Origin of the sequence: Amycolatopsis sp. NBC_01286 (assembly GCF_035982555.1) — a bacterium.
In the GTDB taxonomy this organism is placed as follows: domain Bacteria; phylum Actinomycetota; class Actinomycetes; order Mycobacteriales; family Pseudonocardiaceae; genus Amycolatopsis.
Genome location: NZ_CP108428.1, coordinates 6,174,649 through 6,289,991 on the forward strand (window position 1 = coordinate 6,174,649; position 115,343 = coordinate 6,289,991).

The window sequence follows — 115,343 nt, forward strand, 5'->3', positions numbered from 1 at the left end:
CGCCACGGCGTCCTGCCGAAGACTCTGCATGCCGGCACGCCGTCGTCCAAAGTGGACTGGAGTGCCGGGGCCGTCCGGTTGCTCACCGAGCCCGCCGAGTGGCCCGCCGGTGACCGGCCGCGCCGCGCGGCCGTGTCGTCCTTCGGCGTCAGCGGCACCAACGCCCACCTCGTCCTGGAGCAGGGCCCCGCGCGCGAACCGGCCGAGCCCGCGCCGGTGACCGGTCCGCTGCCGCTGGTCGTGACCGCGCGCTCGGCGGCCGGGCTCGCGGCTCAAGCGGCCCGGCTCGCCGGAGAAATTGACGACCTCGCCGGGACGGCGAACGCGCTGGTGCGGACCCGGGCGATCTGGGAGCACCGCGCCGTCGTCGCGGCGAGCGACCGGGAGACGGCGATCGCGGGTCTCACCGCGCTGGCCGCGGGGACCTCCGCGTCCGGCGTGGTCACCGGCGTCGCCGACCCGGCCGGGCCGGGCAAGCTCGTCTGGGTCTTCCCCGGCCAGGGCGCGCAGTGGGCCGGGATGGGCCGCGAGCTGTGGCGCACCGAACCGGTGTTCGCGGCACGGATGGCGGAGTGCGAAGCGGCCCTCGCGCCGTGGGTGGACTGGTCGCTCGCCGACGTCGTGCACGGCGCCGCCGCGCTGGACGCCGTCGACGTCGTGCAGCCGGTGTCGTTCGCGGTGATGGTGTCGCTGGCGGCGTGGTGGGAGTCGGCGGGGCTGCGGCCCGACGCCGTGCTCGGCCACTCGCAGGGCGAGATCGCCGCCGCCTGCGTCGCGGGCGCCCTGACCCTGGCCGACGCCGCGCGCGTGGTCGCGGTGCGCAGCCGCGCGATCGCCACCGGCCTCGCCGGCTCGGGCGGGATGCTGTCGGTCGGTGTCGGCGCGGACCGCGCCCGGGCCGACCTCGCCCGGTGGCCCGGCGTCGAAACCGCCGCCGTCAACTCGCCGCACGCCGTCGTCCTCGCCGGCGAGAGTGCCGCGCTCGACGACGCCGAGGCGTTCTACCGTGAGCAGGACGTGCAGGTGCGCCGGATCCCGGTGGACTACGCCTCGCACACCGCGCGGGTCGAGGCGATCGAGGCCGAGCTGACCACCGCGCTGGCCGACGTGCGCACCGCGGCGCCGTCGGTGCCGTGGTTCTCCACAGTGGACCAGAACTGGGTGGAGACGCTCGACCCCGGCTACTGGTACCGCAACCTCCGCGCGACGGTCGGCTTCGCCGACGCGATCCGCACGCTGACCGGCGACGGCCACCGCGTGTTCCTCGAAACGAGTTCGCACCCGGTCTTGACCACGAGCATCCAGGCCACTGTGGACGATCCGGCGGTGCTCGTGTGCGGCAGCCTGCGCCGCGACCAGCCCGAACGGGACCGGCTGCTGCGGACCGCGGCCGAGCTGTTCACCCGCGGCGTCGACGTCGGCTGGACGGCGTTCCTGCCGGAAGCCGAGCCGGTCGCGCTGCCGACCACGGCGTTCCTGGGCGAGCACTACTGGCTGCGGGCCGGACCGGCCACCACGGATCCCGCCGGCGTCGGGCAGGAGGCCGTCGACCACCCCGTGCTGGGCGCGGCCGTCGAGGGCGCCGCGTCCGGCGGGATCGTTTTCACCGGCCGGATCTCCCGCGAGACGCAGCCGTGGCTGAGCGACCACGCCGTGTCCGGGACCGTCCTGGTGCCGGGCGCGGCACTGGTCGAGCTCGCCATCCGCGCCGGGGACCGGGCGGGCACGCCCGTGCTGCGGGAACTCGTCGTCGAGACGCCTCTGGTCCTGCCCGAGACCGGGGCCGTCCCGGTGCAGGTCGTGGTGGGCGCACCCGACGGCGACGGCCGGCCCGTGAGCCTCTACTCCCGTGTGGACGGTGGCTGGGTCCGGCACGCCGAAGGCCTCCTCGCCGCCGACGATCCGACGAAGTCCACTGTGGACTTGTCGACCTGGCCGCCGCCGGGCGCGGTGGAAACCGACCTCGCCGGGTTCTACGACGTCCTGGCCGCCCGCGGGTACGAGTACGGCCCGGCGTTCCGGGGCGTCACCCGCGTGTGGCGGCGCGACGAGGACCTGTTCGCCGAGGTCACACTGCCCGGCAGCGTCGACGCGACGGGCTTCACCATCCACCCGGCGCTGGTCGACGCCGCCCTGCATCCGCTGATCCCGGCCGCGGGCGACGGCGTCGAGCTGCCGTTCGCGTGGACCGGCGTCACGCTGCACGCGACGGGTGCGACCGCGGCCCGGGTGCGCCTGCACCCGGCGCCCGGCGGCACCGCGGTCGAGCTGGCCGACGAGACCGGCGCGCCCGTCCTGTCGGTCGCCGCGCTGGCGACCCGACCCGTCCGCCCGGATCAGCTCGCCGCGGCGGGAACCGGCGGGGAGGCACTGTTCGCCGTCGAGTGGACCGAGCTGCCGCCGGGCACCGACGTCGACCTGAGCGACGCCGAAGTCCTGCACGTGGACACGGGCGACCTCCACGCCGTCGTTGCCGGAGTGCTGCGCCGGGTCCAGGAGTTCGTCGCCGGGCCGGGGACGCGGCTTGTGGTGCACACCCGCCACGCCGTGTCGACCGGTCATCCCGAGCCCAACGACCCGGTGGCCGCCGCCGTGTGGGGACTCGTGCGGTCCGCGCAGACCGAACACCCGGACCGGCTCCTGCTCGTCGACGGCGAGCTGCCCGGCGGTCTCCCGGCGGCACTGGCCGCCCGCGGCGAAGACCAGTGCGCCGTCCGCGACGGGCGTGTCCTCGTCCCGCGGCTCGTCCGGCCCGGTCAAGACGGACTGTCCCTTCCGGACGGTGCCGCGCCGTGGATCCTGCGGTCCGGCGACACGTTCGACGACCTCACGCTGGAACCGTCCGAAGCAGACCCGCTGGAGCCGGGCCAGGTCCGGGTGGCGGTCCGCGCGGCCGGGATCAACTTCCGTGACGTGCTCGCCGGGCTCGGCGTGCGGCTGGGCCTCCAGAGCGTCGCCGGCGAGGGCGCCGGGGTGGTCGTCGAGGTCGGTCCCGATGTCACCGGGTTCGCGGTCGGCGACCGGGTCCTCGGGCTGGTCACCCGCGCGTTCCAGCAGGTCGTGGCGGCGGACGCGCGCACGCTGGCGCCGATGCCGGACGGCTGGTCGTTCGAGCAGGCGGCGTCGATCCCGGTCGCGTTCCTGACGGCGTTCTACGGTCTCGCCGACCTCGCGGGCCTCTGCCCGGGCGAGAAGGTGCTGGTGCACGCGGCCGCGGGTGGCGTCGGCATGGCCGCGGTCCAGCTGGCGCGGCACCTCGGCGCCGAGGTCTACGCGACGGCGAGCCCCGGCAAGCACGGCGTACTCCGGGAGCTGGGCATCCCGGACGACCACATCGCGAACTCGCGGACCCTGGAGTTCGCGGAGACGTTCGGCCCGGTCGACGTCGTGCTGAACTCTCTGGCCGGGGAGTTCGTCGACGCGTCGCTGGGCTTGCTGGCCGAGGGCGGCCGGTTCCTCGAGATGGGCAAGACCGACATCCGCACCGGTGTCCCGGGCTACCAGGCCTACGACCTGCACGAAGCCGGTCCGGACCGCATCGGCGAGCTGCTCCGCGAAGTCCTCGGCCTGTTCGCGTCCGGGGTGCTGCGGCCGATCCCGGTCACGCCGTGGGACGTCCGGCAGGCGCCGGCGGCGTTCCGCTTCATGGCCCAGGGCAGGCACATCGGCAAGAACGTCCTCACCACACCGCGCTCGCTCGACCCGGCGGGCACGGTGCTGATCACCGGCGGCACCGGCCGGCTGGGCGCGCTGGTGGCGCGGCACCTCGTCGCCGGCCACGGCGTCCGAGACCTGCTGCTGGTGTCCCGGCGCGGCCCGGACGCCGACGGCGCGGCCGAACTGGCCGGCGAGCTGCGGGCGGCCGGCGCGCGGGCGCGGATCGTGGCCTGCGACGTCGGCGACCGGGAGCAGCTGCGCGCGCTGCTCGACGGCGTTGCGCTGACCGCGGTCGTCCACGCGGCCGGCGCCCTGGCCGACAGCGTCCTCGCCGCCCAGGACGAGGCCGGGCTGGCCACGGTGTTCCGGCCCAAGGCCGACGCCGCCGCCCACCTCGACGAGCTGACCCGCGGCCACGACCTGGCCGCGTTCGTGCTGTTCTCCTCGGCCGCGGGTGTGCTCGGCGGCGCCGGGCAGGCCGGCTACTCGGCGGCCAACGCGTTCCTCGACGGCCTCGCCGCGAGTCGGCGGGCCGCCGGCCGGCCCGCCGTGTCGCTGGCCTGGGGCCTGTGGGCCGACGCGAGCGGGCTGACGGCGCACCTCGGCACGGCCGACACGACGCGGATGGCCCGCACCGGCGTCGGCGCGTTGACCGCCGAACAGGGGCTGCGCCTGCTCGACGCGGCTCTCGCGTCGCCGCGCCCCACGACGGTCCCGATGGTCCTGGACCGCACCGCGCTCCGCGACCGGGCGCGCACCGCGACCGTGCCGCCGCTGCTGCGGGAGCTGGCCGGCCGGGGCCGCCGGACCGCGCGGACCACCGCTCGCGCCGGGACGTGGACCGCCCGCCTGAGCCGGCTGGACGGCCCGGCCCGGCTGGCCGCGCTGACCGACCTGGTCACCGCGGAAGCGGCCGTTGTGCTCGGCGGCGGGGTCGCGGTGGCGGGCGGACGGGCGTTCCGCGACGTCGGCTTCGACTCGCTGACGGCGGTCGAGCTGCGCAACCGGATCACCGCGGCCACCGGCGTCACCCTGCCCGCGACGGCCGTGTTCGACCACCCGACCCCGGCCGAACTGGCCGCCCACCTGCGCGACGCACTCCTCGGCGCCGAGGCCGCCCCGGCACCTACGGCGTCGGTGGCCACCGACGAGCCGATCGCCATCGTCGGCATCGGCGTCCGGCTCCCGGGCGGAGTGGACAGTCCCGAATCGTTGTGGGACCTGGTGTCCGACGGCGTCGACGCCATCTCACCGTTCCCCGGCGACCGGGGCTGGGACGTCGGCACGGGCTCGTCCTACGCCCGCGCCGGCGGCTTCCTGCACGACGCCGGCCAGTTCGATCCCGCCTTCTTCGGCATCTCACCGCGCGAAGCCCTGGCCATGGACCCGCAGCAGCGCCTCGTGCTGCGGACCGCCTGGGAGGCCCTCGAACGGGCGGGCATCGCGCCGACGTCCGTGCGGGGCGACGACGTCGGGGTGTTCCTCGGCGCGATGGCGCAGGACTACGGCACGCGGGTGCACGAGGCACCGGCCGAGACCGCGGGGTTCGCGCTCACCGGCTCGTCCTCGAGCGTGCTGTCGGGCCGGGTGTCCTATGTGCTCGGTGCGCGCGGACCGGCGGTCACCGTCGACACGGCGTGCTCGTCGTCGCTGGTCGCGATCCACCTCGCGACGCAGTCGCTGCGTTCGGGCGAGTGCTCGACCGCGCTCGCCGGCGGGGTCACGGTGATGGCGACCCCGGCCGCGTTCGTGGAGTTCGCCCGCCAGGGCGGCCTGTCCACCGACGGCCGGTGCCGGTCGTTCGCCGACGACGCGGACGGCACGGGCTGGGCCGAGGGCGTCGGTGTGCTTGTCCTGCAACGGCTTTCCGACGCGATCCGCGACGGCCGTGAGGTGCTGGCCGTGGTGCGCGGCACGGCGGTCAACCAGGACGGTGCGTCGAACGGCCTGACCGCCCCGAACGGCCCGGCGCAGCAAGCGGTGATCCGGCGGGCGCTGGCCAACGCCGGGGTCGCACCGTCCGAAGTGGACGCCGTCGAGGCCCACGGCACGGGCACGACCCTGGGTGATCCGATCGAAGTCCAGGCGCTCCAGGCCGTCTACGGGACCGAACGCGATCCGGACCGGCCGTTGCTGCTGGGGTCGCTGAAGTCCAACATCGGGCACGCGCAGGCCGCGGCGGGCGTCGCCGGGGTGATCAAGATGGTCCTGGCCCTGCGGCACGGCGAGCTGCCGCGCACCCTGCACGCCGGGACGCCGTCGTCTCGCGTGGACTGGTCGGCCGGCACGATCCGGCTGCTGGCCGAACCGCACGCCTGGCCGGCCGGTGACCGCCCGCGCCGCGCCGGCGTGTCGTCGTTCGGGGTCAGCGGCACCAACGCGCACCTCGTGCTGGAACAGGCCCCGGCGGCCGACGACCGGGAGCCGACACCGGACGTCGTCGTCCCGCTGATCGTCTCGGCCCGCTCGGCGGAGGGATTGACAGCGCAGGCCGGTCGCCTCCTGGCCGTCCTGGCCGACGGCGCGGCCTTACCGGACGTGGCCTGGTCACTGGTGCGGTCCCGGGCGGTCTGGGAACACCGGGCCGTGGTGACGGGCGACAGCCGCGACGACGTGATCGCGGCGTTGCGAGCCGTGGACAGCCGTGGCCCGGCCGACCCGGCGAGCGGCGTGGCGTTCGTGTTCGCGGGCCAGGGATCCCAGCGGCTGGGCATGGGAGCCGAGCTGTACGCGCAGTTCCCGGCGTACGCGGAAGCGTTCGACGCGGTGTGCGCGGAGCTGGACCGCCGGCTGGCCGGGCACGTCGACCTGCCGGTGCGCGACGCGCTGGCGTCGGACCTCGTGCACGAGACGGTGTACGCGCAGGCGGGGTTGTTCGCGGTCGAGGTCGCGATGGCCCGGCTGCTGGAGTCGTTCGGCGTGCGCCCGAAGGTCGTGGCGGGGCACTCGCTGGGCGAGCTGTCGGCGGCGCACGTGGCGGGCGTGTTCACGCTGCCGGACGCGGCCCGGATGGTGGCCGCGCGCGGCCGGTTGATGCAGGCATTGGCGCCGGGCGGGGCGATGCTGGCGGTGACGGCGGCCGAAGCGGACGTCGAGCCCCTGCTCGGCGACGGCGTCTGGCTGGCCGCGGTCAACGGGCCCGCGTCGGTCGTGCTGTCGGGCGCGCAGGAGGCGCTCGATGCGGCGGCCGCGGAACTGGCGGCCCGCGGGTTCGAGACGTCGGTGCTGCCGGTGGGCCACGCGTTCCACAGTGGACTGATGGCGCCGGTGCTCGCGGAGTTCGCGGCGGAACTCGCCGAGGTGGAGTTCCACGAGCCGGTGCTGCCGCTGATCTCGACGGTGACCGGGGAGCAGGCCGACGTCGGCACGGCCGGGTACTGGGTGGAGCAGATCCGCCGTCCGGTGCGCTTCGCGGCGGCGGCCGGGACGCTCCTGGCGCACGCCCCGGGCACCGTGGTGGAACTCGGCCCGGGCGGCGTCCTGACGGCGTTGATCCGATCGCTGCCCGCGCCGTCGCCGGCCGACGTCGTCGCGCTCACCCGCCGCGACCGGCCGGAACGCGCCACCCTCACGGCCGCGCTGGCCACCCTCTTCACCCGCGGCGCCGACGTCGACTGGACGCCGCTCTTCCCGCCCGCCACCCGGCACGTGGTTCCGCTGCCCACCACCGCGTTCCAGGAGCAGCACTTCTGGCTGCGGCCCGGTCCGGCGATCGCCGACCCCGGCGACGCCGCCTTCTGGCAGGCGATCGAGCGGGAGGACCTGACCGCGCTCGGCGACGTGCTCCCCGCCGCGGCTCCGGAGTCGCTCGCCGCCGTCCTGCCGGACCTCGTGCGCTGGCGCCGCAAGCGGCAGGAAGAATCCGCCGTCGACGACTGGCGTTACCAGGTCACCTGGCAGCGGCTGCCGCGGTCCGAGGCGTCCCTCACCGGTCGCTGGTCGGTCTTGGGTGACGACGGCACCGTCACCGCCGCTCTGCGTGACCGCGGCGTGCTCGCCGAGCCCGGCGAACCCGCCGGCCACGTCCTCCTGCTCTCCGACGGCCGCGCCGGCACCCTGCTGCCGCGGGTGCAGGACCTGCTGGCCACGACGTCCGCCCGGCTGTGGGTCGCCACCCGCGGCGCGGTCGGCGTCGGCGGCGGGGACGCGCCCGCCGATCCGCGCGCCGCCCAGGCGTGGGGGCTCGGCCGGACCGTCGCGCTGGAGCACCCCGGCCGCTGGGGCGGCCTGCTCGACCTGCCCGCCGTCCTCGACGACACCGTCGTCCGCCGCGTGCTCGACGTCCTCGCCGGCGACGAGGACCAGGTCGCGATCCGGCCGTCCGGGGTCTTCGGCCGCCGGCTCGTCCGGGCCGGGACCAGCGCGGGCGGTCCGGAGTGGACACCGCGCGGCACCGTCCTGATCACCGGCGGCACCGGCGGGCTGGCCGCGCACCTGGCCCGCGACCTCGCGGAGCGCGGCGCCGAGCGCGTCGTCCTGGTGAGCCGCCAGGGCCCGGACGCCCCGCTGGCCCTCACCGGTGAGTTCGAGGTCGTCGCGGCGGACGTCACCGACCGGGACGCGCTGGCCGCCGTCCTGGCCGAGTACCCGCCGGACGCCGTCTTCCACGCCGCCGGGGTGTCCGGTGGCGCCGTCGCGGTCGCGGACGCCGACCCGGCGGGCTTCGAGCGGGTCCTCGCGGCGAAGGCGGAGGGCGCGCTGCTGCTCGACGAGCTGCTGGGCGACCGCCCGCTGGACGCCTTCGTGCTGTTCTCCTCGGTCGCCGCGACCTGGGGCGCCGCCGGTCAGGCCGCCTACGCGGCCGCCAACAGCACCCTGGACGCCCTCGCCGAGACCCGCCGGGCCCGCGGCCGCACCGCGGTCTCGATCGCCTGGGGTCCCTGGGACAGCGCCGGCATGAGCACCGAAGACGGCGCCCGCGCCCGGCTGGCCCGCGGGGCCGTCGCGCCGATGGCCCCGGCGCCGGCCCTGACGGCGTTGCGCGCGGTGCTGCGGACGGGCGCGCCGACGGCGGTCGTGGCGTCGGTCGACTGGCCGCGGTTCGCCCCGGTCTTCACCGCGGCCCGCCCGAGCCCCCTCCTCACCGCCTTCGCCGAGCCGGCGCCGGTCACCGGCCCCGCCCGGCTCGCCGGCACCGACCTGGCCACCCTGACCGATCTGGTCCGCACCGAGGCACGCGCGGTGCTCGGCGGGGCCGGCGTCGCGGCCCGGCAGGCGTTCCGCGACGCCGGGTTCGACTCGCTGACCGCCGTCGAACTGCGGGACGTCCTCGCCGCCCGCACCGGCCTCGCGCTGCCCGCGACGACCGTCTTCGACCACCCCGACCCCGCGGCGCTCGCGGCCCACCTGCACGGTGAGCTGACCGGCGCGACGGCGGCCGCGCCGGTGACCGCGCCTGCCGCGGCCGGTGACGATCCGATCGTCGTCGTCGGCATCGGGCTGCGTCTGCCGGGCGCGGTGGACAGTCCGGAAGCGTTGTGGGACCTGGTTTCCGGTGGGGTCGACGCGATCTCGCCCTTCCCGGCCGACCGCGGCTGGAGCCCGGGTGGCGCCGGCGGGTTCGTGCACGACGCGGGCCTGTTCGACCCGGAGTTCTTCGGGATCTCGCCCCGCGAAGCCCGGGCCATGGACCCGCAGCAGCGGCTCGTCCTGCGGACGTCGTGGGAAGCCCTCGAACGGTCCGGCATCGCGCCGACGTCGCTGCGCGGCGAGCCCGTCGGAGTCTTCGTCGGGGCCTCGGCCCAGCAGTACGGTCCCGGCACGGACACCGACGGCTTCGGTCTGACCGGCTCGTCGTCGAGCGTGCTGTCGGGCCGGGTGTCCTACGTGCTCGGTGCGCGGGGTCCCGCGGTGACGGTCGACACGGCGTGTTCGTCGTCGCTGGTCGCGATCCACCTGGCCGCGCAGTCGCTGCGGACGGGGGAGTGCTCGCTGGCGCTGGCCGGCGGGGTCACGGTCATGGCGACGCCGGCCGCGTTCACCGAGTTCGCCCGGCAGGGCGGTCTCGCCGCCGACGGCCGGTGCAAGTCCTTCGCCGACGACGCGGACGGGACGTCCTGGGCCGAAGGCGCGGGAGTCGTGGTGCTGCAACGGCTGTCCGTCGCGGTCCGCGACGGCCGTGAGGTGCTGGCGGTCGTGCGCGGGACGGCGGTCAACCAGGACGGTGCGTCGAACGGGCTCACCGCGCCGAGTGGTCCCGCGCAGCAGGCGGTGATCCGGCAGGCACTGGCCAACGCCGGCTTGGCACCGTCCGAAGTGGACGCCGTCGAAGCGCACGGCACCGGCACGACCCTGGGCGACCCGATCGAGGCGCAGGCGCTGCTGGCGACGTACGGCCAGGACCGCGGAACGCCGTTGTGGCTGGGGTCGCTGAAGTCGAACATCGGGCACACCCAGGCCGCGGCGGGCGTCGCGGGGGTCGTCAAGATGATCATGGCGATGCGCCACGGCGAGCTGCCGAAGTCACTGCACGCGGGCGAGCCGTCGTCCCGGGTGGACTGGACGGCGGGGAACGTGCGCGTGCTCACGGAGGCCGAACCGTGGCCGCGGCCGGGCCGCCCGCGCCGCGCGGGTGTGTCGTCGTTCGGGGTGAGCGGCACCAACGCCCACCTCGTGCTGGAAGAGCCCCCGGTGACCGAGGCGGCCGCGCCGGCCGAGGCTCCGAGCGTGGTCCCGGTCGTCGTGTCGGCCCGCTCGGCCGCCGGACTGACCGCGCAGGCCGAGCGCGTGGCGTCCTACTTGGACGGTCAGGAGAGCCTGACGGCACCCGCGTGGTCGCTGCTGCGGTCCCGGGCGGTGTGGGAGCACCGCGCGGTCGTCCTCGCGGGCGACCGGGACCAGGCGGTCGACGGCTTGCGGCGCGGGCCTGTGCGCGGTGAGGCCGACCCGGCGCGCGACGGCGTCGCGTTCGTCTTCACCGGGCAGGGCGCGCAGCGGGCCGGGATGGGGCAGGAGCTGTACCAGGCGTTCCCCGCGTACGCGGACGCGTTCGACGAGGTGTGCGCGGAGTTCGACCGGTACCTGGACAAGCCGTTGCGCGAGGCGATCGCCTCGGACGCGGTGCACGAGACGGTGTACACGCAGGCGGGGTTGTTCGCGGTCGAGGTCGCGATGGTGCGGTTGCTGGAGTCGTTCGGGGTGCGCCCGAAGGTCGTGGCGGGGCATTCGCTGGGGGAGCTCACCGCGGCGTACGTCGCGGGTGTGTTCTCGCTGCCGGACGCCGTGATGCTGGTCGCGCACCGCGGCCGGCTGATGCAGGAGCTGCCGCCCGGCGGGGCGATGGTCGCGGTCGAAGCGTCCGAAGTGGACGTCCACTCCGTACTGGGCGACGGGGTCTGGCTCGCCGCCGTCAACGGGCCGCGCTCGGTCGTGCTGTCCGGCGACGCGGCCGCGGTGCACGCCGCCGCGGCGTCCCTGCCGGTCAAGACGACCCCGCTGCCGGTGGGCCACGCGTTCCACTCGGGACTGGTGGAGCCGATGCTGGCCGAGTTCGCGCAGGTGACGGGCCGCGTCGAGTACCACGAGCCGGCGGTGCCGGTGATCGCCGGCGACGTGACGTCCGCGCGGTACTGGGTCGACCAGGTCCGCAGTCCCGTCCGGTTCGCCGACGCGCTCGACACGATCGCCGGCCACGCGGTGGCGGCCGTGCTGGAGGTCGGGCCGGACGGCGTGCTGACCGCGATGGCGCCCGAGACGCTCACCGCGGTCGCGCTGACCCGGCGTGACCGGCCGGAACCCGCCACCGCCCTCGCCGCGCTGGCCGCACTGTTCGTGCACGGCGCCGACGTCGACTGGACCCCGCTGTTCCCGCCCGCCACCCGGCGGACCGTGCCCGTGCCGACGACGGCGTTCCAGGAGAAGCGCTACTGGCTGGAGCCGGAGCCGACACTGACACGCGGGCCCGGCTCGCTGCGTTACCGCGTCGAGTGGGAAGCGTTGCCGGACAACGGAACGCGGATCGCGGGCCGCCGCTGGCTGGTGGCCGCGGCCGCCGATGACCTCGGCGTCGCCGCAGCGCTGCGGGCGCGGGGCGCGGACGTCGTCACGATCCCTTGGAGCGCCGACCGGGAGGCGGCGACCCGGCCCGTCGACGACGCCGGCCCCCTTGACGGCCTGATCCTGGTCACCGGCACCGCCGACGCCGTCACCGCGCTGCCCGGGCTGCAGGCGGCCCTCGCCGCGGCGGTCCCGGCCCCGGTCTGGGTGGTCACCGAAGGAGCCACGGCCACCCCGGACGCGGCCCAGGTCCAGGCCCTCGGCCGGACCGCCGCGCTGGAACACCCGGGCCGCTGGGGTGGTCTCGTGGACCTGTCCGGTCCCGACGCGGCCGACCGGCTGCCGGGCGTGCTGGACGGGACCGAGGACCAGGTCGCCGTGCGCGCGGACGGCGTCTTCGGCCGACGCCTGGTGCCCGACACCGCGCCGGCGGCCGGGGACGGCTGGACCCCGCGCGGAACGGTGCTGGTCACCGGCGGTGGCGGTGCCCTCGCCCCGCACCTCACGCGTTGGCTCGCCGAAGCCGGCGCCGACCACGTCGTGCTGCTCAGTCGTCGCGGCGGCGAGCCGGCGGACCTGCCGGGGTGCCGGGTGACGGCGGTGGCGTGCGACGTCACCGACCGGGCCGCGCTCGCCCGGGTCCTGGAGGAGTACCCGCCCGACGCCGTGCTGCACGCCGCCGGCGTCCCGGCCGGGCCGGCCGGTGTCGACGACCTGACCCCGGCGAGCCTGGCCGACGCGTTCGCCGCCAAGGTGACCGGCGCCGTCCACCTCGACGACCTCCTGGCCGACCGGCCGCTGGACGCGTTCGTGCTGTTCTCCGCCACCGCCGGGATCTGGGGCGCCGCCCGGCGCGGGGCCCACGCCGCGGCGGCCGGGTTCCTCGACGCACTCGCCGAGCGCCGCCACGCCCAGGGCCGCCCGGCCCTGTCGGTCGCCTGGGGCACCTGGGCCACCGAGGCGCTGACCGGCGAGACACGGCGGCAGCTCGAGCGCCAGGGTTTGTCCACAATGGATCCTGGCGACGCGCTGACGGCGCTGAGCGCGGCGCTGCGGACCGGACGGCCCACCGCCGTCGTCACCGCGATGGACTGGGCCCGGTTCGGGTCGCTGTTCACCGCGTCCCGGCCGAGCCCGCTGCTGGCCGGGCTCTCCGGCACCGGAGCCGAAGAGTCCACAGTGGACGACTCCGCGGCGGAAGCGCTGCGGGAACGGCTGCGGCCCCTGGACCCGGCGGGCCGGCGCACGGCGCTCACCGAGCTGGTCCGTGCCGAGGCCGCCGCGGTGCTGGGCACCGACCCGGGCCCGGCGAAGCCGTTCCGCGAGGCGGGGTTCGACTCGCTGACCGCGGTCGAGCTGCGCCGGCGCCTGACCACGGCGACGGGCGTGGCCCTGCCCGCGACCGTCGTGTTCGACCACCCCACCGCGCGGGCCCTCGCCGAGCGGCTCGAGGAGCTGCTGGCCGCCCCGGCCGGCGATCTCCTGGCCACCCTGGATTCGGTGCTGGACGCGCTCGACCCGGCCGCGCTCGACGACCGGATCACCGCGAAGCTGCGCCGGCTCCTGGAACCGGTGCCGGTGCCGAGCCCACAACCCCCGGCGGCGGACGACCTGGACGCCGTCACCGCCGACGGCCTGTTCGACTTCCTCGACCGCGAACTCGGCCCGTCGTGACCGCGGCCGGCCCCCGAAACGGAAACCCGAGTGTGACCCGTGGACGTTGACGACAAGGTTCTCGACTACTTCAAGCGGACCGTGGCCGAGCTGCGCCAGGCCCGCGCCGAGCTCGACGAGCTGCGGGCCGCGAAGGCCGAGCCCATCGCGGTGGTCGGCATCGGCGTCCGGCTGCCGGGCGGCGTCACGAGCCCGGAAGCGCTGTGGCGCCTGCTCGCGGACGAGGTCGACGCCGTCTCGGGGTTCCCGGCCGACCGCGGCTGGGACGTCGAGGCCGTCTACGACCCGGATCCGGACGTCCCCGGCAAGTCGTACACCCGCTCCGGCGGGTTCCTGGCCGACGCGACCCGGTTCGACCCGGCGTTCTTCGGGATCTCGCCGCGTGAAGCGCTTTCCATGGACCCGCAGCAGCGGCTGCTGCTGCAGACGTCGTGGGAGGCCCTCGAACGCGCGGGCATCGCGCCGACGTCGTTGCGGGGCAGCCGGACCGGTGTGTTCTTCGGCGCGGCCGCCCAGGGTTACGGCGCGCAGCTGCGGGAATCGACCGGCGACGCGGCCGGGTACGCGCTGACCGGCTCGTCGTCGAGCGTTCTTTCCGGCCGGGTCGCCTACGTGCTGGGCCTGCGCGGCCCCGCGGTGACGCTGGATACGGCGTGCTCGTCGTCGCTGGTGGCCCTGCACCTGGCGGCGCAGTCGCTGCGGTCCGGCGAGTGCTCGGTGGCGCTGGCGGGCGGCGCCACGGTGATGGAGACGCCGAGCATCTTCGTCGAGTTCTCGCGCCAGCGCGGGCTGTCCGCGGACGGCCGGTGCAAGTCCTATTCGGACACCGCCGACGGGACGGGCTGGGGCGAAGGCGTCGGGGTCCTGGCCCTGCAACGGCTTTCCGACGCGCGCCGCGAAGGCCGTGAAGTGCTGGCGGTGCTGCGCGGCAGCGCGGTCAACGCCGACGGCGCGTCGAACGGGCTCACCGCCCCGAACGGCCCGGCCCAGCAGGAGGTCATCCGCCATGCGCTGGCCGGTGCGGGCCTGGCACCGTCCGATGTGGACGCCGTCGAAGGCCACGGCACCGGGACGACCCTGGGCGATCCGATCGAGGTCCAGGCGCTGCTGGCGACCTACGGCCAGGGCCGGGAAACGCCGCTGTGGCTCGGCTCGCTGAAGTCGAACGTCGGGCACACGCAGGCCGCGGCCGGCGTGTCCGGGGTCGTCAAGATGATCCTCGCGATGCGGCACGGCGTGCTGCCGCGCACCCTGCACGTGACGGAACCGTCGTCCCGCGTCGACTGGGCCGGCGGCGCGGTGCGGCTGCTGACCGAAGCGCGCCCGTGGCCGGAAACCGGCCGGCCACGCCGGGCCGGGGTGTCGTCGTTCGGGGTGTCCGGGACCAACGCGCACGTCATCGTCGAGCAGGCCGCCGAGGAGGAGCCGCCGCCCGGCACGTCGACCGGGATCGTGCCGCTGGTGGTGTCCGCGCGGTCGGCGGCGGGCCTGGCCGACCAGGCCGCGCGGCTGGCCGAAGCCCTGGATCCGGACGCGGATCTCGGCGCGGTGGCGGCGGCGCTGGTGCGGTCGCGGGCGCTGTGGGAGCACCGGGCGGTCGTGTGGGCCGAGGACCCCGGGCAGGCGGTCGCGCGGCTGCGCGAGGTGAGCAGCCGCGGACCGGCACCGGACGACGACGGTGTGGCGTTCCTCTTCACCGGGCAGGGTGCGCAGCGACCCGGGATGGGTGCGGAGCTGGCCGCGGAGTTCCCGGTGTTCGCGACGGCGTTCGACGAGGTGTGCGCGCAGTTCGACCGGCACCTGGACCGGCCGCTGCGCGACGCGATCGCGTCGGACACGGTGCACGAAACGGTCTATACGCAGGCGGGGTTGTTCGCGGTCGAGGTCGCGATGGTGCGGTTGCTGGAGTCGTTCGGGGTACGGCCGAAGGTCGTCGCGGGACACTCCCTCGGCGAGATCACCGCGGCGTACGTGGCGGGCGTGTTCTCCCTCGAAGACGCGGCGATGCTGGTCGCCGCGCGCGGTCGGCTGATGCAGGAGCCGCCGCCGGGTGGGGCGATGGTCGCGGTGGCGGCGTCCGAAGTGGACGTCGAGCCGGTGCTCGGGGACGGCGTGTGGCTGGCGGCGGTCAACGGGCCGGAGTCCGTGGTGCTGTCGGGGACCGCCGACGCGATCGAAGCCGCGGCGGAGCGGCTGCCGTACCGGACGAAGCGGCTGACCGTCTCTCAGGCGTTCCACTCCGGACTGGTCGAACCCGTGCTGGCGCCCTTCGCCGCGGTGGCCGCGCGCGTGACCTACCACGAGCCGTCCGTCCCGCTGGTGTCCACTGTGTCCGGTGCGGTGGCCGGTGCCGAGATCCGCTCGGCGCAGTACTGGGTCGACCAGGTCCGGCGTCCGGTGCGGTTCGCGGACGCCGTGACGACGGTGCTGGCGACCACGCCGGCCGTGCTGCTCGAGGTCGGCCCGGACGCCGCGCTGACGGCGATGGTCCCCGACGGCGCGCCCGCGACGGTGCCCCTGGGCCGCCGCGGACGTCCCGAGCCGGACGTCTTCCGCGCCGCGCTGGCGACGGCGTTCGCGTGCGGCGCCGAAGTGGCGTGGGACCCGCTGCTGCCCGCGGCGCCCGCCCGTGTGTCGCTGCCGACGACGGTGTTCCGCCAGGACCGGTTCTGGCTGACGCCTGGCAGCGCGGCGGCCGACGCGGCCGGCCTCGGCCTCGACGCGGTGGCGCACCCGGTGCTCGGCGCGGCGGTGGAGGACCCGGCGACCGGCGCGGTGACCCTCACCGGCCGGCTGTCGTCCGACGTGCTGCCGGAAGCGGGCGCCGAGGCCTGGCTGGAGCTGGCGATCCAGGCCGGTGACCGGGTGGGTGCGCCGGTCGTGTGCGAACTGACGGCCGAACGACGGCTCGCCCTCGCCCCGGGGACGCCGGTGCGGGTGCAGGTCGTGGCCGGCCCGGCGGAGTCCGGTGCTCGACGGGTCGACGTCCACGCGCGTTCCGACGGCGGTGGTGCGTGGGTGCGCTGCGCGACCGGGACCCTGACGACCGCGGCCCCGGTGCCGCCGTCTTTCGCTTGGCCGCCGCCGGGAGCGACGCGAACCGCCGACGGCCTGCTGCGCCGCGGCGAGGACATCTACGCCGAAGTCGAACTACCGTCCGAAGTGGACCCCACGACGTTCGCGATCCACCCGGCGCTGCTCACCGCGGCGCTGGCGGTGACGGGGGAGCAGCCCGCGGCCTGGGCCGGGGTGACGCTGAGCGCGGGCAACGCCGGGTCCGTCCGGGCCCGGCTGACCCCGGTCCCCGGCGGCTGGGCCCTGACCTTGCAGGACACGGCCGGGGCGCCGATCCTATCGGCGGAATCGGTGACGACCGGGACGGTGCCCCTGGCACACGACGGCGCCGGGGACGCGCTGTTCGCGGTCGAGTGGCGGCCCCTGCCCGACGTCGTCTCCGGTGGTTCCGGCGAGGCCCTGGTCATCGACGGTGCGGCCGGCCTCGCCCAGGCCGTCGAGGCACCGTCCACTGTGGTCCTGCGAGTCGCCCCGGGGACGGGCGAGGAGACCGCCCGGGTGCGCGAGGTCCTCGCCGGAGTGCTGGCGACGCTGCAGGCCTTCCTCGCGGACCCGGCCTGGCGGGACAGCCGGTTGCTGGTCGTGACCCGCGACGCCGCCGACCCCGTCGCGACGGCGGTCGGGGGTCTCGTCCGCACCGCCCGGACCGAGCACCCGGGCCGCGTCCTGCTGGCGGACGTCACCGGCGACACCGACCTGGCCGCCCTGGCCGCGACGCTGGTGTCCGCCGGCGAGGACGAGTGCCGGGTCGCCGACGGCGAGATCCGGGTGCCCCGGCTCGTCCGTGAGACCGGCGCCCCGGACCCCGGCGCGCGCCCGCTCGACCCGGCCGGCACGGTCCTCGTCACCGGCGGCACCGGCATGCTCGGCTCCGCCGTCGCGGAGTTCCTCGTGCGGGAGCTGGGCGTGCGCGGCCTCCTGCTCGCCTCCCGCCGCGGACCCGCCGCCGACGGGGCCGCCGACCTGGCCGGACGTCTCGAAGCCGCCGGTGCGCGGGTCGACGTCGTCGCCTGCGACACGGCCGACCGCGACCAGGTGCGCGACCTGCTCGCCCGGGTGCCGGCGGGGGCGCCGCTCACCGCCGTCGTGCACACGGCCGGGGTGATCGACGACGGCCTCCTCGGCACGCTCGACCCCGCGCGCCTCGACACCGTCCTGCGCCCCAAGGTGGACTCCGCCGTCCACCTGGACGCCCTCACGCGCGACGCCGGCCTCGCCGCGTTCGTGCTGTTCTCCTCCGCCGCCGGGGTGCTCGGCGGCGCCGGGCAGGGCAACTACGCCGCCGCAAACGCTTTCCTCGACGGTCTCGCGGCGCGCCGTCGCGCCGCCGGCCAAGCCGCCGTCGCCCTGGCCTGGGGCCTCTGGGCCGGCGACGGACAGATCTCCAGCGCCGCCGACGCCCAGCGGATGGCCCGCGCCGGCTTCGGCGCCCTCGACCCCGCGCGGGGTCTCGCCCTCCTCCGCACCGCGCTGACGTCGGCCCGGCCGGCCCTCGTGCCGATGGTCCTCGACGTGGCGGTCCTGCGGGACCGGGCGCGCGACCACGGCGTCCCGCCGTTGCTCAGCGAACTCACCGGGCCGGTCCGGCGGGCCGCCGCCACCGCCGGGAGCGGCCTGCTGAGCCGCCTGGCCGCGGCCGGGCCCGCCGACCGGGTCGCGCAGCTCACCAGCCTCGTCCGCGCCGAAGCCGCCGTCGTCCTCGGCGGTGGCGACGGCGTCACCGCCACCCAGGCCTTCCGTGACGCGGGGTTCGACTCCCTCACCGCGCTCGAGCTCCGCAACAAGCTCACGGACCTCACCGGGACGGCCCTGCCGTCCACTGTGGTCTTCGACCACCCCGACCCCCAGGCGCTCGCCGAGTACCTCGCCGGCACCCTCGCGCCGGTCGCTCCCGTGGCCGCCGTCGTCACCGACGACCCGGTGGTGATCGTCGGCGTCGGGCTGCGGCTGCCGGGCGGAGTGGACGGTCCGGAAGCCCTGTGGGACGTCGTTTCCGGCGGGGTCGACACGATCTCGCCGTTCCCCGCCGACCGGGGCTGGGACACGAGCGGCCTCGACGGTGTCGCCCGCTTCGGCGGGTTCCTGCACGACGCGGGCCGCTTCGATCCCGCGTTCTTCGGCATCTCGCCCCGCGAAGCCGCGGCGATGGACCCGCAGCAGCGGCTCCTGCTCCAGACGTCGTGGGAAGCGCTGGAACGCGGCGGGATCGCCCCGACGTCGTTGCGCGGGCAGGACGTCGGGGTGTTCTTCGGCGCCTCCGCCCTCGGCTACGGGATGCAGGGGCAGGGATTTGCCGACGAAGCCGCCGGGTTCGCCATGACCGGATCGTCGGCGAGCATCATCTCCGGCCGCGTCTCGTACGTGCTCGGGGTGCGCGGCCCGGCCGTCACCGTGGACACCGCGTGTTCGTCGTCGCTGGTCGCGATGCACCTCGCGGCGCAGTCACTGCGGTCCGGGGAGTGCTCGATGGCGCTCGCCGGGGGCGCGACGGTGATGGCGACCCCGGCGGCGTTCACCGAGTTCGCCCGCCAGGGCGGGCTCGCGGCCGACGGCCGGTGCAAGTCCTTTTCGGACGGAGCCGACGGCACCGGCTGGGGTGAGGGCGTCGGGGTCCTGGTGCTCCAGCGCCTCTCGGACGCCGTGCGCGACGGCCGGGAGGTCCTGGCCGTCGTCAAGGGCAGCGCGGTCAACCAGGACGGCGCGTCGAACGGCCTGACCGCCCCGAACGGACCCGCGCAGCAGGCGGTGATCCGGCAGGCGCTGGCCAACGCCGGAGTGGCACCGTCCGAAGTGGACGTCGTCGAGGCGCACGGCACGGGTACCACACTGGGTGACCCGATCGAGGTCCACGCCCTCCAAGCGGCCTACGGCCAGGACCGCGAAACGCCGTTGTGGCTGGGTTCGCTGAAGTCCAACATCGGGCACGCGCAGGCCGCGGCCGGCGTCGCCGGGGTCGTCAAGATGGTGCTGGCCCTGCGCCACGGCGTCCTGCCGCCGACACTGCACGCCACGCACCCGTCCACCCAGATCGACTGGAGCGCCGGGGCGGTCCGGCTGCTCACCGCGGCCGAGGACTGGCCCCGCGGGGACCGGCCGCGCCGGGCCGGGGTGTCGTCGTTCGGGGTGAGCGGGACCAACGCGCACCTGGTGCTGGAGGAAGCGCCGACAGCGGCGGCCTCCCCGGTCGTGGCTGATCCGGACGTCCTGCCCGTGGTCGTGTCGGCGCGTTCGGCCCGCGGCCTCGCCGAGCAGATCGAACGGGTGGCCGGTTTCCTCGAGAGCCAGGACGCCCTCGCCGCGCCCGCGTGGTCCCTCCTGCGGTCACGGGCGTTGTGGGAACACCGCACCGTGGCACTGGCCGGGACCGCCCACGAGGCCGCCGACCTGCTGCGGAAGGGCGCGGTCCAGGGCGTCGTCGACGCGTCCCGTGACGGCGTCGCCCTGCTGTTCACCGGTCAGGGCGCCCAGCGCGTCGGGATGGGTGCGGAGCTGGCGGCGGAGTTCCCGGTGTTCGCGACGGCGTTCGACGAGGTGTGCGCGGAGTTCGACGGGCACCTGGACCGGCCGTTGCGTGAAGCGATCGCGTCGGATCTCGTGCACGAAACCGCTTACACGCAGGCCGGGCTGTTCGCGGTCGAGGTCGCGATGGTCCGGTTGCTGGAGTCGTTCGGCGTGCGCCCGCGGGTGGTCGCGGGGCATTCGCTGGGGGAGATCACCGCGGCGTATGTCGCGGGCGTGTTCTCGCTGCGGGATGCCGCGATGCTGGTGGCCGCTCGGGGCCGGTTGATGCAGGAACTGCCGCCCGGTGGGGCGATGGTGGCGGTCGCGGCGTCCGAAGTGGACGTCGAGCCGGTGCTCGGCGACGGCGTGTGGCTGGCGGCCGTGAACGGGCCGCGGTCGGTGGTGCTCTCCGGCGCCGCCGAGGCCGTGCACGCGGCCGCGGCGGGCCTGGCGTTCAAGGCCACTCCGCTGACGGTCAGCCACGCGTTCCACTCCGGACTGCTGGACCCGATGCTCGCAGGGTACGCCGAGGTGGCGCGCCGCGTCGGCTACCGCGAGCCCACGCTGCCCGTCGTGTCCACTGTGTCCGGACGGACCGCGGGGGCGGAGCTGGGTTCGGCAGACTACTGGGTCGAGCAGGTGCGGCGCCCGGTGCGGTTCGCCGACGCCGTCCGGACCGTCCTGGACCTCTCGGTCGCGGCGGTGCTGGAAGTCGGGCCCGACGCGGCCCTCACCCCGGCCGTGCGTGAGATCGACGACGCGCCGGTCGCCGTCGCGCTGACGCGGCGGGACCGGCCCGAGACCGGCACGGCGCTGACCGCGTTGGCCACGCTGTTCGCCCACGGCGTCCCGGTGGACTGGAGCGCGCTGTTCCCGGCCGGGCTCCCGGTCGTGCCGGTGCCGACCACGGCGTTCCAGAACCGCCACTACTGGCTCAAGACCGGCACCGCCGACACCGGCGTCCTGCCGCTCGCCCACCCGCTGCTCGGCGCGGCGGTGGCCGACGCCGCGTCCGGCGGGGTCGTCCTGACCGGGCGGATCGCCCGCGAGACACACCCGTGGCTGACCGACCACGAGGTGGCCGGCACGGTCGTGGTCCCCGGCACGGCGCTCGTCGAGCTGGCCGTGCAGGGCGGCGACCGCGTGGGCACGCCGGTGGTGCGCGAACTGGTCGTCGAGGCCCCGCTGCGCCTGGACGACGAGCCGGTGCGCGTGCAGGTCGTCGTCGGCGCCGACGAGTCGGGCCGCCGCCCGGTCGGCGTCTACTCCCAAGTGGACGGTGCACAGTGGACTCGGCACGCCGCGGGCTTCCTGGTCGCCGAGGAGCCGGCCGCGACCGGCCTGGGGGAGTGGCCGCCGAGCGGCGCCGAGCCCGTCGGCACGTCCGGGTTCTACGACACCCTCGCCGGCCGCGGCTACACCTACGGCCCGGCGTTCCGCGGGGTGACGGCGGCCTGGCGGCGCGGTGACGAACTCTTCGCCGAGGTGACGCTGCCCGAGGGCCTGGAAATCGCGGGCTTCGCGATCCACCCGGCGTTGTTCGACGCCGCCCTGCACCCGACCATCCTGGACGCGGGCGACGAGGTGTCGCTGCCGTTCGCCTGGACCGACGTCGTGGTGCACGCCACCGGCGCGACCAGCCTCCGGGCCCGGCTGCGCCCCGTCGACGGCGGCCTGGCCGTCGACCTCGCCGACGGGGCCGGCGATCCGGTGCTGTCCGTCGGGTCCCTGACGACCCGGCCGGTGCCGCGCGACCGGCTCGCCCGCCCGGTCGACGACGCCCTCTTCCGGCTCCGGTGGACGCCCTTGACCGCGGAACCCGGCACGCCCGTCGCGCCGGGGACGGTGACCGGCGATCTCGGCCACCTGACCACGCGTCCCGAGTGGCTCGTCCTGCGTGCCGACGCCGGTGCGGGCAGCGACGAACCGCGGCGGGTGCGCGACGTCACCGGCCGGGTTCTGCGCACCCTGCAAAGCTTCCTCGGCGATCCGAAGTGGACCGGCTCGCGGCTCGTCGTCGTGACGTCCGGCGCGGTGGACCTCGGCGGCCCGCCGGACCCGGTCGCGGCGGCCGTCTGGGGACTGGTGCGCAGCGCCCAGACCGAGAACCCCGGCCGCCTGCTGCTGGTCGACGGTGACATCCCGGACGGCCTGCTCACGGCCTTGGCCGCGTCGGGTGAGGACCAGTGCGCGGTCCGCGACGGCCGGGGCTGGGTGCCGCGGCTGGCCCGGGCCACCGACGACGACCTCGTGCTGCCGGAGGACGGCCCGTGGGTGCTGCGGGCCGCGGGCGGCACCTTCGACGGGCTCACGCTCGCACCGTCCACAGTGGAACCCCTGGCCGCCGGGCAGGTGCGGGTCGACGTGCGCGCGGCCGGGGTGAACTTCCGCGACGTCCTGTCCGGGCTCGGTGTCGACGTCGGCGCCGCCGGGATGGGCGGCGAGTGCGCCGGCGTGGTCACCGAGGTCGGTCCGGGCGTGACCGGCCCGGCCGTCGGCGACCGCGTCCTGGGCATGGTGCCGGGCAGCTTCGCCCCGCAGGTCGTGGCGGACGCCCGCACCCTGGCGCCGGTGCCCGCGGGCTGGTCGTTCGAGCGGGCCGCGTCGGTCCCGGTCGTGTTCATGACCGCCTGGTACGGCCTCGTCGACCTCGCCGGAGTGCGGCCCGGCGAGCGCGTGCTGGTGCACGCCGCCGCCGGGGGCGTCGGGATGGCCGCGGTCCAGCTCGCGCGCCACCTCGGTGCCGAGGTCTACGCGACGGCGAGCCCCGGCAAGCAGCATGTCTTGCGGGAGATGGGGATTCCGGACGACCACATCGCGAATTCGCGGACCCTGGAGTTCGCGGAGAAGTTCGGCCAGGTCGACGTCGTGCTGAATTCGCTGGCCGGGGAGTTCGTCGACGCGTCGCTGGGCTTGCTGGCCGAGGGCGGCCGGTTCCTGGAGATGGGGAAGACGGACATCCGCACGGACGTCGACCGTTACCAGGCGTTCGACCTGCCGGAAGCGGGTCCGGAGCGGATCGGCGAGCTGCTGCGCGAGGTCCTGGAGCTGTTCGGGACCGGGGCCCTGCGGCCGATCCCGCTCACGACGTGGGACATCCGCCGCGCGCCCGAGGTGTTCCGGACGATGGCGCAGGGCAAGCACATCGGCAAGAACGTCCTGACCCTGCCGCGCACGCTCGATCCGGCGGGCACCGTCCTGATCACCGGCGGGACGGGCATGCTCGGCTCGCTCGTCGCGCGGCACCTGGTGGCCGAGCACGGCGTGCGTCACCTGGTGCTCGCGTCACGGCGGGGCGGCGACACCGAGACCGCGCGTGAGCTGCGGGAACGCGGTGCGCGCGTCGACGTCGTGGCGTGCGACACCAGTGACCGCGAGCAGGTCCGGTCCCTGCTGGACGGCCTCCCGCTCACCGGCGTCGTGCACGCCGCCGGGGTCCTCGACGACGGCGTGCTCGCGTCCCTGGACGACGAGCGGCTCGACCGGGTCTTCGCGCCCAAGATCGACGCCGCTGTGCACCTGGACGAGCTGACCCGGGACGCCGACCTCGCGCTGTTCGCGATGTTCTCGTCGGTCGCGGGGGTGCTCGGCGCCGCGGGTCAGGCCAACTACGCCGCGGCCAACGCGTTCCTCGACGCGCTGGCCGTCCGCCGTCCCGGCGCGGTGTCCCTGGCCTGGGGCCTGTGGGCCGGCGACACCGGGATGAACGCCGGGCTCGCCGACCAGGACCGCCGGCGCATGGCGCGAGCCGGGTTCGGCGCCCTCGACCCCGCCCGGGGCATGGCCCTGTTCGACCGCGCGCTGACGTCCGCGCGGCCCGCGCTGGTGCCGATGGCCGTCGACGTCCACGCGCTGCGGGACGTCCCGCCGATCCTGCGGGACCTCGCCGGCCGCACCCGACGCACCGCCCGGCCCGCCGAAAGCCGTTCTGCGGTGAGGGATCTGGCCGCGCTGACGGAACTGGTGCGCGCCGAAGCCGCCGCCGTCCTGGGCGGCGACGAACAGACCATCGGGGCCGCCCAGGCGTTCCGCGACGTCGGCTTCGACTCCCTGACCGCCGTCGAGCTGCGCAACCGGCTCACCACCGCGACCGGGATCGCGCTGTCCGCCACCGTCGTGTTCGACCACCCCAGCCCCCGCGCCCTGGCCGAGCACCTGCTCGGCGAGCGCGACCCCGCGGCCGCCGAACCCACGCGCGCGGTGCTCGACGACGACCCGGTCGTGGTCGTCGGCATGGGCGTGCGGCTCCCCGGTGACGTCGACAGCCCCGACGCGCTGTGGGATCTGGTGCGCGACGGCGTCGACGCGATCACCGGCTTCCCGGCCGACCGCGGCTGGGACCTCGACGCGCTGTACGACCCCGACCCGGACTCGTCGGGCACGTCCACCACGCGGTCCGGCGGGTTCCTCCACGACGCCGGCCGCTTCGACGCGGGGTTCTTCGGCATCACCCCGCGCGAGGCGCTCGCCATGGACCCGCAGCAGCGGCTCCTGCTCCGGACGTCGTGGGAGGCCCTGGAACGCGCGGGCATCGCGCCGACGTCCCTGCGCGGGCAGGCCGCGGGGGTGTTCTTCGGCGCCTCGGCGCAGCACTACGGCGCCGGCGCGGAGAACCCCGGCGTCGAGGGTTACGTCCTCACCGGATCGTCGTCGAGCGTGCTGTCCGGCCGGGTGTCCTACGTGCTCGGCGTGCGCGGACCGGCGGTCACGGTGGACACGGCGTGTTCGTCGTCGCTCGTGGCCCTGCACCTGGCCGCGCAGTCGCTGCGCAGCGGCGAGTGCTCCCTCGCGCTGGCGGGCGGCGCGTCCGTCATGGCGACGCCGGGGATGTTCGTCGAGTTCTCGCGCCAGCGCGGCCTGTCCGCGGACGGCCGGTGCAAGTCCTTCTCCGACCACGCCGACGGCACCGGCTGGAGCGAAGGTGTCGGAGTGCTGGTGCTGCAACGGCTTTCCGACGCGGTGCGCGAGGGCCGTGAGGTCCTGGCCGTCGTCCGGGGCACGGCGGTCAACCAGGACGGCGCGTCCAACGGCCTCACCGCGCCGAACGGGCCCGCCCAGCAGGAGGTGATCCGGCAGGCGTTGGCCAACGCCGGGCTGGCACCGTCCGATGTGGACGTCCTCGAAGGACACGGGACCGGCACGACCCTCGGTGACCCCATCGAAGTCCAGGCACTGCAGGCGGTCTACGGCGTGGACCGGGATCCGGCGCGGCCGTTGCTGCTGGGGTCGCTGAAGTCCAACATCGGGCACGCGCAGGCCGCGGCCGGGGTCGCCGGGGTCGTCAAGATGATCCTCGCGATGCGGCACGGCACAGCGCCGCGGACCCTGCACGCCGGCGAGCCGTCGTCGCGGGTGGACTGGTCGGCCGGCGGGATCCGGCTGCTCGCCGAGCCGGCGCCGTGGCCCGAGGCGGACCGGCCGCGGCGCGCGGCGGTGTCGTCGTTCGGGGTCAGCGGCACCAACGCGCACGTCGTCCTGGAGCAGGGGCCGCCGGTCGCCGAGGCTGACGTCCAGCTCACCGGGCCGGTGCCGGTGGTCGTGTCGGCGCGGACCGCCGACGCGCTTCTCGACCAAGCGACGCGGCTCGCGGCCTTCCTGGACGGTGGCCCGGACCTCGGCACTGTCGCGTGGACCCAGGCGCACGCGCGCGCCGCGTGGGAGCACCGCGCGGTGGTGTTCGCGTCGGACGTCACCGAGGCGGCGACGCGGCTGCGGGCGGCGCGGGCGTCCCGGGTCGCGTCCGGCAGCGGCGTCGCGCTGGTGTTCACCGGTCAGGGCGCGCAACGGGTCGGGATGGGCTTCGAGCTGGCGGCGGAGTTCCCGGTGTTCGCGACGGCGTTCGACGAGGTCTGCGCGGAGCTGGATCGGCATCTGGACCGGCCGCTGCGCGAGGCGATCGCGTCGGACGCGGTGCACGAGACGGTCTACACGCAGGCGGGGTTGTTCGCGGTCGAGGTCGCGATGGTCCGGCTCCTGGAGTCGTTCGGCGTGCACCCGCGCGTGGTCGCGGGGCACTCGCTGGGGGAGATCGCCGCGGCGTACGTCGCGGGCGTGTTCTCACTGGCGGACGCGGCGATGCTGGTCGCGGCCCGGGGCCGGTTGATGCAGGAACTGCCGCCCGGCGGGGCGATAGTGGCGGTGGCGGCGTCCGAAGTGGACGTCGAACCGTTGCTGGGCAACGGGGTCTGGCTCGCCGCGGTGAACGGGCCCGAGGCGGTCGTGCTGTCGGGCGACGCCGACGCGGTGCACGCGGCCGCGGCCGCGCTGCCGGTCAAGACCACCGCCCTGCCGGTGAGCCACGCGTTCCACTCCGGACTCGTCGAGCCGATGCTGGCGGAGTTCGCCGAAGTGACCGCCCGCGTCGAGTACCACGAGCCGGTGGTACCGCTGGTGTCCACTGTGTCCGGTCAGCTCGCCGGGGCGGAGCTGAGTGCGGCGGACTACTGGGTCGAGCAGGTGCGACGTCCGGTGCGGTTCGCCGACGCGGCCCGCACCCTGACCGGCCAGAACGTGGCGGCCGTGCTCGAGGTGGGCCCGGACGGCGTCCTGACGGCGATGCTGCCCGAAGGCGGTGTGGCCTTCACCCGGCGCGACCGGCCGGAGGCCGAGACGGCCCTGGCCGCCCTGGCGCAGCTGTACACGCGAGGCGTCGACGTAGACTGGACGCCGTTGTTCCCCGAGGACGCGCGGCGGCTCGTGCCGGTGCCGACGACGGCGTTCCAGGACGAGCACTACTGGCTCAAGCCGGGCACGGGCCGCGCCGACGCGGCCGGGCTGGGCCAGCTCCCGGTGCGGCACGCGCTGCTGAGCGCCGTGGTGGAGGACCCGGTGGCGGGCGGCGTCGTCCTGACCGGCCGGGTGTCCCGCGAGGCGCCCGCGTGGCTGGCGGACCACGCGGTCGCGGGTTCGGTGCTGCTGCCCGGAACCGCGCTGCTGGAGCTGGCGATCCAGGGCGGCGACCGGGTCGGCACGCCCGTGGTGCGCGAGCTGGTGATCGAGGCGCCGCTGCGGCTCGACGCGGCCACCCGCGTACAGGTCACGGTGGGTGCGGACGCGGACGGCCGCCGCGCGGTGGCCGTCCACTCCCGCCCGGCCACCGGACCCGGTGGCTGGACGCGCCACGCGGCCGGCTTCCTCGCCGCGGCCGGCCCGGCCGGCCAGGCGCTGACCGAATGGCCGCCGTCCGGCGCCGAAGTGCTGCCCATCGACGGCTTCTACACGCAGCTCGCCGAGCGCGGCTACGCCTACGGGCCCGCGTTCCAAGGCGTCACGACAGCCTGGCGGCGGCGCGGCGAACTGTTTGCCGAGGTCACCGCGCCCGGCGGCCTGGACGTCGCCGGATTCGCACTGCACCCGGCGTTGTTCGACGCCGCCCTGCACGTCACGGCGCTCGAAGCCGCCGACGGCGTCACGCTGCCCTTCGCCTGGACCGACGTCGCCGTGCACGCCACCGGCGCGACGTCGCTGCGCGTCCGGATCCGCCCGGCCGGCGACGGCCTGGCCCTTCGCCTGGACCGACGTCGCCGTGCACGCCACCGGCGCGACGTCGCTGCGCGTCCGGATCCGCCCGGCCGGCGACGGCCTGGCCCTCGACCTCGCCGACCCGGCTGGTGCGCCGGTCGCGTCCGTCGGCTCCCTCGTCACCCGCCCGATCCCGCGCGACCACCTGACCGCACCGGTCGACGACGCCCTCTTCACCCTCACCTGGACCGAACTCCCGCACCACGAAGATCCCGCACCACAGGACTGCGTCGTGCTCCGGGTCGACACCGGCGGCCCGGGCGAGGAGCCCCGGCGCGTGCGCGACGTCGTCGGGAGCATGCTGCGGTCCGTCCAGGAGTTCCTCGCCGACCCGGCCCAGGCCGGGACCCGGCTCGCCGTGGTCACCACCGGCGCCGTCGCCCCGGACGGCGGCACCCCCGACCCGGTCGGCGCGGCGGTGTGGGGTCTGGTCCGCAGCGCCCAGACCGAGAACCCGGGCCGGCTCCTGCTCGTGGACGGCGACGTCGCCGACGGCCTGTTCGCGACCCTCGCGGCCGCCGGTGAGGACGAGTGCGCCGTGCGCGACGGGCACCTCTGGGTGCCGCGCCTGACGCGCCCCGACCCCGGGCTCGTCCCGCCCGACGGGCCGTGGGTCCTCACCGCAACCGGCGGTGGCACCTTCGACGACCTCGCGCTCGTCCCCGCACCGCACGCCACGGAACCCCTCGAACCCGGCCAGGTCCGCCTCGCCATGCGCGCCGCCGGCCTCAACTTCCGCGACGTCCTGGCCGGCCTCGGCGTCGACGTCGGCGCGGCCGGGATGGGCGGCGAAGGCGCCGGCGTCGTGCTGGAGACCGGCCCGGGAGTGTCCACTGTGGACGTCGGCGACCGGGTCATGGGCATGGTGCCGCAGGGCTTCGGGCCCGTCGTGGTCGCCGACGCCCGCACCCTGGCCCCGGTGCCGGAAGGCTGGTCGTTCGAGCGCGCCGCGTCGGTGCCGGTCGTGTACCTGACGGCGTTCTACGGCCTCGTGGACCTGGCCGGGCTGCGGCCGGGCGAGCGCGTGCTGGTGCACGCCGCGGCCGGGGGCGTCGGGATGGCGGCGGTCCAGCTCGCGCGCCACCTGGGCGCCGAGGTCTACGCGACGGCGAGCCCCGGCAAGCAGCACGTGGTGCGGGAGATGGGGATTCCGGACGAGCGCATCGCGAATTCGCGGACTCTGGAGTTCGCGGAGAAGTTCGGCCAGGTCGACGTCGTCCTGAACTCGCTGGCCGGTGAGTTCGTCGACGCGTCGCTGGGGCTGTTGGCCGAGGGCGGCCGTTTCCTCGAGATGGGGAAGACGGACATCCGCACGGACGTCGAGCGCTACCAGGCGTTCGACCTGCCGGAAGCCGGTCCGGAGCGGATCGGCGAGCTGCTCCGGCACGTCCTGGACCTGTTCGACGCCGGAGAACTGCGGCCGATCCCGGTGAAGCCGTGGGACATCCGGCGGGCGCCGGACGCGTTCCGGTTCATGGCCCAGGGCAAGCACATCGGCAAGAACGTCCTGACGCTGCCGCGCACCCTCGACCCGGCGGGCACGGTTCTGATCACCGGCGGCACGGGCATGCTCGGCTCGCTCATGGCACGGCACCTCGTCACCGAGCACGGTGTACGTCACCTCGTGCTCGCGTCGCGTCGAGGCGCCGACACCGAGACCGCGCGTGAGCTGCGGGAACACGGTGCGCGGGTCGACGTCGTGGCGTGCGACCTGAGCGACCGGGACCAGGTCCGGACGCTCCTGGACGGCCTCTCGCTGACCGGCATCGTGCACGCCGCCGGGGTCCTCGACGACGGCGTGTTCTCGTCCCTCGACGACGAGCGACTGGACAAGGTCTTCGCGCCGAAGGTCGACGCCGCCGTGCACCTGGACGAGCTGACGCGCGACGCCGACCTGGCGCTGTTCGCGATGTTCTCGTCCGTCGCGGGTGTGTTCGGTGCCGCGGGCCAGGCCGGCTACGCCGCCGCGAACGCCTTCCTCGACGCGCTGGCCGCCCGCCGCCCGGGCGCCGTTTCCCTGGCCTGGGGCCTGTGGGCCGGGGACGCCGGGATGACCGCGAGCGCCGACGCCGCCCGGCTCGCGCGCTCCGGCTTCGGCGCCCTCGAACCCGCCCGCGGCCTCGCGCTGTTCGACCGCGCGCTCGACGCGGCCCGGCCGTCGCTGGTCCCGATGGCCCTCGACGTCACCGCCCTGCGCGACGTCCCGCCGATCCTGCGGAAGCTCGCCGCCCCGGCCCGGCGGACCGCCCGCACCGACCGGCCCGGCACCGGCGCCCTCGGTGCCCGGCTGGCGCGCCTGGACGCCGCCGCGCAGCTCACCACCCTGACCGACCTGGTCTGCGCCGAAGCCGCCGCGGTCATCGGCGGCGGCGCCGGGATCGGCGGCACGCGGGCGTTCCGCGACGTCGGCTTCGACTCGCTGACCGCCGTCGAACTGCGCAACCGGCTCGCGACCGCCACCGGCCTCGCCCTGCCGGCCACGGCCGTGTTCGACCACCCCAGCCCGGCCGCGCTCGCCGCCCACCTGCACGCGCGGCTCCTCGGGATGGGCGCCGAGGCCGCGCCCGCCACCACAGCCGCGCCCGCCACCACGGCGGCGTCCGACGAACCGATCGCCGTCGTCGGCATCGGCCTCCGGCTCCCCGGCGGCATCGACCACCCGGACGCGCTGTGGGAGGCGCTGTCCGACGGCGTCGACGCGGTCTCGGCGTTCCCCGCCGACCGCGGCTGGGTCACCACCGGGCTCGACGGCACCGCCCGCGTCGGCGGCTTCCTGCACGACGCCGGCCGGTTCGACGCCGCCTTCTTCGGGATCTCCAGCCGGGAAGCCCTCGCGATGGACCCGCAGCAGCGGCTCGTGCTGCAGACGTCGTGGGAGGCCCTGGAACGCGCCGGGGTCGCGCCGACCGCGGTGCGCGGCCAGGAGGTCGGCGTGTTCTTCGGCGCGATGACCCAGGAGTACGGCACCCGCCCGGACGCGGCCGCCGACGTCACCGGCTACGGCCTGACCGGATCCTCGACCAGCGTCGTCTCGGGCCGGGTGTCCTACGTGCTCGGTGTCCAGGGCCCCTCGGTCACCGTCGACACGGCGTGCTCGTCGTCACTGGTCGCGCTGCACCTCGCGGCGCAGTCGCTGCGCGCGGGCGAGTGCACGATGGCCCTGGCGGGCGGCGCGACGGTTATGGCGACCCCGGCGGCGTTCGTCGAGTTCACCCGGCAACGCGGCCTCGCGGCGGACGGCCGGTGCAAGTCCTTTTCGGACGAAGCTGACGGCACAGGCTGGGGTGAAGGCGTCGGAGTCCTTGTATTGCAACGGCTTTCCGACGCCGTCAGGGACGGCCGGGAGGTCTTGGCTGTGGTGCGCGGTTCGGCCGTCAACTCCGACGGCGCGTCGAACGGGCTGACCGCGCCGAACGGTCCCGCTCAGCAGGCGGTGATCCGGCGGGCGCTCGCCGGGGCGGGCCTCGAAGCGTCCGAAGTGGACGCCGTGGAGGCGCACGGCACCGGAACCGTCCTGGGCGATCCCATCGAAGCCCAGGCCCTCCTGGCCACCTACGGCCGTGACCGCGCACCGGACCGGCCGCTGTGGCTCGGCTCGGTCAAGTCCAACTTCGGGCACACCCAGGCCGCGGCCGGGGTCACCGGCGTGATCAAGATGATCCTGGCCATGCGGCACGCCCGGCTGCCGAAGACGCTGCACGCGGACACGCCGTCGTCGCGCGTGGACTGGACGTCCGGGGCGGTCCGGCTGCTCGCCGACGCCCGGCCGTGGCCCGAGACGGACCACCCGCGCCGGGCCGGGGTGTCGGCGTTCGGCATCTCCGGCACCAACGCGCACGTCGTCCTCGAACAGGCCCCCGAACGCGCGACCGCCCCGGCCGCGGGGGAGACCGGACCGGTGGTGCCGCTGGTGATCTCGGCCCGTTCGGCAGCGGGCCTGACCGCGCAGGCCGCCCGGCTGGCGGCCGCTCTCGACGACGACCTCGGCGCGGCAGGCTGGTCGCTGCTCGGCACCCGGGCCGTCTGGGAGCACCGCGCCGTGATCCTGGCCGAGGACCGTGACCAAGCCCTTTCGGCTCTGGAAGACCTCGGCCGAGGCGTGACCCGGGGTGAAGTGGATCCGGCGCTCGGCGGTGTGGGCTTCCTGTTCACCGGGCAGGGCGCGCAGCGCGCGGGTATGGGAAACGAGCTGTACGAAGCTTTCCCGGCGTACGCCGAGGCGTTCGACGAGGTCTGCGCGGAGCTGGACCGGCACCTCGACCGCCCGCTGCGCGAGGCGATCGCGTCGGAACTGGTGCACGAAACCGTCTACACCCAGGCGGGGTTGTTCGCGGTCGAGGTCGCGATGGTGCGGCTGCTCGCGTCGTTCGGCGTCCGGCCCAAGGTGCTCGCGGGCCACTCGCTGGGCGAGCTGAGCGCCGCCCACGTCGCCGGGGTGTTCTCCCTGGCCGACACCGCGCTGCTGGTCACCGCGCGCGGCCGCCTGATGCAGGCGCTCCCCGCCGGCGGGCGCATGGTCGCCGTCGCCGCGGCCGAGACCGACGTCGAGCCGCTGCTGGGCGGCGGAGTGTGGCTCGCGGCCGTCAACGGCCCGCGGTCCGTGGTGCTCTCGGGCGAGGCGGACGCTATCCAGGCCGCGGCGGAATCGTTGTCCGGACGGGGTTTCCGGACGACCGAGCTGACCGTCGCCCACGCGTTCCACTCCGGGCTCGTCGAGCCCATGCTGGCCGAATTCGCCGAAGCCGCCGCCCGCGTCGAGTACCACGAACCGCTCGTACCGGTCGTGTCCACTGTGTCCGGACAACTCGCCGGGGCGGAGCTGTGCTCGCCGCGGTACTGGGTGGACCAGGTGCGCCGGCCCGTGCGGTTCGGCGACGCGCTGCGCACCGTCGCCGGGCAGGCGGTGGCGGCCGTGCTGGAGGTCGGGCCGGACGCCGCGTTGACCGCGATGGCCGGCGAGCCGCTGGTCGCCGTCGCGCTGAGCCGCCGGGACCGGTCCGAGAAGGGCACCGCCCTCGCCGCGCTGGCCGAGCTGTTCACCCGCGGCGTCGACGTCGACTGGACACCGCTGTTCCCGGCCGGCGCGCGGCGGATCGTGCCGCTGCCGACCACGGCCTTCCAGGACCGCCACTTCTGGCTCGAGCAGCAGGCCGCGCCGGCCGACGTCTCGGCCGCCGGGCTGCGGCCCCTGACACATGCCCTGCTGGGCGCGGCGATCGACGACCCCGGCTCGGACACCGTCGTGCTGACCGGGCGGCTCTCCCACGACGCGCAGCCGTGGCTCGCCGACCACACCGTGGCGGGCACCGCCGTCGTCCCCGGCACCGCCCTGGTCGAGCTGGCGGTCCAGGCCGGCCGCCAGGCCGGGACCCCGGTGGTGCGGGAACTCGTCATCGAGGCCCCGCTGCCCCTGGACGGCGTCCGCCAGCTCCACGTCGTCGCCGGGCCCGGCCAGGACGGCCGCCGGCCCGTCGCCGTCCACTCCCGGCCGGCCGGCGAGACCTCCTGGACCCGGCACGCCTCCGGCTTCCTCGTCGCGGGGGAGCCGGCCCCGAAGGCCCCGGCGGACTGGCCCCCGGCCGGCGCCGACCAGCTCGACCTCGACGGCTTCTACGACGTCCTGGCCGCGCGCGGCTACGCCTACGGCCCGGCGTTCCGGGGCGTCACCGCGGCGTGGCGCCGGGACGACGAGCTGTTCGCCGAAGTCGCGCTGGGCGCGGGCGCAGGGGACTTCGCCGTGCACCCCGCGCTGTTCGACGCCGCCCTGCACGTCACGGCGCTCGAAGCCGGCGACGGCGTCGCGCTGCCGTTCGCGTGGCAGGACGTCGCCGTCCACGCCACCGGCGCGACCGCGGCCCGGGCGTGGATCCGCCCGGTGACCGGCGGCATCTCCCTGGAACTGGCCGACGCGACGGGAGCACCGGTGCTGTCCGTCGGCGCGCTGCTCAGCCGTCCGGTGTCCCCAGGAGGCCCGGCCGACGGCCGTCTCTTCGCCCTCGACTGGACCACCCTCCCGGCCGACGTCGCCGACGGCAGTCCGTTGTGGACGATCACCGGAGCGGACGACGACGAGCTGCCGCCGTGGGTCGCGCTGCACGTCGTGTCCGGCGACGCCCGGACCGCCGTGGGCACCGTGCTGGCGGCGATCCGGCGGTTCGTCTCCTCGCCGAGCCGCCTCGTGGTGGTCACCGGCGCCGACGGGCCGGTGGCGTCGGCCGTCGGCGGGCTCGTGCGCAGCGCGCAGGCCGAGCACCCCGGACGGTTCGTGCTGGCCGCCGGTGACGTCCACAGTGGACACCTGGCGGTGGCCGACGCCCGCGGCGAGGCCGAGTTCCGGGTGCGCGACGGCCGGATCGAAGTGCCGCGGCTCGTCCGGGAACCGGTCCGCGACGCCGTCGCCTTCGACCCCGCCGGGACCGTGCTGATCACCGGCGGCACGGGCATGCTCGGCGCCCTCGTCGCCCGGCACCTGACCGGCACCCACGGCGTCCGCAGCCTGCTGCTCGCGTCCCGTCGCGGACCCGACGCCGACGGCGCCCGCGAGCTGGCCGGCGAACTGCGTGGCCGGGGGGTGCGCGTCGACGTCGTCGCCTGCGACACCGCCGACCGCGACCAGGTCGCCGCGCTCCTGACCCGTGTGCCGGACGACGCCCCGCTGATCGGCGTCGTCCACGCCGCGGGCGTGCTCGACGACGGCGTCGTGACGGCGCTCGACGCGACGCGGGTGGACCGCGTGTTCCGGCCCAAGGCCGACGCCGCCGCGCACCTCGACGAGCTGACCGGCGACTTGGCCTTCTTCGTGCTCTTCTCTTCGGTGGCCGGTGTGCTCGGCGGCGCCGGGCAGGCGAACTACGCCGCGGCCAACGGCTTCCTCGACGGCCTGGCCGAGCGCCGCCGCGCGGCCGGCCGCCCCGCCGTGTCGCTGGCGTGGGGCCTGTGGGCGGGCGAACGCGGGCTGAACGCCGGGGCCGACACCGCCCGGCTGGCCCGCCTCGGGTTCGGCGCGCTCGACGCCGCGGCAGGGATGGCGTTGTTCGACGCGGCGCTCGCCTCGCCCCGGCCGGTGCTGGTGCCGATGGCCCTCGACCTCGCCGCCGTCCGCGAAGCGGGGCCGGTCCCGCCGGTGCTGCGGTCCCTGGCCGGGCGGGCCCGGGCCGCCGCGGCCCCGGTCACACCCGCGTCCGGGTTCGAGCGGGACCAGCTGGTCGAGCTGGTGTGCGCGGAGGCCTCGGTCGTCCTCGGCGGCGACCCGGTCGCCCCGGCGCGGGCGTTCCGCGACGTCGGCGTCGACTCCCTGGCCGCGGTCGAGCTGCGCAACCGGCTGGCCGCCGCGACCGGCCTGGACCTGCCGCCGACGGTCGTGTTCGACCACCCGACCCCGGCGCTGCTGGCCGGGTACCTGCACGGCGAGGCGGCGGGTGACGCGCCCGCCGAGGTCGTGCCCGCGGCGGCCGTCGACGACCCGGTCGTCATCGTCGGCATGGGCGTGCGCCTGCCCGGCGGCGTCGAGAGCCCGGAAGCGTTGTGGGACCTGGTGTCCGGTGGGGTCGACGCCGTGGCGCCGTTCCCCGCCGGCCGCGGCTGGGACGTGGCCGGGCTGTACGACCCGGACCCGGACAAGGTGGGCAAGTCCTACACGCGCTCGGGCGGGTTCCTGCACGACGCGGGTGTGTTCGACCCCGACTTCTTCGGGATCTCCCGCCGCGAGGCCCTGGCCATGGACCCGCAGCAGCGGCTGCTGCTGCAGACGTCGTGGGAGGCGCTGGAACGCGCGGGTGTCGCCCCGGATTCCCTGCGCGGGCAACGCGTCGGCGTCTTCACCGGGCTGATGTACCACGACTACGCGACCGCCGACGAAGGCCTGGAAGGCATGCTCGGCGCCGGCTCCGCGGGTAGCGTCGCCGCGGGCCGGGTGTCCTATGTGCTCGGTGTGCAGGGCCCGGCCGTCACCGTCGACACGGCGTGTTCGTCGTCGCTGGTCGCGATCCACCTGGCCGCGCAGTCGCTGCGGTCGGGCGAGTGCACGATGGCGCTGGCCGGCGGCGCGACGGTGATGGCGACGCCCGGTGTGTTCGTCGAGTTCTCCCGGCAGCGCGGCCTCGCCGCGGACGGCCGCTGCAAGTCCTTTTCGGACGATGCGGACGGCACGGGCTGGGGTGAAGGCGTCGGCGTAGTGGTGCTGCAACGGCTGTCCGACGCGGTCCGCGAAGGCCGTGAGGTGCTGGCGGTCGTGCGGGGGACGGCGGTCAACCAGGACGGTGCGTCGAACGGGCTCACCGCGCCGAGTGGCCCCGCGCAGCAGGCGGTGATCCGGCAGGCGCTGGCCAACGCCGGAGTGACACCGTCCGAAGTGGACGCCGTCGAGGCGCACGGCACCGGTACGCGGCTCGGCGATCCGATCGAGGCTCAAGCGCTGCTGGCGACGTACGGCCAGGACCGCGGAACGCCGTTGTGGCTGGGGTCGCTGAAGTCGAACATCGGTCACGCCCAGGCCGCGTCCGGCGTGGCCGGGGTGATGAAGATGGTCCTCGCCATGCGGCACGGTGTGCTGCCGCCGACGCTGCACGCGGGCACGCCCTCGACCCGGGTGGACTGGACGTCCGGTGCCGTCCGGCTGCTCACCGAAGCTGTTGACTGGCCTCGCGGGGACCGGCCGCGCCGGGCCGGGGTGTCGTCGTTCGGCGTCAGCGGGACCAACGCGCACCTCGTCCTGGAAGAGGGCGTCCCGGCGGCGGCCGCACCGCCCGCGGCCGGGGGAGTGGTGCCGGTCGTCGTGTCGGCCCGGTCGGCCGACGGGCTCACCGAGCAGGCCGAACGCCTGGCCGCGACCCTCGAAGACGCGCCCGACCTGGGTGCGGTGGCGTGGTCGCTGCTGCGGTCGCGCGCGGTGTGGGAGCACCGCGCGGTCGTGCTGGCCGACCGCGGGACCGACGTGGCCGCGGCCCTGCGCGGCGGGACGGTGGTCCGCGGCGAAGCCGACCCGGCGCGTCACGGCGTCGCGCTGGTGTTCACCGGTCAGGGTGCGCAGCGGATCGGGATGGGTGCGGAGCTGGCGGCGGAGTTCCCGGTGTTCGCGACGGCGTTCGATGAGGTCTGCGCCGAGTTCGACCGGCACCTGGACCGGCCGCTGCGGGAAGCGATCGCCTCAGAGCTGGTGCACGAGACCCGCTACACGCAGGCGGGGTTGTTCGCGGTCGAGGTCGCGATGGTGCGGCTGCTGGAGTCGTTCGGGCTGAAGCCGCGGGTGGTCGCCGGGCACTCGCTCGGCGAGATCACCGCGGCCCACGTCGCGTGCGTGTTCTCCTTGCCGGACGCGGCGATGCTCGTCGCCGCTCGCGGACGGCTGATGCAGGCGCTGCCCGCCGGTGGCGCGATGGTGGCCGTCGAAGCGTCCGAAGTGGACGTCCACTCCGTACTGGGCGACGGCGTCTGGCTCGCCGCGGTGAACGGCCCGCAGTCCGTGGTGCTGTCCGGGACCGCCGAAGCGATCGAGGCCGCGGCGGAGCGGCTGCCGTACCGGGTGAAGCGGCTGACCGTCTCGCAGGCGTTCCACTCCGGACTGGTCGAACCGATGCTGGCGGAGTTCGCCGAGGTGGCGGCACGCGTGGGCTACCACGAGCCGGTGGTGCCGCTGGTGTCCACTGTGTCCGGTGCGGTCGCCGGGGCGGAGCTGTGCTCGGCGGGCTACTGGGTCGACCAGGTGCGGCGGCCGGTGCGCTTCGCCGACGCCGTCACGACGCTGCTGGACCGGTCCGTGGTGGCCGTGCTGGAAGTCGGCCCCGACGCCGCGCTGACGCCCCTGATCGACGCGGCCGGACCGGCGGTGGCCGCCCTTTCCCGTCGTGGCCGGGGCGAGGTCACGACGTTCCTCACCGGGCTCGCCGAGGCCTTCGCGCACGGCGCCGACGTCGACTGGACGCAGCTCTTCCCGCCGGGCTACCGGGCCAATGTTCCCTTGCCGGTCACGGCGTTCCGGCGCGAACACTTCTGGCTCGCCCGGCCCGCCGCGACCGCCGACCCGGCCGGGCTCGGTCAGGACAAGCTCGCGCACCCGATGCTGCGCGCCGCCGTCGACGACCCCGAGTCCGGCGGCCTCGTCCTGACCGGCCGGCTCTCGCACACCGCGCTGCCCTGGCTGGCCGACCACACCGTCGGCGGTGTCGCGCTGCTCCCCGGCACCGCGCTCGTCGAACTCGCCGTCCAGGCCGGCGACCGGCTCGGCCTGCCCCTGCTGCGGGAACTCGTCATCGAGGCGCCGCTGCCGGTGACCGACGGCGCCGACCCGCAGCTGCGGGTGGTCGCCGGACCGGACGACGACGGCCGCCGCACCGTCGGCGTGTACTCCCGCCGGGGCGACGGCCCGTGGACCCGGCACGCGAGCGGCGTGCTGGCCGCCGACACCCCGGCCCCGACGGCCGACGTGACCGAGTGGCCGCCGCCCGGCGCGGAACCCGTGGACGTCGAAGGCTGCTACGACACCCTGGCCGATCGCGGCCTGGGGTACGGCCCGCTCTTCCGCTGCCTCACCGCCGCCTGGCGCCGCGGCGACGACCTGTACGCCGAGATCGAGCTGCCCGAAGGCGCCGACGTCGCCGGGTACACGATCCACCCGGCGTTGTTCGACGCCGCCCTGCACCCGGCCGCGCCGGCCGCCGGCACCGCGGCGCTGCCGTTCGCCTGGCGCGACGTCGTGGTCCACGCCGACGGCGCGTCGGCGGCTCGCGTCCACCTCCGGCCCGACGGCACCGGCGGGCTCACGCTCGCCCTGACCGACCCGACCGGCGCGCCCGTGCTGTCGGTGGGCTCGCTGGTCACCCGTCCCGCTCCCGCCCAGCTCGGCGAGGCCCAGGACGACGCTCTGTACACAGTGGACTGGCGGTCCGTGACCCCGTCCGACGCCCCGGCGGTCCCGGCCGTGATCATCACCGACGCGGCAGGACTGGCCGCGGCCTCAGCCGATACGCAGGTGCTGCTCTTCGTCGAAACCGCCGGTGCCCGGGAAGCCGTCACCGGCGTGCTCGACGTGCTGCAGGCCTTCCTCGCCGACCCGCGTCGAAAGGAAGCAAGGCTCGTCGTCCTCACCCGGGACGCGCTCGCCGACCCGGCCGCGGCCGCCGTCTGGGGCCTGGTCCGCGCGGCGCAGGCCGAGCACCCGGGCCGGTTCGCGCTCGTCGACCTCGGCGACGCACCCGCGCCCGGCACGTCCTGGCGCGATCCCGCCGGACCGGCGGAGAACCAGTGCGCGCTCCGCGACGGCCAGGTCCGGGTGCCCCGGCTGGTCCGCGCCCGGCGCGACACCGGGTCGAGCGCGCTCGACCCGGCGGGCACCGTGCTGATCACCGGCGGCACCGGCACCCTCGGCTCGCTCGTCGCCCGGCACGTCGTCGCCGAGCACGGGGTGCGCAGCCTGCTCCTCGCCTCCCGCCGCGGCGAGACCGCGCCCGGCGTCGCCGAACTGTGCGACGACCTGCGCGGCCTGGGCGCGCGGGTCGAGGTGGCCGCCGCCGACCTCGGCGACCGCGAGCAGGTCCGCGCCCTGCTCGCCCGCGTGCCCGCCGACGCGCCGCTGACCGCCGTGGTCCACGCCGCGGGCGTGCTGGACGACGGCGTCGTCACCGCCCTCGACGCCGCCCGCGTCGAGACGGTCTTCCGTCCGAAGGCCGACGCCGCCGTGCACCTCGACGAGCTGACCCGCGACGCCGACCTCCGGGCGTTCGTGCTCTTCTCGTCGCTGTCCGGCGTGCTCGGCGGCGCGGGCCAGGGCAACTACGCCGCGGCCAACGCGTTCCTCGACGCCCTCGCCGTCCGCCGCCGGGCGGCCGGGCGGCCCGCGCAGTCACTCGCGTGGGGCCTGTGGAGCGACGGCTTGGGCGCGGCCGCCGACGGCGCGCGGCTGGCCCGCGCCGGCATCCGGGCCCTCGACCCCGGGCACGGGATGCGGCTGTTCGACGCCGCGCTCGCCTCGGCCACCACCGTGCTGGTCCCGGCCGAGTTCGATGTCCCCGCACTGCGCGAGCACGCCCGCACCGGTGACGTCCCGGCGCTGCTGAACGACCTGGTCGGGCCGGTGCGCCGCCGGGCCGGCCGGGCACCGCGCGTCACGAACGCCGACGCGGCCGCGCTGCTCACCCTCGTTCGCACCGAGGCCGCCGCCGTGCTCGGCGCGGGCACCACCGTCGGCGCCACCCGGCCCTTCCGCGACGCCGGCTTCGACTCGCTGACCGCCGTCGAACTGCGCAACCGGCTCACCGCCGCGACCGGCGTCACGCTGCCCGCCACCGTCGTCTTCGACTTCCCGAGCCCGGCCGAACTGGCCGGGCACCTGCGCGACACCCTCCTGGGCGGGACCGCGACCCCGACCCCGACACCGGCCACCGCCGTCGTCGCCGACGACCCGATCGCCGTCGTCGGCATGGGCCTGCGCCTGCCCGGCGGCGTGCGCACCCCGGACGAGCTGTGGGCGCTGCTCGACGGCGGGGTCGACGCCGTGACGCCGTTTCCCACCGACCGCGGCTGGGACGTCGAGGCGCTCTACGACCCCGACCCGGACGCCGCGGGCAAGTCCTACACCCGCCACGGCGGCTTCCTGCACGACGCGGCGCTGTTCGACCCGGGCTTCTTCGGGATCTCCCGCCGCGAGGCCCTGGCCATGGACCCTCAGCAGCGGCTGCTGCTGCAGACGTCGTGGGAGGCCCTCGAACGCGCCGGGATCGCCCCGGATTCGGTGCGGGGGCAGGACATCGGCGTGTTCACCGGCCTGATGTACCACGACTACGGCACCGGCGCGCACGACAGCGGCCTCGAAGGGATGCTGGGCACCGGCGCCGCCGGCAGCGTCGCGGCCGGGCGCGTCTCGTACGTCCTCGGCCTGCGCGGACCCGCCGTCACCGTCGACACCGCGTGCTCGTCGTCGCTCGTCACCATCCACCTGGCCGCGCAGTCGCTGCGGTCGGGGGAGTGCTCGATGGCCCTGGCGGGCGGCGCCACGGTGATGGCGACCCCGGGTGTCTTCGTCGAGTTCTCGCGCCAGCGCGGCCTGGCCGCCGACGGCCGCTGCAAGTCCTTTTCGGACGAAGCCGACGGCACCGGCTGGGCCGAAGGCGTCGGAGTCGTGGTGCTGCAACGGCTTTCCGACGCCCTGCGCGAAGGCCGTGAGGTCCTGGCTGTGGTGCGCGGGACGGCGGTCAACCAGGACGGCGCGTCCAACGGGCTCACCGCGCCGAACGGCCCCGCGCAGCAGGCGGTGATCCGGCGGGCCCTGGCCAACGCGGGCCTGCGACCGTCCGATGTGGACGCCGTCGAGGCGCACGGCACCGGGACGTCCCTCGGTGATCCGATCGAGGCGCAGGCGCTCCTCGCGACGTACGGTCAGGACCGCTCGGAACCGTTGTGGCTGGGGTCGCTGAAGTCCAACATCGGGCACACCCAGGCCGCGGCCGGCGTCGCGGGCGTGCTCAAGATGATCCTGGCCATGCGCCACGGAGTCCTGCCCCGGACGCTGCACGCCGACGCGCCGACGTCCGAAGTGGACTGGACGACCGGCGCGGTCCGGCTGCTCACCGAGGCCCGGCCCTGGCCGGAAGGCGACCGGCCCCGCCGCGCCGGGGTGTCGTCGTTCGGCGTCAGCGGCACCAACGCCCACCTCGTCCTGGAGCAGGGACCCGCGCCCGTGCGCCCGGAGCCGGCCGGCGGGCTGGTGCCGCTCGTGGTCTCGGCCCGTTCGGCGACCGGGCTGGCCGAGCAGGCCGCACGGCTGGCATCGGTCGTCGGAGAAGCGGCTGCCATCGGCTGGTCGCTGGTCCGCTCCCGCGCCACCTGGGAGCACCGCGCCGTCGTCCTCTCCGACGAGCCCGCCGACGCCCTCCGCCGCATCACCGAGGACCGCGCCGACGTCGTGACCGGCGTCGCCGGGCCGGGCGGCCCGCTCACCTGGGTGTTCCCCGGCCAGGGCGCGCAGTGGACCGGGATGGGCCGGGAACTCTGGGCGGCGAACCCGGTGTTCGCGGCCCGGATGGAAGCGTGCGCGGCCGCCCTGGCACCGCACGTGGACTGGTCCCTGGCCGACGTGGTGCGCGAAGGCCGGCCCCTCGACGCCGTGGACGTCGTCCAGCCGGTGTCGTTCGCGGTCATGGTGTCGCTGGCCGCGGTGTGGGAGTCGCTGGGCGTGCGGCCGGACGCCGTCGTCGGGCACTCGCAGGGCGAGATCGCCGCGGCGTGTGTCGCCGGGGCGCTCTCCCTCGAAGACGCCGCCCGGGTGGTGGCCGTCCGCAGCCGGATCATCGGCCGGCGGCTGGCCGGCCACGGCGGGATGCTGTCCGTCGCGGTCGGTGCCGACGAGGTCGCGCTCGTCGACGGCGTCGAGATCGCGGCCGTGAACTCGCCGTCCGCCGTCGTGCTCGCCGGCGTCCCGGAGGCGCTCGACGACCTCGAAGAGCTGTACCGCGCCAAGGACATCCGCGTCCGCCGCGTGCCGGTGGACTACGCCTCGCACACCGCCCAGGTCGAAGGCATCGAGGCCGACCTGCGCGCCGCCCTCGCCGACGTGCCGGGCGACGTCCCGGCCGTCCCGTGGTACTCCACTGTGGACAGTGCGTGGATCACCGCGCCGCTGCCGCCGGACTACTGGTTCCGCAACCTGCGCGGCACCGTCCGCTTCGCCGACGCGATCCGCGCACTGGCCGGCGAAGGCCACCGCGTGTTCCTCGAGACCAGCTCGCACCCGGTGCTCGGCCCGGCTATACGCGAGACCCTCGACGACGACACCGTGCTGGTCGCCGGAACCCTGCGCCGCGACCGGCCCGAATGGCCGCGGTTGCTCAAGTCCGCGGCCGAGCTGTTCGTCCACGGCGTCGACGTCGACTGGACCGGCGCCTTCCCCGCCGGGCACACCGGCGTCGTCCCGCTGCCGACCACGGTCTTCCAGGAGGAACGTTTCTGGCTCACGCCGCGCCCGGCCACCGCGGCGGGCTCCGACGGCGACTTCTGGGACGCCGTCGCGCAGGACGACCTCGCCACCCTCGGCGACACCCTCTCCGGCACCGACCAGGACGCCCTGCGCGCCCTGGTGCCCGGCCTGACACGCTGGCGCGCTACCCGCCGCGACGCCGCCACGGCCGCCTCGTGGTGCTACCGCGTCGAGTGGGTCCGCGTCCCCGAACCGGCCGGCACCGGCCGCTGGCTCGTGGACGGCGACGACCCCGTGCTCGCCGGTCTGCCGGGCGCCGGGACCGGCCCGGCCGACGGCGTCGTCGTCTTCGCCGCGGACGCGCGGACCGCGTTGCCGCGCATCCAGGCCGCGCTCGCCGCGGACACCGGCCGCGTCTGGGTGGTGACCCGCGGCGCCGTCGGCGTCGACAGCGCCCCCGACGACGCCGCGGGCGCCGAGGTCTGGGGCCTCGGCCGCACCGCCGCGCTGGAGCACCCCGGCCGCTGGGGCGGGCTGATCGACCTGCCCGCCGACGCCGACGCGACCACGGCCCGGCGGCTGCTCAGCGCGTTGCAGGGCCCCGAGGACCAGGTCGCCGTGCGCGCGACCGGCCTGTACGCCCGCCGGCTCGTCCGTGCCGGCAATGTCGCAGGCCCGGGCTGGACGCCGCGCGGGACGGTCCTGGTGACCGGCGGCACCGGCGGCGTCGGCCGGCACGTCGTCCGCTGGCTCGCCGAAGCCGGGGCCGAGCACCTGGTGCTGCTGAGCCGCCGCGGCGCCGACGCGCCCGGCGCGGCGGACCTGGCCGCGCTCGACGTCCGCGTGACGCTGGTGGCCGGCGACGTGGCGGACCGCGAGACCGTGGCGCGGGTGCTGGCGGAGTACCCGCCGGACGCCGTCGTGCACGCCGCCGGTGTCCCGGGCGGCGCGGTGGCCGTCGCCGACTGCACGCCGGAAGACCTCGACGAGGTCCGCGCGAAGGTCGTCGGGGCGCGTCACCTGGACGAGCTGACGGGCGACCTGGACGCGTTCGTGCTGTTCTCCTCGGCCGCCGCGACCTGGGGTGCCGCCGGGCAGGGCGCCTACGCGGCCGCGAACAGCCACCTCGACGCCCTGGCCGAGATCCGCCACGCCCGGGGCCGGGCCGCGCTGTCGGTCGCCTGGGGGGCCTGGGCCGGCGGCATGGCCGAGGAGGCCGGTGCCGGGTTCGCCCGGCGCGCGGTGCTCACCATGGCCCCGGACCTCGCCCTCTCGGCGCTGCGGGCCGCCCTGCGTGACGGCCGCCCGGCCGCCGTCGTCGCGGCGGTGGACTGGCCGCGGTTCGCGCCGCTGTTCACCGCGGCCCGCCCGAGCCCGCTGCTCGACGGCATCCCCGAAGCCGCCGACGCTGCCGCCGCACCGGACGTCCCCGACGTCACCGCGGCCGAAACCCTGCGGGCACGCCTGCGCGACCTCGATCGCCCGGCCCGGCTCGGCCACCTCACCGGCGTGGTCCAGGCCCAGGCCACCGCGGTGCTGGGCGAGCAGGACGAGGTCCCGGCGGCTCGCGCCTTCCGCGACGCCGGGTTCGACTCGCTCACGGCGATGGAACTGCGCACCCGGCTGGCCACCGCGACCGGGCTCGCGTTGCCGGTCACCGTCGTGTTCGACCACCCGGATCCGGCCGCGCTCGCCGCGCACCTGCACGACGAGCTGTTCGGCGCCGCCACCGTGGTGGCCCTGGCGTCCGCGGTGACCGCCGACGACCCGATCGTGATCGTCGGCATGGGCGTGCACCTGCCCGGCGGCGTCGACGGCCCGGAAGCGTTGTGGGACCTGCTGTCCGCGGGCACCGACGCGGTCACCGAGTTCCCCGCGGACCGCGGCTGGGACGCCGGCGCCGTCTACGACCCCACGCCCGGCACCCCGGGGAAGACCTACAGCCTGGCCGGGGCGTTCCTGCACGACGCCGGGCTCTTCGACCCGGAGTTCTTCGGGATCTCGCCGCGCGAAGCACTGGCGATGGACCCGCAGCAGCGGTTGCTGCTGCAGACGTCGTGGGAGGCCCTGGAACGCTCGGGGGTCGCCCCGACGTCGTTGCGCGGGCAGGACGTCGGCGTGTACTTCGGCGCGGCGGTCCTCGGCTACGGCGCCGGCCCGGCGTCGGACGACCTCGCCGGCTACGCGCTGACCGGCTCGTCGTCGAGCGTGCTGTCCGGCCGGGTGTCCTACACGCTCGGCCTGCGCGGCCCCTCGGTCACGCTCGACACGGCGTGCTCGTCGTCGCTGGTGGCGATTCACCTGGCCGCGCAGGCGCTGCGGTCGGGGGAGTGCTCGATGGCGCTGGCCGGCGGTGCGACGGTGATGGCGACGCCCGCCGCGTTCGTCGAGTTCGCCCGCCAGCGCGGCCTCGCGGCGGACGGCCGCTGCAAGTCCTTTTCGGACGATGCCGACGGCACGGGCTGGGGTGAGGGCGTCGGAGTGCTGGTGCTGCAACGGCTTTCCGACGCGGTCCGCGACGGTCGGGAGGTCTTGGCCGTGGTGCGCGGGTCGGCGGTGAACTCCGATGGCGCGTCGAACGGCCTGACCGCGCCGAACGGCCCGGCGCAGCAGGCGGTGATCCGGCAGGCCCTCGCCGACGCCGGGGTGGCACCGTCCGAAGTGGACGCCGTGGAGGCGCACGGCACCGGGACGACCCTGGGTGACCCGATCGAGGCGCAGGCGCTGCTGGCGACCTACGGCCGCGACCGGGAGCGGCCGCTGCTGCTCGGGTCGCTGAAGTCGAACGTCGGGCACACGCAGTCCGCGGCCGGGGTCGCCGGGGTGATCAAGATGGTCCTGGCGCTGCGCCACGGCGTGCTGCCGAAGACCCTGCACGCGGACCGGCCGTCGGCGAAGGTGGACTGGACGTCCGGCGCGATCCGGCTGCTCACCGCACCGGCGCCGTGGCCGGAAGCCGGCCGCCCGCGCCGCGCCGGGGTGTCCGCCTTCGGCGTCAGCGGGACCAACGCCCACGTCGTCCTGGAGCAGGCCCCGGCCGCCGCCCGGCCCGAGCCGCCCGTCGCGGCGGGCGCGGTGCCGCTGGTGGTGTCGGCCCGCACGGCCGCCGGGCTGGCCGAGCAGGCTGGGAAGCTCGCCTCCGCCGTTGCCCAGCTGCCGGCGGCGAGCGTGGCCCGGTCCCTGCTGACCGGCCGGGCGCGGTGGGACCACCGCGCCGTCGTCCTCGCCGAAACCCCGCAGCAGGCGGCCGACGGCCTGGAAGCGATCGCCGCCGGGGCGGGCCTGCGCGGGTTCGCCGGGCCGCGCGCGCTCGACGTCGCGTTCGTGTTCAACGGCCAGGGCGCGCAACGGCCCGGCATGGGCCGCGAGCTGTACGAGGCGTTCCCGGTGTACGCCGAGGCCTTCGACGAGGTCTGCGCCGAGTTCGACGGCTACCTCGAGCGGCCGCTGCGCGCGGCGATCGCGGCGGAACTGGTGCACGAGACCGCTTACACACAGGCCGCGCTGTTCGCGATGGAGGTCGCGCTGGTGCGGCTGCTGGCGTCGTTCGGTGTCCGCCCGGCGGTGGTGGCCGGGCATTCGCTGGGCGAGCTGACCGCGGCGTACGTCGCGGGCGTGTTCTCGTTGCCCGACGCGGCGAAACTGGTCGCGACGCGGGGCCGCCTCATGCAGGCCCTGCCCGCCGGCGGGGCGATGGTCGCGGTGGCGGCCTCCGAAACGGCCGTCCGGCCGGTCCTCGGCGACGGCGTCTGGCTGGCCGCGGTCAACGGCCCCGAGGCCGTCGTGCTCTCCGGGGAAGCGGCGGCCGTGCACGCGGCCGCGGCGTCACTCGGCGTCCGCACCACCACCCTCGACGTCGACCGGGCGTTCCACTCCGGACTGGTCGAGCCGATGCTCGCGGAGTTCGCCGAGGTCGCCGAAACCGTGACGTACGCCCCGCCGTCGATCCCGCTGATCTCCGCGGTGACCGGCGTCGAGTCCACTGTGGACTCCGCGGAGTACTGGGTGGGTCAGGTTCGCAGCCCGGTCCGGTTCGCCGACGTGACCCGCGTGCTGCTCGACCGCGGCGTGGCGGTGGTGGAGGCCGGGCCCGGTGGCGGTCTCGCGGCCGCGGTCCGCGGGCCGGACGGTGACGCGGTCGCCGTCGCCCTGTCCCGTCGTGACCGGCCCGAACGCGAGACCCTGCTGACGGGGCTGGCCGAGCTGTTCGTCCACGGCGTCCCGGTGGACTGGGCACCGGTGGTGCCGGCGGACGTCCCGGTCGTGCCGCTGCCGACGACGGCGTTCCAGCGGCAGCACTACTGGCTGGAGTCCGCGCCGGCCCGCGACCACGCCGAGACGTCGTTCTGGGAGGCGGTGGCGGCGGAGGACGCCGAGTCGCTGAGCGAGGTCCTCGCCCTGCCCGACCCGGAGCGGCTGCGTGACGTCCTGCCCGAGCTGACCCGCTGGCACCGCGAGCGGCGCGGCGAGGCCGTGCTCCGGCCGTGGCGCTACCAGGTCGAGTGGACCCGGCTGCCGGAACCCGCGCCGGCGCGACCCCGAGTGCGGGTGCTCGGTGACCCTGCGCTCGCCACGGTGCTGGGCGACGACGGACCCCCGGACGCCGTCCTCGTGCGGGCCACGGACGCCGCGAGCGCGTTGCCGCTGCTGCAATCCCTGCTCGCGGAGGACGGCCCGCGCCTCTGGGTGGTGACGTCCGGGGCCGTCGGGACCGGGGGCGACGACGTGCCGTCCGACGCCGCCGCCGCGCAGGTGTGGGGCCTCGGCCGGACCCTCGCCCTGGAGCACCCCGGCCGCTGGGGCGGCTTGGTCGACGTGCCCGAAACGCTCGACGAGACCGCCGTTCAGCGGGTGCTCGCGGTCATCGGCGGATCGGAGGACCAGGTCGCCGTCCGCGCGGTGGGGGTGTTCGCCCGCCGGCTGGTCCCGGCGCGCCCGGTCCCGGCCGGACCGGGCTGGACACCGCGGGGCACGGTCCTGGTGACGGGCGGCACCGGCGGCGTCGCCGGGCACGTCGTCCGCTGGCTGGCCGAAGCGGGAGCGGCGCACCTGGTGCTGCTGAGCCGTCGTGGGGGCACCGCGCCCGGCGCGGCGGAACTGGCCGCGGAGGTAGACAAGGCCGGTGTCCGGGTGAGCCTGGTCGCCGGGGACGTCGCGGACCGGGACACCGTCGCGCGGGTGCTGGCGGAGTACCCGCCGGACGCCGTCGTGCACGCCGCCGGCGTCTCCGGTGGCGCCGTCACGATCGCCGACTGCACGCCCGAAGCGCTCGAGAACGTGTTGGCGGCCAAGGTTTCCGGCGCTCGTCACCTGGACGAGCTGACGGGTGACCTGGACGCGTTCGTGCTGTTCTCGTCGGCGGCCGCGATCTGGGGCGCCGCCGGGCAGGGGGCGTACGCGGCGGCCAACAGCCACCTCGACGCGCTGGCCGAGATCCGGCGCGCCCGGGGCGAAGCCGCGGTGTCGGTCGCCTGGGGCGCCTGGGCCGACGGCATGACCACCGAGGAGGACGCGCGCGAACACCTGCACCGCCGGGCGGTGCGGACGATGGCCCCCGGTCCGGCGCTGTCCGGGCTGCGCGCGGTGCTGCGCGAGCAGCGGGTCACCGCCGTCGTCGCGGCCGTCGACTGGACCCGGTTCGCGCCGATCTTCACCGCGGCGCGGCCCAGCCCGCTGCTGGCCGGCGTGCCCGCGGCGGTCGACGCCCTGGTCGTCCCGGAACCGGCGGGCACGGCCCTCCCGCGCTTGCGGAGCCTCGGCCCGGCGGCCCGGATGGACGCGCTGACCGACCTGGTCCGCACCGAGGCCGCGGCCGAACTGGGTCACGCGGGGGTCGAGGCGATCGCCGCCGACCGGCCCTTCCGCGACCTCGGCCTCGACTCGCTCACCGCCGTGGGCCTGCGCGACCGCCTCGCGTCGGCGACCGGCCTGCGCCTCACCGCGGCGCTGGTCTACGACCACGGCACCCCCGCCGCCGTCGCCCGGCACCTGGCCCCGCTGCTCGACGGGGACGCGGCCCCGGACGGCACGCTCGGCGGCGTCTACCGGGACTTGGCCGAACGCGGCCTCGGCGAGGAGATGCACCGGTTCGGCCTCGGCGCGGCCGCACTGCGGGAGCGGTTCACCGGCGGCGAGACCGCCAAGGTCGTCCGGCTCGGCGGCGGGCCGGACGGGCCGCACCTGATCGGTCTCCCGCCGCTGACGGCGTTCGACCACGTGCTGAACTTCGCGCAGCTCGCCCGGTGCTTCCCCGGGGAGACGTCGGTCGTCCTCCCGCCGGGCTACGCGGCGGACGAGCGGCTCGCACCGTCGTTCGCCGCGCTGGCCGACGTCCTGACGGCCGCGGTCACCGCGTGCGCGGACGGGAAACCGTTCGCACTGCTGGGAATCTCGGCGGGCGGCCTGCTCGCACACGCGGTCACGGTCCGGCTGGAGCGCCAAGGCCTGGCACCGTCCGGAGTGGTCCTGCTGGACAGCTACCTCCCGGGCGGCCTGGCTCCGAGGCTGTCCCGAGCGTTGGTGCACGGAGCGGCCCAAGCAGGCGCGGCGACCTACCACGACCACGCGATCACGGCGGCATCCGCGTACACGGAACTGCTGCGCGAGTGGCAGCCGGAAGAACTGGCGACGCCGACGCTGGTGCTTCGGCCGGAGGACGCGGTGCCACTCCCGCCGGGGGAGGAGACCTTGTCCCTGGCGGAGCGGACGTCGGTCTGGCCGCTGGCCCACGAGTCGGCCCGCGTGCCGGGCGACCACTTCACGATGAGCACGGAGCACGCCGCGGAAACGGCAGAGGTGGTGCTGCACTGGCTCGACACCGTCGGCGGCTTGGAGGGTCGACCGTAGCCGAAAAGTGAGCAGCCGAGGTGAGTTCGTGGTCGCGGGCGAACTCGGCCGAGGTCCGGCGGTCTGTTTCCACAGCTCAAGCGGCGATGACCGGAAATGCTTCTCCTCCCGGCAAGGCCGGCGAAAGCGAGTTTCGTACGCGCGGAGAATCGCCCACAATGATCACATGACCAGCCGTGATCCCCTTGCCCTGCTTGACACCCGGGCCGCCGGGGTGCTTCGTCGCCTGCACTCGGCGAATGACCGGCAGCTTCCGCGGAACCTCCTGCGGCTCGCCGGTGATCTTCCCGCGCTCGTGCTCGGCCGGCCGCGGCGTCGCCCGCCCGTGGCGGCCGAGCGCTTCGACGATGCGTTCCTCGCGCTCGGGCGGAAGCAGGCCGCCTACTGCTATGCCCAGGCCCGCGCTGTGCGCGCTCGCCGCGTCGTCGAGTTCGGGACGTCGTTCGGCGTGTCGACGATCTGGCTGGCGGCGGCCGTGCGGGACAACGGCGGCGGCACGGTGATCGGCACCGAGATGGTGCCGGAGAAGGCCGAACGGGCCCGCGCCCACGTGCGGGAAGCCGGTCTGGAGGACCACGTCGACATCCGCACCGGCAACGCCCTGGAGACCTTGCGCGATCTCGACGGCCCGGTCGACCTCATGCTGAACGACGGCTTTCCCGACGCGGCGCTCGACGTGCTGCGCCTCGTCGCGCCACGGCTGCGCACGGGAGCGGTGGTGATCACCGACAACGTCGGCGCGATGCGCGGCGACTACGCCGGCTACGTGTCCTGGTTGCGAGACCCGGTCAACGGCTTCGTCTCGGTTCGGGTGCCGTACAAGGGAGGCACGGAGGTCTCGATCCGGGTGGACTGACGAACGACCCCTCGTTCAGCGAGCCGGTGTCTCGAATCGCGCGTCCCGGTGGCGGACGCCCAGGCCGGCGTACAGTCCGTCGTCCTGGGGGAGCACGGCCGCGGTCAGCCGCTCGGGATTCCAGTTCCCGCTGGTGGTCAGCCCCGGCTCGACCAGCTCGAAACCCTGGAACAACGCCAGTACCTCCGCGCGCGGCCGGGGGAAGATGTGGTCCTGTGTGGAGCGCATCGTTTCGGCGACCCGGGGATCGGCCAGCACGGCGAAGTCGTTGGTCAGGTGGGTCAGCGCGAACTGGCTGCCGGGGGCGAGCGCGTCGCGGTAGGTGGCGAACACCCGGGGGACGTCGGCTTCCGGTGGCAGGTAGTGCCCGACGGCGACCGCGAGCAGCCCGACCGGCTGCGTCAGATCGAGCAGCGTCCGGACGGGCTCGGAGTTCAGCACGTCGGCGGGGCGTGTGATGTCTGCCTGGACTGTGGCCGCGTGGGGGTTGTCCGCGAGCAGCAACCGGCTGTGGGCGACGGCGACGGACTCGTAGTCGACGTAGACGACCCGGGCGGCCGGGTCGACCGCTTGGGCCACTTCGTGGACGTTCCCGGTCGTCGGAATGCCGGAGCCGAGGTCGAGGAACTGGCGGATGCCCGCGTCGAGCATGAACCGCACCGCCCGGCGGAGGAAGGCCCGGTTGCGCCGGGCGACGAGAGCGACCTCCGGCTGGATGTCCGTGAGCCGCTGCGCCACGGCACGGTCGGCGGCCAGGTTGTGGGCCCCGCCGAGCAGGTAGTCGTAGATCCGCGCGACGCTGGGCGTGGCCCGGTCGACTCCCGCCGGAACCCAGTCCGCGCCTTCGGCTTCGGTCACCGTCACCCTCCCTGATGATTCTCGGTACCCAGTATGGCGGATCCACCACCGGGAGCGGAGCTTCGGATACCGCTGCGCGAGCGGATCGGCTGCGCTTGAATGGCGCCATGAAGTACGTCTTGCTGATCTGCGACGACGAGGTCGACGCGCCGACGAACGAGCAGCTCGCGGCCGATCCCGTCCACACCGAGTGGCTGGCCGACCTCGACCGGCGCGGCCGGGTCAGCGGCATGGCGCGCCTGCGCCCGGTGGAGAGCGCGACCACCGTCCGGGTCCGGCAGGGCGAGACCCTGATCTCGGACGGTCCGTTCGCGGAGACGAAGGACTTCGTCGGCGGCGTCGTCATCGTCGACTGCGCGAACCTGGACGAGGCGGTGGCGATCGCCGCCGGTCATCCGTACGCGCACCGGGGCTGCGTCGAGGTCCGCCCCGTCTGGGAATGAGCGCGCCGTCACCGGAGGTCCGCGCGGCCGTCGAGGCGGCCTACCGGGAGGAGTGGGGTCAGGTCGTCGCGACGTTGATCGGCTTCACCGGCGACTGGGACCTGGCCGAGGACAGCGCGCAGGAGGCGTTCGCGTCCGCGCTCACGACGTGGGCGCGCGACGGCGTCCCGCGCAACCCGGGGGCGTGGCTGACCATCGCGGCGCGCAACCGAGCGACCGACCGGATCCGCCGTGACGCGGTCGGGGCCACCAAGCTCCGTGACCTGGCCGTGCGGCAGCCCGTTCACGACGCCGACGCCGACGCTGACGACATCCCGGACGAGCGGCTGCGGCTGATCTTCACCTGCTGCCACCCCGCACTGCCGCTGCCCGCGCGGGTGGCGCTCACGCTGCGTACGCTCGCCGGCCTCACGACCGCCGAGATCGCCCGGGCCCTGCTGTCCGCCGAAACCACCACGGGCCAGCGGCTGAGCCGGGCGAAGCGCAAGATCCAGGACGCCGGCATCCCGTACCGGGTCCCGCCGGCGGAGCTGCTGCCGGAGCGCCTGGCGGCGGTGCTGGCCGTGTTGTACCTGATCTTCAACGAGGGCTACGGGGAGGCGGACCAGCGGGCGCTGACCGTCGAGGCCATCCGGCTGGCCCGGGTCCTGACGACGTTGATGCCCGCGGAGGCCGAACCACGCGGGCTGCTCGCGTTGATGCTGCTGCACGAGTCGAGGCGCGCCACCCGGCTGCGCGACGGCGAGCTCGTCACCCTCGAGCACCAGGACCGGTCGCGGTGGGACGGCGCGCTGATCGACGAGGGCGTCCGGACCCTGGACGCGGCCCGGGCGCTGCGCCGGACCGGCCCGTACCAGCTGCAGGCGGCGATCGCGGCCTGCCACGCGACGGCTCCCAGCGCGGCGGCGACCGACTGGGTGCGGATCGCCGGCCTGTACGCGGACCTGAGCGAGCTGACGGCGTCGCCGGTGGTGGAACTCAACCGCGCGGTGGCGGTGGCCATGGCGGACGGCATCACGACGGGCCTGGCGCTGGTGGACGCGCTGGCGGCGGCCGGCAGCCTGGACGGCTACCACCTGCTGCCGGCGACCCGCGCGGACCTGCTCCGCCGTGCCGGCCGCGATGCCGAGGCCCGCACGTCCTACGAGCAGGCACTGGCGCTGGCTCCGGCCGATACGGAGCGCCGCTACCTGGCCAAACGGCTCCACGAACTGGCGCCGGAAAACTGATCGAAGATTTCTCGCGGCAGGTGGCAAAGCCGGCTCTCGCCGTTCGTCGGTGGAACAACAGGGTCCTCCGGGACCCGCACCGACCACCGAGGAGACAGCCGTGAACGACAGCTACACCACCACCTTCACCGTCCCCAGCACCGCCGCCGAGGTCACCGACGCGATCACCGACCCGCGCGCCTGGTGGATGACCGACATCGCCGGTGACACCCGGCAGGTCGGCGACGAATTCTCCTTCGAGGTCCCCGGCGTCCACTACTCCCGGCTCCGGGTCACCGACCTGATCCCCGGCGAACTCGTCGTCTGGGAGGTCGTCGACGGCAAGGTCCAGTTCGTCGCCGACCAGGACGAATGGACCGGCACCCGGATCCGTTTCGCGATCTCGTCGACCGACGACGGCACCACGGTCCGCTTCACCCACGAGGGCCTGCGCCCCGCGGTCGAGTGCTACGACGCCTGCTCCGGCGCGTGGAACCTCTACGCCGGCGCCAGCCTCCGCGACCTCCTCGTCACCGGCACCGGACAGCCCAGTTCCAACCCCGATGAGGTCACCTTCCAGGAAAACGCGCGCACCAGCCGCTGAACCCGGCGAACGGGCCCAGCGGGGTCGTCGACCGCTGGGCCTGCCGCGGCGATGGTGCCGATCAGCCGAGACCGCCGTCAGGCGATCCGAGGTGCGGAGCCGTTGGTGGCGCAGCGAGTGTGAGCAAGGGCAGGACGACGTCGTCGACGAGCCGGTGCTGGGCTTCGGCGTCCGGGGGAGTGCCGTCGAGCAAAGTGGACAGAAACAGCTGAGCGACGGCCAGGCCGAGCACCGCGGGCGGGTTCGCCGCCGTCACCGGCTCGCCGCGGGCGGCGGCCCGGTGGGCGATGGCCGTCGCGACCGCGTCGCCGGTGCCGGCGATCTGGGTGCGGATGAGGTCGCGCAGCGCGGGATCCTCGCGCACCGCGCCCAGGAGTCCCAGCAGTGATGGGCCGTGCTCGCCGGTGAGGGCGCGTGCCATGCCCTCGACCGCGACGAGCAGGTCGTCGCGCAGGGTGCCCGTGTCGGCGATGTGCAGGGTCTCGCCTTCGGCGTGCCGTCGCAGTGCTTCCGCGACCAGTTCCGCTTTTCCGGGCCATCTGCGGTAGATGGTCATCTTGGACGCCTTCGCGCGGGCGGCGACGGCGTCCATGCTGAGCCGGTCGTAACCGATCTCGCCGATGAGGTCGACCGCGGCGGCCAGGATCGCGTCTTCACGGGCTTTGCCTCGCCGAGGCGAGGGTGTCTCGGCTTCGGACGTCATCGATTCTCCTTGACTTCTGTACGATACAGTATCGTACAGTACGGCGATGCGGATCAAGCCCTTCTCCCTCGACGTTCCCGAATCGCAGCTCGCCGACCTGCGCGAACGCCTGCGCCTGACTCGCTGGCCGGAGCCCGAAACCGTGTCCGACACGAGCCAGGGCCCGCGACTGGCCAAGATCCGCGCCTTGTGCGAGCACTGGAGCGGCGGTTACGACTGGCGCCGGTGCGAGGACCTGCTCAACGGCTTCGGCCAGTTCCACACGGAAATCGACGGCGTCGACATCCACTTCCTGCACGTCCGCTCGCCCGAGCCGGACGCGCTCCCGCTGATCATGACCCACGGCTGGCCCGGGTCGGTGCTGGAGTTCCGCAAGGTGATCGGCCCGCTCACCGACCCGGCGGCCCACGGCGGGGATCCCCGCACGGCGTTCCACCTCGTCGTCCCGACGATGCCGGGCTTCGGTTTCTCCGGCAAGACCACCGAACCGGGCTGGACGCTCGCGCGCACCGCCGGCGCCTGGATCACGCTGATGGACCGGCTCGGCTACGACCGCTGGGGCGCCCAGGGCGGGGACCTCGGCGCCGGCGTCACCGACGAGATCGGCCGGAAAGCACCCCCGGGCTGCGTCGGCCTGCACCTGAACTTCGCCATGTTCTTCCCGACGCCGCAGGAGCGGGCCGAAGCCACCCCGCACGAACAAGCCATGCTCGACAGCGCCGACTACTTCTGGGAGACGTTGTCCGGCTACGCCAAGGAACAGTCCACCCGGCCGCAGACCATCGGCTACTCCCTGGCCGACTCGCCGGCCGGGCAGGCCGCGTGGATCTACGCGATGTTCCAGGACACGTGCGGCACCCCGGGTGACGCGGAAGCGTCGTTCACGCACGACGAACTGCTCGACGACATCATGCTCTACTGGCTCCCCAACGCCGGGTCGTCCGCCGCCAAGACGTACTGGGAGATGGCCCGCGCCCGCGCGGCGGCGTCAGGTCCGCCCGCCCCGATCACGATCCCGACGGGCTTCACGATGGCGCCGCACGAACACGTCCGGAAGTCCCGGCGCTGGATCGAACGCCGCTACACCGATCTCGTCCACTTCGCCGAACTCGACCAGGGCGGGCACTTCCTGGCGCTGGAACAGCCGGACCTCTTCGTCGCCGAGGTCCGGGCGAGTTTCGCCACCCTGCGCTGAGCACGCCGCCGGCGAAAGTCGCTTGACACGCATCGCGGCGCTTGCTTTTCTCGTGATCCACGCACTGGACCGGGGGGACCATGCAGCCGCACTTCTACGCGCCCGTTCCGCAGAGACCGATTGCGCCACTTCGGCCGCTCGCCGGGTGGCAAAGCGCGTCCGCGATCCTGATCATCGTGACCACCGCGGCCGGCCTCGCGGACGTCGCGGGCGAGTGGGGCGCCTTCCCCGATGACGTCTGGTCGGTCGTGGTCCGGACCTCCCTCGGGAGCCGGTTCGTCACCGGGATCGTCTTCATGCGGTGGCTGTGGCTCGCCCGCACCAACGCCGAGGTGATCGAACCCGCCCGGCACCGGCACTCGCCCATGTGGGCCGTGCTCGGCTGGATCGTGCCGATCGTCAGCTTCTGGTTCCCGCAGATGGTCGTCCAAGACGTCTGGAACGCCGTCAACCCCCAGCGGCCGCGCGGAACGTGGCAGCTGTACCGGACGCCGGGCGCCGAGCTGGTCACCTGGTGGTGGGCCGCCTACCTCACGAACCAGGTGCTGTCCACGAGCGGCGCCCGCCTAACCGGGGATGCGACGATCACGCGCTACAGCGACACCGTCGCGGCGGTGGCCCTGGTCGTGGCCGCGGTGCTGATCATCAAGATCAGCACCCGGATCACGGCCTGGCAGACGAACCCCCGCTGAGCCTCTGACCGGCGAGACGGTCGCCCAATTCGTTGCGGAGGCCGCTGACCTGGAGCGAGTGGAGGACACTGATGACCCGCTCGGCGTGGGTCGAGACGGCCAGAGGTGTTACCGAGGGCATTCGAGAAGGATTGCGCTGCCCGGAAAACAACGATGACCTTCTTGAAGTGGAATGGTTTCCGGGCCCCAGCGGCAGAAGTGGCGAGTACCGAATGCGCTGCCCATCGTGCGGTGCTGAGAACTGGATTCGAGAGGGATGACCTGCGCGGCGGAGATGCCGCAGGCGTCGGCCGTCCGGGTCAGTCTGAGGTTGGTGGAGTGGCTGAACAGCCCGGCGATCAGGTTCCGCTCGACTCCGGGCTGCGGGCCTGCTTGCCGGTGGCGTAGGTGAAGCTGTCGAGGTAGCCGGTGCGGTCGTCCAGCTCGATCAGCGGCGACACGATCGGCGCGACCCGGCACGTACCCGTCGCCGGTGCGCAGCTCCCGGTAGTGCCGGTAGGCGCTGCCCCGCCTGGGATCACACCGTCACCCGCCGGCCGCCGGGATCACTCGCGAGCATCCAGCGTGCTGAGGAAGTGTGTGAACGCCTCATTTGCGCGGTCGTGGTCCTCGGTTGCGTCGAGATCCATGAGGAGGCCGCGGATGACGGCCAGGACCAAAGTGGCCAATTCCGGCCGATCCATGCTGCGCAGGCCTTCTTCGAGCGGGCCGAGCCAGTCTGTTGTCGCCGCTTGGCGGAAGTCGGGCCGGTGCTGTTGCGCCGCGCTTTCCCGCCACAGTCCGAACATTCGCAGGTACGGCCGGCCTTCGGGGCCGGTCATGAACGCCCAGGCCTGCGCGAGGGTGACGGTGTAGGGCCGGTCGGGGCGTACGCGCAGCACGTCGCCGAATGTGGCTAGCTGGCGTTGCCGCGCACTATCGAGGATTGCGCTCAGGAGGGCGTCGCGCGTGCCGAAGTGGTAGATCAGCATGCGCGCCGACGTGCCGGTGGCGCGAACCAGCGGGTCGAGCCGGTCGGGCAGGCCGTGTTCGAGCGCGTGGTCGGTGCACGCGTCGAGCAGCCGCTGCTTGATCTCGGGCTCCGGTCGTCGTCCCACGAAGCTACTTTTTCACGTAATAACCGCTACGTCTAACGTCGGTGTTCCGCAGCGACGTGGAGGTAGTGATGAGGGTTGTGTTCGTGCACGGGGCGTGCGTCCGGGACGGATCGTGGTGGTGGCACCGCATGTCCGGGCTCCTGCGGGAGCGAGGCGTGCCGAGCGTGAGCCCGGCGCTGCCGAGCTGTGGGGAGACCGGTACGCCCGGCGGTACTGGTGGTCCGGGGTTGGCCGAGGACGTCGACGCGGTGCGTCAGGTGCTGCGGGACAGCGACGAACCGACCGTCGTCGTCGCCCACAGCTACGGCGGGATCGTGACGGCCGAGGCGGCCGCGGGCGTGGCTTCGGTGCGGCACCTGGTGCTGATCTCCAGCTACCTGCCCGAAATCGGGCAGAGTCTCGCGGACTTCGGTGACGGCGCCCCCGCGCTGTTCCTCGACGTCGACCCCGACGCGGGCACGTTCGGGGTTCGCCCCGAACTGCTGGTGAACACGTTCCTGCAGGACTGCGACGCCGACGTCCAGGCCGAAGCCGCGAACCACCTGACCCGGCAGAGCGTGCGGGTCACCGGCGAAGCGGTCGGGGCGGCCGCCTGGCGGGACGTGCCGACGACGTATCTCGTGTGCGCCCAGGACGCGGGCACGCCGGCCCGGTCGCAACGGGAGTTCGCCCGCAAAGCCGGTCGCGTCGTCGAACTCGACGCGGGGCATCACCCGTTCCTGTCCCGGCCCGCCGCGGTCGGCGACCTGCTGCTGAGCCTGCCGTGAGCGACGACGTCGACTGGCTGGATGGCACGAACCGGTTGCACGGCAAGGAAGACCTCAAGACGTACTGGCTGGACCAATGGACGCGCACGCGCACCCACGACCAGCCGTCGGCGTTCACCGCCATGGCGGTGGTGGTGGGCCGGGTCAACCGGGTCGACCCCAGCCGCGAAGATCGCGGCCTCGTGCGCGGGTCAGGTGATCCAGCCCGAATCCTGCGCCACGCGGATGCTGTCCACAAGGGAACGGGTGCGCAGCTTGCTCTGGATCGCGGCCAGGTGGTTGCGGACGGTCCCGGTCGCCAGCCCGAGTGCGGTGGCGACCTCCTTGGGCGGGCTTCCGGCCGCGGCGGCGGTCAGCACCTCGCGTTCCCGCGGGGTCAGCGGACTCTCTCTGGCCGCCCAGGCGGACAGGGTCAGGCTGTTGCTGACGGCTCGGCGGCCGTCTTCGACGGTGTAGATGACGTCGTGTAGATGAGCGACGCCTTCGTGCAGGTAGACGACGCCCCGTGGTTTGTGGGAGAGGATCCTCTGGGCGTCGTGACTGGACAAGGACGTCACGAGGAAGATCAGATTGTTGTGTTCGGTCGCCTCGGAGGCCCTGGACTCCTCCTGCCGGCAACGGTGCTGGAGATCGTCTTCCGCGGGGTAGAGGACGAAGACGAGAGAGTCCTGGTCGGCGAGTGCGGCGCGAGCAAGATCGATCTGCTCGAAGTCGAACACCCGGTGCGGGTCGAAGTCGTAGGCCCGGGCGAGCAGCGCGGCGACCGCCGCGCGGTTGATGGTGTCCGGGCCGATGAGAATGGCTTGCTGCATAAGGGCTCACCGCGCTCGGAGTCTGCTGGGGATGTGGTTATTCGATCATGGTGAAGGCACCCTACGTCACCGCACTCGCCTGTGCAGCCACCCGTGAGGGTGAGGTGGGATGGTGCGGGAGGTGCCGCCAGAGCCGTTCCACGCCAGCGACTGCAGTCCCCGCGCAACCGGTGGTGTAGATCGTCGAGCTGGTGGGTATGTCTGTTTTGTCCCGAGCGGATCTCGGGGCACGCACCTGGTAGGTGGCGCCGGATAAATCCCCAGGCCGGCGCCGCCTGCCGTATAACGCCCTACACGTCTGCGCTCGGTCGCATCCTGAGCCGTCGCTCAAGGGCGGCTGAGGTCGGCTTCCGCCAGGGCCCGGACCACGTCCGCGCGGCGCTCGGGTGATTCGCGGACCGTGCGGCTCATCTCGACGTGCAGGAAGACCGTACTGTCCGCGGCGGCCGCTTTGCCCTGGACGTTCGTCGTCCCCTCCAGGCCCTTGCAGCGGTCCTCCCAGCCACGGCAGACGGCGAACCCGGCCGCGGTCAGGCGGTCGGCCGCGCGGCGGGCCGCGTCGCCTGCCGGTGTCGCGCCCGAGGAGAGCACGATGTCGGTGCCGGCCTGGTTCTGGTCGTGGAAGCCGTGCAACTGGACCTGGGTGAGGCCGCGCGCGGCCAGCGTCGTCGCGACGACGTGGAACACGGAGTCCTCTTCGTGGGCGACGTCGGCCTTGCCGTCGTCCGCCTTCCGGTGCGCCCCCGCGATCAGCAGCACCGCGCCGGGCACCCGGTGGAACAGGTCGACGCCGAACAGTTCGGTCCGGAGGTCGAACGACGGGTGCGGCACCTCGACCACCAGCGACGGCGGCGCCGACCGGTCGATCACGTACATCCCCCAGGCCCGTTCGGTGCCGGGCTCGTTCGTCGCGATCGTGTACGGCCGCCCGGTGGCCGGATCGACACCGTTCCGGACGGAAAATCCCAGCTTTTCGAAATCGGCGGTGCCCCGGCGGTCGACGAGCGCGGCGAAACCGCTCGCGGTCGTACGACGTTCGTCGGTTTTCGGTGAGCGGTACTCCTGGTCCGCCGACAGACCGGACGTGAACTTCGTTACCAGGGAATCGAGAGCCGGCTCGGGCGGGGGCGATCCGGGTGGTGATGACTCGTCGTCACCGAGAATCAGCACCATCGTCAAGACCAAGGCCAGCGCAAGGGCCGTGCCCATCACGCTGAGCCACATCCGCGGTCGGCTGATCATCACCCGGAGTGTACTGATCCCACTTTGTGGCCCGGCTTACCTACCGTTTGTCACCCGATGGGCGGAGTTGTAACGTGACCGACTGCTTCGTTGATACCTTCACGTAACCCGAACGGGTTGACGTTCCGCTACCGGCCCCAGTGGCCGGCGACCCGCCGGGGTCGCGTATCCGAAAGGGCCTTGGGGGAGCGGTTGAACCGGCCGAAACAGTCCGACGTGCCAGCAGCGCGGTTGCGCGAGCAGATTCCGGAAGCGGGTTTCCCGCGCGGAGCCGGTGTCGCGTCCGCGACCACTTTCGTTCTTCTGCTGCTCATCACCGCTTTCACCGCGCTTTACCTCTCGACCGCCGGGCCGCTTTCCCTGATCCGCGCGACCGACAGTTCCGGGCGCGTTTCCGACGAGGTCGCCGCCGGTCAGCAGCGCACCACCGCCGGTCTCGCGCAGGGCATCGCGACGTCGGTGACGAGCGCCGCCGGCGACCTCCAGGTAGCCAACGGCTCCGGGGTGTTCGACACCGCGGACGACACCGCGCTGCTCACCCGCCTCGGCGAGACGTACGGGGACTGGCGCGGCATCGCCGTCTACGACCCGGTCGCGCAGAAGGTCGTCGCCACCCGCGGCGAACCCGTGCCGGTGCAGAACCTGAGCGGTGTCGCCGTGGCGAACCTCACCGTCCGCCCGGTCGCCCGCGTGGGCGACACACCGCTGGTGCTGACCGCGTTCCCGCTGACCGGCGCCCGTGCCGGGAAACTCCTGGTCGTCTCGACGGCCTTGCGCGGCATCCGCGGCGAGCTGAACGAAGCCACCCAGCAGCAGATCCGGCTGGTCACCGCCGACGGCGCCGCCCTCTACACCCGCGGCACCGACGTGCCCGCGACCGACCGCGCCGCCCAGGACCTGTTCGCCCGTGCCGCGACCGCTGCCGCCGCCGCGCAGACCGGTGTCCTCACCGGCGACGCCGCGGCCGACCCGGCCAAGCCGGGGCCGCAGGTCGCGCCGGTCGTCTCGTACGCGCCGGTCACGCCGTCCGGGATCGGCGGCAGCCTCGGCCTGTCGGTCGTCTCGTTCAGCCGGGTCCCGGTGGAGGCGGTGCCGGCCCGCTGGCCCGGCCTGATCCCCGCGGCCGCGTTGTTCGCGCTGGCCGTCCTGGGTTTCGTGCTGCTCCGGCGGACGATCGTCGCGCCGATCCGCCGGCTGCGCACCGACGCGCTCGCCGTCGCGGCCGGCGTGCTCGACGAACCGGTCCGGCAGTCGCGCATCCGCGAGGTGAACCGGGTGACCGGCGCCGTCGAGCGGTTCCGCGCGAAGCTGCGCCGCCGCAAGCCCGCCGCGAAGGTCCGCGCGTTCCTGTCGGCCCAGCTCGTCCTGGCGCTGGTCACCCTGGCGCTGCTCGGCTGGTCGGGCGCGGTCGCCGCCACCCTCGGGCGCCAGTCCGCCCAGGTCTCGCCGACGATGCTCAGCGAGCACGGTCTCCGCGTCACGCGCTCGGCCGACACGCTGCGCCGCAGCCTCGCCGAAGGCCTGGCCGATCTGCAGTCCGTCGCGCGGCTCGGCCAGGGCAAGCAGCCGGACCAGCTGCGCGGCATGCTCGACCAGCTCACCGGCGACGGAAGCCGGTTCCGCAGCGTCTACGTCGCCGACGCCCAGGGCGCGGCGGTGCAGCAGGCCGGGCGGGAATCGCTGCGCGACCCCGGGAAGCTGCCCGACGGCGAGGGCCTGCGCCAGGGCAACACCAGCGGGCGCGTCCCGGTCGTCTACGCCTTCACGCCGCTGCCGGGTTCGAAGAACGTCCTGGTCGGCGAGTACGACGTGCCGCGGATGGCCGAGCTGCTCGGCACCGCGGGCGGGCGCGTCCGGGTCGTCGACGAGGGCAAGCGCACCATCGCCGACACCGAGGGCTACCTCGCGTTCAGCACGCTCACCGACCCGGCGCTGATCGAGAACGTCGACGCGGCCCAAGCGGGCAAGGAGGCCCGCGAGACGACTCCGGCGGCGCTCGTCGCGGCGCAGCGGCTGGCGGACAAGGGCCAGGCGGCCACGCTGAAGTGGGTGGTCGTCGCCGAGCAGCCGATCGAGTCGCTGGGCGTCGCGGACAACACCGTCCGCTCGGGCGCCCGGGTCGCCGCGCTGCTCACCGCCGTCGTGGCGCTGATCCTGTTCGCCTGGCACTTCCTGCTCGTCCTGCGCCCGCTGCGCCGGATCGGCGAGGAGGCCGAGCGGATCGCCGGTGGCGTCACCGGCGCCGTCGTCTACCCGCAGCGCCAGGACGAGATCGGCACGATCGCCTCGTGCGTCGAGATCTGCCGGCAGGCCTTGACGGACGGCCGCGACCGCCTGGGCGAGGTCCGCCGCCCGGTGGGCGCGGCGACCGACGAGACGGAGCTGCTCCAGCGCGTCGAGGACGAGCCGGGGCCCGAGGCACCACGCGACCGCCTCGCCGCGCGGCGGGCGCCGGCGGCCCGCGCCGGCGAGCGCCGGGAACCGGCCGGTGCGGGCCGCGCGGCGCAGAAGCCCGCGCACCGGTCGACAACGACGCCGAAGAACCCGGCCGAGCGCCGCGAACCGGCGAAGCGGCCCGCGGAACAGCCCGTCGCCCAGCGGAAACCGGCGGAACCCCCGGCAAGCCAAGGGAATCCGGCGCCACGGCCCGCCGGGCAGCCGAAGCCCGGCGAGCGGCCCCGGCCGCAGACTCCGCCGCGGCTGCCCGCCCGCAGTGCCGAGGAGCAGGCCAAGAGCGACTACCTGAGCTGGCTGGACGGGGCCGGGGTCTGACGTGACGTTCCTCTACGCCGTGCTGGTACTGGCATCGGCGGCGATGCTGGCCGCCGGGATCGCCGAGCAGCGGCAGCACTACCGGCACCTGCACAGCATCCCGACCCGGGTGCTGGTCAACGGCATCCGCGGCAAGTCGTCCATCACCCGGCTCTGCGCCGGCGCGCTGCGCGGTGGCGGCCTGGTCACGACCGCGAAGACCACCGGCACCGCGGCCCGCTTCATCCACCCCGACGGCAGCGAGGAGCCGGTCTACCGCAAGTTCGGCATCGCCAACGTCGTCGAGCAGATCGGCATCGTGCGCCGCGCCGCCGCCTACCGGCCGGACGCGCTCGTCATCGAGTGCATGGCCGTCATGCCGGACCTGCAGGAGATCAACCAGAGCAAGCTGATCCGCTCTACCATCGGCGTCCTGTGCAACGTCCGCGAAGACCACCTCGCCGAGATGGGACCGACCCTCGACGACGTCGCGCGGTCGCTGTCGCGGTCGATGCCGGTCGGCGGGATCTGCCTGACCGCGGAGAAGGACCGGCTGCACATCCTCCAGGAAGAAGCCGCGAAGCGGGACTGCGAACTCATCGCCGTCGACCCCGAAACCGTCTCCGACGCCGAGATGCGCGGCTTCAGCTGGATCACCTTCAAGGAGAACGTCGCGATCGCCCTGGCCGTCGCGGACCTGCTCAAGGTCAACCGGCAGCTGGCCCTGCAGGGCATGTGGGACGCGCCGCCGGACCCGGGCGTGCTGCAGGTCCACCAGTACCGCGCCGGTCGTCGCCACCTGCGCTTCGCGAACGTCTTCGCCGCGAACGACCCCGAATCGACCCTGATGAACATCGCCCAGCTGCGCAGCCAGGGCGCGATCGACGACCCGCTGCACGTGATCATCAACTGTCGCCCGGACCGCGTCGAACGCAACGGCCAGATGGGCGCGCTCATCCCGAAGATCGCCCCGGAACGCGTGGTGCTGATCGGCGAGCCGACGCGCAGCGCCCGCGCCGCGATCCCGCCCGAGTGGCACGACCGCGTCGTCGACCTCGGGGGATCGCGCACGCCGCGGGAGCTGCTGCGCGGGATCGTGGCCGGAGTCGAGCGGAGCGCGTCGCTGATCGCCATCGGCAACATCCACGGCCAAGGGGAACTGCTCATCGAAGAACTCGCGAAACTGGAACCGGTCGCCTGATGCTCACCACGTCCCTCGCCCCCGAGATCGCCACCATCGGGCTCGCCATCGGCCTGCTGCTGTCGCTGGTCTGCTACCTGACGACCAACCTGTCGCCCGGCGGCATGATCACGCCCGGCTGGATCGCGCTGACCATGGTCGAGGACTACCGGCGCGCGGCGATCATCGTGCTCATGACGGCGCTGACCTTCGGCGGGACGAAAGCGTTGCAGCGCATGGTGATCCTCTACGGCAAGCGGCTGTTCGCCGCGGTCGTGCTGCTCGGCGTCGTGCTGCAGACTACGTTGCTGCTCTTCCTGCAGGCCGACTTCCCGCTGCTGTTCGTGCACCAGACCCTCGGGTTCGTCGTGCCCGGCCTGGTCGCCTACCAGCTGGTGCGGCAGAAGCCGGTGGCCACGATGCTCGCCACCGGCGGGGTCAGCCTGGCCAGTTACGCGATCCTGATCAGCGGCGTGCTGGTCGGGCTGGTCCCGACGGTGTGAGGTGAGCATGCGCAAGGCGGTCCGGATCGGTGTCCTCGCCGCGGTCATCGCCGTCTCCGGCGCGGCCGCGGTGTACGTCGCGACGCAGGACGGGCGGGGGATCACGGCCGTCTCCGCCGCCCCGACCGGCGCCGCGGTCGCCGGCGGGTACCGCTACGAGCGGCAGGAGCACCCGTCGCGCACGATCGTGCGGGACGCGGCGGGCGCGCAGCTCGCGTCCTTCACCGACGGCTCCCGCACGGTCATGCTGACCGGCCGGTCGCGGACCTTCACCGAGCCGAAGTTCACCACGGCCGGCATCACGACGACCGCCTGGGTCCGGCTCGCCCCGCAGGCGTGGCGGGCCGGGGCGGAACAGGAGCGGTGGTTCACCGACTGGCTGCCGAAGGCCGTCGGCGACACCGGGCCGGACGTCCTGGCCGTCGCGCTGCAGTACACCGACGGCGCGGCCGATCTGGTGGCGAAGAAGCTGCGGATCGCCGGGGACGCCGGCTTCGGCCCGGACAGCGCCGAAGGCCGGCTGGAGAAGTCGGACTTCTACGACTACCTCGGCATCGGCTGGGACTTCCCGGACGGCACCCACGAGAAAGCCGAACCGGCCCGCGCCCGCTCGCTGGACTGTTCCGGCTTCGTGCGGATGGTCTACGGCTACCGCTCGGGCTACCCACTGCTCGGCACGAACGTGCGGGGGCCGGGCCTGCCGCGGCGCGCGTGGGCGCTGTCCGAGCTGGGCCCGGGCACCTCGCTCATCCGCGACGAGAAGCGCCAGGTGACGGACTTCAGCGCCCTGCAGCCGGGCGACCTGCTGTTCTTCAACCTCGAGCCGCAGCTCGGCACGCAGGTCTCGCACACGGGCATCTACCTGGGCCGCGACAACGACGGCCACCACCGCGTGCTGTCCAGCCGCAAGGTCGCCAACGGCCCCACTTTCGGCGACGCGGGCGGAGTGTCCCTGATCGACGGTTCGGGGACGTACGCGAAGGCGTTCCGCGCGGCCAAGCGGCTCTGACCCGGTGCGTCCTAGACCCGCTGTCCGATCGGCTCCCGCGCGCCGGTCCGCTCGGCGCCGATCCCGGCCGCGACGACGAACAGCACTCCCGCTCCGGCACTCGCGTCGGGCACCTGGTGCAGCACGACGAGGCCGATCACCAGGGCGATGGCCGGTTCCAGGCTCATGAGCGTGCCGAACGCCGAGGTGGTCAGCCGCCGCAGGGCGAGCATCTCCAGGCTGAACGGGATCACCGGGAGCAGCACCGCGAGCCCGAGCCCGGCGAGCAGCAACGGCCACGTCACCTGCTCGACCACCCGGGGCCCGGAGACGAGCGTCGCCACGATCGCGGCGACCGGCATCGACACGGCGAGCCCGCGCACGCCGGTCACCTCGTCGCCGACCCGCTGCGTCAGCAGGATGTACGCCGCCCAGCACAGCGCGGCCGCGAGCGCGTAGCCGACGCCGAGGAGGTCGGCGCCGCCGTGCCACGGTTCGGTCAGCAGCACCACGCCGAGCGCGGCGAGCACGGGCCACGGCTTCTTGCCGCCACCGCCGCGCGCGACCGCGACGGCGAGCGGGCCGAGGAACTCCAGCGCGCTCGCCGTGCCGAGGGGCAGCCGGGCCACGGCCTGCATGAACAGCATCGTCATCCCCGCGGTGACCACGCCGAGCGCGCAGCAGGCCACGAAGGCGCTTCGCCGGAACCGCGAGGGCCTGGGCCGGATCACGACCAGGAACAGCACGCCGGCCCAGGCCAAGCGCAGCCAGGCGGCCGCCTCCGGGCCGATGCTGCCGAGGAGGCCGACGTACAGGGCCAAGCCGGTCTGGACGCACAGCATGGCGAGGACCGCGAGAACCGCTCCGGTACGGGTGGGGGAGAGCACCCGCCCAGGAAAGCTCACGGCCACCGTTCGTGTCCACGTGTCGATCACGTACTCACCGTTCGGAAATCATGGACAATCGCGGGATGGACACCCGCAGGCTGCAGTTCCTCTTCGAGTTGTCCCGCCGCGGCTCGATGCGCGCGGTCGCGGACGCGCTCGGCACCACGACGTCCACGGTTTCGCAGCAGATCGCCGTGCTGGCGCGGGAAACCGGCGTGCCGCTGCTCGAGCCGGACGGCCGTCGCGTGCGGCTCACCCCGGCGGGGGTGCGCCTGGCCGAGCACGCGGTGACGATCCTCGCCGCGGTCGAAGCCGCGCGCGCCGACCTCGACCCCCAGGCCGAACCGGCCGGCACCGTGCGGGTCGGCGGGTTCCTCACGGCCGTCCGGCGGTCGGTGCTCCCGGTGGCGGCCGCGCTCGCCGAGCACCACCCGCGGGTGCGGTTGCGGATCAGCGAGTACGAGCCGCACGAGGCGGTCGCCGCGCTGCTGGCCGACGACGTCGACCTCGCCCTCACCTACGACTTCGACCTCGCCCCGGCCGCCACCGACCCGGCGGTCACCGCGAGTCCACTGTGGACGACGAGGTGGAGCCTGGCCGTCCCGGCCGCCGACGCGCACCGCGTGCACGGCGCCGGCACGGTCGCGGTGTTCACGGCGTTCCGCGACCACGGCTGGATCGTCAACTCCCGCAACTTCGCCGACGAAGACGTGATCCGCCGGCTGGCGTCCACCGCGCGGTTCACCCCGGACGTCACGCACCGGGCGGACAACCTGGACCTGGTCGAAGACCTCATCGCGACCGGCCCGGCACCCGCGGTCGGCCTGGTGCCGGCGACGCGCGCCGCGAGGCCGGGGGTCGCGCTGCTCCCGCTGGCCGGGCCGGAGGTGCGGCAGCGGGCCTTCGCCTGCATCCGTCGCGGCCGGGAGGCGTGGCCACCGCTGGCGCTGGTGCTCGGGCTCCTGACCCGGTGACACCGTCCGCCGAGATCTGTCCCGGCCGGACCGGTCGGCTTGCAGTTCCCGGAGTCCGATCACCCGCATCAGGTCGAGCTTCTGCTCGTCCTCGGTTTTGCGGCTGCTCGGTCACCCGCGTCCACTGGGCCGGGGCTGGAGCGAAGGCGGTGGCTTCAGGCGGGCCGGGCCGGTGGGGTGGGCGCGGAGAGGGCGCGTAGGTCGTCGAAGGCCTGGGAGAGGCACTTGTCCAAGCTCTGCGCGGGGTCGTCGACCCAGGACTGGACCGCGTGCTGGTAGGTGGCCCAGCCGGTTCGCGCGGCCAGGTCGGCCGGCCCGTCGCCGACGCCACGCTGCCGCAGCGCCTCCGCGACGGCGTCCGTGAGCCACGCGTGCTTGGCCAGCTCTCGCTCGCGGAGGGCCGGGGTCACCGCGATGACCTTCCACCGCGGTTCGGCGAACGGGCGGTTGTCCTCCAGGTTCCGTGCGGATTTCCGGAAGGCGCACAACAGGGCGTCGAACGGTTCGAGGTTCCCGGGCGCGTCGGCGATCGCTTGCATCAGCGTCACGCGCAGGTCGGCCTCGCCGTCGAAGAGCACCTCGCGCTTGTCCGGGAAGTGCCGGAAGAAGGTGCGCTCGTTGACTTCGGCCCTGGCGGCGATCTCCGCCGCCGTGGTCCCGTCGAACCCGCGTTCCTGGTACAGCTCCAAAGCCGCCTGCTGAAGGCGGCGGCGCGCGTCTGCTCCGCTACGTGGCACCTCCCGAGACTACCGCAGTTGTGTCAGTGACTGGCGTCACGTTGCGCCAGTGGCTGGCGCAACGCGTAGAGTCACTCGCTGGCGCTAAGAAGCGCCAGCGAGTGGCATTACGAGGAGTGTTCCATGCGTGTTTTCGTCACCGGTGGTACCGGCCAGACCGGCCCCACCGTCGTCGCCGAGCTGGTCGCGGCCGGTCACACCGTGCTCGGCCTGGCCCGTTCGGACCGCGCCGCCGCCCGGCTGGCGTCGCTGGGCGCCACACCGCATCGCGGCGACCTCGACGACCTCGACAGCCTGCGTCGCGGCGCCGAGAACGCCGACGGCGTCCTGCACATGGGCTACGGCGGCGACTTCGCCGATCCGGCCGACCTGATCCGCCGCGACCGCGCCGCGATCGAGGCGCTCGGCCGGCCGCTGGCGGGGTCCGGCAAGCCGTTCGTCAGCACGTCGGGCACGCTGGTGACGGTGGCCGGCCGGGTCAGTGCCGAACAGGACCCGCCGGATCCGGCGTCCGTCGCGGCCTTCCGCATCGCGGGCGAGCAGGCTTGCCTGGCCTTCGCGGATCGAGGGGTGCGAGCCAGTGTCGTGCGCCTCGCCCCGACCGTGCACGGGCCGGGTGACCACGGGTTCATCCCGGCGCTCATCGCCGCCGCGCGCAGGACGGGCCTTTCGGCCTACATCGGCGACGGCGCCAACCGCTGGCCGGCGATCCACCGAGCCGACGCGGCCGTCCTGTTCCGGCTGGCACTGGAGAAGGCCCCGGCCGGCGCGGTGCTGCACGGCGCGGGTGAAAGCGCTGTCACGATCAGGAGCGTCGCCGAGCGGATCGCGCGGAAGCTCGACGTCCCCGCGGCGTCGCTGACCCTCGAGCAGGCTGCCGGGCACCTGGGAAACCCGTTCCTGGCCCGGTTCTTCTCCCTCGACGTGCCGGTGTCCAGCGAGCACACCCGGGCGCTCCTGGGCTGGACGCCGAAGCACGCGACGTTGATCGAGGACCTCGAGACCGGTGACTACTTCACGCCGGAGGCCAGCATCCGCGCCGAAGAGATCTGGTCGCCGCAACCTTGAAAAGAAGCTCGAGCTTTCCCGGAGCCGTGCAACACGAGGTATCCGAGCCGGCGTCTAGGGGAGGGGGTCGCCGCCGACGATGCGGTGCAACGCGGCGACGTGCCCGCGGTAGGCGGATCGCCCGGTTTTGGTGAGGTGGAGCCAAACCCGCTGCCGGGTGTCGCGCACGGCGCGCCGCTGCGTGACGTAGCCGGCTTCGGCGAGCACCGCGATGTGCTTGCTGAGGGCGGACTTGCTGATGTCCAGCAGGGTCAGCAAAGCGCCGAACTCGATCTCGCGGACGGGCTCCAGCGCCGCGCAGATCCGCAACCGGACCGGCGCGTGGATCAGGTGGTCGAACCCGTCGTCGGTGACCGGCTCGGTGTCCTGGTGCGACGAGCTCACCGGCGACCGGCCCGGGCGGTGAACGTCAGTCCGACGCCGGCGAACAGCCCGAACACCAGGACCGCGGCCACGATCGACGACCAGGGCGACCACCAGTCCGCCCGCTGCGCGACCGCGTCCGCGAGGATCACCACGGCCGCCGGCCCGTACAGCGCGAGCACTTCACGCGCGGTCATCGCGCTGCGGACCCAGCCCTCGCAGACACCGCGTCGCCGCCCCGCGAGGTGCGCCACCTTGACCAGCCCGGACGCGACCACCGCCACGACCGCCAGCCCCCACCAGTCGGGCAGCAGAACGGCCGCCGTCACCGCGCTCAGGCCGGCCCCGGTCACCAGCCAGTACCACGCCGGATACCCGCTCCACGCCACCCGCGCCCGGCTGCGCCGCACCTCCGCCAGCGCTGCTGACGCGTCTGGCGCGTTGATGGATCTGTTGGTTTCCATGGTGGCAACTGTAGAGTTTCCGATGCGGAAACACAAGGCGGGTCGGTCAGGACGTCCGGTAGGTCCGCGCGGCGTTGTCGTGGAAGACGGCGTCGACGGCCGTGGCGGGGTGGGCGGCGAGCGCGTCGTGGACCACGTCCAGCCACGCCTCGTGGTCCGTGGCCAAGGTCATGACGGGCCAGTCGCTGCCGTACAGGCACCGGCCGGGGCCGAACGTGTCCAGGGCTTCGCGCACCGCGTCGACCACGACCGGGCGTGCGGTGCCCGGGGTGGTCTCGGTGGCGAGGCCGGACAGTTTGCAGCGGACGCCGGCGTGCCGGGCCAGCCGGCGCAGGTCGCGGCGCCACCGCTCGTACCCGGGGCCGCCCGGCGACGGCTTGCCGAGGTGGTCCAGGACGATCGTGGTCCCGGGGCAGGCGGCCGCCAGTTCGGTCAGCTCCGGCAGCTGGTGCGCGCGGACGCAGGCGTCGAACGGCAGCCCCGCCTCGCCGAGGAGCCGCACGCCCGCCCGGAACCCGCTGGAGAGAAGGAAACCGGGCGCCTCGTCCTGCACGTTGCGCCGGACCCCGGCCACGAACGGGTCCGCGCCGTACCCGGCGACGAACCGGCTCGTCGCCGCCGGGCTTTCGACGTCGACGTGCGCGACGATGCCGCGGATCCAGGGCTGCCGCCGCGCTTGTTCCCGCAGCCACACGATCTCGCCGGCGGCGTCCGCGGGCACCCGTCCCGCCTCGACGACGATGACGTCGCTGCGGGGACGTCCCGGGAAATCGCCGGGGGTGAACGGCCGGTTCAGCTCCGTGATGCCGTCGAGCCAGGGGTAGCGCAGCCGTCGCGGGTCCCAGAAGTGCACGTGCGCGTCGAGGACCCCGGTCACGCGGCGGGCTCGTCGAACGGCGTCGCGTAGGACGGCGGACGGGCGCGCAGGGCGAGCCGCAGCGTCAGCCGGACGCGGGTGGACCGGGGCAGCTCCACCTGCAGCCACGGCCCGTCGACGCCGATGGACGCGGACGTCACCGCCGGCTCGCCGTGGCCGTAGTCGTAGAGATCGCCAATCCAAGACGGGTCCCCGCAGACGCTGTAGCGCGCGACGTCGATGTGGTGCTCGGCGAACGCCCCGGCCTGCACGATCACCGAGCGCGGCTCTTCCGGGTCGAGGTTGACCAGGTCGAGCACGGTCGCGTCCGGGTCGATGCCCGAAACCAGCGCCGACACCGACGGCGGCAGGCCCGGGCGCCGCGCCCGCGCGTCGTAGTAGCGCACGCGGGCCTGCTGCAGGCCACCGTTGTAGACGACCTGCGGGGCGCCCCAGGTGAGCTGGACCAGCGCCTCGGTGACCACCGGGTTGGACTGCTGCCACAGGTGGATGTCGGCCTCGGGGACGTCCCGGTCGCGATAGCGCTCCATCCGGGTCAGCCGGTGGCGCACCTGGGCCTGCGCCGCGGCCAGGATCCGCTCCGGGTAGCCGGGGTCGTCGCCGGCGAGGTAGGCGAACCAGGGCTCTTCGTGACCGGCCTCTTCCTTGCTGCGGAAGGGCCGCACGGTCCGCCAGTCGTACCCGCTCGCGGCCCGCAGCCGGTCGAGCCGGTCCCGGTCCGCCGCCGAAGCGGAGTGGTGCCACAGCGCCATCGGGACGCCCAGCAGCATCGGGTTGTAGTCGAACCAGCCCCGGTCGTCGTGGCGGAAGGGAACGTGCAGCGTGGGCGTGTGCACGTCCTCGCGCAGCTGGACCGACCACTTGGAGCCGAGGCTGGAGTCCGCTTCGGTGAAGGCCATCACCTTGCCGTGGGCGATGATCTCGTCCAGGGCCGGGCGCACCAGGTCGGTGAACGTCTCGTCGCCCGTGGCGAGCGCGGCCGCCAGCGCGGCGACGGCGGCGGCGTGCCCGACGCTGTACCAGCCGTGCGGCCACGACCAGCCGTAGTGCCCGCCGTACCAGCGGCCGTCCAGCAGCCCGCCCACCGTGCCGTCGGGCGCGACGTTGTCGGGCAGGATGCCGCCGTTGGCGGCCGCGCGCTCCCGCCAGGCGCCGACGTACTCGGCGAGCCAGTCGCGGTAGCGCCCCTCGCCCGAGAGCAGCAGGGCGTTGAGGACCAGCCCGGACGCCGCCAGGTTGACGGCGGTGTCGCCCGTGCCCATCCGCCGGTGCATCTGCTCGCCCAGCGCGGCGTCGTCCGGCGGCAGCCACTCCAGCGGGAAGCCGTACGTCATGGCCTCTTTCGGGAGCCACGGGTAGGCGTCGCCGTCGAAGAGCCCTTCGCGCGCCGGGTCGCTGCCGTTGTGGGGACGCCGGATGACGCGGTGGACGGGATCGTAGTTGCCGTGCGCGGGATCGACGTAGAGCTCCGCGAACCGCAGCGCCCGCTCCCGCCACCGCGCGGGCGCGGCCATGGACAGGAAGTACAGCAGCAGCAGGCTTTCGCCTTGGTGGAACCAGTCGTAGCCGCGTTCGTACTCGTCGTGCAGCATGCCCAGCTCGGTCAGCTGCCGGGTGACACCCTCCCAGTGGTGCTCGGACTCGGCGAGCAGGTCGTCGGCGCCGCCGAGCAGGTAGAGCTGGGGCCAGTTGAAGAACGTCTCGTAGAAGTCGTCCACGCCGTCGCGGGTGGTGAGCCCGCCCGCGTACCGTAGCCGGCCGTCCGGGCCGGTGAAGTCACGGGCGAACCGCCGCCAGGCCCGGTCGAGCAGGGCGAACAGCTCGCGCTGCGCGATCGCCCAGCCCGGCGGCTCGAGCAGGGGTACCGAGGCCGTGATGACGGGAGGCATCAGAGTTCTCCATGGTGGTCACTCCTTGGTCGCGCCGGCGAGCATCCCGGCGACCAGGAAACGTTGGGAGAAGAGGAAGACGACGAGCACCGGGGTGATCGCGAGCAGGGTGGCCAGCGCGAGTTCCGGGCGCTCGACCGCCGCGGTGCCGGCGGTCGGGTTGAACTGCGGGACGGCGTCGAGCAGCGTGCCCAGGCCGACCTGGACGGGGAACTGGTCGCTCTCCGGGAGCAGGACGTAGGGCAGGAAGTAGTTGGTCCAGTTGGCGACGAAGCTGAAGAACCCGACGAGGGCGACGACCGGGGCGGCCAGGGGCAGGGCGATGTGCCGGAACACGCCGAACTGCGAGCAGCCGTCGAGCCGTGCGGCGTCGATCAGGTCGCGGGGGAGCGCGGTGGAGAAGTAGATGTAGGTCAGGTACACGCCGAACGGGTAGAACGAGTACGGCAGGATGATCGACCACATCGACCCGATCAGGTGGACGGCGTTGACCTCGAGGAACAGCGGGACCACCAGCGTCGCGTTCGGCATCAGCATCACCACCAGCGTCGCGACGAGCAGCGTCCGCCGGCCGCGGAACTCGGTCATCGCGAGGGCGTAGCCGGCCGGGATCGCCACGCACAGCGTGATCGCGAGCGCGGTGAACGAGTAGCGCGCGGAGTTGCCCAGCCAGCGGAAGATCGCGTTGTCCCCGAACGTGGTCAGCGCGGTCCAGTTGTCCCCGAGCGCGCCCCACGAGCCGAACGACAGCGGGCCGCCGTGCACGAGCTGGTCGTCGGTCTTGGTCGCGGCCAGCAGCAGCCACAGCACCGGAAGCACGAAGAAGACCACGAACAACGCGAGCACCAGCACCGCAAGCGGGTTGGGCAGCTTCCGGCGGGGGCTAGTCGGCATCGAAGAACCCCGATCGGGCGACGAACACGCCGGCGACGACCACCCCGATCACCAGCAGCTCCACCGAGATGGCCGCGGCCGTGTTCACGTTGTTGTTCTGGAACGCGAAGTCGTAGGAGAGCTGGTTGAGCGAGTAGTCGCGGCCGGCGACCCCGACGCTCGCCTGCGCGAGCAGCTGCGGTTCGACGAACAGCTGCGTCCCGCCGGCGAAGGCGAGGATCACCATGTAGACGATCCACTTGCGCAGCAACGGGATCTGGATGCGCCACGCGGTCTGCCACGCGCCCGCGCCGTCGATCCGCGCCGCTTCCAGCAGGTCGGCGGAGATGTTGTTCAGCGCGCCGTGCATCACGACGATCCAGCCGCCCGCCCCGGTCCAGAAGGCGATCACGGTGAACAGGACCGCCAGGTGCCCGGGCGCGACGACCTCGCCGAAGGTGCCGAACCCGAACGCCCGCAGCAGGAAGCTCACCGGGCTCACCGACGGGTCCAGCATGAACAGCCAGACCAGCACCCCGGCCGCCCCGGCCAGCGCGCCGGGGACGTAGTAGAGGAAACGCAGGGTGGTGCCGGCCGCCCGGGACGTGAGGCGGTGCAGCAGCAGGGCCAGCCCGACGACGAACACCACCAGCGAAACCAGCCAGAACAGCAGGTAGAGCGCCACGTGCCCGACGGCGTCGAGGTACCGGAAGTCGGCGGCGGCCTCGACGAAGTTCGCCAGGCCGGCGAAGCGGTCGCCCGCGTCGGTGAACGCGAAGTAGATCGCGTACACCGTGGGCACGACGCCGAACGCGACCAGCAGGACGACGTAGGCGGCGACGAAGAGGTGGCCGGCCCGGCCCGGCCAGGGCGTCCGCCGCCTGGCCGGCCGGGCGGCCGTGCTCACTGGCCGACCTCGTACCCGTTGGACTTCGCGTAGTCGGTGATCGCCTTCTGCCACGCGGGCAGCAGGGAGACGATCGTCTTGCCGGCGGTCTGGCCGGTGGTGACGGTCGCGGCCCAGATCGCCTCCTGGCTGAACTGCCCGTAGCCCCAGCCCGGCCACACCTGCGCGGCGGCCGCCTGCAGCGGCGCGGTGATGTCGCCGGCGTAGTACCCGCTGGCCGTCTGCTTCGCCAGCCACGCCTTCGCCGCGCCCGTGTTCGCCGGGTAGCCCGGCGCGACCTGGCCCTGGTAGTCGGGGGCGGTGGTCACCCAGGTGAGGAAGTCGGTGGCGTCCTTGAGGTTGGCGCTGTGGGCGGACAGCAACCAGGTGCCGCCGCCGACGTTGCCGACCGACGGGGCGGTTTCGCCGGCCCACTGCGGCATCGGCGCGACGCCGATCTGCCCCTTGGGCGTCTTCAAGGACTCCTGGAAGATCGATCCGCCGAACCAGGACGGCCCCGGCAGCATGAGGATCTTGTCGCCGGAGTTCTTGTCGAAGTCCGAGCTGAACACGCTGCTGGTGGACATCGTGCGGTTCGCGACGAGGGTGTCGAGCAGCGTCGCCATCCGGGTGCAGGCCGGGCTGGTGGTGTTGACCTTCACCGCCTTCGGGCCGGTGATCTCGTTGGCGCCGCACTTGCCGGCCCACAGGTAGATCTCCGGGGTGAAGTTGTCCCCGGCCGTGCCGACCAGGTAGCCGGGGTGCTCGGTGGCGACGCGCTGGCCCAGCGCCTGGTACTCCTCCCAGGTCTGGGGCACCTGGTAGTTCCACTGCCGCATCAGCGAAGCGTTGTACCAGAGGACGGTCTGGGCGAGGTCGTTGCGCAGGCAGTAGAGCGTGCCGTCCACGGTGCACGGGGCGTTGGCGCCGGGGGCCCAGCCGCTCAGCGTCGCGTCGGGGATCTGTCCCTTGTTCAACGGCGCGGTGAAGCCGGCCGGCACCGCCCAGGAGGTCTCGTTGTTCTGGGTGCTGAACACGACGTCCGGCCAGCCGCCGCGGGTGCGGTTGAACAGGCTCACCTTGGTCTGCAGGTAGTTGGAGCCGTTGGCGTCGCCGTCGTAGGTGACGATGTTCAGTTTCACCGCCGGGTGCTGCTTCTGGTACAGCTGCGCGGCGGGCAGGCGCGTCGCGTCGACCCACACGGTGAGCGGCCCGCCGGTCTGCTCGGCGGGCCGGAACTCGGTCGGGGCGCCGGCGCCGCTGCCGCCGTTCCCGCACGCCGTGACCGCGGCGAGGACGGCCGCGACGCCGAGTACCAGTCCCGCGGACCGTCGGCGGCGCTGAGCTGGTCTTCTGGCTCCGGAGGCTGGGGCTGTCATGAGCTACTCCACTCCATCGTGGTGCCCGCAGGTCTGCTTGATCAGGCAACGACGTCCGGCTATGTGTCCGACACATCTCGCGTTGCTGGGCGTGGCGTCCATGAGAGTCCGTCGGATGTCCGTAGTCAAGGGGTTGCGAACGGAAAAATGTGTACTACTTATCTGCGACGCATCGATCCGAATGTATGCTTCATGCTCACGACGAGGCGGAGGAGCGAGTGGTGGACGGCGGGCCCGCATCGATCGACCCTTCTCCGGCCCGTGACGACCCGCCGGAGACCCGGTCGCCGACGTCGTACCGGCCCGGGTACGAGCTCGTCGCCGAGCGGATCCTCCGGCTCATCACCGAGCTACGGCTGCGGCCGGGCGATCGCATGCCCACCGAGAACGAGCTGGCGGCGCAGCTGGGCAGCTCGCGGACCGTGGTGCGCGAGGCGGTGAAGATCCTGTCGGCGATCGGCCGGGTGCGCGCGCAGAAGGGGCGGGGCCTCTACGTCGCCGACGACGCGGGGATGCTCGGCTCCGCGCACTGGGGCAACCTGTTCCTGCCGACGGATCTCGAGCACATCTACATGCTGTTCGAGTTCCGCCGGGTCCAGGAGATGACCGCCGGGCGGCTGGCGGCGACCCGGGCCACGCCGGGGGAGCTGCGGGTGATCGAGGCGGCGGCGGAAACCTGCCGGCAGGGCCACCTGACCGGCGAAGCGGCGTTGTTCGACCGCGGTGACGACGAGTTCCACCTCGGTGTCGCGGCCGCGTCCCACAACCAGTTCCTGCTGGCCGCCGTGCGCGAGGTGCGGCGGCTGCAGCACCAGTCCAGCACGATCGGCCTGCACGGTACGGTCGGCGGCCACGCGGCGGAGGCGGTCGAGGAGCACGCGGCGATCTACCAGGCGATCCGCGACGGCGACCCGGAAGCGGCCGCGCGGGCCGCCGCGGTCCACCTGGACAACACCCTGGAGGACTACCGCCGCGAGATCCAGCGGCGGGTCTTCGGCTGATCCGCCCGCGACTGCAACGGATCGTGCGGGAGGCGGCGTCTTGAAGGGTGTGCAGTTCGAAGAGTTCTCCCGTGAGCAACTGCCCGGCCTGGTGCGGTTCGCCGCCGTGCTGACCGGCGACCGTGATCTGGCTCAGGACGTGGTGCAGGACGCGCTCGTGCGCGCGCACCAGGGCTGGCGGCAGGTCGCGGCGGCGGACCGGCCCGAGCTGTACATGCGCAAGATCGTCGTCAACGGCTACCTCTCGTGGCGTCGCCGCTGGTACCAGCGGTCCGTGCGCCCCACCGCCGACACCACCCGCTTCCGCGAGCCGGCCGTGCCCGATCCGGCGTGGCGGATCGCCGACGCCGACCAGCTCGCCGGGCCGCTCGCCCGGCTGACCCGCGCCCAGCGGGCGGCGATCGTGCTGCGCTTCTACGAGGACCGTGACGACGGCGAGATCGCCGCGGTGCTCGGCTGCGCGCCCGCGACGGTGCGCAGCCACGTCTCGCGCGGCCTGAGCGCGCTGCGCGTCCAGCTCAACGAAGGCAAGGAGACCGTGTGATGACCGACCTCGACGAGCTGCGCCGCGCGCTGCGCGCCCAGGAGTCCCTGGCGCCCGATCCCGACGCCGTGCTCGCCGTCGCCACGCGCCGGATCCGGCGGCGCCGCACGATCAGCGTGGCCGCCGTGACGCTCACCGTCGCCGCCCTCGGCGCGGGGGCCGTCGGCCTGCTGGATCGCGGTACCGCGGTGGTGCCACCGGCCACGCTCGCGAGCCCGCCGTCCGCCACGGTGGCCCAGCCGCCGGCCGCCGGGAAGGTGCCCCCGGCCGCACCGGCGATCAGCCTCGAAGACAGTGCCTGGGACCTGACGATGTGGTCGGTCCAGCCGCCCGTCGAGACCCTGCACTACGCGCAGAACCACAGCTACGCGTTCACGATCGAGTCCCGTGGCGGCACCGCGCCCCACAGCGCCCTGGCCACGAAACCCTCGACAGCGGACCAGATCCCGCACCCGCAGTCGGTCATGTGGCAGGACGGACCGGACCGCTGGATCCGCGTGACGACCACAAAACCGGTGACAGCGGCGGAAATGCTGGCTCTACTGGGAAAGATCCACACCACACCGCCGGTGATCGCGTCGCCGCTCAAGTCGCTGCAGGTGCCCGACGGACAGCAGGTCGGCACCTTCACCAGCGAACCCGAAACCAACACCCTGGTGCTCTGCCCGGCCGCCGAGGTGGGGAAGACCCCGCTCGACAGCCGATGCTTCTCGCTGACGGTGTCGCTGACCAGCAGAGCCGCGGACAGCAGTTATCCGCAGGACCCGCTGCCCGTGCACCAGCACCGGACGCTCGGGGCCTACACCCTCGAAATCGACAGCTCGCCCGCCCGCGCGAAGGAAGCGTTGACCTTGCTCGATTCCGTTCAGCTCAACCGATGATTTCGCGTCCGCCGGACGATCACGGCTCGGTGTGAGCCGTGATCGTCCGGTGGCTGTGAGGGCTCAGGAGCAGGAGACTCCGTTCAGGGCGGGGGACAGGAACGGCGGGGTGCCGCCGCTGTAGTCCGCGTTGTAGCCGACGGTCGCGGTGCCGCCGGTGCCGAGTTTGCCGTTCCACGCGGCGTTCACGACCCGCACGGTGTCGCCGGTGTCGGTCCAGGTCGCGTTCCAGCCCTGGCCGACGGTCACCCCCGGCGCGGAGAACGTCAGTGTCCAGCCGTCGACGGGTGCTCCCCGGTTCTCGATGACGACCTCGCCGGTGTACCCGTTCTGCCACGAGCTGACGACCCGGTGCGTCACCGTGCACGAGCCGTTGCCCGGCGGGGTAGTCGAGGTCGACGTCGTCGTCGGGGGAGTGGTGGCGGTCGTCGGTGTGGTGCCGGCCGGCGGCGCCCCGGCGGCCGCCAGGTCGTACGCCCGCTGCGGGACGAACTGCCCGGCCGCGGCGAGGCAGCCGTCGGCTTCGCCCGGCGGCTTGACCCAGAGGTACGCGGCGATCTGCGTGTCACCCGTGGCGTCGGTGCTGGGCGTGCCGATGGCGCGTCCCGCCGGGTCGCACCACTCGCTGCCCTGCGGCCCGTTGCCGTTGCGGCTCGTGTCGATCACCGCGCGCAGCCGCGTGTCGCCCACCGCGTTCAGCACCGCTTTGGCGAAGCCCGCCTCGTCGCCGGTCGACCGGTAGTTGGAGACGTTGGTGGCGATGCCGTCCGCGCTGTTCGAGATGTCCGCGGCCCGCACCCGCGACGCGGCCTCGGCGGGCGAGAGCCACGCGGAGTGGCCGATGTCGTAGTACACCTTCGTCTGCGTCGAACCGGACTTGAGCTTCTTGCCCGCGTAGGCCACCGAAGCCTTGGTCTGGTTCTGCTGGTCGGCCGACTGGCAGTTCGTCATCAGCGCGAGCACGTCGGGCTCCAGCACGATCGCCGCGGGCCGGCCCGCGATGCCGGCGGCCACCTGGTCGATCCACGCCCGGTAGGCGTCGTGGGACGGCGCCCCGCCGCCGCTGGCGCCACCGCAGTCGCGGTTGGGGATGTCGTAGACGACCATGATCGGGACCTTGCCCGCCGCCGCGGCGGCGCCGACGTAGGCGTCGACGTCGGCGCGCACGGTCGAGGTGTTGGTGGTGGTGAACCACCTTGCCTGCGGCGTGGCGGCGACACGGTCGCGGATCATCGGGGTCCGCGAGTCGCCGGGGTTGGCGGCGACCCACTGGGCCGCGTTCGTCCCCGGGTCGACGTAGAACGGTGAGGAGGCGGCCTGGGCGCTGCCACCCACCGTCAGCGCGGTCGCGCCGGCGAGGAGCGTCGCGCCGAGGGCCGCGACGGCGACCTTGGCGCGTCTCTTCCCGGGTCCGTCGGGTAGCCGGTCCGGCCGGCCGTCTCGCGCGGCCGGACGGGTGGTGCGTTCGTGGGGAACGCGTACCTGTTTCGTCGCTCTCATGAGTCCTCACAGCGTCGTCGGCGTTGGCGACTGGGAGCGCTCCCATATCGGCTCACTGTAACCGGCGCGAGGCGGCCGGGAAAGAGCGGCGGTCTTCGGAGCGGGCGGTGGTGTGCGTCGATTGAGTCATACTCATCGGGTGACCCGTGATGAGGAAGCCGCGCCGCCGGCCCCGTACCGGCCCGGCTACGAAGTGGTGGCCGAGCGGATCCTGCGGCTCATCGCCGAGCTGGAGCTGCGGCCCGGTGACCGGATGCCGACCGAGGCCGAGCTGGCGGCGCGGATGGGCACCAGCCGGACCGTGGTGCGGGAGGCCGTCAAGATCCTCTCGGCGATCGGCCGGGTGCGCGCGCACAAGGGGCGCGGGCTGTACGTGTCCGACGACGAGGGCATGCTCGGCGCTTCCCGCTGGGGCGGCTTCTTCCTGCCCACCGACCTCGACCACGTCTACATGCTGTTCGAGTTCCGCCGGGTCCAGGAGACCGCCGCCGGCCGGCTCGCGGCCGTCAACGCCACCCCGGCGGAGCTGCGCGCGATCGAGGCCGCCGCCGAGACCTGCCGCCAGGGCCACCTGAGCGGGCAGTCCACGCTGTTCGGCCGCGGTGACGACGAGTTCCACCTCGGCATCGCCACCGCGTCGCACAACCAGTTCCTCGTCGCGGCCGTGCGCGAAGCCCGCCGCCTGCAACGCCAATCGAACGTCATCGGCATGTCCGGCGCGGTCGGCGGGCACGCGGCGGGCGCGGTCGACGAGCACGCCGCCATCTTCGGGGCGATCCGCGACGGTGACCCGGACGCGGCGGCCCACGCAGTCGCCGTCCACCTCGACAACACCCTGGAGGACTACCGCCGCGAGATCCGGCGCCGCCTCTTCGGCAGCTGACCACGCCGCGGCGGGCTCGGTCCTTTGTGGACCGACCGCCCCGGGCTCACGAAGACAACGACGTCTTGGGAGAGCGAACGTGTCCTTCGCCGAGTCACCCGGACCGCGGCCGACCCTGGCCGACGTCGCGCGGGCGGCCGGGCCCACGGGCTCGGTCGCGCTCGTGGTGTGCGAGGAAGTCCCGCGGCTGTTCGCCGACCCCTGCTTCGCCCGCGTGGCCGCCGGGGCGGGCAAGGCGCTGACCGGCGTCGGCCTGCAGCTCGTGCTGCTCACCGTGCCCGCGACGGCGGACTACCAGGGACCGGTGGTGCGCTTCCTCGACGGCGGGCACGTCGACGGCGCCCTGGTCATCGGGATGCACGGCCGCCGGCCGCTCGACCTGGGCCGGCTCGGCATCCCGGTGGTGTTCGGCGGCCGTCCGGTCCGCGGGCGGGAACCCGGGCGCTTCTCCTACGTCGACGTGGACAACCGCGGTGGTTCCCGGCGGGCCGCCCAGCGGTTCCTCGACGCGGGCCGGCACACGGTGGCGACCATCGCCGGACCCCAGGACATGACCGCCGGAGTGGACCGGCTGCTCGGCTACCGGCAGGCGGTGTCGGGCGCCGGCCACGGCGACCGGGGCTGGTGGTGTTCGGGGACTTCGGCCAGGCGTCCGGCGAGCACGCCACCGCCCGCCTGCTGGACCGCCGGCCGAACGTCGACGCCATCTTCGCCGCCTCGGACATGATGGCGGTCGGCGCGCTGCGGGCCCTGCGCCGCGCGGGGCGGCGGGTGCCCGGGGACGTGGCTGTCATCGGGTTCGACGACCTGCCGATCGGCCGTCGGACGGATCCGCCGCTCACCACCGTGCGCCAGCCGATCGAAGCGATGGGCGCCCGGATGACGGACGAGCTGCCGGCGATGCTCGGCGGGTCGGCCGGGCCGCGCCGCGCGGTGCTGGACACCGAGCTGGTCGCGCGCACCTCGGGCTGAGGCCGTCCCTTCCGGGGAGGGTTCCCCGGAAGGGACGGACGTGGTTAGCGTTGCAGCGTCAGGACTCCCGGCCGCCACGGCAGCTGGTCGTACGGGCCGCTCGCGCTGGGGTTCTTGCCCTGGTAGAGGAACTGCAGGGAGCACGGATCGATGGTCTTGGTCTGGTCGGGGTTGGTGCGGACCAGGTCACCGTGGCTGATGTCGTTGGTCCAGGAGGCACCGCTGTTGGCCTTGCCGGCGAAGGGGTTGCTTTCGCTGGCGGCCTGCGGAGTCCACGACCCGCTCAGGCTGGTGGAGGTGAACGAACGGAAGTAGCGCCCGTTCGCGCCCATCGCCTCGACGATCATCAGGTACTGGTTCTGGCCCTGGACCTTGTAGACCTCGACGGCTTCGAAGAGGTTGGCCTGCGTGTCGCTCATGACCGTCGTGTAGTTCGAGCCGAAGCTGCCCGGGAAGTTCCCGATCGGCATGCTCGCCCGGTAGATCTTGCCGTTGTCACCGGCGAAGAACAGGTACATGTTCGAGCCGTCGGCGATCAGCGTCTGGTCGATCGGGCCGGTGCCGGAGCCGGAGATGCTGCCGGTGAACAGCGGCTGCGGCGACGACCAGCCGTTGGGGTTGGTCGGGTCGCTCGACGTGCGGTAGATGAAGGGCCAGGCACCCCACTGGTAGGCCAGCACCCAGATGTTCTTCGGCGCGAAGTAGAACAGCGTGGGCGCCACGGTGCCCTGGTTCATCCCGTTCTGGCCGGCCGAGGCCATGTCGGACCAGTTCGTGAAGGGGCTGAAGGCCATCGAGCCGTACGACGATCCCGAGACGTTCGACGCGTAGACGAGGTGCTTGCCGTTGTAGACGACGTTGGTGAAGTCCTTCAGCGAGACCCACCCGTTCTTCGGCGTCGCCAGCACCCCGCTCGAGCTCCAGCGGTAGGTCGAGGGCAGGGAACAGCTGGTGCCGCCGCCGGTCGTGGTCGTGGTCGGCGTGGTGGTCGTCGTCGACAGGCCCGTCCACTTCTGGTTGCTGCCGCCGTTGCACGTCCAGAGCGCCACCGCGGTGCCGTTGGCCGTCGCGGCGCCGGTGACGTCCAGGCAGAGCCCGGACTGCACCCCGGCGATCGTGCCGTCGGAGTTCACCCGCCACTGCTGGTTGGCCCCGCCGTGACAGGTCCAGATCTGCACCCGGGTCCCGGTGGTCGCGCCGCCGGGCACGTCGAGGCACTTGCCGCCGTACACCGTCAGCTGGCCGCCGGACGTCGACGTCCACTGCTGGTTCGCCCCGCCGGAGCAGTCGTAGATCTGCAGGAGGGCCCCGTCGGCCTGACTGGCGTTCGAGACGTCGAGGCACCGGTCCGAACCGGCACCGCGCAGCGCGCCGGTGACGTCGGCCGCGGCCGGGCCGGCCCCCAGCGTCACCGCCAGCGCCACGGTCGACGCGGCGGTGAGCACACCGATCAGGGTGCGGATCCTGCGGCTGGTACTTCCTCTGTTCATGACGACCTTCTCCCGGCGAGCGAGACGAGTGTTATCGCTAACAGCGTTGCTTCACCCTGGGCTGCCGGGAGAAAAGATGTCAATCCGGGGACGCGGGTCCGCGAAGCCCCGGACGCCGGGCCGGACGACCGGCCACCTCAGGGTGGTCGCGGTAGGTCCACAAAGGACAGCCGCGCGGTGAAAGTTACATTTCCGACGGCCGAGGCACCTCGAGGGGCGGGCAGCGGCCGTTCTATGGCGGCTTCGCGGTCCGTGATCCCTTTGATCCAGTTCCCCACACGATCGTCTGGTGAGTAGTGGGCATTTCACGCTCGAAGCGGGACGTCGCGCCCGGATCACGCCGGCTGTGATGCGGCCAGGACGGGACTGGGGGTTGAACAAGGCGACAGATCATGCAACGATCGCCGCCGCGTTAGCAACCTATTGTGTCTGGGGCCTCATCCGCCTGACGCGGTTTCGAGCCTGACAGCCGAGCACAGGAAGACGTCCAATGCGATCACCGCTTCGCCGACGAAGCCGAAGAACGATCCTCGCGATCGCCGCCCTCGGGCTGGCCGCCACCGGGTGCACGGTGGGAAGCGGTTCCCCGACCCTGGCGACCGCGACGAACCTCGCGGTGGTGCAGTCCCTGCACGACGCGCTGCCGCAGGCGATCAAGGACGCCGGGGTGATCCGGTTCGCCGGCGACTCCCACCCGCCCTACCGCACGGTGGCGCCGGACGGGTCGGTCACCGGGATCGACGCCGACTTCCAGGCCGCGATCGGGCAGGTGCTCGGCGTCCGGACGCAGACCATGATCGTCAACGCGTTGCCGGCCGCGCTGCAGGGCATGCTGAGCGACCGGTACGACGCGTTCAACGGCCCGGTCAAGGCCACCGCCGAGCGCGAGAAGCAGTTCGACACGATCACCTGGATGACCACCCGCACGGCGTACGTGTTCCCTGACTCGGCGGCGGGGATCGCGCGGGTCGAGGACCTCTGCGGCAAGCGCATCGCGGTGGTGACCGCCAGCGTCGTGGAGGAGCAGCTGACCAAGCTGTCCCACTTCTGCACGCAGGGCAAGCATCAGGCCACGCAGACGGTCGGCCTCGACGACACCAACGCCACGCTGCTGGCCACCCTCTCGGGCCGCGCGGACGCCGCGGGCATGACGGAGGCCGCGGCGATCGACGTGACGCAGAAACAGGGCGGGACCAAGTACGTCACCCAGACCGAAGCGCAGGGGGCGTCCAAGGACGACCTGGCGTTGTACGTCCCCAAGTCCTCGAAGCTGGGCCCGGTGCTGCAGCAGGTGTTCGAGGAGCTGTTCCGCGACGGCACGTACGTCGGGATCATGTCCCGCTGGGGGCTCAACCAGGTCTCTGTCCCGAAGCCGGTCTTCAACGCGGCCACGCCGCAGTAACGCGGTCTCCGGCAGGAGCGGTCCGTGGGTGCCCACCGTGGCGGCTACGGCGTAGGGCAGGGATGCTCTTGGCGCTCGCGCGTGGTCCGTTGCCCTATCCCTCGGGCGGGCGGGCAGCCGGCGGGCGAGAACCCGTGGTGGAACACGGGAGTGGACCATGTGCACCAGTTCACGATGGCCGAACCGAGCCAGCGGAACGCGGTGCGGCGGCTGTACGAGCGCGCGGGGCCTCGACCTGCACGCCGACCTGGGCCGCCGCACCCCGCGTGTCCGCCGGCCCGGCCCGGTCGCGTACCCCGCTGACCCCAGTTCGAGCGGGCGGTCCGTCTCGTGTTCGGGCCGTGTGCGGCGACCGCGGTGGTATGTGACGAGACCGTTACCGCAGCCGGACTTGACCGGATTGTTGTTATCGCTAACACTGACTCCCCGTCGCCACCCGAAAGAGTGATGGGGGTCACGGTGATGCGGGGTCGGACTGCCTGGTGGCGAAGGGTCGGCTGGTCCCGTGAGGGCGGTCGGCACTGCGCGCGGCCGGCGCGGACACCGGTCCCCAAAGCGCGAACTGTTAACGCTAACAGCAAAGATCACCGTCGATCGAGGAGTGAACGTGCTGAAGAAGCGATGGGCCGCCGCGGCGGTCGCGGCGGCCGGACTGGTCCTGCTCACCGCCTGCAGTGGTAGCAGCGGCAGCGGCGGCACGGGAACCACCGGCGGGGCCGTCACGCTCGGCTTCGCCCAGGTGGGCGCCGAGAGCGGCTGGCGGACCGCGAACACCAAGTCCATCCAGGAGTCGGCCAAGTCCGCCGGGATCGAGCTCAAGTTCTCCGACGCGCAGCAGAAGCAGGAGAACCAGATCGCCGCGATCCGCTCGTACATCCAGCAGAAGGTCAAGGTCATCGCCTTCTCGCCGGTCGTCGAGTCGGGCTGGGAGACCGTCCTCAAGGAGGCGAAGACGGCGAAGATCCCGGTCATCCTCACCGACCGGGCGATCGACTCGCCGGACAAGACGCTCTACAAGACCTTCCTCGGCTCGGACTTCATCGCCGAGGGCAAGAAAGCGGGGGAGTGGCTGACCAAGGAGTTCGGCAGCGCCACCGGCCAGGTGAACATCGTCGAGCTGCAGGGCACCACCGGCTCGGCCCCGGCCAACGACCGCAAGAAGGGCTTCGGGGACGTCATCGCCGCGGACCCGAAGTACAAGATCGTCGCCTCGCAGACCGGGGAGTTCACCCGCGCGAAGGGCAAGGAGGTCATGGAGGCCTTCCTCAAGTCCCAGCCGAAGATCGACGTGCTCTACGCGCACAACGACGACATGGCCCTCGGTGCCATCGAAGCGATCCAAGCGGCGGGCAAGGTGCCCGGCAAGGACATCAAGATCGTCTCGGTCGACGGCGTCAAGGACGCCCTCCAGGCGCTGGCCGACGGCAAGATCAACCACGTCGTCGAGTGCAACCCGTTGCTCGGCCCGCAGCTGATGGACCTGGTCAAGAAGGTCAACGCGGGCGAGCAGGTGCCCGAGCGGATCGAGACCCAGGAGACCGAGTTCGACCAGGCGTCGGCCAAGGCCGCACTGCCGAAGCGCCAGTACTGAGGGGTTCGCGATGCCCGCCGAAATCCTCGTCATGACCGGGATCCGCAAGGAGTTCCCCGGTGTCGTCGCCCTCGACGACGTCGGCTTCCGCCTGTTCCCGGGCGAGGTCCACGCGCTGATGGGCGAGAACGGCGCCGGGAAGTCGACGCTGATCAAGGTGCTCACCGGCGTGCACGGGGTGGACGCGGGCTCGATCACGCTCGCCGGGACCGCCGTCTCCTTCGGCGGCCCCGGCGAGGCCCAGCGGGCCGGCGTCAGCACGGTCTACCAGGAGGTCAACCTCTGCCCGAACCTGTCCGTGGCGGAGAACGTCTGCCTCGGCCGGGAACCCCGCCGCTTCGGCCGCATCCAGTGGGGCCCGATGCGGCGGCGGGCCGAGGAACTGCTGGCGCGGCTGGACGTCCGGGTCGACGTCTCGGCCGAGCTGGGCACCTGCTCGATCGCCGTCCAGCAGCTGGTCGCGATCGCCCGGGCCCTCGACGTCGAAGCGCGGATCCTGGTGCTCGACGAGCCGACGTCCAGTCTGGACGCCGGCGAGGTCGAGCGGCTGCTGACGGTGGTGCGCTCGCTGCGCGACGAAGGCTTGGCGATCCTGTTCGTCTCGCACTTCATCGACCAGGTCTTCGCGATCGCCGACCGGATGACCGTGCTGCGCAACGGAAAGCTGATCGGCGAGTACCGCACCGCGGACATCACGCCGGTCGAGCTGGTCACCAGGATGATCGGCAAGGAGCTGCGGGTCCTCGAAACGCTCGAGGACTCCGGGCCGACCCGGGCCGAGGTGGCGGACGCACCGGTGCTGCTGGCGGCCGAAGACCTCGGCCGCAAACGCGGCGTCGAGCCGTTCACGCTGGACATCCACGCCGGCGAGGTCGTCGGGCTGGCCGGGCTGCTCGGCTCCGGGCGCACCGAGCTCGCCCGGCTGCTCTTCGGCGCCGATCACGCCGACAGCGGTTCCGTGAAGATCGACGGCCGCGTCACCCCGCTGCGGACGCCGCGAGCCGGGCTCGACCACCGGATCGCGTTCTGCTCGGAGAACCGCAAGACCGAAGGCCTGGTCGAGGAACTGACCGTCCGGGAGAACATCGTCCTCGCGCTCCAGGCCTCGCGCGGCTGGGCGCGGCCGCTGTCCCGGCGCCGCCAGGACGAGATCGCCCGGAAGTACATCGCAACGCTCGACATCCGCCCCGCCGACCCCGAGGCCCTGGTCGGCACCCTGTCCGGCGGCAACCAGCAGAAGGTGCTGCTGGCCCGCTGGCTCATCACCGACCCGCGGCTGCTCATCCTCGACGAGCCGACCCGCGGCATCGACATCGGCGCCAAGACGGAGATCCAGCGGCTGGTCACCCGGCTCTCGGCCGACGGGATGGCCGTCGTGTACATCTCCGCCGAGCTGGAGGAGGTGCTCCGGCTGAGCCACCGCGTCGTGGTGCTGCGCGACCGGAAAGTGGTGGCACAGCCGGAAAACCGGGCGCTCACCGCCGACGAGATCATGGCCACGATGGCCGAGGGAGCCGTCTCATGACCAAGCACCGGTTGTTCTGGCCCGTGGTGGCGTTGCTGGCGCTGCTGGTCGGCGACCTCATCGCGAGCCCGGCGTTCTTCTCGATCGAACTGCGTGACGGCCATCTCTACGGGAACCTCGTCGACATCCTGAAGAACGGCGCCCCGCTGATCCTCATCGCGATCGGCATGACGCTCGTCATCGCCACCCGCGGCATCGACCTCTCGGTGGGCGCGGTCGTCGCGATCAGCGGCTCGCTCGCCTGCCTGTGGATCGCCGATCACCCCGGCGGCGTGGGCGCCACGCTCGTCGCCGTCGGACTGGCGCTCGGGCTGTCGCTGGTGCTCGGGGTGTGGAACGGCTGGCTCGTCGCCGTGCTGGGCATCCAGCCGATCATCGCCACGCTCATCCTGATGGTCGCCGGGCGCGGGATCGCGCAGCTGATCTCCGGCGGGCAGATCATCACGATCACCTCGGCGCCGTACGAATGGATCGGCAGCGGGTTCGTGCTGACCCTGCCGAGCGCGATCCTCGTCGCGCTGGCCGTGTTCGTGCTCGCTTCGCTGCTGGTCCGCCGTTCCGCGCTCGGCCTGCTCGTCGAGGCCGTCGGCGGCAACCCCGAGGCCAGCCGGCTGGCCGGCCTCCGCTCGGCCCGGCTGACCTGGCTCGTCTACGTCTTCTGCGCGCTGTGCGCGGGCATCGCCGGGCTGATGATCAGCGCGAACGTGCACAGCGCCGACGCCAACCACGCCGGGCTGTTCATCGAGCTCGACGCGATCCTCGCCGTCGTCGTCGGCGGCACGCAGCTGACCGGTGGCCGGTTCTCCCTGGGTGGCGCGGTGATCGGCGCCCTGCTCATCCAGACGCTCACCACCACCGTCTACGCCCTCGGCATCCCGCCCGAGTCGATCATGCTGTTCAAGGCCGTGGTCGTGCTCGCGGTGTGCCTGCTGCAGTCGCCCGCGTTCCGCCGCAAGCTCCGGCGCCGCCGGACACCCCGGCCCGGACAGCCGGCCCCCGCACCCGCTCCGGAGAAGGTGGAGGTCACGGCATGACGACCCTGGACCGCGTCCGCGGCTACCGGCCGAAGCAACGGCACCTCCCGATCCTCGCCACGATGGCGCTGCTCGTCGGGGCCTACGTCTTCGGCGCGTCGAGCTACGAGGCGTTCGGGTCCGGGCAGGTCGTGCTCGACCTGTTCATCAACAACGCCTTCCTGCTCGTGGTCGCGGTCGGGATGACGTTCGTGATCCTCACCGGCGGCATCGACCTGTCCGTCGGGTCCGTGGTCGCACTGTCCACAGTGGTCTCCGGCGACCTGATGCAGAAGCACGGCTGGCCCGCGTACGCGGCGATCGCGGTGGTGCTGGTGATCGGGGCGCTGCTCGGCGCCGGGATGGGCGCGCTCGTCCACTTCTTCGAGATCCAGCCGTTCATCGCGACGCTGATCGGGATGTTCTTCGCCCGGGGCCTCTGCTACACGATCAGCACCGAGGCGTACTCGATCGACAACCCGACGATCGCCACCCTCGCCCAGACGCAGCTCCCGCTCGGCGGCGAGCTGCACATCTCGATCAGCGTGGTCGCCGCCCTGGTCGTCGTCGCCGTCGCGGCGTACGTGCTGGCGTTCACCCGGTTCGGGCGCACCGTCTACTCGATCGGCGGCAACGCGCAGTCCGCGATGCTGATGGGTCTCAAGACCGGCCGCACGAAGATCGCGGTGTACACGATCAGCGGCTTCTGCTCGGCGCTCGGCGGGCTGCTGCTGGTGCTGTACAAGTCTTCCGGCGACCCGCTCAACGGCGTCGGCCTGGAGCTGACGGCGATCGCGGCGGTGGTCATCGGCGGCACCATCCTGACCGGCGGCTCCGGCTACGTGCTGGGCACCGTGCTCGGCATCATGGTGCTGGGCATCATCCAGACGCTGATCACCTTCGACGGCACCCTCAACTCGTGGTGGACCTCGATCATCACCGGCGCCCTCCTGTTCGTCTTCATCGTCCTGCAACGGCTCGTCACCCGCAGAACCCGCTAGCCGGCTTCGGTCCGATGTGGACGGTCTGCGGCAGAGACAGAAATCAGACAAGTTGAAGGGAAAGTCTAGACCACGGGGAAGACCTTTCTCACACTGGTGGGTGAATATCTCCCTGTCCCCGGAGGTGGTCCCCGAAATGCGTCGAAAGAGTTTCCGCAGAAGCACCGCCTGAAGCTGGTCATCTCCTGATCCGCGTGCGGGGCCACGGCCCCGTGCGCCTGTTTCGCACGCGTCGTCGACGGCGGGTGCGTTCCCGGCCTGCGTGAGCGGGCCTCCGCTCACGCACCGGACCGGAGCCTGAGCGATGCGCTTTCAGACTAGGAGTTCTGATGCGAAAATCCCTCGTCGCACTCTCCGCCGCGGTCTTCCTCTGCGTGCCGGCCACCGCGATCGCGGCGCCGGCCTCGATGGCGGCGCCGGGCACCGCCGTGGCCGGCGCGGTCGACGGCACCACCCAGATCGCCGCGGCCGACCGGTTCCGGGAGATCCGCACCGGGCAGGCCGGCCACCGCACCGAGGCCACCAGCATCCACGACGACTGGGGCGTCTACACCGGTGGCAGCGCGGTCACCGGGCAGGACGCCGTCCAGTCGGCCTACAGCGACCTCAGCGTCTCCGGCGACACCCTCTACGCCCCGACGATGAAGGCCCCGGGGTCCTGTGTGGAGCTGGTGACCGCCTACTCCGGCGGGGCCAAGCAGGTCTGGGCCTGGGACTGGTGCGTCGGCGTGCACGTGGCCAAGTCGGTGAACATCGATGCCGTGTTCCGCACCAACTACGTGACTTCGGTCAACGGCCACGACTCCTACCACGGCAAGGTCGAGCAGACCGACGCGGGCAAGAACACCTGGACCTCGTCGCTGTTCAACTACCACGCCAACCGGTGGGACACGCTCTACACGCAGTCGGGCACCGACCAGTCCCGGGACAACCGCAGCTGGAACATCTTCGAGGTCTACGCCAGCGGCAGCACCACCGCGGCCTACTGCACCGCGCTGGGCACCCGGAACATCGAGAGCAGCAGCTACAAGATCAAGCTGAACGGCTCCTGGCAGGCCGCGAGCACCGGCAACACCTCGGTCATCTCCAACTCCTCCACCGCGAACTTCCTGTGCCCGAACCTGTCTCGCACCGTGGTGCACGCGAACGATCAGTGGCAGGTCCACCGCTGACCGCCGACCGGTTTTAGCTGTAGTGGTGCGTTTCAGCGCGCGGCGAGCGCCCGGCGCACCTCGTCCGCGCCGAGCACCACGGGGGAGCGCAGCGATCCGACCTCGCCGATCTCGATCTCGACGACGTCTCCCGGCCGCAGCCCTTGATCGAGGCCCGGCACCACGGACGTGCCCGTCGAAAGGACGGCGCCGTCGGGGAAGTCGTTGTCCCGCCACAGGTACTCGACCAGACCGGCCGGCTTGCGGTTGAGCTGGGCGGTGCTGGACTCGCCGTCGAACACCTCCTGGCCGTCGCGCAGGATGCGCATGCGGAGGCTGAGCGACAGCGGGTCCGGCACCTCCCACGCCGGTCGCACCCGCGCCGATATCGCGCACGACCCGGTGTAGATCTTGGCCTGCGGGAGGTACAACGGGTTCTCGCCTTCGATGCTGCGGGAGCTGACGTCGTCGACCACCACGTACCCGGCGACCTCCCCGGCGCCGGTCAGCAGCAGCCCGAGTTCCGGCTCCGGCACGTTGTTGGCGGAATCGGCGCGGACGGCGATCGGCTCGTCGTCGGTGACCACGCGCCACGCGGCCGACTTGAAGAACAGCTCGGGCCGCTCCGCGCGGTACACCCGCGCGTAGACGTCCTCGTCGGCGCTCTCCTCGCGGCGGGCCTCCTCGGACCGCTGGTAGGTCACCCCGGCGGCCCACACCTCCATGCGGCCGTCCAGTGGCGGCAGCAGGCGCGTCCCGTCCGTGGACACAGGATCCCCGGCGGCCTCGGCGAGTTCGCGGATCTCCGTCACGGTGTGGCGCAGCAGGTCACTCATCGACGACACCGCGAGCGGCCGCAGTTGCTCGTCGGCGAGCAGCCCGACCCGGATGTCGCCGGTTCCGTCGGTGAATCGCACCAGGTGGCTCATTCCGGACCTCCTCGTTCGGTGTCGAACCTACGGAGTGCGGAGTGCGGTGGTCAACGCGAGTCGAGCGGGCGCGGGTGCCGCGATGGAGAGCGCGGCACCCGCGTCGCTGGTTCAAGACACCGGAGGCATCAAGAGAGCAGGCCCACCTCCGCGTCCGTCAGCGCCTTGCCGACCACGTGGACGTCGTCGACCGCACCGCGCCAGAAGTCGGTGTTGCCGCCGTTGTACTTGGCTCGTCCGAGCGTGAACGCGCCGGTGCCGGCGACGGCCGGTCCGGCCGGGGCCGTCGCGACCTGCACGCCGTCCACGTAGAGCCGGATCTCGTTGCCGGCCCGCACTCCCGTGAGCTCGTACCAGCGGCCGATCTCCGGCACGACGTCGTACCGGGCCCGGTTGCCGCCGGGCGTGCTGAACGCGAACGCGCCCTGCCCGTACTGCAGGTAGAACGGGCTTTCCCGCTCCCGGCCGTCCTGGCTCACCGCGGTCGCGTAGTTGCCGGGCAGCTCGTCGAGCCGCACCTTCGCGGACACGGTGTAGTCACCGGTCGTGTCGACGACCGGGCCGTAGGTGTCGGCGGAGCCGCCGGTGAACTGCAGCGCGCCGTCCTTGAACGCCACCCCGGTCGGGGTGAGCGTCAGCGGGTTGTTGCCGCCGCTCGAGTCCTTCGCGGTCGTTCCCTTGCGCTCGTCGAGGTTCCACTCGCCCTTGCCCGCGTAGGGATAAGGCTTGCCCGCGTTGGCGCCGGCCTCGATCACGCGCCGGTTGATCTCGCGGACGGGACCGGGGTCGACCTTGAGGCGCTTGCGGTCGTAGGTCCAGAGCCCGTTGAGCTCGCCTTCCAGGTCGGTGACCTGCGTGTAGACCGAGGCCGACAGCTCGGCCCTGGCCTGCCCGAGGTAGAACGTGCGGGTGTTGTCGACGTACTTCGCCGTCAGCGCCGCCTTGTCCGCCACGCCGCTGTAGATCGCGATCGGCGCGCCCGGCCACTGGTGACCCGGCGTGCGCAGCGTGAAGCCGCCGTGCTCGCCGTCCATCGCGACGCGTCTGCCGTCCGAGGCGGCCGGGTCGGTGTTGTTGTAGTCGTGGTGGTCGATGACGTCACCGCGGCCCGAGTCGCCCTTGGACGCGCAGCAGTTCACCCCGCTGTGGGCGTTGACGATCCGGCTCGGGTCGGCCGCCTTGACCTGGTCGGCGATCCGGCCGGTGGCCGTCTTGTCCCATTCGCCCCAGCCCTCGTTGAACACGACCCAGGCGTAGACCGACGGGTAGTTCTGCAGCTGGTGCATCTCTTCGAGGCCCTGGCTGAGCCACGCCTGCTGCGCCGCGGGGTTGTTGCCGTCGTCGAGGGACACGAAGTCCTGCCAGACCAGCAGCCCGAGCTGATCCGCGTGGTAGTACCAGCGGGCCGGCTCGACCTTGATGTGCTTGCGGACGGCGTTGAAGCCGAGGTCCTTCTGCGCCTTCAGGTCGAAGACGAGGGCGTCGTCGCTCGGCGCGGTGTTCAGGCCGTCCGGGTAGAAGCCCTGGTCCAGCTGCATCAGGGAGAAGTACGGCTTGCCGTTGAGCGTCAGCTTGGGGACGCCGCCGACGTTCGTGATGCCGGTGGACCGCATGCCGAAGTAGCTCTTGACCTTGTCGCCGCCCAGCTTGATCTCCAGCTGGTACAGGTACGGGTCGTCCGGCGTCCACAGGTGCGGGTTCGGCACGGCCAGCTTCAGGTTCGCGTTCGCCGGTCCGGTGACCGTGCCGACCTGCCGGCCGCGCGCGTCCTTGGCGACCGCCGTGACGGTGGCGTTGCCCGCGGACTTGACGTTGAGCGCCAGCGAGCTGGTGGTCAGGTCGGGAGTCGTCTTGATCTCGTCGATGCCCTTGTCCGCCACCGGCTCCAGCCACACGGTCTGCCAGATGCCCGACGACGGGGTGTAGAAGATGCCGCCGGGGTTGGGGGACTGCTTGCCCTTGGGCTGGTACGGGCCGGTCGTGTCGGTGACCGCGACGACGATCTCCTGCTCGTCACCGCGCTTGAGCGCGTCGGTGATGTCGGCGCTGAACGCCGTGTAACCGCCGGTGTGCTCGGCGACGACCTTGCCGTTCACCCAGACCTTGGCCTGGTAGTCGACCGCGCCGAAGTTGAGCTTGAGACGCTGCCCGCCGCCGATCTTCCAGTCGCGCGGGACGGTGATCGTGCGGCGGTAGAACATGTGGTCCTCGTGCCGTTCGAGCCCGGAGAGCTGCGACTCGATCGGGTAGGGCACGACCACCTTCTCGGGCAGCCGCTTGCCGAACGTGGGCTGCTGGCCCTCCTGGGCGGCCGAGAACTCCCACGGGCCGTTGAGGTTGACCCACTTGTCGCGCTCGAGCTGCGGCCGCGGGTACTCCGGCAGCGGGTGGCGCGTGTCGACGTTCTCGCCCCACGTCGTCCGGAGCCGTTCCGTCGACGTGTTCGCGGCACTGCGGATGACCTTGCCGATCTTCGTGCCGTTCACCGCGAGCGCGCCGGCGCCGTCGTAGTAGACGCTGACTCGCTGGCCCTTCAGGACCCTCTCGGCCAGCCGGATCGTGACCCGGTCGCGGTTCGCCGTGATGGACGAGACCGGCATCGGCGTCGCGTCGACGTCGATCCGCAGATGGTCCTTCAAGTCGTTCGAGCCCGAGACGCGGCCGTCGAAGCCGGCCGTGAGCGTGCGGCCGTCCTGGGACACCTCCGCCGTGCGCGGCACGACCTGGTAGCCGGCCGGCGGCGTGAACGCCGACAGCGGCACGATCTGCTTCGCGATGGCCGCGCTCGACCAGCGCAGGAACATGTTGGCGCCGCCGGTGTCCTGGAACATCTCCAGCTTGAAGTCGTACTGCTTGCCGGCGGTCAGCGTGACCGGCGCGCCGGTCTGCTCGGTGTCCCAGTCGCCGACCCAGTGGTCGATCACCGGGGCGCCGTCGATGAACAGCCGGAACCCGTTGTCGCCGATGGCGTAGAAGGTGTAGTCGCCGGTCTGCGGCACGGCGATCTGCCCGGTCCACCGGGCGGTCGTGTGCTCCGTGCGCCCGGTGACCAACCCGAAGACCGAGGTCAGGTCCGGGTGGTCGACCTCCGAGTCGAGCGCGGTGCCGGCCAGGTCGGCGAAGTCGTGCGCGTCCGGCGACGACGGCGTGAAGTACTCGGCCTTCAGGCCGTGCACGGGCTCGGCGGCACCTGCGGGCGGCGTTCCCGACGCCACGCCCAGCGCCACCAGCAAGGCGAGGAGGACGGAAGCGGCTCTTCTCATCGGCGAGATCCCCTTCATTTTTACAACGTTGTAAAACGATCTGGGAGAATCGAAGCAGACAAGTCGGACGTCTATCTACCGCCGAATGTCGGTATCTTGAGGGCCGAGTGCCGATGCCGGGAGCACGGGTCGCCTGCCGGGACGGACGACGACGTCAGCCTTCGGGCGTGGGCAGCTCGCGGCGGTTCAGCTTCCCGTTGGGCAGCAGCGGCATCCGGTCGAGGACGAGCACCCGGTGCGGGACCAGGTGCGCGGGCAGCCGCCCGGCGAGCGCGGACCGCAGGTGCCCGGCCTCGGCGGGGCCCACGACGTAGCCGATCACCCGCCCGTCACGCAGGGCGGCGGCGGCGCGGACGACCCCCGGCTCCCGCAGCAGCGCGTCCTCGATCGCGGCGAGCTCCACCCGCGGGCCCGGCTGCGCGATCTGGTCGGTGTTTCGCCCGAGGTAGTCGAGGTTGCCGTCGGCGCGGGTCCGCACGACGTCGCCGGTGCGGTACATCCGCGCCCCCGCGGTGCACGGGTCGGCGACGAACAGCGACGCGGTCTGCGCGGGCCGGTCGCGGTAGCCGCGGGCCACGCCCGCGCCGCCGATGTAGAGCTCGCCGATCCCGCCCGGCTCGACCGGCTCGAGCCGATCGTCGAGGACGTGGGTGTGGACGCGGGGGATCGGCGTGCCGAGCGGCACGACCGCGGTGTCGCCGAGCACGTCGACGTCCGGGCGCAGCAGGAGGGAGTCCACGGTGGTCTCGGTGAGGCCGTAGGCGTTGAGCACCACCGAGCCCGGGTGCAGCCGCCCGGCGAGCTCGCGGAAGTCGGCCGCGGGCCACCCCTCCGAGCCGACCGACATCAGGCGCATGACGGGCAGCTCACCCGCGCGGCCGAGCGCCTTCGCCTGGGCGGGCACCAGTTCGGTCGCGTCGCCGCCGTGGCGGCGGAACTCGGCGAGCAGCTCGGCCGGGTCGGCCACCGCCTCGCGCGTCGCGATGACCATCGTCCCGCCCGCGAACACCGAGCGCAGCAGGTCGGCGAAGAAGAGGTCGACGCCGATCCCGATGACGGAGACGAAGGTCAGCGGCTCCTCGCGCAGCCGGAACAGCTCGTCCCACGCCGCGAAGACGTGCTCGAGGTGGCGGTGCTCGACGCCCACCGGCTTGGGCTTGCCCGACGAGCCCGAGGTGTACATGACGTAGGCGAGGTTCTCGGGCCGGAGCTCGACGCCGGGGGCGTGGTCGGGCTGTCCGGCCACGGCGTCGCCGAGCCGGACGTCGGCCGCGACCTCGGTGGTGTTGGTGAGCACGAGCGAGACGCCCGCGTCCGCGCCCATCCAGGCCACGAGGTCGGACGGGTACACGGGATCGAGCGGCAGGCAGGCCGCACCGGCTTTGAGGACGCCGAGCACGCCGACCGCCATCTCGAACCCGCGGTCCATCCGCAGCCCCACCAGGTCCTCGGGCCCCAGGCCCCGCCCGGCGACGTAGTGGGCGACGCGGTTGGCCTCGCGGTCGAGCTGTGCGAAGGACATGCACTCACCCGCGAAGACGAGCGCGGTCGCGTCAGGGCTCTCGGCGACCCTGGCCGCGAAGAGGTCGAGCAAGCGTTCCATGTGTCTCCCCAGACGGTCCTGCACTCATCGTGCGGGACCTTCCGCCCGCTCGCAGCGTGGCGGCCGGCCGTCGTTGCGCCGTCCGGCGCCGCTGTCTACCGTCGGTCCGGCACGCCTTGGACCATGCACAGGACGGGGGAGAGTGTGCGCATCGCCGTGGCCGGAGCGGACGAGCTGGTCGGCCCGCACGTCGTCGAGGCGGCTCGCGGGCGCGGCCACACGGTGACGGTGCTGGCCGGCGTCGACCTCCTGGACGGAGCCGGGCTGAGCGCCGCGCTGGACGGCATCGACGCCGTGGTCGACGTCAGCAACGCCACGTCCCTGGACGAAGAGCCGGCCACGCGGTTCTTCACCGCTGCCGCGGCCACCCTGCAGCGCGTCGGCGCCGAGCGGGGGGTGCGGCACATCGTGACCCTGTCGGTCGTGGGGATCGACGACACCGGGTTCGGCTACTTCCGCGCGAAGGAGGCGCACGAGCGCGCGGCCGGTGCGGGGCCGGTTCCCGCCACGATCGTGCGCGCGACCCACTTCCACGAGTTTCCCGGGCAGCTCGTGGGCCGGACCCGCGACGGCGACCACGCCACGGTGTTCGACCTGCGCGTGCAGACCGTGGCCGCGACGGCGGTGGCCGCGGCGCTCGTCGAGGTCGCCGAGCGTCCCGCGCGGGGCCGCACGCCTGACATCGCCGGCCCGGACCCGGCCGAGGTGCTCGACCTCGCCCGTGCCTTCGTCGACCACTTCGACCTGCGGGTGGAGCTGCGGACCGACGAGCACACCGTGACCGGCATCGCCGCGGACGGCCTCCTGCCCCGGGCGGGCGCGACCATCCTCGGGCCGAGCTACACCGAATGGCTCCACAGCCCCGAGGCCGCCGCGCTGGTCTCCGGCGGCTGACCCGATCCGTAGCCGAGGAAACGCTTTACCGACGAGGCTCGCGGGATTTACCCTGTAGTTTCGAGGCGGCCGGCGGACGACCCCGCCGGTGCGTCACCAAGTTTCGAAATTCGCGTCGAAACGAGGGGGAAAGATGAAATCCACGCCCACGATGACGAATCTCGCGGAAACCGACGAGCGTTCCGATGCCGGCCGCGGCATTCGGCCTACCGCCGCTCCGGCGTCCGCGCTCACCGTGACACACCTGGCCGAACGGGACGAGCACGCCGGCACCGGCCGCGGCGTGACCATGTACAACGAAGCCGGAAAAGCCGACGCCGCGAAACCGCGCTGACCGGCCGAACCAGCGGTCCGACGCCCCGCACCTGCCTGGTGTCGATGCCGTGGCACTCGCTGCACCGTCCCTCCCTCGCACTCGGCGTACTGCGCGCGGCCTGCGCGCGGGAGGGACTTCCGGTCCCGGTTTCCTACCACGGCAGTCTCGCCTTCGCCGAAATGATGCTGCGCGCCGGTCTGACCGTGGGCGATTACGCGGAAATGGCGGACACCGGGTTCCACCATTCGCTCGGCGAATGGATCTTCGCGGGCGCGCTCAACGGACCCGGTTTCGGTTATGCGGGCATGCGGGATCTGGCCCGCCGCGCCGGCCTGCCCTTCCGCGTCGCCGCGGCGGTTCGCGACCTCGCGGACGAATTCACCGATCAGGCCGCCGACGCCATTCTCGACCGCGAGCCGGAACTGGTCGGCTTCAGCGCGACCTTCAGCCAGACCATCGCCAGCCTCGCGGTGGCCCGGCGGATCAAGGACCGGCGACCCGACGTGCGGATCCTGATCGGCGGCTACTCGACCGACGGCCCGATGGGCGTGGCGCTGCACCGGGAGTACCCGTTCGTCGACTACGTCCTGCGCGGCGAGGCCGACGTGAACTTCCCGAAACTGCTGCGGGCGCTCGCCGGCTGCGACGCGACCGGAACCCGTGACGGCCTCGACGACGTGCCCCAGCTGTGCTGGCGGGCCGATGACGGCGCCACCCGGGTCAGTCCGGCCCCGTCCCGGCTGGTCCCGCCGGCGTCGATCACGACACCGGACTACGACGACTGGTTCGCCGCCGTTCCCGCTTCCGTCGCGGCCCGCGTCGAACCGGAGCTGGTCGTGGAGTCCTCCCGCGGCTGCTGGTGGGGCGCGAAACACCACTGCGTCTTCTGCGGCCTCAACGGCACCGCGATGACCTACCGGGCCAAGCCCGCCGAGTCCTTTGTGGACGAAGTGCTCGGGCTGGTGCGCCGGCACCGGATCCTCGACGTCACCACGATCGACAACATCCTGCCGAACGAGTTCTACCGGTCGGCGCTGCCGGCGCTGGCCGGCGCCGGCCACGACCTGCGCATCCACTACGAGATCAAGGCCAACGCGCGGATCGAGGACGTGGCCGCGCTGCGGGCGGCCGGGGTGTGGGACGTCCAGCCCGGCGTCGAGAGCCTGGTCGACGACGTGCTGCGCCGGATGCGCAAGGGCGTCCGCGGGGCACACAACGTGCGGATGCTGCGTGACGGCGCCTCCGCCGGGCTCACCGTCGCCTGGAACTGGTTGTACGGGTTTCCGGGCGAACGCGCGGCGGACTACGCCGCGGTCGTGGCCCAGCTGCCCGCCCTGGTACACCTGCAACCGCCCAGTGGTGCGGCACGGATTGCCCTGCAACGGTTTTCGCCGAACTTCGACGACCCGCGCCAGGGCTTCACCGAGCGTCACCCGGCGGCGGGGTCGCGCCTCGTCCACGACATCGACGACCCGGCGCGGCTCGCCGAGCTCGTCTACTCCTTCGACACCCCGGACCAGGGACTCACGGCCGAGGAGGTCGGGCCGCTGGTCGACGCGCTGGCCGCGTGGACCGCGGGCTACGCGGGGAGTGCGCTGATCGCCCGCACCCTCGGCGACGTCGTGGTGATCCGGGACCGGCGCCACGGCTGGGCGCCGGTCGACCACGTGCTCGAGCACCCGCGGGAGATCGCGGCCTGGCGAGCGCTGGAAACCGGCCGCGCCCCGCTCCGGGTCCTCGCCGACCTGAACCACGAACAGCACCACGACTGGGATCCGGACGACTTCGACCACTGGCTTCGCCGGCTCGGGGAGGCCGGCCTGGTCTTCACCGACGGCGACTTGTGGATCACCCTGGCCACTTCGCCTGCTGTGGCGGGGAAGGCCCACTTGCCGTTGTCGGTGCTCACGCCGTCCGCCTGAGGAGGAGCCACATGCGTACCCTGTCCGCTCCGCACCCGGCGTGGCCCGAGGCGGTCGACCTCGGCTTCGGCCGGATCGACGCCGATCCCGGTGGCGCCCTGCGCGTCGTGGCCGGACTGGCCGCGAGTGCGCAGCGGCTGCGGCTGCCGGAGCCGTTCGCCTTCGGCGAGTCCGCGCACCGCGACGCGACGATGGTGCGCTTGCTCGCCACCGCCGCGGCGGCGTTCGTCCCGGTAGACTGGACCTTGCGGGAACCGTTGCCGGACAACACTCTTGAACGCGCGTTGTGCCACCTGCCGCCACCACGGGACGGCGGGGAGCCCGGGCGCCGCTGGCGGGCCGCTCACGACGTCGGCAGCTGCACCTACCGGTACGGCCCGGGGTTCGTCCTCATCCACGACACCCGCCCGGGCGGCCCGATCAACCGCGTCCACGTCGAAGCCGGCTGGGTCGGCGCGTTCCGGACCCTGGCCGGCACGGACCGGCCGCCGGCCGGCGGGGCGGCGGCGGACCTCGTCGACCAGCTGGCGGCGCACCAGCTCGCCCTGCGGCTGGACGACGGGTACGCCGTCGTGCTGCCCTACCACGCGGATCGGCGTCCGCCGCCCGGCCGGGCGGTCCCGTCGGTGCGGCCGGGCCCGTGACCGACGCCTCGCCGGACACGTCGACGGCCGGGCTGCGCGGGCACCGCGCGTTCCGGTTCCTGTGGACCGCGGACGCCGCCTCCCAGCTGGGTACCGCCGCCGCGACCGCGCTGGTGCCCCTGCTCGCCGCGACCACCCTCGGCGCCACGCCACTGCAGATGGGCCTGCTCACCGCGGCGGAAACCGTGGCGTTCCTGGTCATCGGCCTGCCCGCCGGTGCCTGGATCGACCGGACCCGCCACCGCCGCGCGGTGCTCGTCGGCGCCGACGTCGTCCGGGCCCTGCTGTTCTTCGGGCTTCCGGTCGCGGGCTGGACCGGGGTGCTGGACTTCGGGCAGCTGCTCGTCACGGCGGTGCTCGTCGGCGTCGCGACCGTGTTCTTCGACGCCGCCTACCAGGCGTACCTGCCGGTGGTGATCGGGCTGGAGAACCTGGAAACCGGCTACGCGCGCCTGCAGATCACCCTGTCGGTCGCCGCGGCCGCCGGGCCCGGCATCGGCGGCCTGATCACGCGCGTGATCGGGGCCGCGTCCGGTCTGGTGCTCACCGGGGCGGGCTACCTGGCTTCGGCCGCACTCCTGTCGCGCGTCCGGGCCACCGTGCCGCCGATCCCGCCGCGGCCGCGGAAGGTGCGGCTGCGCACCGAGATCGCCGAGGGCCTCCGCTACATCGTGCGCCACCGCCAGCTCCGCCCGCTGGCCATCGCGAGTTCCGTCGCCGCGTTCTTCACCGCCGGCATCATGTCCATGGAGATCCTGTTCTTCACGCACGACCTGCACCTGGACGCGGCGGGCGCGGGCGTGCTGCTGGCCCTGTCGGGCGTGGGCAGCGTCATCGGCGCCGCGACGACCGGCCGCTGGACCCGCCGCCTCGGGGCGGCTCGCGCCAACTGGCTGGTGCCGGTGCTGACGTGGCCACCCCACCTGCTGCTCCCGCTCGCCCAGCCGGGCCCGCTCGGCTTGGCCTTGGCCGCAACGGGAATCGTCATCCACGCCGCCGGCGGCACGACCTACAACGTGATCGTGATGACCCGCCGCCAGCACCTGACCCCGGACGCCCTGCGCGGCCGCGTCCACACGAGCATGCGCGTGCTCATCTGGGGAACCATGCCCCTGGGCGCACTGGCCGCCGGAATCTTCGCCGAATCGGTGGGCACGCGCGCGACCCTGACGATCGCCGTCGCCGGGATCCTCATCGCGATCGTGCCCGCCGCCTGGTCCGCCCGGCGCCTTGACTGCTGACCACCTTCTTCGACACCGGCCGCGTCGACAGTTCGCAGTTCGACCGGCGTCCGGTCGACTTCGCGGCGGTGCCGCTGAGCCGGTGGGGCCGGGCGCTGATCGTGCTGCCGCTGGGCCTCGGTGGCTGGTTCCTGGGGGTCCTGTTCGCCTGGTCCCTCGCGCCCTCCTGGTCCATCGCCGGCCCGCTCGTGGTGGTGCCCGGCGCCGGACTGCTGATCGGGCTCGGCGCGTACCTCGCCACCCAGGGAATCCGCGGCCGGGTCACCGGTGCCGCGGTCGCCGGTGCGCTTGCGGGGGCGTGGCTGCTGTCGCTGGCCGGGTCCGGGCTCGTCGTCCCGGTGCTCGGGATCCTCGGCGCCGCGCTGGGCGCGAACCTCGTGCTCGCGCTCCACGCCCGCCGGTCCCCGCCGGCGGCGGATAGGGTGGCGGCATGAGCCGCTGGGTCGTGTCCGTCGAACGCCGCATCGTCGCCCCCGCGGACCGGATGTACGCGGTGGTCGCCGATCCGTTGCGGCACAAGGACATCGACGGGTCCGGCTCCTTGGTCGAGCCGATCGACATCAGCTCACCCGTGCGGCCGCTGCGTCTCGGCGACCACTTCGGCATGAGGATGGACCTCCGCGGCAAGTACGTCATGACGAGCACGGTGATCGAGGCCGTGCCCGGCCGGCGGTTCGCCTGGCAGAGCCGGCCGCACGAGGACTCCGTCAAGTGGCGCCTGGTGTTCGGCGGCCGGATCTGGCGTTACGAGTTCGAGCCGGACGGCGACGGCACGCTGGTCCGGGAGAGCTGGGACCTGAGCGAAGAGCCGCTGCGGGTGGTCGTCACGCTGGGGCGCTGGGCGGCGCGTGGGGCCATGCGCCGCACCCTCGACCGGATGGCCGCGCTCGTCGAATCGCACTGAGCGCGGCCGGCGGACCGCGTCAGCCGCCGACCGCCGCCCGGAACGACGCGCGGTGGGCCCGGTTCGCGGCGAGGAGCCCGTCGAGCGAGTCACGGGTGTGGACGAGGTCGGCGATGTGCTGGGTCAGCCGGTCGCGTTCCTGCTGCATCCGCGCGAACGCGGCGTCCGAGTTGCCCTCGCTGGGGGACTCGACGCAGGGCAGCAGCTCGGCGATCGTGCGGCTGGACAGGCCGGCGTCGAACAGGCGCTGGATGAAGGCCACCCGCTCGATTTCGCCGTCCGTGTAGTGCCGTTGCCCGCTGCTGCTGCGGGTGCTGGTGAGCAGCCCCTGCTGTTCGTAGTAGCGCAGGGACCGCACACTCACCCCGGCTTGTGCCGCCAGTTCGCCGATCCGCACGACGTCCTCCCGGTGGTGACCAGTGACAGGAAGGTTCTCCTCTGACCGTGATGACGGATCTTAGCCGGACCGCGTCACGGTACTAGGAGAACGGCGAGTGGGCGACGGGAGCCTGGACGGTGGGATCGTCCTCGATGACGTTGTCGTAGCGCCACGCCCGGTACTCGCTGTTCGGGTGACTGTCCAGGGTCCGATCGTTGATGTTGGCCGTGCTGTGCTTCACCGGAGTGGAGCCGAACGAGTAGTACTCGAAGTTCCCCTTGTTGTCGATCCACCGGTGGAAGAGGACCACGTGGTGCTCGGCCGAGTTGAGGATGTCTCCGGGCCTGAGGTCGTCGCGGCTGATCTCGTGTGAGTAGTCCGGCAGGGTCCAGGTGCTCGCGCTCCAGCTGAGGTGCCACGCCATCGAGACGTAACCGGAGCAGTCGCGGCGGTACGAGCGCCCGTCGCCCGGTCCGGGTGAGAAACCGGTGTCACCGGGTGCGAGGTTCTCCGGGTCGTAGTACGGCCCGGGCTTGTGATCGACCCAGTTCTGCGCGCGGTCGATGATCTCCGACCGGCTGATCTTCACCTCGTCCTTGGCGTCGCACTTCTTGCCGGCGGACGTCTGGCACGAGAGGCCGGTGTGGTCGGTCTGGTTCACCGGGTCGTTCGCGGCGTAGGCGTACCGGTTGAGGCCGACGGTGTCCTCGCCGTCGATGGTGGGGTCGGGCGAGATGAACCGGCCCAGCTGCGGGTCGTAGTAGCGGGCGTTGAGGTACACCAGCCCGGTCGAGTCCTGGCGTTCGGCGGTGAAGCCGCGCGACTCGAAGGGCAGCGACCCGCCGGTCGACAGGACCTCGCCGAAGGGCCGGTACTTCTTGCGGTGGACCTCGACGCCGGCGGCGTTGGTCTCGGCCTGGATCGAGCCCTGGACGTCGGTGTGCACCCAGTACTTCGTCCCGCCGTCGACCCGGGCCACGGGCGTTCCGTCGATCGAGATGTACTTGGTGGTCGTGCCGGCGGTGACGTCGACCTCGTAGTCGGCACCGAGGTAGCGGCGCGTGGAGCTGCCCTCGACCTGCTGGAGGCGGGCGCCGTCGGCGTCGTAGGTGAAGGTGGCGGTGACGCCGTTCTTGACGACCGAGGCCAGCAGGCCGTCACCGTTCCAGGTCAGGGTGCGGCCGGCCCCGGAGGTCATGTTGCCCGCCGCGTCGTAGGTGTAGCTGTTCGAGCCGGCGGTTCTCACCGCGTGCGGGTGCGCCGGGTCGTAGGTGTAGTCCCCGGTCCGGGAGTTCCCGGCGATGTTGCCGGCCGCGTCGTAGGACACGGACTGGTTGTTCGCCGTGCCGGCGTCCGCGGTCGCGCTGGTGAGCTGGTCGGCCTCGTCGTAGGCGTAGGTCCAGCTCTCGTCGGGGAACGGGCTGGTGACCTTCGTGATCTTGCCGCTCGCGTCGCGGGTGAACGCGTTGTCCTGGACGACGTCGGCGCCCGACGTCGTCTTGATGCCGGTGAGCCAGCCGCGGGCGCCGTCGTGCGGGCGGGTGGTCACGGTGCCGTTGGCGTTGGCGATCGTGGTCACCTTGCCGTCGGCGTTGTAGGTCGCCGAGGTGACGTAGCCGGGGATCGCCGCGAGCCGGCCCGCGCTGTCGTAGCGCAGCGGCGCCGCCGCGGTGCCCTGCGTGTCACCGTCGGGGTAGGTGGTCCACAGCTTCCGGTCGCCCGTGTCGAAGCCGTACCGGAACTCGTAGGCCGTGCCGCCCACGGTGCGCACCGTCTTGACGACGTGGCCGAGTGCGTCGTAGCCGAACGTCCTGGTGCCGGCCGCGTCGGCGTTCGAGGTGACCTTGCCGACGTTGTAGTAGCCGTCTTGGACCTGGTCGTAGGTCCAGGAAACCGTTGCGGCGGAAGCGGTGCCCGCGTCGGACGTCTTGCTGGTCTCGCGCCCCAGCAGGTCGTTGGTGAAGGTCGTGCGGTGGTTGTTCGCGTCGGTCTGCGCGGTCGCCCGGCCGGCGGCGTCCCACTCGTAGGTGGTGGCGCCCTTGTCCGGATCCGCCACCTTCGTCTGCCGGCCGAACGAGTCGGTGGTGTAGGTGATGACGTACCCGGCCGGGTCGGTCGACTGCGCGAGGTTGCCGCGAAGGTCGTAGACGTACCGCGCGGTACTGGGCTGGCCGCCGACCACCTGCTGGCGCTCGACGCGCTTGCCGTACGCGTCCGTGCGGTCGGTCGTGGTGTGGCCGCTCTCGTCGGTGGTGGTGGTCGACCACGGGCCGTAGCTCTCGGTCTGGGTCGCGCCGTCCGGCAGCGTGGTCCTGGTCGACCGGTCGAGTCCGTCGTAGGCGGTGGTCGTCGCGTAGGTCGCCGGCTGCGCCTGACCCGCCACGCGGTAGTAGGGCGCGGTCTTCGACGCGACCTGGCCGCGGGCGTTGTACGCCGTGTCGACGTAGATGTCGCCGGTCGCGGCGTCCGGGCCCTTCGCCGCGGTGCGGTACGGGCGCTGCAGACCGTCGACGTAGCGGCGGCTCCACTGCGGAGCGCTCGTGCCGTCCGCGGCCGGCTTCTCGACCTGCTCGTACTGCCCGGCCGGATCGCCGACGTTCACCCACTGGTGGCGTTCGAACTTGCCGCCGGGCTGAGTGGTCTCGACCACCCGGCACAGCGGGTCGTAGGTGAGCGTGGTCGGCTGCTTGTTGAGGTCGTTCACCCGGGTCGGCGTGCCGCAGCCGGCGTCCCACGTCGCGTCGACCGTCTGGGACAGCGCGTTGGTCTCCGAGGTCTGGAACACGTGGTAGGCCGGGTCGTAGCCGAGGGTGGTGCGCGCGCCGACCGGGTCGATCTCCGCGGTGAGGTTGCCCCAGGCGTCGTACTCCTTGCCGGTCTCGACGAACGTGTCCGTGGTCGAGAGCCACCGCGCGGACGTCGTCTCGAAGCCGGCCGCCGGGGCCTGGTCCCAGGCTTTCACGCCGTCGTAGCCGGTGCGGGTTTCGCTGAGCCTGGTCCCACCGGCGCCGACGCCGGCGACGACCTTCACCGCGGCGGGTTTGTCCACGATGTAGGCGGCCGTGTTGGGCACGAACGTGGTCACCGTCGTGCGCTCGTCGCCCGGCTGCTCTTCGTCGCCGTGCTCGATCCGGGTCACCACCTCGCCGTAGGCGTTGTACGCCAGGCTCGTGTGGGTGCGCTTGCAGTCCGCTCCGGGACAGACCGCGCTCCGGCCGCTGTACGCGTACTCCCAGGTGCCGGTCGGCAGCACCGTCCTCGGCACGGTCGTGCCGTTGGTGGCGTATTCGGTGACCGTCGCGCTCAGCAGCGCGCCATCACCTTCGTGGTTCTCGACGCGCTCCGGCCGGCCGATCGCGGCGAGGTCCTGCCGGAAGGTCGTGTCGGTGTACGGGCACGCCGTCTCGCCCGCGTTGCAGGGCTTGGTCTCCCGCTGCGTGCGGAACCCGAGGAACGTGCGCTCCGGGTGGTAGTAGGTCCCGCCCGAGTAGCTGTAGTTCGTGGTCGCGGCGCCGCCCGGGCCGGCGTCGTCGGTCACCGCGGCCACCGTCTGGGTCAGCGGCGGGTTGTTCGTGTTCGCCCACGCGGAGGACGGCTTGTAGCTCACCGTCGTCTTGGCGCCCCACTCGTTGGTGCGGGACGTCAGCACGTCGGTCGCCGCGCCACCCATGTTCCAGATGTGGCGCCCCTTGTTGAGGCCGAAGTTGGTGTTGTAGAGCTCCACCATCTCCGTGCGCATGTCGCCGTTGACGTCCATCTCGAGGAAGTCGGCGGTGCAGTTGCCTTTGCTGCAGGTGTAGGTCCCCATCGTCGGGTCGCTCGCGCCGGGCGCGAAGCCGGTGCCGGTGGACAGCCAGATGTCGCGCTTCGTCGAGGCCCCCAGGAATCCGGGGGAGAGGGTGACCATGTCCATCCGGTGGTCGCCGTTGACGTCCATCACGAGCTGCTTGGACGCCGTGCTGTAGCTCATGCTCGTGTCGGTGGCGCCCAGCTTGTAGCCGTAGCCGGTGGAGAGCCAGGTCCGGCGGGTGTACGTGCCGAACGCCGGGTAGAGCTCGACCATGTCGGCCTTGTCGTCGTCGTTGACGTCCATGATCAGGAACCGGCTGCCCGCGCCCTCGGCGTCCGGCTGGCTCCAGGAGATGCCGCCGTCGGTCGCCCCGGAGACGAAGCCCGTGCCGGTGGACAGCCAGATGTGCCGGGTACCGGCGCCGAAGAGCGCGGGCAGCAGCTCGATGAAGTCGGACTTGCCGTCACCGTTCACGTCGGCGGCCTCGAACTGCCGGTCCGCGCTCATCCCGATGCCGGCGTCGTTGGAGGCGAGGGTGAAGGTGGTGCCGTCCGAGAGCCAGGTCGCGCGGCAGAAGTTCACGGGGAAGATGCCGCAGGAGTACAGCTCGAGGACGTCGGTCTTGCCGTCGCCGTTGACGTCCATCGGGAGGAAGCGCGAGTTCGCGTCGTTGCGGCCCTGGGCCGCGCCGGTGGAGCCCGCTGTGAAGCCGGTGCCGGTGGACACCCACAGCTGCCGCGCCATGCCGAGGCCGGAGGGGGAGAACTCCAGCAGGTCGGACTTCCCGTCGCCGGTGAAGTCGCCGGGCAGGTAACGCGCGTTCTGGTTGAGCGACGTCGCGCCCTCCGTCGACGCGAGCGTGAAGTCGGTGCCGTTGGAGAGCCACGTCTTGCGTTGGTAGGAACCGAAGTTCGGCCACAGCTCGAGCATGTCGGTCTTGCCGTCGCCGTTGATGTCCATCGGGAAGTTCTTGGCGGTGTTGTTGTTCCCGGTGAACGCCTTGTTGTCGTTGCCGGAGACGAACGCGGGCGCGCCGGCCTGGTAGGTCGCCGAGACGGCCGGCATCGCGGTGCCGCCGGTGACGGTGCCGGTGGCGTCCAGCACGGCGTCGGCGCCGAACTGCTGTACGGCCGACAGGAGCGACCGTCCTGTCGCGTCACTGGTGGCGTAGGTCAGCTTGTACGCGCGGACCCGGCTGCCGGCCACGCTCACGTCGACGGTTTTGATGCGCCCTTGGACGGTCCGGAGGCCGCCGTTGCCCATCGCCTCGAGGTCGGTGTCGGTGCGCTTCTCGTACTGGAACTTGATCGTGGCCTGGTTGTAGGTGACCGAGTCGAGGTACTCCCAGCAGCACTCGAACTGGTTGACCGCCCAGTTGTAGGAGACCGTGTTGTTCTTGGTGTCGACGACCTGGCTGAGGCCCCACCGGTAGACGAGATCGGTCGCGGCGGACAGCACCGGCGCGTAGACGCGCTTGACGCCGTCCTTCGCGGTCAAGGTCCACCGGCTGGCGGCGCCGGTGCCGGTCAGCGCGACCCTTCCGAAGGACTCGTTCTTGGTCGAGTGCGTGCCACCCGAGGTGCAGCTCGGGCTCACACTGCCGGCTACGCAGGGCACGAGCTCCTCGCCGTCCAGGAGGTAGCCGTCCGAGCCGTCGTACCGGGGCGCGCCCTTGCCGCTGCCGGCCCGCTCGATCTCGCTCAGGCCGTTGAGCGTCCAGCCGACCCCGGCCAGCCCGTTGCGCGCGGAGGAATCGTAGGCCAGCGAAAGTTCCGGGGTGATGTTGTGGAAGGCCGGGACGCGGATCGCGATGTCGTCGGTGAACGTGCCATTGCCGTCGACCTGCCAGGATTTGTCCGGCACCTGCGGTTCCGGCGTCTTGGCGACGTCGGCGAGCGGGGTGCGCGCCGCCTCTTTCTGGCTGTCGGCGGGCGCGGTCACCGCCCCGGCCGTGCTCACACTGCCGGCGACCAGCACAACGGCGACGAAGAATCCGCGCAGCGCGCGGCCGACTACCGACCTCATGGGTCCGACACCTCGGCATGGGAGTGGACGGGCGCACCGTCCAGGAGATTGTGCCGTCCGGGCCCCGATTCCGTCGGCTTGATCAAATCCGATGGTACATCGCAGCCTGTGCACTGAAAAGGGTAAGTGTCACATTGCGGCTACGGGCCGCTACCTCGCCCGTGCGCTCCCGATCACTCACGGTCACGCTGCAGGGGGTGTTCGCGCCGAGATTTCCGTGCAGGAGAAATCGCTGCAATAGCAGTGCGGCCACGATCGACGTCGACATCCGAAGTCACGGAACGTGCTGGTGCGAACGGGCTCTTCCCGCCGGACTTCCGCGCAGTTTCCGCGCTGTTCACCCCCGGTTGGCCGTGAAGACTCGCTACGATCACCCGGTGGGGGATCGACGCTGCCCGGTCACGAGAGTCGTCAGCGGCACCTGTGTGCGCGACGTCGTCACGGTGGATGCCGGGGGTTGCGGCGGTCATCGAGTGAACCGCGAGAAGGAACCGACGCCATGGCGAACCCGCTGGTAGCTCAGCGCGAAGATTCCACCACGGCCATTTCCGGGGTGCCGCTGCTGGAGTCCGCGAACGATCTCAAACAGGGGATCGAGAGCGGCGACTGGGCCTCGGTCGCGATGGGGGCCGTCGGGGTCGCGCTCGACGCGTTGTCCATGGCCATGGATCCCTTCGGGTCGATCCTCGCCGCGGGGGTCGGGTGGCTGCTGGAACACGTCGGCCCGCTCTCCGCGGCGCTCGACGCCCTGACCGGGGACGCCGACCAGATCAAGGCCCAGTCCCAGACGTGGGCGAACGTCGCGGAGGAGCTCGGGGCCGTCGGCACGGACCTGACCGACATGGTCAAGGCCGACCTGCAGTCGTGGAGCGGGAACGCCTCCGACCAGTATCGCCAGCGGGCCGCCGACACGGTCGACATCCTCACCGCCGCCCAGAAGGGCTGCGAAGGGGCCTCCAGCGGCGTCAAGACGGCCGGTGAGGTCGTCGCCGCTGTCCGGATGCTCGTCCGCGACATCATCGCCGAGCTCGTCGGCCACCTCATCAGCTGGGCGCTGCAGGTGGTGTTCACCCTCGGCATCGGCCTGACCTGGGTCGTGCCGCAGGTCGTGGCCGCGGTCGCCAAGACCGCGTCGAAGATCGCCGACCTGGTCAAGAAGCTCGTCAAGGCGCTCAAGGCCCTCGTGCCGCTGCTCAAGAAGGCCGGGACGCTGTTCGACGACGCCGCCAAGGCGCTGCGCAAGATCAAGCCCGGCAAGGTGGACGCCCCGCGACCCATCAAGGAGAAGCCCGGCGGGAAGAAGGGTGACGGCGGCCCCGACGCCAAGAAGGACAAGCCGCACGACGACGACAGCACCTCCACCTCGAGCGCGGGCCACGGCGACGGCAAGGGCGGCGACGGCCACAAGGGTGGTGACAGCGGCGCGGACAAGGGCGGCCACAAGAACGACAGCGACCAGACGAACCCCAGCGGCGCCGGGAACAGCGGCGGCAAAGGTGGCAAGGGCAACGACACCAGGAAGAAGGACAACCCCGACCGTTCGGCGGCCGACAAGTCGAAGAACTACTGCGGTGACCCGATCGACGTCGCGACGGGCGAGGTCGTGATGACCCAGGTCGACGCCACCCTGCCCGGCGAGGTCGCGGACCTGGAGCTCTCCCGCACGCACCTGTCGTCCTACCGGGCCGGCCGGTGGTTCGGTCCATCGTGGACGTCCACTTGGGACCAGCGGCTGGAGCTCGACGCGAACCGGGTCCGCTTCTACGCCGAAGACGGCATGGTGCTGGAGTACCCCGTCCCGGGCGACGAGCCCGTGCTGCCGGTGCAGGGCCCGCGGCACCGGCTGCGCCGTGTGCCGCAGGGTTTCCGGCTTTCGGTGGGCCGCCGCGAGCTGCATTTCTCCGGCACCGGCGGTGTTCTGCCGGTGACGGCGATCGAGCAGGACGGCGAGCGCACCGAAATCGACTACGCCGCCGACGGTTCACCCACGAGGCTGCGCCGGCCTGGCGGCGTCGAGATCGTGGTCAGCACCGCGCGGGGCCGGATCGTCGCGCTGGGGGCGCCGGGGCAGCCGCCGGTGGTGCGGTTCGCGTACAACCGGCACACCCAGCTGAGCTCGGTGACGGACTTCGCGGGCCGCTCGATGGCGCTCGACCACGACTTCGACCACCGGCTCGTCGGCTGGCAGGACCGGGTCGGCACCTGGTACCGCTACGTCTACGACAACGTCGGCCGCTGCGTCCGCGCGGTGGGCGCGAACGGTTACTACAACGCGGCTTTCGCCTACGAACCCGGCACGAGCCGGCACACCGATGCCCTCGGCCACACTTGGACCTACCGCCTGAACGCGGCCCACCAGCTGATCGAGCGCATCGACCCGCTGGGCAACTCCCGGCGCTACGAGTGGAACCGGCGGGACGAGCTGCTGTCCCAAGTGGACGAACTGGGCCGCGAGACCCGCTACGAGTACGACGACGACGGGCTGGTGTCCCTCCACCGCCCCGGCGCGCCCGCCGTGCGGCTGACCCCGGCCGAAGACGGCGCGGTGTGGCTGCAGGCCGGCGAAGGCGACGACGAGATCGAGCGGCTGGTGGCCGAGTTCGACCCGGCCACCACGCTGCTCGGCAACGGGCTACCGGTGGACGTCCTGGAGCCGCCCGACCCGTTCGAGGACGCGCCCGTGACCGGCCCGGCGGCCCGGCCCGGCGACCGCGACCTGTACGGCCGCCCGCGCCTCGCGCACACGGCGTCCGGCGGGGCCGCGCGGCTCGGCTGGACCGCCGACGGCCGGCGCGCCTGGCGGCTCGACCCGCACGGCGGCCGCGAGACGTGGGTGCACGACGCGGAAGGCAACGTCGTCGAATACCGAGACGCGGCGGGTGCGCCTCGGCGCCGCAAGCACGGCCCGTTCGGCCTGGTGCTGGAGGAGACCGACGCCGCGGGCGCGCGCACGCTGTTCACCTACGACGGGGAGCTGCGGCTCACCTCGGTGACCAACCCGGCCGGCCTCACCTGGCGCTACGTCCGCGACGCCGCCGGCAGGCTCGTCGAAGAGACCGACTTCGACGGCCGCCGGACCACCTACGCCCACGACGCGGCCGGGCAGCTGCGGCGCATGACCACCGGCGCCGGCCAGGTCGTCGAGTACGACTACGACATCGAGGGCAACGTCGTGGAGCGGCGGACCCCCGACGACGTCACGACCTACGTGTACGACGCGCTCGGCCGGCTGGTCGTCGCCGAGAACGCCGAGTCGCGGGTCGAGATCCGCCGTGACGGCGGTGACCGGGTCATCGCCGACACGATCAACGGGCTCGGCGTGTGCTGGCGCGACGAGGGCGACGCCGTCATCCGCCGGACTTCGTCCGGTGTGGACAGTGAGTGGCGCTTCACCGAGTCCGGCCGGCCCCGATCGCTGCGGATCGCCGGCCACGACGTCGAATTCGCCTACGACGCCGCCGGGCGGGAAGCCGTCCGCAGCGTCGACGGCGCCGTGGTGCTCCGGCGGCGGTTCGACGAACAGGACCGGCTCGCCGAGGAGGACGTCGCCGGGGTCGGCCGGCGCACCTACCGCTACCGGCCGGACGGCAGGCTCGCCGGCGTCGACGACACGATCCGGCCGTGGCAGTTCTCCTACGACGCGGCCGGCCGGGTCAGCGAGGCGCACGGGCCGGTGGTGGCGGAACGGTTCACCCGCGACGCCGCGGGCAACATCACCTCGGCGACGACGCCGTCACCGCCGGGCCCGCGCGGTTACGAGCGCAACCGGCTCGCCCGCATCGGGGACATCCACTTCGACGGTGACGAGCAGGGCCGCGTCACCGGCTGGCGCCACGCCGGCCGGGCGTGCGGCTACACGTGGGACCACCTCGACCGGCTGCGTGCCGCGCGCACGCCCGACGGTGCGCTCTGGACCTACCACTACGACCCGATCGGGCGGCGGTTCGCCAAGCGCTGCTGGGTGAGCGGCCCGGACGGGGAGCCCGAGCTCGCCCTGGACGTCCGGTTCCTGTGGAGCGAGCTGAACCTCGTCGAGCAGGTGGAGCACCGCCCGGCGGACGGGTCCCACCGGATCCTCACGTGGGAGCGCTTCGGCGACGATCGCCCCGTCGTGCAGGTCGAGCACGCCGGCGTCGTCGAACAGGCCCGGTTCCGGGTGGTGATCACCTCGCCCGCCGGGACGCCGACCGAACTGCTCGACGAGCGCGGGACGCTGGTCTGGCAGGACCGCAGCAGCTTCTGGGGTGTGCCGCTGACCGGTGCCGACACCGCGGCGATGCCGCTGGCGTTCCCCGGTCAGTGCCGCGACGAGGAGACCGGCCTGCACTACAACGTCTTCCGGTACTACGACCCGCGGACCACGCGCTACCTCAGCCAGGACCCGCTGGGCCTCGCCGCGGCGCCCAACCCGGTCGGCTACGTCGACCAGCCGCTGCTCGACAGCGACCCGCTCGGCCTCGCCCCGCAGCGGTGTTTCAAGGGGCGGGTGAAGGACCGCGCGAAGCGGCTGCGGGACCGGAACAAGAAGAAGCAGGCGGCCCAGCCGGCGACGCGGAAGAGCCCGCGGAAGCCGCCCGTCCGCGTCGACAACATGAGCAAGGAGGAGTTCGAGAAGTTCAAGCCGGAGCTCGACAAGATGCTGAAGGCCGACAAGCACTTCTTCTGGTCCGGCGGTCACCTGGAGCGGGTGCCCGGGCGGAAGAAGCCGGACGAGTACCTCGGGTCGATGGAGGACAAGGCCACCAAGATCGCGAAGCAGCACGGCGGCAACACCCTCGAAGGCACCCTCAAGGACAACAACGTGAAGATGCCCGGGTGGATCAAGGACCCCAAGGACCCGCGGCGGCCGCTGGTCCAGGAGAAGTGGGACTACGTCTCCGAAACCTTCGCCAAGAACTCCGAGGCCGGCAAGACGCACGTCGTCTTCCCCAGTTACCCGGGCAAGGGCCACGACGTCTACCCGTTCCGGCGCTCGGACAACGTGTTCGACGTGACGGAGTACCCGCGGCTCAAGCAGGACGGCAAGGGGGACATCACCAAGTTCCACGACCGGACCGACTACGAGCGCCCGTACCGCGCGCCCAAGTGACAGCGTCCTCTTAGGACGGTGCGTGGCCGGTCAGCCGATGACCCGGCGGATCCAGCTCAGCTGCCGGAAGACGTCGCCGGCACCGGCCATGGTGTCGCGGTCGGAGGTGTCGAAGACCCCGACGAGCGTGCCCGCCGCGGCGCCGGTGCCCATGACCGGGCCGCCGGAGTCGCCGCCCGCCGGGATGCCGGTGACGCTCGTGGTGCAGAAGTCGGTTCCGCCCGGGACGGCGAAGCCGTCGCAGCGCGGGTCGTCGGCGGCCAGGACCCGCAGGAGCGACTGCTTGAGCACGTCCGACTGGCAGCTGTTCTCGTCGCCCTGGCAGGTGGCGCCCCAGCCGTACTGCCGGACGTGCCGCCCCGGCCGCACCGGGCCCGTGGCGGGCAGTTTCGCCGGGGTGACGGCCATCGGCGGCACCTTGATCAGCATCATGTCGGCGTCCGCGCTGCCCTGCCTGCTGCCGGGCACCGGCCGGACCACGGTGCCTTTCCGCTGGTCCAGGTGGCCGACGTGGAACTCGATGCGGGTGTCCGCGATGGCCTCGGCCTGCTCGAAGAAGCAGTGCGACGCGCTGATGATCCATTCGCGCGTGATCGCGGTTCCGGTGCACTCGCCCTTGCCGTCGACGAGCATCCGCACGGCCCACGGCCCGCTGGTGCTGACCGAGCCGCCGATCACCGCCGACGCCGCGGGGGCCGTGGCCAGCGTGGCCGGCGCGACCAGCGCCAGCAGGACGAGCAGACGGCGAAGCCTCATGCGGATGCCCTTTCGTCGGTCGGTGTTCGAGGCGGATCAGGCGTCTGCGAATTCTTCCGGCTGCCGGCCCGATCGGCTCGGCGAGAACCGGTCGATCACCCAGGCGATTGTCGTGGGCCAGTGGCCGGCGTCCGGGTGGCCCGTGAGCCGCTGACGAAGATGCGACGTGTCGTGTTTTGGACGCGGCCGCCCTAGTGACGGATGACGATCACGGCGCGAGCCTGGTGCGATGCACTGGAGATCACGTGTTCTGGTCCTGACCTGCGTCGCCACCCTGGCTGCGGGCACCGCCGGAGCCGCGGACGCGGCCCCCGGCCCGACAGCGGCGCCGGCACCCGCGGCCGTCGAACGGCATTCGGTCACCCTGCTCACCGGGGACGTCGTCCAGGTCGAACGGCAGCCCGGCGGCAAGCAGGCCGCCACCGTCCAGCCCGCGCCGGGCCGGGAGAAGATCCGGTTCCACCAGCAGGAGGTCGACGGCCACCTCAGCGTCTTCCCCGAGGACGTCGCCCCCCGGCTCGGCTCGAAGCAGGTCGATCGGACCCTGTTCGACGTCACCGAGCTGATCGCCGAGGGTTACGCCGACGAGCAGTCGAAGACGCTCCCGCTGATCCTCACCTACCGCAAGGGCGCGGACCTGCGCACCGCCGAGGCGGCCCCGGCGGCCGCCGAGCTGGGCGCGACGCTGACCAGCGTCAACGGCCGTTCCGCGCGGGCCAGCAAGGCCAACGTCACCGCGTTCTGGACGTCGTCGGCGGGCAACGCGATCGAACGGATCTCCCTGGACCGCAAGGTCCGTGCCTCCCTCGACCGGAGCGTCCCGCAGATCGGCGCCCCCGAGGCGTGGGCCGCGGGCTACGACGGCACCGGCACCACGGTCGCGGTGCTCGACACCGGCTACGACCCCACGCACCCCGACCTGGCCGGGCGTGTGAAGGAGGCGGTCAACTTCACGACCAGCCCCGACACCACCGACCACTTCGGCCACGGCACGCACGTCGCCTCGACGATCGCGGGCTCCGGCGCCGCTTCGGGCGGGCGGCTCAAAGGCGCCGCGCCGGGCGCGAAACTGCTCGTCGGCAAGGTGCTCGACGACGACGGCTTCGGCTACGAGTCCTGGGTCCTCGCCGGGATGGAGTGGGCGGCGCACTCCGGGGCCAAGGC

At 73.3% G+C, this 115,343-nt stretch carries 57 protein-coding genes and 2 pseudogenes (2 of these 59 only partly in view); 37 read left to right on the forward strand and 22 right to left on the reverse strand.

Annotated elements, in window-relative coordinates:
• The 4 genes and pseudogenes from OG570_RS29420 to OG570_RS29435 form a co-directional block, all read left to right on the forward strand.
• Positions 1-13,096, forward strand: a pseudogene (locus OG570_RS29420) (SDR family NAD(P)-dependent oxidoreductase); its annotated part reaches 13,596 nt to the left of the window's first position; the annotation flags it as partial.
• Between the two features lie 356 nt (positions 13,097-13,452).
• Positions 13,453-27,372 (forward strand): annotated as a pseudogene (locus OG570_RS29425) (SDR family NAD(P)-dependent oxidoreductase); the annotation flags it as partial.
• Positions 27,373-27,427: 55 nt separating this feature from the next.
• Positions 27,428-49,174: an SDR family NAD(P)-dependent oxidoreductase gene (locus OG570_RS29430; protein ID WP_442788197.1), complete on the forward strand. Its 21,747-nt coding sequence runs from the start codon at positions 27,428-27,430 to the stop codon at positions 49,172-49,174.
• 28 nt (positions 49,175-49,202) lie between these two features.
• Positions 49,203-50,030: an O-methyltransferase gene (locus OG570_RS29435; RefSeq protein WP_326952384.1), complete on the forward strand. Its 828-nt coding sequence runs from the start codon at positions 49,203-49,205 to the stop codon at positions 50,028-50,030.
• A gap of 15 nt (positions 50,031-50,045) precedes the next feature.
• Here the strand turns inward: OG570_RS29435 and OG570_RS29440 are convergent, their stop codons facing one another.
• Positions 50,046-50,888 carry an SAM-dependent methyltransferase gene (locus tag OG570_RS29440; RefSeq protein WP_326952385.1) on the reverse strand — a complete coding sequence of 281 codons (843 nt, stop codon included), beginning with the start codon at positions 50,886-50,888 and terminating at the stop codon, positions 50,046-50,048.
• Between the two features lie 107 nt (positions 50,889-50,995).
• Between OG570_RS29440 and OG570_RS29445 the strand changes: the two genes are divergently transcribed.
• From OG570_RS29445 to OG570_RS29455, 3 genes are all read left to right on the forward strand, one after another.
• On the forward strand, positions 50,996-51,331 hold the full coding sequence (locus OG570_RS29445) for a YciI family protein (RefSeq protein WP_326952386.1): 336 nt from the start codon (positions 50,996-50,998) through the stop codon (positions 51,329-51,331).
• Entirely contained in the window at positions 51,328-52,560 is a 1,233-nt protein-coding gene (locus OG570_RS29450) for an RNA polymerase sigma factor (RefSeq protein WP_326952387.1), read from the forward strand. The genes OG570_RS29445 and OG570_RS29450 overlap by 4 nt, the downstream gene beginning before the upstream one ends.
• Positions 52,561-52,660: 100 nt before the next feature.
• A complete protein-coding gene (locus OG570_RS29455; RefSeq protein ID WP_326952388.1) occupies positions 52,661-53,143 on the forward strand; it encodes an SRPBCC family protein in 483 nt (160 codons plus the stop codon).
• Positions 53,144-53,204: 61 nt separating this feature from the next.
• On the opposite strand, the gene OG570_RS29460 is transcribed toward OG570_RS29455, so the two are convergent.
• On the reverse strand, positions 53,205-53,846 hold the full coding sequence (locus OG570_RS29460; RefSeq protein WP_326952389.1) for a TetR/AcrR family transcriptional regulator: 642 nt from the start codon (positions 53,844-53,846) through the stop codon (positions 53,205-53,207).
• Between the two features lie 46 nt (positions 53,847-53,892).
• On the opposite strand from OG570_RS29460, the gene OG570_RS29465 reads away from it, so the two are divergent.
• Positions 53,893-55,041, forward strand: coding sequence for an epoxide hydrolase family protein (locus tag OG570_RS29465; protein WP_326952390.1), 1,149 nt, complete (start codon positions 53,893-53,895; stop codon positions 55,039-55,041).
• Between the two features lie 176 nt (positions 55,042-55,217).
• Positions 55,218-55,733: a DUF4328 domain-containing protein gene (locus tag OG570_RS29470; protein WP_326952391.1), complete on the forward strand. Its 516-nt coding sequence runs from the start codon at positions 55,218-55,220 to the stop codon at positions 55,731-55,733.
• Between the two features lie 545 nt (positions 55,734-56,278).
• Here OG570_RS29470 and OG570_RS29475 read toward each other — a convergent pair.
• Positions 56,279-56,830, reverse strand: coding sequence for a TetR/AcrR family transcriptional regulator (locus tag OG570_RS29475; protein ID WP_326952392.1), 552 nt, complete (start codon positions 56,828-56,830; stop codon positions 56,279-56,281).
• A gap of 68 nt (positions 56,831-56,898) precedes the next feature.
• Here OG570_RS29475 and OG570_RS29480 point away from each other — a divergent pair, with 68 nt between their 5' ends.
• Entirely contained in the window at positions 56,899-57,597 is a 699-nt protein-coding gene (locus tag OG570_RS29480) for an alpha/beta fold hydrolase (RefSeq protein ID WP_326952393.1), read from the forward strand.
• 191 nt (positions 57,598-57,788) lie between these two features.
• On the opposite strand, the gene OG570_RS29485 is transcribed toward OG570_RS29480, so the two are convergent.
• Together OG570_RS29485 and OG570_RS29490 are read right to left on the reverse strand one after the other, a co-directional pair.
• The gene (locus OG570_RS29485) at positions 57,789-58,409 is read right to left on the reverse strand and encodes a helix-turn-helix transcriptional regulator (protein ID WP_326952394.1); all 621 of its coding nucleotides are present in this window, start codon (positions 58,407-58,409) and stop codon (positions 57,789-57,791) included.
• Positions 58,410-58,736: 327 nt separating this feature from the next.
• Entirely contained in the window at positions 58,737-59,651 is a 915-nt protein-coding gene (locus OG570_RS29490) for a hypothetical protein (RefSeq protein WP_326952395.1), read from the reverse strand.
• A 231-nt stretch (positions 59,652-59,882) separates the two neighbouring features.
• Here OG570_RS29490 and OG570_RS29495 point away from each other — a divergent pair, with 231 nt between their 5' ends.
• Genes OG570_RS29495 through OG570_RS29510 form a run of 4 tightly spaced genes read left to right on the forward strand, consistent with a single transcriptional unit; the run spans position 59,883 to position 65,094 of the window.
• Positions 59,883-62,423 carry a HAMP domain-containing protein gene (locus tag OG570_RS29495; protein WP_326952396.1) on the forward strand — a complete coding sequence of 847 codons (2,541 nt, stop codon included), beginning with the start codon at positions 59,883-59,885 and terminating at the stop codon, positions 62,421-62,423.
• Between the two features lies 1 nt (position 62,424).
• Entirely contained in the window at positions 62,425-63,603 is a 1,179-nt protein-coding gene (gene pgsB / locus OG570_RS29500) for a poly-gamma-glutamate synthase PgsB (RefSeq protein ID WP_326950750.1), read from the forward strand.
• On the forward strand, positions 63,603-64,085 hold the full coding sequence (locus OG570_RS29505) for a poly-gamma-glutamate biosynthesis protein PgsC/CapC (RefSeq protein ID WP_326952397.1): 483 nt from the start codon (positions 63,603-63,605) through the stop codon (positions 64,083-64,085). Before pgsB ends, OG570_RS29505 begins: the two co-directional genes overlap by 1 nt.
• 7 nt (positions 64,086-64,092) lie before the next feature.
• A complete protein-coding gene (locus tag OG570_RS29510; RefSeq protein ID WP_326952398.1) occupies positions 64,093-65,094 on the forward strand; it encodes an NlpC/P60 family protein in 1,002 nt (333 codons plus the stop codon).
• Between the two features lie 11 nt (positions 65,095-65,105).
• Here OG570_RS29510 and OG570_RS29515 read toward each other — a convergent pair whose 3' ends face one another.
• Positions 65,106-65,960 carry an EamA family transporter gene (locus OG570_RS29515; protein ID WP_326952399.1) on the reverse strand — a complete coding sequence of 285 codons (855 nt, stop codon included), beginning with the start codon at positions 65,958-65,960 and terminating at the stop codon, positions 65,106-65,108.
• Positions 65,961-66,043: 83 nt separating this feature from the next.
• Between OG570_RS29515 and OG570_RS29520 the strand changes: the two genes are divergently transcribed.
• Positions 66,044-66,934, forward strand: coding sequence for a LysR family transcriptional regulator (locus OG570_RS29520; protein ID WP_326952400.1), 891 nt, complete (start codon positions 66,044-66,046; stop codon positions 66,932-66,934).
• A 155-nt stretch (positions 66,935-67,089) separates the two neighbouring features.
• Here the strand turns inward: OG570_RS29520 and OG570_RS29525 are convergent, their stop codons facing one another.
• A complete protein-coding gene (locus tag OG570_RS29525) occupies positions 67,090-67,671 on the reverse strand; it encodes a TetR family transcriptional regulator (protein WP_326952401.1) in 582 nt (193 codons plus the stop codon).
• A 123-nt stretch (positions 67,672-67,794) separates the two neighbouring features.
• Between OG570_RS29525 and OG570_RS29530 the strand changes: the two genes are divergently transcribed.
• Positions 67,795-68,739: an SDR family oxidoreductase gene (locus OG570_RS29530; RefSeq protein ID WP_326952402.1), complete on the forward strand. Its 945-nt coding sequence runs from the start codon at positions 67,795-67,797 to the stop codon at positions 68,737-68,739.
• Positions 68,740-68,793: 54 nt separating this feature from the next.
• Here OG570_RS29530 and OG570_RS29535 read toward each other — a convergent pair whose 3' ends face one another.
• The 7 genes from OG570_RS29535 to OG570_RS29565 are packed head-to-tail and all read right to left on the reverse strand — an operon-like array spanning position 68,794 to position 75,470.
• A complete protein-coding gene (locus OG570_RS29535; protein ID WP_326950744.1) occupies positions 68,794-69,123 on the reverse strand; it encodes a transcriptional regulator in 330 nt (109 codons plus the stop codon).
• Positions 69,120-69,566 carry a hypothetical protein gene (locus OG570_RS29540; protein ID WP_326952403.1) on the reverse strand — a complete coding sequence of 149 codons (447 nt, stop codon included), beginning with the start codon at positions 69,564-69,566 and terminating at the stop codon, positions 69,120-69,122. The genes OG570_RS29535 and OG570_RS29540 overlap by 4 nt, the downstream gene beginning before the upstream one ends.
• 46 nt (positions 69,567-69,612) lie before the next feature.
• A complete protein-coding gene (locus OG570_RS29545) occupies positions 69,613-70,443 on the reverse strand; it encodes an amidohydrolase family protein (protein WP_326952404.1) in 831 nt (276 codons plus the stop codon).
• On the reverse strand, positions 70,440-72,332 hold the full coding sequence (locus tag OG570_RS29550; protein ID WP_326952405.1) for a hypothetical protein: 1,893 nt from the start codon (positions 72,330-72,332) through the stop codon (positions 70,440-70,442). Before OG570_RS29550 ends, OG570_RS29545 begins: the two co-directional genes overlap by 4 nt.
• An 18-nt stretch (positions 72,333-72,350) precedes the next feature.
• On the reverse strand, positions 72,351-73,226 hold the full coding sequence (locus OG570_RS29555; RefSeq protein WP_326952406.1) for a carbohydrate ABC transporter permease: 876 nt from the start codon (positions 73,224-73,226) through the stop codon (positions 72,351-72,353).
• Positions 73,216-74,112 (reverse strand): carbohydrate ABC transporter permease, encoded by an 897-nt coding sequence (locus tag OG570_RS29560; protein ID WP_326950739.1) that lies wholly within the window; start codon positions 74,110-74,112, stop codon positions 73,216-73,218. Before OG570_RS29560 ends, OG570_RS29555 begins: the two co-directional genes overlap by 11 nt.
• Positions 74,109-75,470, reverse strand: a complete 1,362-nt coding sequence (locus OG570_RS29565; protein WP_326952407.1) for an ABC transporter substrate-binding protein — start codon at positions 75,468-75,470, stop codon at positions 74,109-74,111. Before OG570_RS29565 ends, OG570_RS29560 begins: the two co-directional genes overlap by 4 nt.
• Before the next feature lie 221 nt (positions 75,471-75,691).
• On the opposite strand from OG570_RS29565, the gene OG570_RS29570 reads away from it, so the two are divergent.
• From OG570_RS29570 to OG570_RS29580, 3 genes are read left to right on the forward strand one after another with little or no spacing between them, the layout of a single operon-like run.
• Positions 75,692-76,471, forward strand: a complete 780-nt coding sequence (locus tag OG570_RS29570) for a FadR/GntR family transcriptional regulator (RefSeq protein ID WP_326952408.1) — start codon at positions 75,692-75,694, stop codon at positions 76,469-76,471.
• Positions 76,472-76,520: 49 nt separating this feature from the next.
• On the forward strand, positions 76,521-77,015 hold the full coding sequence (locus tag OG570_RS29575) for a SigE family RNA polymerase sigma factor (RefSeq protein ID WP_326951571.1): 495 nt from the start codon (positions 76,521-76,523) through the stop codon (positions 77,013-77,015).
• A complete protein-coding gene (locus OG570_RS29580) occupies positions 77,015-77,896 on the forward strand; it encodes a hypothetical protein (RefSeq protein WP_326952409.1) in 882 nt (293 codons plus the stop codon). Before OG570_RS29575 ends, OG570_RS29580 begins: the two co-directional genes overlap by 1 nt.
• A gap of 63 nt (positions 77,897-77,959) precedes the next feature.
• Here the strand turns inward: OG570_RS29580 and OG570_RS29585 are convergent, their stop codons facing one another.
• Positions 77,960-79,396, reverse strand: coding sequence for a glycoside hydrolase family 6 protein (locus OG570_RS29585; RefSeq protein ID WP_326952410.1), 1,437 nt, complete (start codon positions 79,394-79,396; stop codon positions 77,960-77,962).
• A gap of 139 nt (positions 79,397-79,535) precedes the next feature.
• On the opposite strand from OG570_RS29585, the gene OG570_RS29590 reads away from it, so the two are divergent.
• From OG570_RS29590 to OG570_RS29600, 3 genes are all read left to right on the forward strand, one after another.
• Entirely contained in the window at positions 79,536-80,279 is a 744-nt protein-coding gene (locus OG570_RS29590; RefSeq protein WP_326952411.1) for a FadR/GntR family transcriptional regulator, read from the forward strand.
• Positions 80,280-80,358: 79 nt separating this feature from the next.
• A complete protein-coding gene (locus OG570_RS29595; RefSeq protein WP_326952412.1) occupies positions 80,359-81,006 on the forward strand; it encodes a substrate-binding domain-containing protein in 648 nt (215 codons plus the stop codon).
• Complete coding sequence (locus OG570_RS29600; protein WP_326952413.1) at positions 80,907-81,251, forward strand: substrate-binding domain-containing protein; 345 nt, start codon at positions 80,907-80,909, stop codon at positions 81,249-81,251. Before OG570_RS29595 ends, OG570_RS29600 begins: the two co-directional genes overlap by 100 nt.
• A gap of 44 nt (positions 81,252-81,295) precedes the next feature.
• Here OG570_RS29600 and OG570_RS29605 read toward each other — a convergent pair whose 3' ends face one another.
• Positions 81,296-82,741, reverse strand: a complete 1,446-nt coding sequence (locus OG570_RS29605) for a non-reducing end alpha-L-arabinofuranosidase family hydrolase (protein WP_326952414.1) — start codon at positions 82,739-82,741, stop codon at positions 81,296-81,298.
• Positions 82,742-83,312: 571 nt separating this feature from the next.
• Between OG570_RS29605 and OG570_RS29610 the strand changes: the two genes are divergently transcribed.
• The 6 genes from OG570_RS29610 (at position 83,313) to OG570_RS29635 (ending at position 90,445) form a co-directional block, all read left to right on the forward strand.
• Positions 83,313-84,143, forward strand: coding sequence for a transporter substrate-binding domain-containing protein (locus tag OG570_RS29610; RefSeq protein ID WP_326952415.1), 831 nt, complete (start codon positions 83,313-83,315; stop codon positions 84,141-84,143).
• 601 nt (positions 84,144-84,744) lie between these two features.
• Positions 84,745-85,734 (forward strand): ABC transporter substrate-binding protein, encoded by a 990-nt coding sequence (locus tag OG570_RS29615; RefSeq protein WP_326952416.1) that lies wholly within the window; start codon positions 84,745-84,747, stop codon positions 85,732-85,734.
• Between the two features lie 10 nt (positions 85,735-85,744).
• Positions 85,745-87,259 (forward strand): sugar ABC transporter ATP-binding protein, encoded by a 1,515-nt coding sequence (locus OG570_RS29620; RefSeq protein WP_326952417.1) that lies wholly within the window; start codon positions 85,745-85,747, stop codon positions 87,257-87,259.
• Positions 87,256-88,293: an ABC transporter permease gene (locus tag OG570_RS29625; RefSeq protein WP_326952418.1), complete on the forward strand. Its 1,038-nt coding sequence runs from the start codon at positions 87,256-87,258 to the stop codon at positions 88,291-88,293. The genes OG570_RS29620 and OG570_RS29625 overlap by 4 nt, the downstream gene beginning before the upstream one ends.
• Entirely contained in the window at positions 88,290-89,273 is a 984-nt protein-coding gene (gene yjfF, locus OG570_RS29630; RefSeq protein WP_326952419.1) for a galactofuranose ABC transporter, permease protein YjfF, read from the forward strand. Before OG570_RS29625 ends, yjfF begins: the two co-directional genes overlap by 4 nt.
• 329 nt (positions 89,274-89,602) lie before the next feature.
• Positions 89,603-90,445, forward strand: coding sequence for a carbohydrate-binding protein (locus OG570_RS29635; protein WP_326952420.1), 843 nt, complete (start codon positions 89,603-89,605; stop codon positions 90,443-90,445).
• A gap of 32 nt (positions 90,446-90,477) precedes the next feature.
• Here OG570_RS29635 and OG570_RS29640 read toward each other — a convergent pair whose 3' ends face one another.
• From OG570_RS29640 to OG570_RS29650, 3 genes are all read right to left on the reverse strand, one after another.
• Positions 90,478-91,353 (reverse strand): fumarylacetoacetate hydrolase family protein, encoded by an 876-nt coding sequence (locus OG570_RS29640; RefSeq protein WP_326952421.1) that lies wholly within the window; start codon positions 91,351-91,353, stop codon positions 90,478-90,480.
• A gap of 128 nt (positions 91,354-91,481) precedes the next feature.
• Positions 91,482-94,616, reverse strand: a complete 3,135-nt coding sequence (locus tag OG570_RS29645) for a LamG-like jellyroll fold domain-containing protein (RefSeq protein WP_326952422.1) — start codon at positions 94,614-94,616, stop codon at positions 91,482-91,484.
• A gap of 154 nt (positions 94,617-94,770) precedes the next feature.
• The gene (locus OG570_RS29650) at positions 94,771-96,219 is read right to left on the reverse strand and encodes an amino acid adenylation domain-containing protein (RefSeq protein WP_326952423.1); all 1,449 of its coding nucleotides are present in this window, start codon (positions 96,217-96,219) and stop codon (positions 94,771-94,773) included.
• A 144-nt stretch (positions 96,220-96,363) separates the two neighbouring features.
• Between OG570_RS29650 and OG570_RS29655 the strand changes: the two genes are divergently transcribed.
• The 7 genes from OG570_RS29655 to OG570_RS29685 all read left to right on the forward strand — a co-directional run bounded on the left by OG570_RS29655 (position 96,364) and on the right by OG570_RS29685 (position 102,140).
• Positions 96,364-97,113 (forward strand): SDR family oxidoreductase, encoded by a 750-nt coding sequence (locus tag OG570_RS29655; RefSeq protein ID WP_326952424.1) that lies wholly within the window; start codon positions 96,364-96,366, stop codon positions 97,111-97,113.
• A gap of 133 nt (positions 97,114-97,246) precedes the next feature.
• A complete protein-coding gene (locus OG570_RS29660) occupies positions 97,247-97,447 on the forward strand; it encodes a hypothetical protein (protein WP_326950719.1) in 201 nt (66 codons plus the stop codon).
• 44 nt (positions 97,448-97,491) lie between these two features.
• Entirely contained in the window at positions 97,492-99,351 is a 1,860-nt protein-coding gene (locus tag OG570_RS29665) for a RiPP maturation radical SAM C-methyltransferase (protein WP_326952425.1), read from the forward strand.
• Between the two features lie 11 nt (positions 99,352-99,362).
• Positions 99,363-99,995 carry a DUF5825 family protein gene (locus tag OG570_RS29670; RefSeq protein ID WP_326952426.1) on the forward strand — a complete coding sequence of 211 codons (633 nt, stop codon included), beginning with the start codon at positions 99,363-99,365 and terminating at the stop codon, positions 99,993-99,995.
• Positions 99,992-101,236: an MFS transporter gene (locus tag OG570_RS29675; protein ID WP_326952427.1), complete on the forward strand. Its 1,245-nt coding sequence runs from the start codon at positions 99,992-99,994 to the stop codon at positions 101,234-101,236. Before OG570_RS29670 ends, OG570_RS29675 begins: the two co-directional genes overlap by 4 nt.
• A gap of 68 nt (positions 101,237-101,304) precedes the next feature.
• Entirely contained in the window at positions 101,305-101,670 is a 366-nt protein-coding gene (locus tag OG570_RS29680) for a hypothetical protein (RefSeq protein ID WP_326952428.1), read from the forward strand.
• Positions 101,667-102,140: an SRPBCC family protein gene (locus OG570_RS29685; RefSeq protein ID WP_326952429.1), complete on the forward strand. Its 474-nt coding sequence runs from the start codon at positions 101,667-101,669 to the stop codon at positions 102,138-102,140. The genes OG570_RS29680 and OG570_RS29685 overlap by 4 nt, the downstream gene beginning before the upstream one ends.
• Positions 102,141-102,159: 19 nt before the next feature.
• Here the strand turns inward: OG570_RS29685 and OG570_RS29690 are convergent, their stop codons facing one another.
• Positions 102,160-102,537: a MerR family transcriptional regulator gene (locus OG570_RS29690; RefSeq protein WP_326950713.1), complete on the reverse strand. Its 378-nt coding sequence runs from the start codon at positions 102,535-102,537 to the stop codon at positions 102,160-102,162.
• 82 nt (positions 102,538-102,619) lie between these two features.
• On the reverse strand, positions 102,620-108,334 hold the full coding sequence (locus OG570_RS29695; RefSeq protein WP_326952430.1) for an RHS repeat-associated core domain-containing protein: 5,715 nt from the start codon (positions 108,332-108,334) through the stop codon (positions 102,620-102,622).
• A 499-nt stretch (positions 108,335-108,833) separates the two neighbouring features.
• Here OG570_RS29695 and OG570_RS29700 point away from each other — a divergent pair, with 499 nt between their 5' ends.
• Complete coding sequence (locus tag OG570_RS29700; RefSeq protein WP_326952431.1) at positions 108,834-113,423, forward strand: DUF6531 domain-containing protein; 4,590 nt, start codon at positions 108,834-108,836, stop codon at positions 113,421-113,423.
• A 30-nt stretch (positions 113,424-113,453) separates the two neighbouring features.
• Here the strand turns inward: OG570_RS29700 and OG570_RS29705 are convergent, their stop codons facing one another.
• Entirely contained in the window at positions 113,454-114,179 is a 726-nt protein-coding gene (locus tag OG570_RS29705) for a S1 family peptidase (protein ID WP_326952432.1), read from the reverse strand.
• Between the two features lie 229 nt (positions 114,180-114,408).
• Between OG570_RS29705 and OG570_RS29710 the strand changes: the two genes are divergently transcribed.
• Positions 114,409-115,343, forward strand: partial view of a S8 family serine peptidase gene (locus OG570_RS29710; protein WP_326952433.1) — the 5' portion only. 2,767 nt of this gene lie beyond the right edge of the window; the window shows 935 of its 3,702 coding nt (coding positions 1-935); the start codon lies at positions 114,409-114,411; the stop codon falls past the right edge of the window.

Excerpts from the sequence above, each read along its gene's own strand:
- OG570_RS29660 (WP_326950719.1), top strand. The coding sequence starts at position 97,247 with ATGAAATCCACGCCCACGATGACGAATCTCGCGGAAACCGACGAGCGT.
- OG570_RS29585 (WP_326952410.1), bottom strand. The coding sequence starts at position 79,396 with ATGAGAGCGACGAAACAGGTACGCGTTCCCCACGAACGCACCACCCGT.
- OG570_RS29550 (WP_326952405.1), bottom strand. The coding sequence starts at position 72,332 with ATGCCTCCCGTCATCACGGCCTCGGTACCCCTGCTCGAGCCGCCGGGC.
- yjfF (WP_326952419.1), top strand. The coding sequence starts at position 88,290 with ATGACGACCCTGGACCGCGTCCGCGGCTACCGGCCGAAGCAACGGCAC.
- OG570_RS29620 (WP_326952417.1), top strand. The coding sequence starts at position 85,745 with ATGCCCGCCGAAATCCTCGTCATGACCGGGATCCGCAAGGAGTTCCCC.
- OG570_RS29480 (WP_326952393.1), top strand. The coding sequence starts at position 56,899 with ATGAGGGTTGTGTTCGTGCACGGGGCGTGCGTCCGGGACGGATCGTGG.
- OG570_RS29520 (WP_326952400.1), top strand. The coding sequence starts at position 66,044 with ATGGACACCCGCAGGCTGCAGTTCCTCTTCGAGTTGTCCCGCCGCGGC.
- OG570_RS29540 (WP_326952403.1), bottom strand. The coding sequence starts at position 69,566 with ATGGAAACCAACAGATCCATCAACGCGCCAGACGCGTCAGCAGCGCTG.
- OG570_RS29685 (WP_326952429.1), top strand. The coding sequence starts at position 101,667 with ATGAGCCGCTGGGTCGTGTCCGTCGAACGCCGCATCGTCGCCCCCGCG.
- OG570_RS29505 (WP_326952397.1), top strand. The coding sequence starts at position 63,603 with ATGCTCACCACGTCCCTCGCCCCCGAGATCGCCACCATCGGGCTCGCC.
- OG570_RS29555 (WP_326952406.1), bottom strand. The coding sequence starts at position 73,226 with ATGCCGACTAGCCCCCGCCGGAAGCTGCCCAACCCGCTTGCGGTGCTG.
- OG570_RS29695 (WP_326952430.1), bottom strand. The coding sequence starts at position 108,334 with ATGAGGTCGGTAGTCGGCCGCGCGCTGCGCGGATTCTTCGTCGCCGTT.
- OG570_RS29485 (WP_326952394.1), bottom strand. The coding sequence starts at position 58,409 with ATGCAGCAAGCCATTCTCATCGGCCCGGACACCATCAACCGCGCGGCG.
- OG570_RS29580 (WP_326952409.1), top strand. The coding sequence starts at position 77,015 with ATGACCGACCTCGACGAGCTGCGCCGCGCGCTGCGCGCCCAGGAGTCC.
- OG570_RS29450 (WP_326952387.1), top strand. The coding sequence starts at position 51,328 with ATGAGCGCGCCGTCACCGGAGGTCCGCGCGGCCGTCGAGGCGGCCTAC.
- OG570_RS29645 (WP_326952422.1), bottom strand. The coding sequence starts at position 94,616 with ATGAGAAGAGCCGCTTCCGTCCTCCTCGCCTTGCTGGTGGCGCTGGGC.
- OG570_RS29460 (WP_326952389.1), bottom strand. The coding sequence starts at position 53,846 with ATGACGTCCGAAGCCGAGACACCCTCGCCTCGGCGAGGCAAAGCCCGT.
- OG570_RS29605 (WP_326952414.1), bottom strand. The coding sequence starts at position 82,741 with ATGAACAGAGGAAGTACCAGCCGCAGGATCCGCACCCTGATCGGTGTG.
- OG570_RS29445 (WP_326952386.1), top strand. The coding sequence starts at position 50,996 with ATGAAGTACGTCTTGCTGATCTGCGACGACGAGGTCGACGCGCCGACG.
- OG570_RS29665 (WP_326952425.1), top strand. The coding sequence starts at position 97,492 with ATGCCGTGGCACTCGCTGCACCGTCCCTCCCTCGCACTCGGCGTACTG.
- OG570_RS29635 (WP_326952420.1), top strand. The coding sequence starts at position 89,603 with ATGCGAAAATCCCTCGTCGCACTCTCCGCCGCGGTCTTCCTCTGCGTG.
- OG570_RS29650 (WP_326952423.1), bottom strand. The coding sequence starts at position 96,219 with ATGGAACGCTTGCTCGACCTCTTCGCGGCCAGGGTCGCCGAGAGCCCT.
- OG570_RS29465 (WP_326952390.1), top strand. The coding sequence starts at position 53,893 with ATGCGGATCAAGCCCTTCTCCCTCGACGTTCCCGAATCGCAGCTCGCC.
- OG570_RS29700 (WP_326952431.1), top strand. The coding sequence starts at position 108,834 with ATGGCGAACCCGCTGGTAGCTCAGCGCGAAGATTCCACCACGGCCATT.
- OG570_RS29705 (WP_326952432.1), bottom strand. The coding sequence starts at position 114,179 with ATGAGGCTTCGCCGTCTGCTCGTCCTGCTGGCGCTGGTCGCGCCGGCC.
- OG570_RS29625 (WP_326952418.1), top strand. The coding sequence starts at position 87,256 with ATGACCAAGCACCGGTTGTTCTGGCCCGTGGTGGCGTTGCTGGCGCTG.
- OG570_RS29510 (WP_326952398.1), top strand. The coding sequence starts at position 64,093 with ATGCGCAAGGCGGTCCGGATCGGTGTCCTCGCCGCGGTCATCGCCGTC.
- OG570_RS29670 (WP_326952426.1), top strand. The coding sequence starts at position 99,363 with ATGCGTACCCTGTCCGCTCCGCACCCGGCGTGGCCCGAGGCGGTCGAC.
- OG570_RS29490 (WP_326952395.1), bottom strand. The coding sequence starts at position 59,651 with ATGATCAGCCGACCGCGGATGTGGCTCAGCGTGATGGGCACGGCCCTT.
- OG570_RS29640 (WP_326952421.1), bottom strand. The coding sequence starts at position 91,353 with ATGAGCCACCTGGTGCGATTCACCGACGGAACCGGCGACATCCGGGTC.
- OG570_RS29565 (WP_326952407.1), bottom strand. The coding sequence starts at position 75,470 with ATGACAGCCCCAGCCTCCGGAGCCAGAAGACCAGCTCAGCGCCGCCGA.
- OG570_RS29530 (WP_326952402.1), top strand. The coding sequence starts at position 67,795 with ATGCGTGTTTTCGTCACCGGTGGTACCGGCCAGACCGGCCCCACCGTC.